This window comes from Rhizobium sp. G187, assembly GCF_051549525.1.
Taxonomy (GTDB): Bacteria; Pseudomonadota; Alphaproteobacteria; order Rhizobiales; family Rhizobiaceae; genus Allorhizobium.
The window spans coordinates 1-112,725 of the sequence record NZ_JBPUGM010000004.1; the positions used below are offsets into that span (position 1 = coordinate 1).

The window sequence follows — 112,725 nt, forward strand, 5'->3', positions numbered from 1 at the left end:
CCGGAGGGAGACCGTTGCAAGCGGGCCGGGGTTTTGTGCCTGCGACAGCACATCGCCCCGGCGCCGATCCCGCCTCGCCTGACATCGCATCGTCAGGTGTATCCGAGGGCGGAACGGGGAGGAGTCTACGAGAGGAAAAATGGGCGGGGATGAAAAACAGGATGCCACTCTGATTTCGTTGGAGATTTCCCGAAACTCATCCCCGTCCTACTGCGGGAATTGAGGGGGCTTTTGGCGGCGCCACAAGTGTGGGACCTATCTCCCCCCTTGCGGGGGAGATAGCGAAATCGAGGAATTGGCCCGATCAGGGCCAAACCTCAGATTTCGCAAGAGGGGGGCGCGGTGAGGATGGTGCCCACGGAACTGTGCCCCTCTCCAGGAAAATCTGAAGTTTAGGCGGCTTGCGCGCGCCTAAGCCTTCGATTTTCCGTCCTCCCCCGCATGGGGGGAGGTGGGATACGCACGGTGCCCGCCCTTCGACAGTCTCAGGAGGCGGATGAGGGGCAAAGGCCGCAAGCGCGACGCCGCGCGAAGGTTGTGAGATGAATCAGTCGTGGCGCAAGCCACGGCGAAACAGCAGAAATCGCCAGAGAGGGGATCGGTTATGTCGAACCCGCAACACCGATCCCCTCACCAGCAAAATCTGAAGTTTAGCCCTGATCGGGCTAAGCCTTCGATTTTGCAACCTCTCCCGCAAGGGGAGAGGGGGCCGCACCGCCCTGCCCTTCGGCGACCGGCGCATTTCCGCTATCGAAAGCGGCAGCGCTGCGCTAGCATTCCCGCCCAGCCGACCCCCGCACCGCCAGTTGAACGAGACGCGATGTTCATTCCCCTGCATGATCGAAACGCGCTGAAACACATCAAGCGGCAATATGTCACGCTCGGGTTGATCGCCGCCAATGTGCTGACCTTTGTGCTGACGACCCTGTTGCCGGATGCCGCCTATGAAATCGGGGTCTACGGGATCGGCTTCATTCCGGCCGTTGCCTTCGACTTTGCCGAGCTCGACCAGTCGCTTGTGCTGGTCCCGGACGGCGCGACCTACATCACGTATGCCTTCCTGCATGGCAGCTGGCTGCATCTCGGCTCGAACATGCTCTTCCTCTGGGTCTTCGGTGACAATGTCGAGGATGCCATGGGGCATTTCAAATTCCTGTTCTTTTATCTCGCCTGCGCGGCCGCCGGAGCGCTGATGCACGGGCTGGTCATGCCGGCAAGCCAGGCCCCCCTGATCGGCGCCTCGGGCGCGGTTGCCGGCGTGGTTTCGGCCTATCTGATGCTGCATCCCAAGGTGCGCGTCTGGGTGCTGGTGCTGATGCGCTTTCCGCTGCCGTTGCCGGCTTTTGTGCCGCTCATCCTCTGGGTCGGGCAGCAATTCGTCATGCTGCTGATCGATGGCGACAGCAATGTCTCTTGGGGTGCCCATGTCGGCGGCATTCTGGCCGGCATCCTTCTGGTGCTCGTTTTGCGACGTCCGGGCGTGCCGCTCTTCGACCGCGCGATCGTGACGCCGAAGGCCGTGGAGACGATCCACGCACCGACCGAGACGTTGGCGACCGGTCCCTGGGCGCCACGCGGTGGCAGCACGATGACCGCCGGCCGCGAGACCTCAGTGACGCCACCGGCTGGCAAGTCGCCCCATTGGGGGCGTTGATCGCAGACCACAACGCGATATGTTGACGTGAACGTCAACGTCAATTATCACCGAAACCCTGCGCCGGCATTCGCTGCCGGACGTTGTGTTTGTGCAAAAAATGCGTATCGATGTCGCCAATCGACAAACGGCGGACCGCATCTGAGCGCATTTTCCGGCGGAAGCTTTGAAGGAAGGAACCCATGAAGATACTCGTCCCAGTCAAGCGGGTTGTGGATTACAACGTCAAGATCCGCGTCAAGCCGGATGGCTCCGGTGTCGAGCTTGCCAACGTGAAGATGTCGATGAATCCCTTCGACGAAATCTCCGTCGAAGAGGCGCTGCGGCTGAAGGAAGCCGGCAAGGCCGAGGAGATCGTCGTGGTCTCGATTGGCCCAGCCAAGGCGGAAGAAACCATTCGCACCGCGCTCGCCATGGGTGCCGATCGCGGCATCCTGATCGAGACTGATGAGACGGTCGAGCCGCTGGCTGTTGCCAAGCTCTTGAAGGGTGTTGTCGAAGCCGAAGCGCCCGGCCTTGTCATCGTCGGCAAGCAGGCGATCGACGACGATTCGAACCAGACCGGCCAGATGCTGGCAGCGCTCCTCGGCTGGGGCCAGGCAACCTTCGCCTCCAAGCTCGAACTCGGCGCCGACAAGGCAACCGTGACCCGCGAAGTCGACGGCGGCCTGCAGACCATCGACGTCAAGCTGCCCGCGATCGTGACCACGGACCTGCGCCTCAACGAGCCGCGCTACGCCTCGCTGCCAAACATCATGAAGGCGAAGAAGAAGCCGCTCGACAAGAAGTCGCCTGCCGACTTCGGCGTCGACGTTTCCCCGCGCCTCAAGGTGCTGAAGACCGAGGAGCCGGGTGGCCGCAAGGCGGGCATCAAGGTGAAGAGCGTCGCCGAACTGGTCGACAAGCTCAAGAACGAAGCCGGCGTATTGTAAGCGGAACGGACAGGAGAACATAAAAATGGCTATTCTTCTTCTCGCAGAACACGACAACGCGACCGTCTCCGAACAGACCGCCAAGGCCCTGACCGCCGCCACCAAGATCGGTGGCGATGTGACAGTGCTGGTCGCCGGCTCCGGCGCCAAGGCTGCAGCCGATGCCGCTGCCAAGCTTGCAGGCGTCTCCAAGGTCCTGCTGGCTGACGACGCATCGCTCGGCAACAATCTGGCAGAACCGCTGGCTGCCCTGATTGTCTCCCTGGCCGGCAGCTATGACACGATCATTGCGGCCGCGACCTCCGTCGGCAAGAACGTCGCCCCGCGCGTCGCAGCGCTCCTCGATGTGGCCCAGGTCTCGGAAATCATCGAAGTGGTCTCGGCCGACACCTTCAAGCGTCCGATCTATGCCGGCAACGCCATCCAGACGGTGCAGTCGACCGATGCCAAAAAGGTGATCACGGTCCGGACCGCCTCCTTTGCCGCTGCCGGCGAAGGTGGCTCGGCTGCCGTCGAGACCATCGCGGCTGCTGCCAATCCGGGCGTTTCCAGCCATGTATCCGATGCGCTGTCCTCCTCGGACCGTCCGGAGCTGGCGTCGGCGAAGATCATCATCTCCGGTGGCCGCGCGCTTGGCTCCTCGGAGAAGTTCCAGGAAGTGATCCTGCCGGTTGCCGACAAGCTGGGTGCCGCCGTTGGCGCAAGCCGTGCAGCGGTGGATGCAGGCTACGCCCCGAACGACTGGCAGGTCGGCCAGACCGGCAAGGTCGTCGCCCCGCAGCTCTACATCGCCTGCGGCATCTCCGGCGCCATCCAGCATCTCGCCGGCATGAAGGACTCCAAGGTTATCGTCGCGATCAACAAGGACGAGGAAGCGCCGATCTTCCAGGTTGCCGACTACGGTCTCGTCGCAGATATCTTTGAAGCCCTGCCGGAGCTCGAAAAGGCACTCTGAGCCTTCTTCGCAGCTGCGAAAGGACTGGTCAAAACCCGTCCACGAGTCTATCAAATCAGCCGGGTCCGCGCTTGCGGATCCGGCGTTTTCTTGAGGTGACGCCGAAGCGCGGGTGAGGAGCGAGACGATGACGGACAAGATCAGCAATGTAGGTATCGTGGGCGCCGGCCAGATGGGCTGCGGCATCGCACAGGTCTCCGCCATCGCCGGCTACAAGGTCACGATCTACGACCTCTCCAAGGACAGGATCGAGGCCGGTCTTGCCACGATCAACGGCAATCTGGCCCGCCAGGTGACCAACGGCAAGCTCTCCGACGAGGAGCGCAAGGCCGCCCTCGCCCTGATTTCCGGCTCGTCCGACATCAACGATCTCGCTTCGGCCGACCTCGTGATCGAGGCTGCAACCGAAGACGAGACGGTTAAGCGCAAGATTTTCGCCACGCTCTGCCCGGTGCTGAAGCCCGAGGCGCTGATTGCCACCAACACCTCCTCACTTTCCATCACCCGCCTTGCCTCGGCCACCGACCGGCCGGAACGCTTCATGGGCATCCACTTCATGAACCCGGTGCCGGTGATGAAGTTGGTGGAACTGGTCCGCGGCATCGCGACAGAAGAGACCACATTCGCCACCGCCAAGGAATTCGTCGCTTCGCTCGACAAGACCATCACGGTGGCCGAAGACTTTCCGGCCTTCATCGTCAACCGCATCCTGCTGCCGATGATCAACGAAGCAATCTACACGCTCTATGAAGGCGTAGGCTCCGTGGAGGCGATCGACACGGCGATGAAGCTTGGCGCCAACCATCCGATGGGTCCGCTGCAGCTCGCCGACTTCATTGGCCTCGATACGTGTCTTTCGATCATGCAGGTGCTGCATGATGGCCTGGCGGATTCGAAATACCGCCCCTGCCCGCTTCTGGTCAAATATGTCGAAGCCGGCTGGCTTGGCCGCAAGTCTGGCCGCGGCTTCTACGACTATCGCGGCGACGTGCCCGTTCCGACGCGTTGAGACGCCCTGTTTGCCGATCAAGGCGTTCAGGATTATTTTGGCGGAGTGAGAGGCGAGCTTTCGCCCGATCAGGCGCCGTCGGCAGCAGCGATCAGCGCCTTGGCATCAGCACCGTCCCAGGCGGCCGGACCATTCATATTGCCAAGCAGGCAGCCTTTGCCGTCGACCAGGAGAGTGACCGGCAGGCCGAAGGCGAGGCCCTGCCTCTTCAGCGTGTTGAACACGCCCATCGAGGCATCCCGGTAAAGGCCGAGCGCATCGACGCCAGTCTCGGCAAGGAAGGTCTGCGGCTTCTCGACATCGCCCGTGTCGATGTTGATCGCCAGGACCTGGAAGCGCTCGTTGCCGACAGCCTTCTGCAGATTGTTGAGCGCCGGCATTTCCTCACGGCAGGGCACGCACCAGGTAGCCCAGAGGTTGAGGAGCACCGTCTTGTTGGTGAAGTTCGCCATGGTCATCGGCGCGCCTGACTGGTCCTGGAAGGTCAGGCCTTCGACCAGCCTCGGCTCGGAGACCGGCACCATTGCCGCCACATCACCGCTGAAATAAGGCTTCAGCGCCTCCGCCTTCTCGACCGTTCCCGCGCATTGGGCCGCATCCGCGGTTTCCACGGCATTGCCAGACATGGTCTCTCTCACGTATACCGCAGCCGCGCCGGCGACGATGCCGGCGACCGCAGCGATCGCAACCAGCTTGGTAGAGAAGAGGCCAGTCGGTTTTTTTTCTGTCATGTCATTCTCCAGGACGGGCATTCCATGGCCGAGGACATCAAGGACACCAAAACCTCCAACCAGATGTGGGGCGGTCGCTTTGCTTCCGGGCCATCGGCGATCATGGAGGAGATAAATGCCTCCATCGGTTTCGACAAGAAGCTTTACGCCCAGGATATCCGCGGCTCAAAGGCGCATGCGACCATGCTGGCGCACCAAGGCATTATCTCGGGCGAAGATAAAGACAAGATCCTTCACGGCCTGGACACGATCCTGTCAGAGATCGAGGCCGGCCAGTTCGTCTTCTCGCGCAAGCTCGAAGACATCCATATGAACATCGAGGCGCGCCTGGCAGACCTGATCGGTCCGGCTGCGGGGCGCCTGCACACCGCCCGCTCGCGCAACGACCAGGTGGCGCTCGACTTCCGCCTCTGGGTGAAGGAAGAGCTGCAGAAGACGGAAGCCGCTCTGACCGGCCTGATCGGCGCCTTCCTGAACCGCGCGGAAGAACATGCCGACACCGTAATGCCGGGCTTTACCCATCTCCAGACGGCCCAGCCGGTGACCTTCGGTCACCACTGCATGGCCTATGTCGAGATGTTCGGCCGTGACCGCCAGCGCGTGCGCCATGCGATCGAACACCTCGACGAAAGCCCGATCGGGGCTGCGGCGCTCGCCGGCACCGGCTACCCGATCGACCGTCACATGACGGCAAAGGCGCTCGGCTTCCGTGAGCCGACCCGCAACTCGATCGACACCGTCTCCGACCGCGACTTCGCGCTGGAATTCCTCTCGATTGCCTCGATTGCCGCCGTGCATCTGTCGCGGCTGGCCGAGGAGATCGTCATCTGGTCGACGCCGCAATTCGGCTTTATCCGCCTGTCGGATGCCTTCTCCACCGGCTCCTCGATCATGCCGCAGAAGAAAAACCCGGATGCCGCTGAACTGGTGCGCGCCAAGACCGGCCGCATCAACGGCTCGTTGATTGCACTCCTGACCGTCATGAAGGGCCTGCCGCTCGCCTATTCCAAGGACATGCAGGAAGACAAGGAACAGGTCTTCGACGCCGCCGAAAGCCTGGAACTGGCGATTGCCGCCATGACCGGCATGGTGACCGACATGACGATCCGCACCGACAAGATGAAGGCGGCGGCGGGCTCGGGTTACTCGACCGCAACGGATCTGGCCGACTGGCTGGTCCGCGAAGCGGGCCTTCCTTTCCGTGATGCCCATCACGCAACGGGTCATGCCGTGGCGCTGGCGGAGAAGAAGGGCTGCGATCTCGCAGAACTCTCGCTCGACGAGCTACAGGGCATCAATGCCGCCATAACGTCTGATGTTTTCAACGTTCTGACCGTCGAAGCCTCTGTCGCCAGCCGCAAGAGCTTTGGCGGAACGGCGCCCGACGAAGTGCGCAAGCAGATCGCGTGGTGGCGCGCGCGCAACTGATCACGCCAACGCGCAGATCGATAACGAGATCAGGGGTGCACAAGCGCCCCTTTTTTCGCTAGAGCGGTTAGGAATTAACAAATCGATGGACAGGTCATGGTGAATTCGCTCAATCGCTCGACGCTGACGCTCTCCCTTCTGCTGGCGGCTTCGCTTGCGCTCTCCGCCTGCGGCCGCAAGGGCGACCTCGACCGGCCGAGCACGCCCGTCGAAAAACAGAACCTGCGCGGCACTGAAACGCAGAAGGCGCCCGAATCGCCCTTCCTCCTCGATCCGCTTCTCTGACAGGGCTTTACCCGTGAACCACTTCGAATATCGCGACGGCGTGCTCTACGCCGAAGACGTGGCCATCCCCGAGATCGCGCGTACCGTTGGTACGCCCTTCTACTGCTACTCGACGGCGACGCTGGAGCGGCACTACAAGGTGTTTGCAAAAGCCTTCGACGGCGTCGATGCGCTGGTCTGCTACGCGATGAAAGCCAATTCCAACCAGGCCGTGCTGAAGACACTCGGTCGCCTGGGCGCTGGCGTCGACGTGGTTTCGGAAGGCGAATTGCGCCGTGCGCTGGCCGCTGGCATTCCGGCCAACCGGATCATGTTCTCCGGCGTCGGCAAGACACCGAGCGAGATGGATTTAGGCCTCGAAGCTGGCATCTACTGCTTCAACGTCGAGAGCGAGCCGGAATTGGAAGTGCTCAACCAGCGGGCCGTCAAGGCCGGCAAAAAGGCGCATGTCTCCTTCCGCATCAATCCTGACGTCGACGCCAAGACGCATGCCAAGATTTCGACCGGCAAGAAGGAAAACAAGTTCGGCATTTCCTATGAGCGGGCCCGCGCCGTCTATCAGCGCGCTGCTGAACTGCCGGGCATTCAGGTTTCCGGTATCGACATGCATATCGGCAGCCAGATCACCGAGCTGCAACCCTTCGAGGACGCTTTCCGCCTGCTGCGCGAACTCGTCGAGACGCTGCGAAGCGATGGCCATCAGATCGACCACGTCGATGTCGGTGGCGGCCTTGGCATTCCCTACAAGGACGACAACAACCCGCCGCCGGAACCGGATGCCTATGCAAGGATCGTCAAGGACCAGCTGTCGAGCCTCAACTGCCGCATCGTGACAGAGCCTGGCCGCCTGATTGTCGGCAATGCCGGCATCCTGGTGACCGAGGTGATCTATGTGAAGGACGGCGGCGACAAGACTTTCGTCATCGTTGACGGCGCGATGAACGATCTGATCCGCCCGACGCTCTACGAGGCCTATCACGAGATCCGGCCCGTGGTGATTTCGGCGGCCAGCGCGCCGCGCATCAAGGCCGATGTTGTCGGCCCCGTCTGCGAGACCGGCGACTATCTGGCGCTTGACCGCGAAATGGCCATGCCAAAGCCGGGCGATCTCTTTGCCGTGGGTTCGGCTGGAGCTTATGGCGCCGTGCAGGCCGGCACCTACAACACCCGCCGGCTGGTGCCGGAGGTTCTGGTCAAGGGCGGCGAGTTCCATGTGATTCGGCAGCGTCCGAGCTACGAGGACATGATCGCGCTCGATTCCGTGCCTGACTGGCTGGACTGACACGTTCACAATTCGGCGATGGGCCGGGAAAAAGGGCTCAACCCTTGCAACCGCCCTCGTCTTCGCCACAAAGGCTGCTATCTTCGAAAGCAACACGCCGCCGATGACGGCACGCGCTTTCGGAGACCTGACGGATGACAGACAGCCGCCCGCCCGGCCACAAGAGAGGCGCTTTCGAGCATGCCCCCGCGCTGAAGCGCAAGGTTGGCCTGAAGCGTGTTCTGGCGCGCGCCGTGCTGTTTGCCGAACGCGTTCTGCCGCTTTTCCTGCCCGTGGCCGGCATTGCCGCCATCTTCGTTTCGCTCGCCTGGTTCGGCGTCTACCGCGAATTGCCGGGCGTTGCGCGGCTGGCCCTCGTCTTCGGGCTGATCTTCGCCTTCGTCGCCTCCTTCCTGCCGTTCCTGAAGCTCCGCCTGCCGACGATCCGCGAGGCTGACCGGCTGCTTGAGGAGCGCAATGGCCTCGCCCACCAGCCTGTCGCGGTTCAGGACGACAGCCTGTCCGCGGAGACACCCTTTGCCAAGGCCCTTTGGCAGGAGCATCAGCGCCGCATGGCCGAGCGCATCGCAGCTCTTGATGCCGGCCTGCCGCAGCCCGACATCGCCCGCTTCGACCGCTATGCCATCCGGGCCATACCGGCCCTGCTTTTTGCAACGGCGCTCGCCTATTCCGGCTCAAACGGCGCTGGATCGATTGCCGATGCCTTCCGCAGCCCGGTGACGGAAGCAGAATTGCCTGCACTGCGGATCGACGCCTGGATCACGCCGCCGGGCTATACCGGCCAGCCGCCGGTCTTCCTCTCCGGCCTCGGCACCCAGGACGCGGGTGTGACCGTGCCGCAGAATTCGAAGATGACGGTCAGGATCAGCGGCGGCGCCACGGATGAGCCTGTCCTGTTCAAGCCGGAAGGCAATAAACCCGCAACGGAAGTGGCGCTGCGTGAAGAACCGGCGCGCCCGGCAAGCATGGTTGACGGTGTGCCGACGCCGCCCGCAACGCCTGCAGCAGCCCCGGCAGCCGCCGCGACACTCAGCCGTACGCATGAACTGCAACTGGCCGAGAGTGGCGAACTCAGCGTTGCCGGTCGACGCTGGACGATCGGCGTTCTTGCCGACAAGACGCCCGAGATCAGCTTCGACGGCGAGCCACGCCGCGCCACCAATGGCGCGCTCGAAATCGCCTTTCTCGCCAAGGACGACTACGGCCTGCGCGAGGCCCGGGCCGAAATCGAGCCGATAGAAGCGAAGCCGGGGGCGACACCGCTCTATGCACCGCCAGACTACAAACTTGACCTCCCCCGCCACAATGCCCGCGAGACCAAGGGCGTCGCAAGCCGGAACATCACCGAACACCCGATGTCCGGCAAGCGGGTGCGCATCACGCTCGTCGCCACCGACGGCGCCGGCCAGAGCGGCCGCAGCGAACCCGTGGAGATGGTCTTGCCGGCGCGCAACTTCTCCGAACCGCTGGCGGGCTCCGTCGCCGAACAGCGGCAGGTCTTTTCCCTCGACACCCGCGACATGGCCTATGCCATCGCGCTCAACGAGGCGCTGGTTCTTCGCGCCGATGAAACCATCCCGGATCTCGGCAACTTCATCGCGATTGAAAGCGCCCGCGCCCGCATGGGCATGGCACGCGGTGAGGAGCAGCTGAAGGACACAGCAGATTATCTCTGGGAGATCGCGCTCGGCATCGAGGACGGCGACCTCTCGCTGGCCGAACGCCGCCTGCGCGATGCACAGCAGGCGCTGGACGAGGCGCTGGAAAACGGTGCGAGCGACGAGGAAATCCAGAAGCTGATGGCGGAACTGCGTGAGGCCATGCAGGAGTTTCTCTCCGCCATGGCAGAGCGGATGCAGAACCAGAGCGGCGAACAGCAGCAGAATGCCCAGAACACCCTGCGCCAGCAGGACCTGAACAACATGCTCGACCAGCTGGAAAACCTCGCCCGCTCCGGCAATCGCGACCAGGCGCGCCAGCTGCTTTCCGAATTGCAGCGGATGATGAACAATCTCCAGGCCGGCAGGCCTCAACAGGGCCAGCAGCAAGAGAACAGCGAGGCCCGCCAGCAAATCGACAAGCTCGGCGAGATCATGCAGCAGCAGCAGAAGCTGATGGACGAGACCTTCCGGCTCGATCAGGCGCTGCAGGACCGCATGCAGCGCGGCGCCCCGATGGAAGGGGAAGAAGGCGCAGAAGGCCAGCAGCAGGAGGGCCAGGAGGGGCAGCAGGGCGAGCAGAACCAACAGGGCCAGCAAGGTCAGCAAGGTCAGCAAGGCCAGCAGAACCTCGACGGCATGACGGAAGAACAGTTGCGCGAAGCCTTGCGCCAGCTCCGCGAGCAGCAGGAGGGCTTGGGCAAGAAGCTTGGCGAATTGCAGGAGGGGCTGAAGGGTCTCGGCATGCAGCCGGGCGAAGGCTTTGGCCAGGCGCAGAAGGAAATGCAAGGCGCCGGCGAAGCGCTGGGCGACGGCCAGGGCGACCGCGCAGTCGAGGGCCAGGGCCGAGCCCTGGAAGCCCTGCGCCAGGGCGCACGCGACATGATGAACCAGATGATGCAGGCCATGCAGGGCCAACAAGGGCAGCAGGGCGAAGGCCAGGCCGGCCTTGGCAACCAGAACGGCCGCGACCCGCTCGGACGCCCACGCGCCACCAATGGTCCAGATTTCGGCGAGCAGGTGAAAGTGCCCGACGAGATCGACGTGCAGCGGGCCCGCGAAATCCTCGAAGCAATCCGCGAGAAGCTGGGACAGAATTCCAGTCCCGAGATCGAACGCCGCTATCTGGAGCGTCTGCTCGATATTCAGTGACAGCCGATCACGCTGCCAACGATCTGAACCGCAGCGCCCCAGCGCAGGGCCAGCATCGCTTGCTGTGCCAACCTTGGTTCAATCAAGCACACAAGGCAAAACCACCTGCCGCGATGCGGCAGGCGGGATCAGGTGTCTCAGAGCGGGGGAATCGGAAGGAGAACGCGCGCAGCCTTCAGCTTGCCAGCGCCATGGCGACGGCCTTGCGGATATCCGGCAGGGCAAAGGGCTTCGAAACGACATCGACAATCTTCGAGGCGAGGTCATCAGCGCGTTCGCGCTGTTCGGCATAGCCGGTCATCAGCAGAATTTTCATGCCGGGAAACTCGGAATGAGCGCGGTGGGCGAGTTCGATACCGTCCATGACCGGCATGCGGATATCGGAGAGAAGCAGGTCATACTCGCCCTCTGCAAGCATCTCGAGCCCCTCGGCTCCATCGCAGGCCTCGCGGGTCACATGCCCATCCAGTCGCAGCGCACGCGCCACGAAGGAGCGTAGGGAATCTTCGTCTTCGGTGATCAGGATCCGCGCCATGGTCTAAAACTTTGCTCCCGCATTCCGGTGACGTTTACGGGGTCAAATCACCAGAGTTTCCTTTGCGAGTGGTAAACGCGCGAGCCTCAGTTCTGGTCCATGGTTAACGAATGCTCAGCGCCGACTGTGCCATCGAGGCACGGAACGAGCGCTTACGCGTCACCCGTGACCACGCCGACAAAGGGCAGTTCGCGGAAGGCATAAGCAACGTCCATGCCGTAGCCGACGACAAAATAATCGGGGCAGTCGAAGCCGACATAGTCAGCCTCAAAATCTTCTTTTCGCTTGTTTTTCTTGTCGAGCAGCACGGCGATGGTGACATTCGACGCACCGCGTTCCAGCATCAGCTCACGGGCAAACAGAAGCGTGCGGCCGGACTCCAGAATGTCGTCGATCAGGAGCACGTTGCGACCCTTTACATCGCTGTCGATGTCCTTGATCACACGGACGCCCTGCGACACCGTGCCTGTGCCATAGCTGGACAGGGTGATGAACTCGACTTCCGGGGCAAGACCGACATCATGCAGCGCCCGGATCAGGTCGGCGGCGAAGATGAAGGACCCCTTGAGGATGGAGATGACGAGAAGATCATCGCAGGGGCCAGCCAGGATATCCTGGGCCAGCTCGAGATTGCGTGCCCTGATCTGTTCGGCGGTAAAGAGGGGTTCGATATTCTTTCCGCGGACGACGGGCATGGGACACTCCTTGATGATCGGCCGGCGGACCCTGGATCTTTTGCCCGGTGCCGGAAAGGCTGGCCATTAGCACAGTCAGGAGCGGGAGGCACCCGACTCTTCGAAGGAAAGGCGCAGTTCCGGCGTTTTTCCACCGGGATGCTGGACGCGGGCCGAAAGACCACGGCTTCGGCCGGCCTCCAACACCTCACTGGCAGGCTCGATATAGGTGCTGGCCACAATCTGCCCGTCGACAAGAAGATCGGCGCGCACCAGCGGCACGGTCAGACTGCGGCTCGACCGGTTCTGGACGATTGCATTGACCAGAAGGACCCGCATCCCGTTCCGGTCCTGCGGTGTCAGGTTGACATGGGTGAAATCCAACGGGCGTGCGGCAATTTCCGGATGCTCGGCAAACCGCAGGGCCTGAACGGCCACGAAGAGAAAGACCAGCACGAAACAGCTCGCTACCAGCGTTGCAAAACCGCGCTCGGACAGTGTCTGCAATCGCTGTTCGAACCGTTCTACGACGACTGACATCAAACGGCGGATGGCATGATCTTTGGCTTGCGCAACAGGATTGGCGTCTGGACCGCCAGCGCCCCTTGCGCGCGGAGGATCGCGGATCACGACGAAATCGGCATCCACCACATCGCGGTTCGAAGGTTGATGCAGCGTGCGCTCGATTCGCCTGCGGGCACGATCCGGCGGCAGGAGATCAAGCTCCGGGACCCCTTTCTGCGGGCGGGTCTGCTGGTATTGGCGGAAGACGCTCATCTGGTCCCGATCTTTCGCACGGCCGAATTCCGGTGATCCCGAAACTGGGCGGTTGAAACGAATCCTCACCAGACGTAAATTCAAATGGTTAATGCTTCGGAAAAGCCGGCCATGGGGCCACTGCTCCGCCGACCGTTGACCGGGCGCAAAGAAACGCCCATGACGCGCTCGAGACCTCGAACCCTCAAGACTGGGCCCAGCCGTTGATCCACTTCGAAAATGTCGGCCTGCGATATGGGATGGGACCGGAGATCCTCCGCGACCTGACATTCGACATTCCGAGGCGGTCGTTCCAGTTCCTGACCGGTCCGTCCGGTGCCGGCAAGACGACCCTTCTGAAACTGCTCTTCATGTCGCTGCAGCCGACACGCGGGCTGATCAAAAGCTTCGAGCGCGACATCACCCGCATTCCCCGCAGCGAGCTACCCATGCTGCGCCGGCGCGTCGGCATTGTTTTCCAGGACTTCCGCCTGCTCGACCACCTGACGACCTACGAGAATGTGGCCTTGCCGCTGCGGGTCCGGGGCAAGGAAGAAGGCACCTACAAGCAGGATGTCATTGAGCTCTTGAAGTGGGTGGGGCTCGGCGAGCGCATCAATGTGCTGCCGCCCGTTCTGTCCGGTGGCGAGAAGCAGCGCGTGGCGATTGCTCGCGCCCTGATCGACCGGCCGGAAATTCTGCTCGCCGACGAACCGACGGGCAATGTCGATCCGCCGATGGCGCGCCGGCTCCTGAGCCTGTTTCTCGAACTTAACCGGCTTGGCACCGCCGTTGTCATCGCGACCCATGACCTCGCCCTGATGGATCAGGTCGATGCCCGCCGTATGATTTTGACCGATGGGCGGCTCGACATTTATGAGTGACCGCAAGCGCCCCGAACAACAGCCGGCCCGCCGGGTCGAGATGACGGTCCGCCCGACGGGACCAATCCTGCCGCCCTCCAACATTCAGGGCAATGCGCTGATGGTGGTCATTGCCATCATGGCCTTCCTCGCCTGCCTGACGCTGGGCGCCGTCTCCATGGTGCGCGCCACCGCTGCCGGCTGGCAGAGCCAGATCGCCCGCGAGATTACCATCCAGATCAAGCCCGAAGACGGGCTCGACATGGACAAGGCCCTCACCCGCGCACGGGATCTGGCGCTGACCTTTGTCGGCACCCGCGACGGCCAGATCATGGATGATGCCGCCACCGCGCGCCTGCTCGAACCCTGGCTCGGCACCGGCCTCGACCTCTCCGAACTCCCCGTGCCACGACTGGTGGTGATCACCATAGACGAGAGCAATCCGCCAGATTTCCAGGCGATGCGCGCGCTCCTGGCCGAAGAAGTGCCGCAAGCCTTTCTCGACGATCACCGCACCTGGGTCGACCGTCTTGTGCAGATGGCACGAACCACCGTGCTCATCGGCTCCGGTGTACTGGTTCTCGTTTTCGTCGCCATGGTGCTGACCGTGGTCTTTGCGACGCGAGGCGCGCTCTCCGGCAATCGCCACATCATCGAAGTGCTGCACTTCGTTGGCGCCGAAGCCAGTTTCGTCGCCCAGGAATTCCAACGACATTTCTTCAAGATCAGCCTCAAGGGCGCCTTTGCCGGCGGCATGCTGGCCGCCGTCCTCTTTGCCCTGGCAAGCTTCTGGCAGAGCCGCTCGCTGGCAACGCCCCAGAGCGACCAGGCGACCGCCCTGTTTGGGACGTTTACCATCGGCTGGGGCGGCTATCTCGGCATTTTCGCGACGATGTTCTTTATAGCTCTTTTGACAACGGCGACGGCGCGGCTGACGGTCATGCGCACCATTGACGAGATCGACCTGATCCGTTCCGATCCGAGCCGGACGGACGGCCTGCTCGACGACTGATCGGCTGCAAGTGTTGACCTGCCATAAAGCCGCCTGTTCCGCGTGGGAAATCCACGCTATTCACGGACGATGAGAATGGACCGGCTGACCTCTGACACCCCGTCAAGCACCGACCCGCCAAAGCCGGCGGGCTGGAGCCCGTTCGCGCGCAAAGGCGTGATTCGCCGTGTCTTGCGCTATGGCGGCATGGTGCTTCTGCTGACTTTGGCAGCGTTGGTCGCCGGCTTTCTCGTCTTTGCTGATTCGGTCACCAACATGCGGCCGCCCGAAACCGTGAAGGCGGATGCCATCGTCGTCCTGACCGGCGGCTACCAGCGGATCGAACAGGCGATCGAGCTCTTGCGCAAAGGCTCCGGTGAACGGCTGCTGATATCAGGCGTGAACCCGCAGACGACGCCCGGCCAGATTCGCCGCTCGACCCGAACCTCGCCTGACCTCTTCGAATGCTGCGTCGATATCGGCTATGCCGCGATCGACACGATCGGCAACGCCAACGAGACCGCCTTATGGATCCGCGACAAGGGCTATCGCTCGGTTCTCGTCGTGACCAGCAACTACCATCTGGCGCGCAGCCTGATGGAGTTGAAACGCAGCGATCCGGTGACGGATTTCATCGGCTATCCCGTCGTCAATTCCGACCTGAAGACACGCGCCTGGTACAGTGAACCGGATGCCATGCGGACGATGCTCATCGAATACGGCAAGACGGTCGTCGCCTACCTACGGCAAAGCATCGGATGGAACCGCGGACCCGGTCTGCGCTCGGACAGAGAAATGCCCGAAACTGGTCAGCAACCGTGAGGCCAGGCCGCGCAAGGCGGCTTTTGCTGCGGGTGCTTTTGCTCTAAGGACGGAAGCGCCGTTCACGAGAGCCCATTGATGATCACCCTGCGTTCCATCCTCTTCAACACCGCCTTCTATGCCAACATGATCCTCAGGATGATCTTCCTGTCGCCGATCTATTTCCTCTTGCCGCGCAAGAAGGCCTTCTTCATCCCGAAGGACTGGGCGACGTCCTCCTGCTGGCTGATGGAAAAAATCGTTGGCACGACATTCACGGTCGAGGGGCTGGAGAATATTCCGGAGGGCGGTTACATCCTCGCGCCCAAACATCAGTCCTTCTGGGACACGTTTGCGCTGCTCCCCTATCTCGACGATCCCGTCTACATTCTGAAGCGCGAGCTGATGTGGATCCCGATCTTCGGCTGGTATGTGGCCAAGCAGCGAATGATCCCGGTCAATCGCGGCGCCAAGGGCCGGGTGATGGCCCAGGTGATCGAGCGCACCAAGCAGGAAATGGCGAGTGGCCGCCAGCTGATCATCTATCCGGAAGGCACGCGCCGCCCGCCGGGTGCCGCTCCCGAATACAAATACGGGATTGCCCGCCTCTACCGCGATCTCGGCGTGCCAGTCGTGCCGGTTGCCATGCACCCCGGCCTGTTCTGGCCACGTCGCAAGTCACAGCGCTATCCGGGCCACTTCAAGGTGCAGATCCTGCCGGCGATCCAGCCGGGTCTCGACCCGGACGTCTTTTTCGACAAGCTGACGACGGACCTCGAAGCCGCAAGCGATGCATTGCTCATCGAAACGGTGCGCGACAACCCACATCTGCCCTTGCCGCCGACGGCCGAGATCCGGCTGAAGGAGCTCGGTGCGCGCTAAAGCCCGGCACCGTTTTCCGCGCATCCGATCACTTGTTATCTGACGCAGGCTCGGAGGACATCGCGGCCGCCACGCTTTCGAGCCAATGGTCGCGAATGCCAAGTTCACGCAGATGGGAAAGCGTATTGGCGACATAGACCGGATTGGGCCCTGATCGGCCGACCGCATCCCTGACCACGGAGGCAGCCTCCTCTATTGAGACCGAGCCCGCATATTGGCGATGAGCGCGGTCGATGACGTAAGTCAGGGCAGAGACGTGCCGGCCATCAGCCAGTCGGGCGGGCACAGTGCGCTCGAGATAGACGCTGGTCACGAGTTCCCGCTCGCGCAGATAGTCGATCGTATGAGCGCGATCAGACAGCGCAACGCGGAAGGCGACCCCCTTGCAGGAACCACCGCGATCCAGCCCGAGCACAAGACCGGGCCGCTCTTCTGTGCCACGATGCACATAGGAGCGCACACACAGTGAACGACGGTAGCCAACAACACGGGCCGTCGCGCGTTCCTCATACGGAAAGCCCGGATTCCACATCAGCGAACCGTAGCCAAAGACCCAAAATTCGTCCATATCGCAATCCATTGCAGGAAACCGATCCGATTGCAGCAAGGAAACTTCATGCCAATGCCATCAACAGCGCCACAAAGCCGAACCAGCCGCAAGGTGTTCTGGCTCGGCGTTTTGATTGTCGTCTTCATCGCTGTCTATAGTGTCGGCTGGTATTTTGCCGCAGAATTTCTGCGCACACGCATCGTCACCTTCTTTGCCGGCGGCAATCCTTCCGGCATCGAGGCCAATTGCGAAGATGCCAAGATCGGCGGCTACCCCTTTCGGTTCAGGCTGAACTGCGACCGCCTGTCGATCGATGACCGTGACCAGGGCATTGCCGCCTCCTTCGGCGCCGTACGCGCCGCAGCCCAGATCTACAATCCGGGCCAGGTGGTCTGGGAGATGGACGGGCCGGCCGAAGTCCGCTCGGCCTATGGATTCAACACGACGACGAACTGGTCCAACATGCAATCGAGCTTCCGCGCCGGCTTTTCCGGCCTGGCGCGCAGTTCGTTGGTCATCGAAGGGCTAGACACGACGGTCACCTCGACCGCCACGGCACAGACCGTGGGGGTCAAGGCCGTCAGCGCCGAGCAACATGTCCGCCAGGCGGAGGGCAATCTCGACTATGCGACGCTGGTGCGTGACGTCACGATTGCGATCAATGGCAAGCCGGTAGACCTGCCGCCGCTGTCGGCGAGCCTCGACACCACCTTTGCCGAGAAGGGTGGCCTTCTCGATCCGCGCGTCGCGCGCGATCTGAAACTGCGCGGCACGCGGGGTGAAGTCCGTCGCATGGTCGTGGACATTGGTCAGGCGCGCGTCGTCACGCTCAGCGGCCCCTTCGAGGTCGGCGAGGACGGATTGCTCTCGGCCACTCTGCGGATCGAGATTGAGGAAATCGACGGCTGGCGCGGAGCGCTTGGCAAGGCCTATCCCGAAATGCGGGAGACCGTTGACAGCGCTGCCCAAGTGGTCAAGGCCCTGTCCCTCGGCCGCGATGACGGCTCGGCGGACATCAACATTCGCAACGGCAATGTCACGCTCGGCTTCATTCCGCTTGGCAAGATCCCGCCGCTCTGAGCGGGATCAAAGGCGTTTTTCCCGCCGCGTCTTTCACTTGTCGAGGGCGTGGCGACCGAAATCGGGCGAATCGACGTCCTGACCGGCCTGAACGATGGAGCGTCGGATGGTGCGGGTGCGTGAAAAGAGTTCGAACAGCTTATCGCCCTCGCCCCAGCGGATCGCACGCTGCAGATAGGCGAGATCTTCCGAAAACCGCGCCAGCATTTCGAGGATGGCATCCTTGTTGTGCAGGCAGACGTCCCGCCACATGGTTGGGTCGGAGGCCGCAAGGCGCGTGAAGTCGCGGAAACCGGAGGCCGAATACTTGATCACTTCCGATTCAGTGACTGTCTCCAGGTCGTCGGCCGTACCGACAATGTTATAGGCGATGATATGCGGCAGGTGCGAGACGATCGCGAGCACCTTGTCATGGTGCTGCGGATCCATCTCGTCGATCATCGAGCCCAGCGCCTTCCAGAAGTTGCTCAGACGCTCAAGGGCTGCCCGGTCCGTGCCCGGCAGCGGCGTGAAGATGCACCAGCGCCCCTTGAAGAGGCCGGTGAAGCCAGCATCCGGGCCGGACTTTTCCGTGCCTGCCAGCGGGTGGCCGGGAATGAAATGCACGCCGTCCGGCATATGCGGCGCCATCTGCGCAATCACCGAGGCCTTGGTCGAGCCGACATCGGTGACGATTGCCCCTGGCTTCAGATGGGGCGCAATATCGCGCGCCACAGCCTCGGATGCGCCGACCGGCACCGAGACGATGACGAGATCGGCATCCTTCACCGCTTCGGCTGCCGAGAGCGTGTAGGCCGTGCCAAGCCCGAGTTCCTCGGCCCGCTTCAATGTCTCTGCGCTGCGGGTGGAGATGACCACATCCTTCGCCAGAGACAGCTTCTGGATGTCGCGGGCAATCGAGGAGCCGATCAGGCCGATACCGATCAGGGCGATGCGGTCGAACAGGATTTCAGACATTAGCGGGGACCCATAAATTCGGTAAGAGCGGCGATGACGCCGAGATTGGCCTCTTCGCTGCCAATCGTCATGCGCAGCGCATTGGGAAAGCCGTAGGACTTGACGGCGCGGAGAATGAAGCCGCGAGCGGTCAGGAAGTCATCGGCATCGGTGGCCCTGTATCCGTCGACATCGGGGAAATGGATGAGCACGAAGTTAGCCACCGACGGCGTTACCGCAAGGCCGATGCCGGCAAGCGCCTCGCTCACCTTGGCAAGCCAGACCTGATTGTGCTCGACGGCCCGTGCCGTATGCGCCTGGTCGCGGATGGCAGCGGCACCGGCGGCAATGGCCGGTGTATTGAGGTTGAACGGCCCGCGCACCCGATCAAGCGCATCAATGATTTCGGCCGGCCCATAGACCCAGCCGATGCGCAAGGCAGCAAGCCCATAGACCTTGGAGAAGGTGCGGGTCATGACGACATTGCGATTGGCGGAGACAAGTTCGATGCCCGCCTCATAATCATTTCGGCGAACATAATCGGCATAGGCCGCGTCGAGCACCAGAATGACATGCGCCGGAAGCGCCGCCTGCAACCGCTTGACTTCGGCATAGGGCACATAGGTACCGGTCGGATTGCCGGGATTGGCGAGGAAGACGATCTTCGTCTTTTCGGTGACAGCCGCCAGGATCGCGTCGACATCGACGCGCTGATCGCGCTCTTCGACGGTCACGGGCGTGGCGCCGGCCGCCAGGATCTGGATGCGATAGACGAGGAAACCATGCGCGGTGATGATGCCTTCATCGCCGGGGCCGAGATACACATGCGCCAACAGACCGAGCAGTTCATCCGAGCCATTGCCGCACAGGATGTTATCGGCGTTGAGACCATGCACCTCGGCAATCGCTGTGCGAAGCGCGCGAGCCTGGCCGTCTGGATAGACCTCAAGCCGCTCGGCAGCGGTGCGGAAGGCCTCAATTGCGTTGGGGCTTGGGCCAAGCGGCGTTTCGTTCGACGACAGCTTGAAGACACGCGCCACCCCGGCTGCATGCTCCTTGCCCGGAACATAGGCTGCAATATCCAGGACCCCGGGACGGGGCGTCGGCTTCGTTAAGGCGTTCATGAGACTGCTTTCCGGCTCACCGGGCGGGAGGATGCCTGCCCTTCACACGCCTGTCGCAATAAAGCCGAACATCGGATTTGTCGAGGCGGACGAGTGCCGCAGCCTGTCCTGATGACGGCTGACATCACCCGTTTCAGGCCTTGGGCGGCAGGGTCCGTGTTGTCGGCACGCCCTGCGGCGCCAGCACCGGCGCAAAGACGCGCCGCGAGGCGCGGACAGCCACCGGCAGACCCTGGTAGAGCCGCTTCTGCGCCTCGACGACGATGACGCCGGAGAAAGCCGGCCAGAGCAAGCGCCCCATGCGCTCGAAACCGCGCCGCAGGCGAAGGATCGCCCGGATCTTTGATGGGGGAAAGAACAGCGCCTCGGCGGAGGCCCCGGGAGTAAAATTCGTCTCGCGCAAAAGCGCCGTCAGTTGGCTGCGCGAATAGGGTCGGCCCGACCCGAAGGGCGTGTGCTCCATGCGGGCCCAGACACCCCGACGATTGGGCACCACGATCACCAGCCGTCCGCCAGGCGCCAGCACCCGCCAGATCTCCTTCAGTGATTCCCGCGGGTTTTCGGCAAATTCCAGGGAATGGACCATCAGGACACGATCGACAGAGCTGTCCGGCAGCGGCAACTCCTCTTCGAAAACCAGCGCTGTGGCCGAAGGCTCTCCAACCGGCCAGTTCACCGCCCCTTGGCCCGCCGGCATGAAGGCCATGGTGCGCTCGGTATCGGCACGAAAGCGATCGAGGAACGGCGTGCAGTAACCGAGCCCGACAAGACGCTCCTGCGGCAGGCGCGCCCAGACAGACGAAAGCGCCATGGCAATCGACTGCTCCGCCACGCGCCCGAGCATCGTGTAATAGAATTGCCTCAGATCGACGATATCGACATGCATGAACTTATTGTTAGCAGCACCTCATTGGAGTTCAAGGCGCGAACAGCTACATTAGCGCAACGAGGTGGGACAGAAAAAACGGATCGACAATGAAATCTTTGCAGATCGAAACCTTCATCTGCCGAAGTGACAACTTCGGCGCGCTCGTACATTGCCGCGAAACCGGCGAGACAGCTTCTATCGACGCGCCGGATTTCGATGCGATCGTCAGTGCTGCAGAGCGGCGGGGATGGACAATCACCCATGTGCTCACGACCCATCACCATGGCGATCATGTCGAGGCCAACCTTGCCCTCAAGGAGGCCTTCGGCTGCGAGATCATCGGCCCTCGCAACGAGGCGGCCGCGATCCCCGGCATTGACCGCACTGTCGGTGACGGCGACGAATTCGTGTTCTGCAATCGGCCCGTACGCGTGATCGAGACGCCAGGCCATACCGCCGGTCACATCTGCTATTATTTCCCGGAGGACGGCGTGCTGTTTTCCGCCGATACGCTGTTTGCGCTCGGCTGCGGCCGGCTGTTCGAGCGGTCCGCCATGGACATGTGGCATTCGCTGCAGAAACTCGCGGAACTGCCCGACGAGACCGTGGTCTATTTCGGCCACGAATACACACTCTCCAATGCCCGCTTTGCACTTACCATCGATCCAACCAATGAACGGTTGAAGGCACGCGCCGAACTCATCGAGATGCAACGCGCCCGCGGCACCTATACCATTCCGACGACGATTGGCCTTGAAAAGGAAACCAATCCCTTCCTGCGCGCCGCCGATCCGGAGATCCGCAAGGGGCTTGGCATGGAAGGTGCGACCAATGACGAGGTCTTTGCCGAAATCCGCCGGCGCAAGGATAATTTCTGATGCAGGCTGAAGCGATCATCGCGGCACTTGGCATGCAAAGGCATCCCGAGGGTGGCTGGTATGTCGAGACATGGCGCGACGCCCATGGCGGGCCGCGTGGTCATGCCACCGCAATCTACTACCTGCTTGAGGCAGGCGAGCGCTCGCATTGGCACAGGGTGAAGGATGCGGGCGAGGTCTGGCATTATTACGCAGGCGCGCCGCTCGCGCTGCACCTGTCCGACGATGGCCGGACACAAAGGACCGTGACACTGGGTCCGGACGTCCTGGCCGGGGAACGCCCGCAAGCCATCGTCGAGGCGGATGTCTGGCAAGCGGCCGAAAGCCTTGGGGCCTTTACCCTTGTCGGCTGCACGGTGGCACCGGGCTTTGATTTCTCCGTCTTCGAAATGGCCCCGCCCGGCTGGGCCCCCGGTCAATAGACGGCAAGCGAAAGCGCAAGGATCAGCTGGGCGAGATAATAGGTCGCCCAGACCAGATGGGCGGCATAGCCGTCCAGCACATGGCCAGGCCCCGTCCAGTATTTCCGGATCGTCAAGACAACGTCCGAGAGGATGAACAGGCTCGCCCCGACGAAGACCAACTGATCTGGAAGTCGTAGCGTCAATGCCAGAAGGACCATGAAGACCACGACATAGAGACTGATCGGCCAGGCCATGCGTCCGGCAGGCCGGCGGATCCGCAGGAGGACGGCGATCGTTCCCGCCGCAACGACAAGCGCCGCCGCAATGGACCACGGCGCCACTCTGCCAGGCTCGCCCAGGATTACGAGAAGCGCGATATAGGCCGCATGGCTGAGAAGAAAGGCGACCACCCCTCGGATAAAGGCGCGATCCCCATCAAAGGCGAGGAAGGCATCGCCGAGCGCGCTCAAGAGCAAGGCCCCGACCAGTAGCGGATGTCCATCGACGAGAGCTGTGTAGAGCGCCAGAAGCAGGATAGGCGTGACCTTCCACACCGCACGGACGAACGTCTTCCGCCGGGGAAGGATCAGGTGATAGCTCAGTCCCAGCGCGACCGAGAGAATGAGTATCCCGGTTGCGAGCTCGGCCATGGCATCCTGGTCAGTTCGGGGCTTTTTTCCTCGAAAACAGCATATCCCGCGCTGCCAGCACCGCACCACCGGTGATCAGCACGCATGCCAGACCAATAGTGGCCCTAAACTCACCAAACCCAAAAATGATCAGATTGAGCGTCGACAGAAGCGGCGCTGCATAGCTCGAGGCCCCGAGAATCTGGATATCGCCATTCTTGACGCCATAATCCCAGGTATAGAAGGCGAGACCGACCGGCAAAAGACCAAGACCGATCACGGCAACCCATTGCGAGACATCCTGCGGCCAGACTGTGGTCTCCAGCCCCAGATGGCAGAGAAGCGACAGGATCGACGTGGCGAGGCAGAAACCGGTGACGACATCGGTAGACACAGCCTCGAAACGCCGGCTGATCAGCGAATATCCAGCCCAGGTAAAAGCGCAGAGGAAGGCAGCGAGATAACCGAGCGTGAAGGTCGGATCGAAGGCGACCCCCTTGTCGGCGATGATCAGCGCGGTTCCCGCAAGGCCGGTCAGCGCGCCGGCAACATGATACCAGCGCAACTTCTCACCCGGCAAAAGAGCCGAACCGACGACAATGAACAGCGGCCACAGATAGGCGATCAACCCGGCCTCCACTGCCGGCGCATTGCGCAACGCCGTGAAGTAGAGGAAATGATAGCCGAACAATCCCGCAACGCCGGTGATCCAGACCTTGGCCGGCTGGCGCAACGCCTGCAACCGCTCCGGGCGGGCGATAAACAGCGCGATCCCCGGCAGGCTACCGATGGCAAAGGCAATCGCCGAGAGCTGGAAGGGCGGCATGGTGCCGGAGGCGGCCGTCATCAAGGCGAGAATGGACCACATGAGGATGGCCGTGAAGCCGATAAAGGTTGCTCTGGTCTTCATTCAAACCCCTATAGCGGGGTCTGGCGCCCGCGAAAAATCAGCCGTCGAACGTGTCTGCCGAAACATGCACCGTGCCGTAGCGTGTCGGGATTTTCGCATAGACTGGAGCATATAGCTTCAGCGTCGCCGTCTTGGCAAACCAGATCTCCATCCCCTCGACCGACTTCAGGTATTCGATATCCTTGCGTCCCTTGCGATAGCCGGATCGCGGCTCATAGCGTACGGAGCAGACGATCGCCTCCCCCTTCACCTTGCCGGCCGAGAACGTTTCGGTTCGCTTCGGCCCCAGCACCAGGTCCATCCGGCTTTCCCCATCGAAAACAGGCAGCCGTTGACTGCAAACATCGACATTGCCGGGAATGAGGAGCGCGCCGATGGGGTCCATCACCGACTTCAGATCGGCTGCAGTCACTGGCACCCATCTGGCCGATCGCGGCCGGGGCTTGGGTTCGACCTTCACATCGACGACATTGCCATTGGCAAAGCTGACATCGTAGAGGCTCTTCTTGCGCCCGCTGCGATAATCCAGCGTATAGCGTTCGGGCGACAGACCTGCCCCGACCAGCCGTCCGGTGATCCGGCTTTCGGCCGAAACCTCGCGCACCACTTCGGCAAGCCCGGTCGCACGGAAGCGGCCGTCGATGCGATAGCGGTCGCCGTCGACTGTCGTGCGAAAGGTCAGCTGGGCAATCGGCAGGATCCCGAGTGTAACGCTGTAGGCACTCTCGTAGCGGGCGTCGGCCGCAAGGCCCATGGGTGGTGAAACGCCGAAAAGCGCAAGACCGAGAGCGAGACGTATGACGGCTGTAGAAATCTTCATGGCGTTTCTCCCGGCACGGTTGGCAAGGACACGCGTGTCGGTGTCATCGGCTTGCATCCTCTGCATGGACTGTGGCAAGAAAATAACCGAACGCGGCCGCGACGGCCGGAAAATCCAAGCTTTGGCTTGACGCGCCGGTTCCCACTGACTATAGAACCGCAACTTTCCAATCAGCCGCTGTTGGATTGCCTCACCGGCATTTGCCCGGTGGCGATGCGATAGCCTAGAAAAACAATAGGTGTACCATGTCCCGCAGTTGCGAATTGACCGGCAAGGGCGTCCAGTCGGGCAACAATGTGAGCCACGCGAACAACAAGACCAAGCGTCGGTTCCTCCCGAACCTTTGCGACGTCACGCTGATCTCGGATGCTCTGAACCAGCGTTTCCGTCTGCGCGTTTCGGCTGCAGCCCTGCGCTCGGTCGAGCATCGCGGTGGCCTCGATGCATTCCTGCTCAAGGCATCTGAAACCGAACTCAGCATGCGCGCTCGCCTGCTGCGTCGCCAGATTGCCAAGAAGACCGCAGAAGCCGCTTAATAAGCCGGCATCAGCGCTGAACGTTTGCGGCTTGACCGGTCACCCGGTCAAGCCCTTTCGTTTGTCAGGACCAGGCGAAAATGCCTGACAGTCCCGTCCGCTTCACAGTATCGTCCCTCCAACTGGTGGCATCACCCAGGATAAAAAAATGCCTATCATGCGCTCTCTTCTGATCTACAGCCTGCTGATGACGACCGTCGTGGTCGCCTCCAACTTTCTTGTGCAGTATCCGCTCCACATCACGCTCGCAGGCATCAATCTCGCCGACCTCCTGACCTTCGGCGCTTTCACCTATCCGATCGCCTTCCTGATCACCGACCTGACCAACCGCCAGTTTGGCCCCAAACTCGCACGTCGCGTGGTGTTTGTCGGCTTTATCGCCGGCGTTCTCCTGTCGATCCTGCTCGCCTCCCCGCGCATTGCGGCGGCCTCCGGCTCGGCCTTCCTCGTTGGCCAACTGCTGGACATTTCGGTGTTCAACAAGCTGCGCCGCGAAAGCTGGTGGAAGGCGCCACTGATGGGTTCGCTCATTGGCTCGGCGCTCGACACGGTGATCTTCTTCTCGATGTCCTTTGCGCCGCTCTTCGGTTTTCTCGGCGCCAATGACGACTTCGCCATCGGCACGGCACCGCTCTTCGGTGTGCTGGCCATGGAAGCGCCGCGCTGGATCTCCTGGGCGGTGGCCGACTTTAGCGTGAAGATGCTGATCGGCATTGTCATGCTCGTGCCCTATGGCGCGCTGATGACCGTGGTGCGCCCTATGCCCGCGGCAGAACGCGCCGTCTGAAGCACTTGCCTTCACCCAAAAAGGGCAGCACGGGAAACCGCGCTGCCTTTTTTGCATTGGCGGTTTATCCGCACGACATCAGCGATCGAGCTTGAACTCGAGCATCAGCGTCCGCTGGAGGATGGAGTGGTTGTCGTCGGACACGACGATCAGGCGCATAGAGCCATCGGCCGCGCGGAGCACGTCCATGCCTTCCATATTGTCGATCTGCGACCGGTTGTCGGCCTCGAAGAGGATGTCGCCATCGACGACGGCCTGAGGGCGAAGCGTATCGCCCTCGATGCGTCTGAGCCGCATGGCAACACCCGATGCGATCGAGAACCGGCGCTCCAGCAGCAGCAGGTCGCCATCGGCCAAGAAGGCGCCATCGGTCACCTCGAAGCCGTCACGCGGCCGGACACGAAACTCACCGGCCAGAGGGCCACCGAGAATGCCCGCGATGAGGTTGCCCTCCTCATCCACAGTCTTCTCCGAGATCGCCACCAGCGCGCCTGCCAGAGGCCCAGCTGGAGGTGCCACGATCAGAGCCTCGATGCCGCCATTGCCACGCAGACGGCGGGCGTCGAAAGGAAGCGGCAGGGGCGCGGATGGCAGGGCCTGGCCGAGATCGGAAATTGGCTGATAGGTGATAACGCGGTGGCGCTGTTCAAAGCCGACATGGGCGCGGCTACCGCCTTCGATGGCGAGGCTCTCCGCATCCACTTGGAACTTACTGCCACTCTCCGCACCATCGGGGTCAAGAAGCGGCGCCAGCGAGACCTCAGTCACGCCTGACAGGTGCTGATCGCCATTGCGGACGATCCGGCCCGTGATCCAGTAACCCGTGTCGAAGACGCCGAGAAAGCGATCCTCATCGAGAAAGCGGATCGAGGAGAAGGCACCGAAAAGCGGCTCCGGCGAAGACAATTCGAGGCCGCCGATGAAACTCAGGCCATCTGCGAAGACTGGCGCGCCACCCAAAGCGTCAATGACCTGGGTTTCGACCGCAATGGGAAGCACTTCTCCAGCCGGGATCTTGGCCGGATTGCAGCCTGCAAGGAAGACGGATGCAGACAGCGACAGACAAAGCGCGATCGACGCCCGGCGTCCGGACGCTGCCCGCTCAGGCACGCCGGCGTGCCCGACCACTCGATGCCTGATCCTCGAACAGCGATGCGAGCTGTTCGGTCATTGCGCCCGCCAGTTCGTCGGCGTCAACAATGGTCACGGCGCGGCGATAATAGCGGGTGACATCATGGCCGATACCGATGGCGAGAAGTTCGACCGGCGACTTCGTCTCGATCTGCTCGATGACAGCGCGCAGGTGCCGCTCCAGATAGTTGCCCGGATTGACCGACAACGTCGAATCGTCGACCGGCGCACCGTCCGAGATCATCATCAGGATCTTGCGCTGCTCACGCCGACCAATCAGGCGGTTATGCGCCCACATCAGCGCTTCGCCGTCGATGTTTTCCTTGAGCAGGCCTTCGCGCATCATCAGGCCGAGATTGCGGCGCGACCGGCGCCAGGGTGCATCCGCCGACTTGTAGACGATATGGCGCAGATCGTTCAGGCGGCCCGGCAGGGGGGCCTTGCCGCCAGCCAACCACATTTCGCGGCTCTGGCCACCCTTCCACGCCTTAGTGGTGAAGCCGAGGATCTCGACCTTGACGCCGCAGCGTTCGAGCGTGCGGGCAAGGATGTCGGCGCAGGAGGCGGCAACCGTAATCGGGCGACCGCGCATCGAGCCGGAATTGTCGATGACCAGCGTGACGACCGTGTCGCGGAACTTGGTGTCCTTCTCCTTCTTGAAGGAGAGCGGCTGCATCGGATCGATCACCAGACGCGTCAGCCGCGCCGGATCGAGATAGCCCTCTTCAAGGTCGAAGTCCCAGGACCGGTTCTGCTGCGCCATCAGGCGGCGCTGCAACCGGTTGGCAAGGCGGCCAACGGCGCCCTGAAGATGGGCGAGCTGCTTGTCGAGGAAGGCACGCAGCCGGTCGAGCTCGGCTTCGTCGCAGAGTTCTTCGGCGGTAATTTCCTCGTCGAAATCCTGGGTGAAGATCTTGTAGTCGACCTTCTCGTTGAAATCGTCGAAGGGCGTGGCCGGACGGCGCATCTCGCCGGGCGTCTCGCTTTCGTCGTCGCCCTCGTCCGACATCTCTTCTTCGGAGATCTCGGCACCATCCATCTCGCCGTCGTCGAGCTGTTCCTGCGATGCTTCGCTCTCCTCCGCGGGGGCCGAATCCTGGCCTGCCTCGTCCTCGGAGTTTTCCTGATCCTGCTCGCCGCTGCGCGGCTGTTCTTCGTCGGTGGACTGGTCGTCCTCCTCGCCCTCCTGCTCGTCGTCGCCCATGTCTTCGGCCATATCCATGGCAGAGAGCATGTGGCGGATGACACGCGAGAAGGCCTGCTGGTCTTCGATTACGGTCGACAGGTTCTCAAGATCGGCACCGGCCTTGCCCTCGATGAAGGGCCGCCAGAGGTCGAGCACCTTGCCGGCGGTTTCCGGCGCTTTCTGGCCAGTCAGCTTCTCACGCACCAGCATGGCAACCGCTTCACCCAGCGGCGCATCTTCCTGGCGGCTGATCGTCGAGAAATTCGCTTTCGCGTATTTCTCGGTGTTCATCGACTGGATGTTGGAGGCAACCCCCGGCATGCGCAGCGAGCCGAGCGATTCCACACGCGCCTGCTCGACCGCATCGAAGATCGCGCGGGCGTCTGCCCCTTGCGGCGCAAGCGCTGCATGGACCTTCTGGTCATGGCAGGCGATCCGAAGCGCCATGGAATCGCCGAGACCGCGGGTCACGGCGAGTTCATGCGCGGTCGGGCGCTTCGAGATTTCAGGCAGGCGGACACGTTCGCCGGCAAGCCCCGGACGCTCGTTAGCGAAGGCGACCTCCACCTGCGGATCGCCCGCAATCGAGCGCACGCAGCCGGTGATCGCACGGCGCAAGGGCTCCGTATCGATCACGCCGTTGGCCTTGGCCTTCGAATTGTCGCCCCGCCCTGCCATGCCATCAGTCCTTATGCGCCGAGTACGATATTGGCGGCACTTTCCTTGAGCTCGATACCGAACGCACGCTGATACTGTTCGGCCACCAGCGTCCGCTCCAGCTCGTCACACTTGTTGAGGAAGGTAACGCGGAAGGCAAAGGCGACATCGCCGAAGATTTCGGCATTTTCGGCCCAGGTGATGACGGTACGCGGGCTCATCACGGTCGACAGGTCGCCGTTGACGAAGGCTGCACGCGTCAGGTCAGCCAGGCGAACCATGCGGGACACCGTGTCACGACCTTCGGCCGTTGCACCAAAGCTCTTGACCTTGGCGCAGACGATGTCGACTTCCTTGTCATGCGGCAGGTAGTTGAGCGTCGTCACGATCGACCAGCGGTCCATCTGCGCCTGGTTGATCTGCTGCGTGCCGTGATAGAGGCCCGTCGTATCGCCGAGACCAACCGTGTTGGCAGTCGCGAAAATGCGGAAGGCGGGGTGCGGACGAATGACGCGGCTCTGATCGAGCAGGGTCAGGCGGCCGGCGCTTTCCAGAACGCGCTGGATGACGAACATGACGTCCGGACGGCCCGCATCGTATTCGTCGAAGACGAGCGCGACATTGTGCTGGTAGGCCCAGGGCAGAATGCCGTCCTTGAATTCGGTGATCTGCTTGCCGTCCTTGAGGACGATGGCGTCCTTGCCGACGAGATCGATACGGCTGACATGGCTGTCGAGGTTAACGCGCACGCAGGGCCAGTTCAGCCGGGCCGCAACCTGTTCGATATGCGTCGACTTACCCGTGCCGTGGAAGCCGGACACCATGACGCGGCGGTTATGGGCGAAACCGGCGAGGATGGCGAGGGTCGTCTCGCGGTCAAAAAGATAGTCGGGATCGAGGTCGGGCACATAGGCATCGCCCTTGGAATAGGCCGGCACCCGGATATCCGAGTCGATGCCGAAGACCTCACGAACCGAAACGGTGGTATCGGGCAGGTTGGTAATATCTAGATCAATTTTGCTCATCGTGTCTCCCCGCCAGGCGATACCGTCCGGCCGCATGCGTCGCTGCAGTGTGTTCGGATTAACAGAAACCGGCCTGCTTTAACAATTTGTAGGCTTCGATAACAGCGCGAAAACGCTCTTCGGAGGCCCTGTCTCCGCCATTTGCATCCGGATGGTGTTTTTTTACAAGCTCCTTGTAGCGCGTCTTAATGTCCGTGGCATTGGAACTCACGGTCAACCCCAGCGTATCGAGCGCTTTTGCTTCCAGCGTCTTCAGTTTCCGGTCGGCCGCCTTGTAGCGCGAGGCGCCGGCACGGCCCTGCTCGACGAAGCCGAAGGGATCCTTCATCCGCGCCTGGGACGCGGCCGAGCCGGATCGCGCTGTCGAGTGCAGCGGGCTGGACTTCGCCGCCTTGTTGACGCCCACCGTCCAGGTCGGACGATGACCGGTGATCGCTTCCTTCTGGTAGCGGGCGATCTCGGTGTCCGACAGGCCGGAAAAGTAGTTATAGCCCTTGTTGTAATCCTTCACATGCTCGAAGCAGAACAGGAAGAACTGGCCTTCGGCATGCCTGCCCACGGGGGCGCGATGCGCGCCTGGTCGCTCACAGCCGTCCCATTGACATGTCGGATTGGATGGCTCCGGTTCCGCCGTGCGCTTTCGCTTGGTGCGGATGCCATCAAAATATTTCGAGTCGAGTTTCATGCGCTAATTATGGGGCGACGAGACAGCCCCGACAAGAATTGACAAACCGGAATGTTGCGCGCTTTGTGGGGCTTTTTGCGAAGCACCGCCCAGGAGGCCACATGTCGGTCAGAAACCGCATCGAAGCGACGCTGAAGGACGCCTTCCAGCCGGAACGACTGATCGTGATCGACGAGAGCCATCAGCATGCGGGCCATCAGCCTGACATCACCGGCACCGGCGAGACCCATATGCGCGTCCGGATCGTTGCAGACACGTTTGCCGGCATGAGTCGCCTTGCGCGCCACCGCGCCGTGACCGACCTGCTGAAGCCGGAGCTCGATGCCGGCCTGCACGCGCTGGCCATTGAACCTGCGGCCCCTGGCGAACCTACCCGCTGGTAAGCTAACAACGAATGACGGCAGCCAAGCCGCCGTCAGCTCTGCTGTTCGATCGGGCGGATGCGCAGCCTGGTGATCCGGTTCTTTTCCCGCCTCAGCACGATGAAACGCTTGCCGTAGAAGGTGAAGGCCTGACGCTCTTCGGGAATGGTCTTCGATTCGTGAATGACGAGACCGGCAATGGTCGTCGCTTCCTCATCGGGCAACTGCCAGTCCAGGGCGCGGTTGAGATCGCGGATCGGCACGCCGCCATCGACCACGATCGAGCCGTCGCTGTCCTGACGCACACCCTGGATTTCGAGATCGTGCTCGTCGGAAATATCACCGACGATTTCCTCAAGAATATCCTCCAGCGTCACCACACCCTGCACTTCGCCATATTCGTCGACGACAACGGCAAAATGCGACCGCCGACGCAGAAAGGCGTTGAGCTGGTCCTTCAGGTTGGTGGTGTCGGGCACGAACCAGGGCTTGTGGGCAATCTTGACGATATCGATGTGGACGGGCTCGACTTCGGGTTCAGCCAGCGCCCGGATCAGATCCCTTGCGTGAACCACACCGATGATATTGTCGGTGGCCCCACGCCAGACCGGCATACGGGTATAGGGGCTCTCGAGGATCGTGCGGACCACGACTTCGGGCGGATCATCGGCATTCACGGCGCGCATTGCCGTGCGGTGAATCAGCACGTCGGAGACTTCAAGCTCTTCCAGATCGAAAAGGTTCGAAAGTCGGTCCTTGTAAACCCTATCCGACGGATGACTGTCTCGCGCAGAGGCCCCGAGCGCTGCCGACAGCTGCTCCTGGCTGCTGAACGCCAGCGTCTCGGCCGTAAGCCGCGTGCCGGTCAGCCTGAGGAGCGAACGCACCAGGGCATTGGCAAACCGGGTCATCACGCCGACACCTGGATTCATGCGGACCTCTGCTCATCAAGGAAGCGCAGGACTTCGGATGCCGGCACGTCATCGGCCACGAAGGATTGGCCGAGGCCATGGGTGAGAATGAAGGTGAGCTGACCACCCTTGACCTTCTTGTCCTGAGCGATCGCATCCATCAGAACCTCAGTGGGAGGCAGTTCACCCGGGATCTGCTCCATGCGTGTCGGCAGGCCGACCTCGGACAAATGGGCCTCGACACGATCGGCCAAATCCGGGCTCGCCAGGTTCATCCGGGCCGAGAAACGATGCGCCAGCACCATGCCGATCGAAACGCCCTCGCCATGCACAAGGCGGCTGCTGTCGTATTGCGTGGCGGCTTCCAGCGCATGGCCAAAGGTGTGACCGAGGTTGAGAAGCGCACGACGGCCATTCTCACGTTCATCGGCAACGACGACATCGGCCTTGGCCTGGCAGGAGACCGCGATCGCCTCGATGCGGGCCGCACCGCCGGCAAAGACGTCACGCCAGTTTTTCTCCAGCCATTCGAAGAAGTCGGGTTTGTCGATCAGGCCGTATTTCGCCACTTCCGCATAGCCGGCACGGAACTCGCGCTCCGAAAGTGTGTCGAGCACGTCAGTATCGGCCAGCACAAGATCGGGCTGATTGAAGATGCCGACGAGGTTCTTGCCCTGACGGGCATTGATGCCGGTTTTGCCACCGACGGAACTGTCGACCTGAGACAGGAGCGAGGTCGGGATCTGGACGAAGCGTACGCCACGCCGCACGATGCCGGCGGCAAAACCGGTGAGATCACCGATGACACCGCCACCGAGCGCGATGACCGTATCATTGCGCTCGATGCGCGCCTCGAGCAGTACGTCGCAGACCTTGGTCAGGTAGTCGAAGCTCTTGGTCTTTTCACCCGCAGGCAGCGCCACTGAGACGGCCTCGATACCATCGGTCTGGAGGCTGTCCATCAGCGCATCGAGATAGAGCGGCGCGACATTCTCGTCGGTGACGATCGCTGCCCGGCGTCCCTTGATCCGGGTGGAGATCTCGCCACCGGCGCGACGCATCAGGCCGGGCCCGATCAGGATGTCATAAGCGCGCTCGCCCAGCGCCACATGCACCAGGCGTTCCGTCGTCTCTTCCTTGCTCATTGGTTCTTGTCCTTGCCGCTTCGGTTGAGGATTGCCGAAAGCACTTCCTCGGCAATCACGTCCTTGCGCACGTCGCGCGATTGCACGGTAATATCCGCCAGTTCATAGATCGGATAGCGCCGATCCATCAGATCCTTCAGGGTCTGCTTGGGGTTCTCAGTCTTCAAAAGCGGTCTATGATCGCGCTTGTTGACCCGCTCCCACAACACGTCGAGATCGGCCTTCAGCCACACCGACACACCACCGCGCTCGACCTGCGCCCGCGTGCGCTCGTTGATGAAGGCCCCGCCGCCAGTGGACACGACACGCGGCCCCGTGCGCAGGAGACGCTTGATGACCCGCGTCTCAAGCGCGCGGAATTCCTCTTCGCCATAGGCTGCGAAGAGTTCGCTGATCGACATGCGTGACACGCGCTCGATCTCTGCGTCCGTGTCGATGAAGGGCAACGCCATTTGCTGGGCCACGAGGCGCCCAATCGCAGACTTGCCCGCCCCCATCAATCCGACGAGGACGAGATTGCGACGTCCGAGCGCCGCTCGGGCGCGCTCACCCAGACTGGGAGCAAGGTTGAGGATCGTATCGGTCATCGGCCTGTTCGAAACTGTTTCTTCACGGTATTGACAAATAGGGAGCGAGCGTCAAGCCATAGCCACAAATCAAGCAGAGAACTGCACCCCTTGCATCTTGACCCAGCGCCTCCCCATGTAGGAAGACCCAAGGCCTAAGGATCGCCGATGCCAACCCTGATACGCTTCCTGTTCATATGCGCCACGCTGGTCGGGCTCGTCTATGCGGCGATGTGGTCTATCGCGACCTTTGTCGAGCCGAGGGAACGCGACGTCACGGTCCGCATACCGTCCGAACGTGTGAACCCGGTGGAATGAGGCTCGAAGAGACCCGTGTCCGACCTGAGCCATGCCCGCGTCGAAGCCTTTCTCGAAATGCTCAGCGCCGAGCGCGGAGCAGCCGCAAACACGCTTGTCTCGTACGAACGCGATCTTGACGATCTCGCCTCCTTCCTCTCCGGCCGGGGCCAGACAGTGGGACAGGCGAGCCGCGAGGATTTGACGGCCTACCTCAAGGATCTCTCGCATCGTGGTTTCATGCCGACCTCACAGGCGAGACGCCTTTCCGCCATGCGGCAATTCTACAAGTTTCTCTACGCCGAAGGCCTGAGAACCGACGATCCCACGTCGATCCTTGACGCACCGAAGAAGGCGCGATCGCTGCCCAAGGTTCTCTCCGTCGAAGATGTCGACGCAATGCTCTCGCTTTGCGAGGCCGAGACCCAGCAGGAAGGCGATGACCAGCCTGTGCGCATCCGGCGACTGGCGATGGTCGAACTCCTCTACGCAACCGGGATGCGGGTAAGCGAATTGGTCGCCCTGCCGGTGAAGGTTCTGAGCCAGGAAGGGCGCTTCCTCGTCGTTCGCGGCAAGGGCAACAAAGAGCGCCTGGTCCCCCTGTCACGCACGGCAATCGAGGCGCTGGCCCGGTGGGGCGCCGCACGCGCCGCTGACCCCGCCCAGGCGGACAGCCCGTTTCTGTTTCCAGCCAAGAGCAAGGAGGGCCATGTCGCCCGCCAGGTGTTTGCGCGCGAACTGAAGGATCTCGCCATCCGTGCCGGCCTTCCGGCCTCGGCGGTTTCGCCGCATGTGCTGCGCCATGCCTTTGCCAGCCATCTACTGGGCAATGGCGCAGACCTGCGCGCCGTACAGGAACTGCTCGGGCACAGCGACATTTCCACCACGCAAATCTACACGCATGTTCTGGACGAGCGCCTCCAGCAACTGGTCCAAACGCATCACCCTCTTGCAAAACAGGCCAAAAACCTTGATTAGGACCGGCAAAGCCGGTTCCCGACAGCCGGGAAGACCAAGGATCAACCGATCGGAACTGAGTTCATGCACAACTATCTCGACTTCGAAAAGCCAATCTCCGACCTGGAAGCCAAGATCCGGGAACTGAAGAAGCTGGCCGAAGAGGATCAGAGCATCGACACCTCGGAAGAGATCACGCGGCTGGAAAGCCGGGTCGATGAGGCGACGGTGGAGATCTATTCCAGGCTGAACGCCTGGCAGAAGACCCAGGTCGCGCGCCATCCGCAGCGTCCGCACTTCGTCGACTATGCCGCACGGCTGTTCACCGATTTCACCCCGCTGGCTGGTGACCGCAAGTTTGCCGAGGACGCCGCCATCCAGGCCGGTCTCGCCCGCTTCAACGGCATGCCGGTCGCCGTCATTGGCCAGGAAAAGGGCAACGACACCAAGTCGCGCATCAAGCACAATTTCGGCAGCCCGCGTCCCGAAGGCTATCGCAAGGCGATCCGCGTCATGGAAATGGCGGATCGTTTTGGCCTGCCGGTGATTACGCTGATCGACACGGCTGGCGCCTATCCGGGCGTCGGCGCGGAAGAACGTGGCCAGGCGGAAGCCATCGCCCGCTCGACCGAAATGTGCCTCGGGCTCAAAGTGCCGATGGTCTCGGTCGTCATCGGCGAAGGCGGCTCTGGCGGTGCGATCGCAATTGCCACAGGCAACCGCGTCTACATGCTGGAGCATGCGATCTATTCGGTCATCTCCCCGGAAGGTGCAGCCTCCATCCTCTGGCGTGACTCGACGCGCGCCAAGGAAGCGGCGACCAACATGAAGATCACGGCGGAAGATCTGAAGGGTCTTGGCATTATTGATGCCATCATTCCCGAGCCGGTTGGCGGCGCCCATCGTGCGCCCGAACAGGTGATCGACGCGACCGGCAAGGTGATCGCCTCCGCACTCGCCGAGCTGACACCCCTGCCGGGCGACAAGCTGCGCACGGCACGACGCGAGAAATTCCTCGCCATCGGCCGGGACTTGTGATCCGCCGACTTGTGCCGTCACTTTATCTTTCGGTGAAATGACGGCATAAGACGTTTGGCCCGCGCGACAGCCGTTGGTTTATAATTTGTGAAGAAAGCGGTCTTAGACTGACGGGGATCGGCTCTCTTCGAGCCACCTGTTCACGTTACCGGAAAGAGCGTTCGCGAATGCGCTTGAAATCGACGGCCCTGGTTCTGATTTTTGCTGCCGCCCTTGCAGGCTGCAATGACACGCTGGAAAGCGCTGTCTACGAGTCCCCGAAGGTTGCCAACAAGGTGGAGCAGCCGCTGCCGGCCCGCCTTGTGGCTGAAATCCAGAAGAAGGGCATGGATCGCAATGCCCCGATCATGCTGCGCATCTTCAAGGAAGAAGGCATTCTGGAAGTCTGGAAGGCCAAGACCAACAACCGCTTCGACAAGGTCGTGGAATACGATATCTGCGCCTGGTCCGGTCGGCTTGGCCCCAAGATCAAGGAAGGCGACCGACAGGCGCCCGAGGGCTTCTATCCCCTGACGCCCTACCATCTGAACCCGAATTCGAAGTATTTCCTCGCCATCAATACGGGCTTCCCGAACCAGTTCGACCGCGCCAATGGCCGCAATGGCACCAATCTGATGATCCATGGCGCCTGCTCGTCCTCGGGTTGCTACTCGATGACCGACGCGCAGATCCTCGAAATCTATGCCTTTGCCCGCGACGCCTTCAAGGGAGGCCAGCAGGCAATCCAGCTGCAGGCGTTTCCATTCCGCATGACGGCCGAGAACATGGCACGTCATCGCCACAGCCAGCACTATGATTTCTGGAAGACGCTGAAGGTGGGTTATGATCACTTCGAAGTGACCAAGCGCCCGCCCGAGGTCAATGTCTGCAACAAGAACTACGTGTTCAACCAGCTGACAGCCGATGGGGCGAGTTTCAATCCGCAGGGCGCCTGCCCGGCTACGACCACGCCTCCCGCCCTGACGGCGGCCCTTAGCGGCTACAATGCCGCTTATGACGCAGCCTATGCCAAGGCGTTGAAGAAGTACGACGGCAAGATCTGGTACGATCCGACGGAAGCCGAACGCAAAGCCCTTGTGGCCGATCTCCGGAAGTCGCGCGCCCATGACCTTGCATTTGCCCCGACAGGCTCTGCGCTGAAGGCCGGCCGTTTCATGCGGGCGGAAGAAGCTGAGGTCGCGAACCAGACGCCGATCACCGGCACGGCCGCCGTCAACCAGATGGCGGCAGCGCAAAGCAACCAGCCCGCGGCGACGACCGCGACCGCGACGACGGCCGCAGCATCAACCGCCCAGGCAACGACGACGGCTGCGCCGCAGACAGCTGCTGAAGGTCAGCCGGCGGCCGGAATTCCGATCCCGCAGCCCAACCCGCTCGTTCCACCCGTTACGGCGGCAGCTGCAGAACCGGCCAAGAAGAAGCCCTTGTGGAAGCTCTGGTCATCGGAATGACCGACGGAACGGTCTATGACCTGAAGGGGCTGAAATGCCCCCTCCCCGTCCTGAAAACCCGAAGACGGCTCGCCGACATGCCGGTGGGTGCCGAACTGGCCATCGAGACCAGCGATCCACTGGCCGGCATCGACATCCCGCATTTCTGCCAGGAAGACGGGCACGCGCTCCTCTCGCAGGAGAAGCACGAGGGTGGCCACCGTTTCCTCATTCGCAAGGGCGGATGAGCCAGGGCTGCACTCTCTTCAGAACTTGAAGCCCGGCACGGCCAGCGGATTGTCGGTCATTGCCTGACGATCCGGCCGGTCGATGGAAATCTTGCCCGTAAAGGCGTCGAACAACTCCCGGACATAGGTTTCCGACAGATCCTTGGTGATGAGGACCAGTCGCGTCTTGCGGTCCGAACCCTCCGGCCAGGCCGGCAGGCGGGCGGGTGGATGGAAGATCGACTGCACGCCATGCAGCACGAGCGGCTTTTCCGGCCGGTCGGTCAGCGCCACGATCGCCTTCATCCTGAGCAGCTTCTCCCCATGCGTCGAGCGCAGCAGGTCGACGAACATGTTGATCGCCATAGGGTCGATCGGCGTGTCATGCACGATCGAATAGGAGCGGATCGATGCGCCATGCCGGTTCACGTCGTGGTGGTGATGATGGCCGTGGTGCGCATGCCCGTGCCCGTGCCCATGTTCATGATCATGGTCATGGTCGTCATGGTGATGGTGATGGTGATCGTGAGCGACCTCGTCGCGCAGCCAGCGATCAACATCAGCGATCTTGGTTGCGGGGTCGTAGAGCCCGTTGACCAGGATTTCCGCACGGCCAGCCGCGTCGAGGTCAGCATCGGTGATCGGCGCACGCGGATTGATCTCGCGCAGCCGACGCTCGACCCGGGCAATCTCCTCGGCAGATGCGAGCGTCTTCTTGGTCAGGATCAGGCGATCGGCGACGGCCACCTGCCGATAGGCCTCGGCATGGGCGTCCAGCGTCGCGAGCACGTTGACGGCATCGACCACCGTCACGACGCCATCGAGATCGAAGGACTGGGCGATTGCCGGGTGCCCCATGACCGACTGCATGACGGGTGCTGGATCGGCAAGTCCGGTGGTTTCGATCACGACACGGGACAATGGCTTGATACGGCCGGTCTGCATGCCGTCCACAAGTTCAGCCAGCGTGTCGACCAGTTCGCCGCGCACCGTGCAGCACAGGCAGCCATCGGAGAGTTCGACGACGGCATCGTTCGAGGTTTCGACCAGCAAGTGATCGATCCCGACCTCGCCAAATTCGTTGATGATGACCGCTGCATCCCGCATTGCCGGATCCTTGAGCAGGCGGTTCAGCAGCGTCGACTTGCCGGCTCCGAGGAAGCCGGTGAGGATCGAAACAGGAATGCGGGGTAAGGTCATGACGGATCTCAGAAGGTGGGACGGGGTCTGGGGATCGGCACATTGGCGATTTCACCGATGGCCCCCTTGACGGCATCCACAGGGTCTCCACCGGGAATGAGGCCGGCAAAGCTCATCACGGGAGCACGACCCATTTCATGGATATAGGGCGACAGCAGCTTCATGCGGCCGGCTTCGTCACGACCTTCGCTCCGCACCTGCCGGGCCTGCGGATTGCAGATCTGGGCACTGATGTCGGTGACCTGATCGATCCCTTCGCCATACGGCTTCAGGCTTGCCAAGGTGGCGCCCGCTTTGGTTGCAGTCAGACCCTGCTGCAGCAGATCGGCGGAAAGATCGGCGCGACCTCCAAGGCTGTCGGCGCCGAGCACGACCGAAATCACGGTGCGGCCGTTGCGGCTGGCCGAGGACACCTGATTGAAGCCGGAGGCGCAGATATAGCCGGTCTTCATGCCATCGGCGCCATCGAACCGCCCAACGAGAAGATTGAAGTTCGGATAATCCTTCTTGCCGGTCGTCACCCCCTCAAGGGCGAAGTAGCCTGCATATTCTGGAAACTCGCGGCGGATTGAGGTGGCCAGGATCGCAAGGTCACGAGCGGTTGTATACTGCCCCTTGCCCGGCAGGCCGTTCGGATTGACGAACCGGCTGGAGGTCATGCCGAGCCGTGCCGCTTCCGCATTCATGCGCTGAACGAAAGCCGCCTCGCTGCCGCTGACGGTTTCACCGATCGCGACGGCCACGTCATTGGCCGACTTGACGATGAGGAGCTTCAAGGCGCTGTCGAGCGTGAGCTTCGATCCCGGCTTGAAATACATCTTGCTGGCCGGCTGGTCGGCGGCGTGCTTGCTCATGACAACGACGCTGTCGGGGGAGAGCTGGCCGGCGCGCATCGCCCGGAAAGTCGTATAGGCCGTCATCAGCTTGGTCAGCGATGCAGGATACCATTTCCGGAAGGCTTCCTGATGCGCGATGACGCGACCGGACTGGACATCGACGACCATCATCGGATTGGCAGCCGCCAGGCTTGGCATGGCGACGGCAGCCATCGATGCGACGACCATGATGCGGCCGAAGGCTCGGGTTGCAGAAAACATGCGGGAAGGCTTCGTGAACACGACCTCTGTCCTTTGTCTGGCTGGTGTCTCGCAATCGGCGCGGCAATGCCCTAATAACGAAGCAATGGCAAAGCCGTTCGATTACGTCAATTGAAAGGCATCGAATTGCCGCCGACAATTCTGTGATCCGCAATGACCGACCGGGACCCGATACAATGCCAGTTCTGAACCGCGCCTGCGAACTCCAGGCCGAGGCGACCGAGTGGCGCCGCCACCTGCACGCCCACCCCGAACTCCTATACGATGTCGAAAACACCGCAGCCTTCGTCGAGGAAAAGCTGAAGGAATTCGGCGTGGACGAAATCATCACCGGGCTGGGACGCACCGGCGTCGTCGGCATCATCAACGGCAAGGCTCCAGGCCGCACGATTGGCCTCAGGGCCGACATGGACGCCTTGCCGCTCGAAGAGATCACCGGCAAGCCCTGGGCCTCGAAGACATCAGGCCGGATGCATGCCTGCGGCCATGATGGCCATACCGCCATGTTGCTCGGTGCGGCGAAGCACTTGAGCGAAACCCGCAATTTTACTGGACGCGTCGCCGTGATTTTCCAGCCGGCAGAGGAAGGCGGCGCCGGCGCGCTCGCCATGGTCCGCGACGGCCTGATGGAACGCTGCGCGATTGAGGAAGTCTATGGCATGCACAACATGCCGGGCATGAAGGCCGGACATTTTGCCATTCGCAAGGGCGGCATCATGGCCGCTCCCGACAAGTTCCAGATCACGTTGCATGGCCGCGGCGGCCATGCGGCAGAACCGCACAACACCTTCGATCCGATCGTCATCGGCGCGCAGATCGTCAGCAATCTGCAGACAATTGCCTCGCGCAACGCCAATCCGGTTCGCTCGGTGGTGGTCTCGGTGACGCAGTTCCATGCCGGAACAACGCATAACATCATCCCGGAGGAAGCCACCCTGTCTGGCACCGTGCGCTCCCTCGACGAGGAAGTGCGCAGTCTTGCCGAACGCCGCATCGGCGAAATTGCAACGGGCATTGCGACAGCTAACGGTGCAGAAGCAACGTTCGTCTATGACCGAGCCTGCCCCGTAACGGTCAACCATCCCCGCGAGACGGAACATGCAGCGCGTGCGGCAATGGATGTCGTGGGCCCTGACAATGTCGATACGGAGGTCGATCCCAGCATGGCGGGCGAGGATTTCTCCTTCATGCTGCAGTCACGCCCTGGCGCTTATATCCTGGTTGGCAATGGTGACAGCGCTGGCCTGCACAATCCGGCCTATGACTTCAACGACGAGATCATCGCGACCGGCATCTCCTACTGGGTGAGGCTCGCCGAACAGCGCCTCGCGCCTTGAAACCATTCGCATGGGCACGCCAAGGAAAGTGCTTGGCTTGCCCGCTCCGCTTTTGTATGGAGAAAGCAGTGGTTCCGTAGCTCAGCAGGATAGAGCATCAGATTCCTAATCTGAGGGTCACGCGTTCGAATCGCGTCGGAATCACCATCGAAACAATTCAAACATTCCGCACCCCTCTTCAGCGCTCGATGGATGCCGGCTCCCTACACGTTCTCGTCATAACACGAGCATAGAAAGCACCCTCGCGAATCTGGGGTTGCATCAGGGAACAAAAGCCTATCAACTCCATCATAGTCCACACGGCCTCCTTGCTCCGGCAACGATGTCGTCCTGTAACGGGAGGAAATGCCATGGCATTCAAGAATCCCGGCGCGACGAATAGTCATCTCGTAGAGCGTGCCGTCTCCAGATTGAGCGAAGACGCACCCTTGTCCATGGCTCAGGGCCAGAAGGCCAATGCTGCGGCACTGGTAAACTATCTGGTGACAAGTGGTGTGACCAATGAGGATGACCTTGTTGAGCTTGCCCTCTTGGCAAATGGAAAGCGCTACGATCCCGCTGACGGAAGCTTCACCTGACGCATTCGCGGTCGCTTGGCCTTTTGCGCGATCAAGCCCATGGAAACCGAAGGCTCCCACGCACACCCCATGTGCTAACGGAGGGCAGGATCCTTGCGTTTTGCATCAAGCGCGGTTTGCAGGGCTTGCGCCTGTTCCATGAGCCGCGCGGGGTACGGCTCTCTTTCAACCGCCTCCCTCAATTCATCAAGCTTGTCCCGAACAATCCCGCCGCTCCGGTCGCGGCGGCCGGGCCGTCCGTATTTGGGTTCGTCAGTCATTCGATTCTCCGATCAGCGAAGGGCCGCTCAAGGCCTCCTGAACATAACGCTATTTCCCCTTGGCTATACGTCAGTTGAGCTGCTGCGGATCGACAACCCGATTGATTGTCACGTGATCGTGTGTGTCTTCATCAGAAGTGCCTTCGATCTGTTGGATATCCACCTCGGGAAAATGCGCAGCGAGCGCACGCTGATCGCCGAAACCCAGCGGGTCCCCCTCCAGGACAAGGGTCAGGCTCTGGCCGACATCAACCGGTCCGTCATGCGATAGCTGCACCCTGCCGCCACCTGACAGCACCAGCGTCGCCGTCCCTTGAAAACCCTGCTTGATCAACCAGTCGCGCGGTGCCTCGGTCGTAACCCGAACGGAGTAGCCTTCATCCGACCGCGTGACTGACACGTGATAGCTGACCGGCGACAGGTGTTCCCCTACCAGGAGGTGGCCTTGGCCATCCGTGTTTTGGAGATGCGGCATAAGAAGGGTCCTTTTCATCTGGTGGAAGCGAAACGCTAACACGCGCCACGGCCCGGATGTTCCCACGCGAAAAGAGCAATTGCGGCGGAACCACACGCGGAGCGAGACGTTGCGGCAGAGGGAGAAGGAGTAACCGAAGACATGCGTGACAAGAGCCAGACAAAGGACAGGAGCAGAAGGCGAGAGCCTGTCTCGATGCGACCTGACGGCCAATCGAGCCTTGCTGGCCAAGACTGCCTACGCTGCAGTTCCTGTGGAATGCATGAATGACCCCGCTCCGATATTTTAACCTTTGTCATTTTGCGGAACCATGGAGATCGCTCGGCGTTTGCGGCTCATGGGCGTTCCAGGCGGCTTCCATGTTCAAGGCCGCTGATTGAGAGGATGGCGCACTTGTCTACTCATAAAGCCGAGCTTGCCACGCAGTCCGAAGTCGTCGAACTCATTCCGGCCCTGCGCGCTTTTGCCCGAACCTTCTGTCACAGCCCGGAGGAAGCCGACGATCTTGTCCAGGAGACCTTGACCAAAGCCCTTGCAAATCTGGACAAGTTCGAGCCGGGCACGCGTTTGAAATCCTGGTTGTTCACCATCATGCGCAATACGTTCTGCACGCGCTTCAAGAAGAGGAGCCGTGAGACAATCGGCATTCCGGATGCCATATCCGAAAGCCTGACAACTGAACCAGTGCAGGAATGGACCGTGCAGACGGATGACGTGCGGCGGGCGCTCGACAGGCTGCCAGCCCATCACCGCGAGATGCTGGTGCTGATCGTCATGCTCGGTGAACGCTACGAGGACGCCGCTGCGATCTGCGGCTGTGCGGTGGGGACGGTGAAAAGCCGCCTGAGCCGCGCACGCCAGCAGCTGCGCCGCGAATTGGGTGAGTTCGGCAATGAGAACCCCATTGGCTGAGAGGGACTCACGAGCGTCGAATCCGCTGGAGTGCTCCGACGCCAGCGAACTGGTCGAGATCGGCCTCGTCTATGGCACTGATGCAGCTGCCGGTATCGCCCGCATTCGACGCGGCAAGGGATTTTCTCATCATCTCCCCGATGGTACGCGCATTGTCGATGAGGCCGTGCTCGCACGCATTCGCAAGCTTGCGCTGCCTCCCGCTTATGAGCGCGTCTGGATAAGCCTCGATCCCCAGAGCCATCTGCAGGCGACCGGGTTCGACGCACGGGGTCGCAAGCAATATCGCTATCATGCCGATTGGGCCGCCTGGCGCAACCAGCGGAAGTTCGACGACCTCATCAGCTTTGGCCTGGCCTTGCCGGCAATTCGGAGACGGGTCGCCCGCGACCTGGAGAATCGAACGGAAGAAGCGCACTTTCTCCTTTCAGCCCTGATCAGCCTGCTCGACGTGACGCATATGCGAGTCGGCAACAGAACCTATGCGCAGGAAAACAACACCTATGGCGCAACGACGCTGCAGAAGCGCCATGTGACCTTCGAGCCGGACGGGGTGAGGCTCAGTTTCGTGGCAAAGGGCGGCAAGCGGGTTAGACGCAAACTGCGCCATCCACGGCTGCAGAAAATTCTCGAAGAGATCGCCGACTTGCCTGGCCGCGATCTCTTTTCTTGGCGCGACCACGAAGGAGAACTGCACCGGATCGATTCCGGCCGGCTCAACGCCTATCTGTGCGAGGTCTCCGGCGGCCAACTGTCGGCCAAGACCTTCCGCACCTGGGGTGGCAGTGTCGCGGCTTTCGGTGAGGCCTGGCGGCAATTACAAACTGGCGATCGCCCAAGCATCAAGGCCATGTGCCAGATCGCGTCGGACAGGCTTCACAACACACCAGCCATTTGCCGATCCAGCTATGTGCATCCGCGCATCCTGCAACTGGCAGACAGGCAAACAGATCTGGACAAGGTCTTCCAAACGATACGGGATAACAATGGTGGCCCCGGCCTGTTACGCGCCGATGAGAAACGCCTCATGACGCTTCTCGAAATGCCCCCGAATGTGTTCGCCCCATAAGAACTTGGCTCCACGTAAAAGAAGGGGCCGGCAAAGCCGACCCCTCTCTCCCGATAGGCGGGCTTGGTGTGTCAGGCCGCCTTCTTCTGCGCAGCCACGTTCACGGCCTTGAGCGCCAGCTTGGTCAGCGCCTCATCCGTCTTCGATTCTTCTGCCAGCGTCGCATCGAGCAGCTTCACGGCATCCTTGTAGCCGAGCTGTTCAGCCCAGGTTCGCAGCGTGCCATAACGGCTGATCTCGTAGTGTTCGACAGCCTGGGCTGCTGCCAGCAGACCAGCGTCGAGCGCAGGCGATCCCTTGAATTCTTCAAGGATCTCTTCGCCTTCCTCAAGAATGCCTTCAATAGCGGCGCAAGTCTTGGCGCGTGGTCGTTTGCCGATGAGTTCAAACACCTGTTGCAGGCGTTCGATCTGACCTTCCGTCTCCTCCTGATGCTGCAGGAAAGCCGCCTTCAGCTTTTCGTCCTGTGCGCCACGCGCCATCTTCGGCAGAGCTTTCAGGATCTTGCGTTCAGCGTAGTAGATATCCTTGAGCGTCTCGTGAAAGAGCTCCTCCAGTGTCTTCGTTGCCATTTGGGTTTTCTCCTCGGTTGTCGGAATGACAAAGGGACAACCGACCGCCGGGGTATTTGTTCCGGCACCTAAAGGCAGTGCATTGAGACTCTTTGGCGGCCTTGCCACCCGGCGGCGAGAGCGCAGAGAAAACCTCTCATCAAGCCAAGGGGTTGAAGATGATCGGGCCAGAATTCACGCCGCGTCCTTCAGCGCCCGTAGCGCATTGACGACCACAGCAACATCGATCACTTCCTGCAGCAATGCGCCCTGAACGGGTGAAAGATAGCCAACGGCGGCCGCCACCATGGCGACAGCAGAAAGGGCAAGCCCCGCGGTAGCGCTCTGCCGGGCGATGCGGCGTGCGCGCGAAGCAACCCCTATGGCGACAGAGAGTTTGGTAAGGTTGTCGGCCAGCAGCACCACATCGGCGGCTTCCGACGACGCTGCCGAGCCGCGCACCGCTACCGCAATCCCGACATCAGCGGTGGCGAGGGCAGGAGCGTCATTGACGCCGTCGCCCACCATCATGACCTTGGCGGAATGCTGCTCGCGCGCGATCAGGGCCACCTTGCCCTGCGGCGACAGATCGCCTTCCACCCCATCCAGATTGAGCTGTGCCGCCGCCCGCTGTGCCACGCTCGCCTTGTCGCCGGATGCCATGAGAATCCGCTTTATACCAGCCTTGCGGAAGGCATCGATCATCGCCGGCGCGTCTTCGCGAAGCGGATCGGACAGAAGCACGAGCCCGGCCGCCCGGCCGTCAATGCCAACCGCAACCATGGCCGTATCGGGCGCGATGCCTTCGACTGAGAAGTCCTCGCCCGGCAAAAGTTTGGATTTGACGAACCCTCTCCCACCGATGGTGACGACCTGCTCCCCGACCGTGCCCGAAAGTCCCTCGCCGGCAAACTCGACCACGTCGCGCGGCAAGAGGAGCTCTAGCTTTCGGCCCAGTGCCGCCCGGACCAACGCTTCCGCCGCAACGTGGCTGGAGGCCTGATCAAGGGATGCTGCAAGCCTCAAAACGGCATCCGGCTCAAACCCCGGACAGGCCGCGACGGATTGGACCTCTGGCCGGGCCGCCGTGACCGTGCCGGTCTTGTCGAGAACGACTGTCGTGACGGAGGCAAGCATCTCAAGAGCGGCACCGGTCTTGATCAGCACGCCATGGGCAGCGGCCCGCGACATGCCGGCGATTACAGCGACTGGAACCGCCAGGATCAGTGGGCAAGGTGTTGCAACAACCAGCACGGCGAGTGCCCGGGTTGCGTCGCCGCTCCACCAAAACGCACCGCCGGCAAGAACGAGCGTGACGATCAGGAACAGGACGGCGTAACGATCCGCCAGCCGCGCCATCGGCGCACGGCTCGTCTGCGCCTGCTCGACCAGGCGGACGATGCCCGCATAGGTGCTGGCAGCCGATTCGCGCAAGACCAGGAGGTCGAAGGCATCGCCGACAACCGTGGCACCGGAGGGAACGTCCTGTCCTTTCGCGAAGCGTTGCGGCATCGCCTCGCCGGTAAGCGCCGCCAGGTCGAGGACCGCAGCATCACTCAGCAAGCGACCGTCGACGGGAACCACTTCGCCCCGGCGCATCAGGATTCGGTCGCGTGGACACAGCGCCTCGATGGCAACGGTTTCGAGATGGTCATTGCTGTAGCGCATCGCCGTCCGCGAGATCCGTCCGAGCAAGGCCGCCATACTGCGCCGCGCCCGCCCCTCGGCATGACTTTCGAGCAACTGGCCACCGGCATACATGACGGCGACAATCGCCGCAGCGAGGATTTCATCGAGCGTGATTGCCACACCGATCGACAAGGCCGCAAGGATGTCGACCCCAAAACGGCCGCCAAGCAGCGCTCGACCGATATCAACGATCAGAACGACAAACACGGCCCCGGCCCCCAGAGACCAGATCAAGCCGCCCGAAGCGGTTTCGCCCGAAAGATGAAAGATGCCACCGGTTACCAGGCAGAGAATGGCAAAACCTGCCAGGAGCGAGGGACCCGCCTCACGAATGCGTTGCTTCGCTTCCAGCATCGTCATGGCCGCTCGCCCTCGGTTTGTACGCAGGAGCAATGCGATCTCTTGCTGCTCTCTTCTTTCCCTTGTAGAGCCTTCAGAGCCTCAAGCAACCGGACATTAGCAGCATGATCGACCAAGACCGGCCCCGTCGCCTTTCCGTTTTCGGCTCGACCGGATCGATCGGCGTCAGCACGCTGGATGTCATCGAGCAACTCGATGGCCGCGAACGCTTCGAGGTCATGGCTCTGACTGGCAATGGCAATCTCGAGCTCCTGGCCGAACAGGCAAGGCGTTTTGGTGCGAAGCTCGCCGTCACTGCCGACGAAAGCCAGTATATGGCGCTAAAGGATCTGCTGGCGGGCACGGGAACAGATGCTGCAGCGGGCGTCTCCGGGTTGATGGAAGCGGCCGACCTGGAGGCCGATTGGGTCATGGCGGCGATCGTCGGCACGGCAGGCCTTAGCCCCACGCTGCGCGCCGCCGCCCGGGGGGCCGACATCGCACTCGCCAACAAGGAATGCCTGGTCACCGGCGGCGCGCTCTTCGTCGACGCTGTGCGCCGGGGGGGCGGCCGGCTGATCCCGGTCGACAGCGAACATTCGGCGATCTTCCAGTGTCTCGACAATGATCAACGCCACGCCCTGGAGCGCGTTGTCCTGACGGCCTCGGGTGGCCCCTTCCGCACCTATACGAGGGCGCAGATGGAAAACGTGACGCTGCAGACGGCCCGAACGCACCCGAACTGGTCGATGGGCCTGAAGATATCCGTCGGCAGCGCCTCGATGTTCAACAAGGCGCTGGAGATGATCGAGGCCAAGTATCTCTTCGACCTTGAGGCAGACCAGATCGAGGTCATCGTACACCCGCAATCCATCGTGCATTCGATGGTCGGTTATGCGGACGGCTCTGTCATCGCCCAGCTCGGCGTACCCGACATGCGCACGGCGATCGGCTACGCCCTGACCTATCCGAAGCGCTGCGCACTGAACGTCGAACGGCTTGATTTCGCCAAGCTCGCGCGGCTCGATTTCGAAACGCCGGACGAAAGCCGCTTCCCCGCCATCCGGCTTGCGCGCACAGCGCTTCAACGCGGTGGCGCACAGGGCGCAATCCTTAATGCTGCCGAAGAAACTGCTTTCGGGGCGTTCGTCGAGGAGCGCATCCGCTTCCTCGACATGGCAGAGGTGGTGGAGGCCGTGATGGACGCGATGACCGAGATTGCGGCTCCCACGACGATCGATGATGTATTTGCGATCGACCGCGAGGCGCGGCTGAAGGCGGCGGACGTGATTGCGCAGCGCAAGCCGTAAATCGGGTTGATACCTGAAGTCGTCAAACGCAAAACGGGCCGTGTTTCCACGGCCCGCTGCAAGTCATATTCTCTCTGAGCCCCGTCAGGCCACCGCGCGAGCCAGCGCGCAACGCGACCACAGCTGGTGCAGCGAGCCGACCAGATGCTCAAGGTCGGCATCGGAATGCAGCGGCGTCGGGGTGATGCGCAGCCGTTCGGTCTTTTTCGGGACCGTTGGGTAGTTGATCGGCTGCACATAGATGGAACAGTTGTCGAGCAGCAGGTCGGAGATCCACTTGCACTTGGCAGCGTCACCGACAATGACCGGCACGATATGGCTGGGATTCGGCAGATGCGGAATGCCGGCGGCATCCAGCATGTGACGCAGTCGACGAACGCGCTCCTGATGGGCGAAGCGCTCGATCTGGCTGGTCTTGAGATGGCGGATCGATGCAACGGCACCGGCAGCCAGCGCCGGCGGTAGCGCCGTCGTGAAGATGAAGCCCGAGGCAAAAGAGCGAACGAAGTCGCAAAGCGCAGTCGAGGCAGCGATGTAACCGCCCATCACGCCGAAGGCCTTGCCGAGCGTGCCTTCGATGATCGTCAGGCGATCCATCAGGCCCTCGCGTTCTGCAATGCCGCCACCATGGGCGCCATACATGCCCACGGCATGCACTTCGTCGAGATAGGTCATCGCACCATATTTGTCGGCGAGATCACAGATTTCCTTGATCGGCGCGATGTCGCCATCCATCGAATAGACGCTCTCGAAGGCGATCATCTTCGGCGCACGCGGATCGGCGGCGGCCAGCTTGGCTTCGAGATCCTTCACATCGTTGTGCTTCCAGATCACCCGCTCGCATTTCGCGTGACGAATGCCTTCAATCATCGATGCGTGGTTCAGCGCATCCGAGAAGATGATGAGCCCCGGGATCTTGGCGCCGAGTGTGCCAAGCGCCGCCCAGTTCGAGACATAACCCGAGGTGAAGATCAGCGCCGATTCCTTGCCATGCAGGTCAGCAAGCTCGCGCTCAAGAAGAACGTGGTAGTGGTTGGTGCCAGAAATATTCCGGGTGCCTCCCGCACCCGCGCCACAGTCATCAATCGCCTGCTTCATCGCATCGATGACAATCTGGTTCTGGCCCATGCCGAGATAATCGTTCGAACACCAGACGGTGACGTCCTGGGTGCCGTTCTCGGTGTAGCGGGTAGCGCGCGGGAAGTTGCCACGCTGGCGTTCAAGGTCGGCAAAGACGCGGTAACGGCCTTCCTCGTGAAGCCCCGCCAGCTGATCCTTGAAAAAGGCCTCGAAATCCATGCCTGCAACTCCAGTCTTTTTCCACCCTTTTGGGTGTCTGCGGCTTCGGGGTCAACCCCGCTTTTGTACATTCATTCTAAACTGCGACAATTGGCGCGAATTTTAGAATTCTCACATATAGATACTAACGGATTGCACGATATCAAACTTGATCTGCGTCAATCTCAGGAAAAAAGGACGGCCGGGGCCGTCCTTTGCCGAAGACAGGCGAGGTACGGGCGATACTCAGGCAGCCTGCACGGCCCTTTTTGCCATGACGCGAATGAGATTGGCCCGATATTCAGCGGTGCAATGCATGTCCGACATCAGGTTCGACGAATCGATCTCGACACCGGAGACTGCATCGGCAGACCAGTTACCGCCAAGTGCAGCCTCAAGCCCCGCATGCCGAAAAACGCCTGATGACCCGGCACCAGTGACAGCGACGCGTACGCCCGAAGACCCTTTCGACACAAACACACCTGTCATGGCATAACGCGAGGCGGGATTGGCAAATTTGGCATAACCAGCCCTCTCCGGCGCATCGAAGCGAACTGCGGTGATGATTTCGTCTTCCCCGAGAGCGGTTTCGAACAAGCCCACGAAAAAATCATCCGCCGCGATTTCTCGCCTGTTGGTTATCACCGTGGCCCCAAGTCCGAGCACGGCCGACGGATAGTCCGCAGCCGGATCGTCATTGGCAATGGATCCGCCGATCGTCCCCATATGGCGCACATGCGGGTCGCCGATCATCGCGGCAAGGTTCGCAATCGCTGGACAAACCGCGCGGATGGCCGACGAAGACGCCACCTCCGCATGGGTCACCCCTGCCCCGATCGTCACCTGAGGGCCATTCACCGTGATGCCTTTCAGCGCTTCGATATGGCGCAGGTCAACGAGATCGGACGGCTGGGCGAGACGCTGCTTCAATGCCGCAATGAGCGTCTGGCCGCCGGCGATGAACTTGCCGTCCGCCGCACCGGAAAGAAGTTTCCCCGCATCCTCGATGGAAGAGGCGCGATGGTAGCTGGTGGAATAGAGCTGCATGGTTCTCTCCTTCCTTATTCGGCGGCCTGGCGGGTCGCATTGGCCTGGAGCGCGCTCCAGACAGCAAGCGGCGTCGCCGGCATGTTGAGGTTGTTGTTGCCGATCGCATCGGTGATCGCATTGATCAGCGCTGGCGGAGAGCCGATGGCGCCGGCCTCGCCGCAGCCCTTGATGCCGAGCGGATTACCCGGGCACGGCGTGTTCTGGTGCGAGACATTGAAGGACGGCAGGTCATCGGCGCGCGGCATGGCGTAGTCCATGTAGCTTGCCGTCAGAAGCTGGCCGGTGGCCGGGTCGTAATGCACGCCCTCAAGCAGTGCCTGGCCGATCCCTTGTGCAATCCCGCCATGCACCTGGCCCTCAACGATCATCGGATTGATGATGTTGCCGAAGTCGTCGGCAGCAACGAACTGCACAATCTCGGTCTTGCCGGTATCCGGATCGACTTCGACTTCCGCGATGTAGCAGCCAGCCGGGAAAGTGAAGTTTGAGGGATCGTAGAAGGCACCCTCTTTCAGCCCCGGCTCCATGCCGGACGGGAGGTTGTGAGCCGTGTAAGCCGCGAGCGCCACCTGGAACCACGGCAAGGCCTTGTCAGTCCCGGCGACCTTGAGTTCGCCATTCTCGATGACGATGTCGCTCTCGTCGGCTTCCATCAGATGGGCCGCAATCCTCTTCGCCTTCAACTCGACCTTGTCCAGCGCCTTGACGATGGCGGACATGCCGACAGCACCGGATCGCGAGCCGTAGGTGCCCATGCCCATCTGCACCTTATCGGTATCGCCATGCACGATGGAGACATTGTCGATCGGGAGGCCAAAGCGTTCGGAGACAAGTTGGGCGAAGGTGGTTTCGTGACCCTGGCCATGGCTATGCGAGCCAGTGAGCACTTCGACCGTGCCGACCGCATTGACGCGGACTTCAGCCGATTCCCACAAGCCAACACCTGCCCCGAGCGAACCGACCGCCGCCGACGGCGCGATGCCGCAGGCCTCGATGTAGCAGCTCATGCCGATACCGCGCAGCTTGCCGCGTCGTGCCGCTTCCGCCTTGCGAGCAGGGAAACCATTCCAGTCGGCAGCGCCCATCGCGGCATTCAGCGAGGCGTCGTAGTCGCCCGCGTCGTAGCACATGATGACAGGCGTCTGGTACGGGAAGGTGCGCACGAAGTTTTGCCGGCGCAGATCTGCCGGCGATACGCCGAGTTCACGGGCCGCCGTCTCGACGGTGCGCTCCAGCAGATAGGTCGCCTCGGGACGCCCGGCGCCGCGATAGGCATCGACCGGCACGGTGTTGGTATAGACGGTCCGCACATTGGCGTGGATCGCCGGGATCGCATACTGGCCCGACAGCAGCGTGGCGTAGAGATAGGTCGGGACCGAGGAGGAGAAGAGCGACATATAGGCGCCGAGATTGGCGATGGTGTCGACCTTCAGGCCGATGATATTGTTGTTCTCGTCAAAGGCCATCTTCACCTTCGACACATGGTCACGGCCATGGGCATCGGTGAGGAACGCCTCAGTGCGGTCCGAGGTCCATTTGACCGGCACGCCTGTTTTCTTCGACGCCCAGAGACAGACGATTTCTTCCGGATAGATGTAGATCTTCGAGCCGAAGCCACCGCCAACATCTGGCGCAATCACCCGCAACTTATTTTCCGGCGCGACATTATAGAAGGCGCTCATTACGAGCCGCGCCACATGCGGGTTCTGCGATGTGGTGTAGCAGGTGTAGTGATCCTCCGCCGTGTCGTAGATGCCAAGCGTTGCGCGCGGCTCCATCGGGTTTGGCGAAAGACGGTTGTTGAGGATCTCGATCTCGGTGACATGGGCAGCACGCGCGATCGCCGCATCAGCCAGCGCGCTGTCGCCGATTTCCCAGTCGAAGATCAGATTGCCGGGGGCTTCCGGATGAAGCTGGGGCGCGCCTGGTTTGAGAGCGTCCACGGCACCGGTGACAACAGGCAGTTCTTCATAGTCGACGACGACCGCTTCGGACGCATCGCGCGCCTCGCCGATGCTGTCGGCAATGACGATGGCAACCGCATCGCCAACATAACGGACGGTCTCATGGGCGAGTGGGCGCCAGGCACCCATCTTCATCGGCGTCCCATCCTTGGAATGGACCATCCAGCCGCAGATCAGATTGCCGATGCCATCGGCCAGGAGCTGCTTGCCGTCGAGCACGTCTATGACGCCGGGCATGGCTTTGGCCGAGGACATATCGATGGATTTGATCTTGGCATGCGCATAGGGCGAACGGACGAAATAGGCATATTTCATGCCGGGGACGACCATATCGTCGGTATACCGGCCCTTGCCGGTCAGAAAACGCTTGTCTTCCTTGCGCGCCACACGCGCGCCAATTCCTTCAACACCCATTGTCTTCTCCTCCAGAGAAACAGGAATTCAGGCAGTTGGACAGAGGCAGTTCAGTCAGCAGCGGAGAGGCCATCGCAGGCTCTCGGGCGCAGCGACCGGAACTGCCGAGATCCTCACTCGGCGGCCTGGCGGCCGGCGGTCATCGCTTCATTGGCCGAAAGCACGGCCTTGACGATGTTGTGGTAGCCCGTGCAGCGACAGATATTGCCTTCGAGCTCGTGGCGGACGGTGGCTTCATCCAGCGCACCGTTGTGCCGACAGATCATGTCGAGCGCCGTCATCACCATGCCGGGCGTGCAGAAGCCACATTGGAGGCCGTGATGTTCCTTGAAGGCCGCCTGCACCGGATGCAGCTCACCGCCGGAAGAGAGGCCCTCGATTGTCGTGATGGACGATCCCGAGGCCTGGACGGCCAGGATCGAACAGCTCTTGATCGATTTCCCGTCCATATGAACGACACAGGTTCCGCACTGGGTGGTATCGCAGCCCACATGCGTTCCTGTCAGACCAAGTTTTTCGCGAATGAAATGCACGAGCAGGGTGCGATCCTCGCACTCTCCGCTCACTGTCCGGCCATTCACCGTCAGTGTCACTTTAGCCATGTTGTTCCTCCTCGTGTCTCTCCCGGACACTGCGGCAGAGTGGGAGTTTTCCGTGACATGTGCAACCGTCCAAAAGGCGCGAAACGAAAATTTTATGTGCCGCGCCGCAGCATGAGAGCGCCTGTAAATCCTGGGTTCATCTTCGATCGCTCATGAAAAAGCGCCACTCTTCTAAGGTGTGAGCCGCGACCATGGACATTCGGGCGGGTAAGGCTATGCTTGGCCCCAGCCGACCGCCGCGCGGCATGCCCTTGGGCGGGGTGGCAAACGTTAAGAAAGCCGGCACAGCCGGGCGCATGGATCTAGGAGAGAAATCGGATGAAAAAAGCTCTTGTGCTTATGCTTGTCGGCCTGTCGGTCGCAGGATGCACGCAGACCGAAAAGGGTGCCGGCATCGGCGCGGCTTCCGGCGCCATCATCGGCGGCCTTGCCACGGGCAACGTCCGCGGTGCAGCCGTCGGCGCGGCCATCGGTGGCGTTGCAGGCGCGGTGATCGGCAATGTGTCGGAACAGCCCGGACAGTGCTACTACCGCGACCGCTATGGCCGCCGCTACATCGACGCCTGCCCGCGCGGCTACTGATGATCAAAGGGCGGGGAAACAACACTCCCCGCCCTTTTTAAGCCCTCGGTTAAAAAAGGGGTATCCCTTCCGGCGCATTTGCGCCTAAGTTGTCCTCGGCCTGAGGAGTGCCGAAGCGTCGCGATGAAGCGATATGCGAAGACCGAGTGGATTGACCTTGCGGAAAGACAGTAAAGCGTTGCGATACGCCCTTGCCGCGGCGATGGTCTTCCCAATGGCTCTGGGCCCGCTCTTTGTCGGCCAGGCCGAAGCCTTCGAGATTTTCGGCATCAAGTTGTTCGGCGGTGACGAACCGGATCGCGACATCATCGACCCGCTCGACTACACCATCACGCTTGAAACGGGTGCGAGCGACAGGAAGCTCGAAAAGTCGCTCGAGAATACCTCTTTGCTCCTGGCTGGCGAAGATAAGCCGGTATCCGGCGACCTCGGCCTGGTGATCAAGGCCCGCGACGATCGGGATCGTCTCATCGCCACGCTTTACGAAAATTCACTTTATGGCGGTGTCGTGCGCGTAACCATTGATGGACGCGATATCGACGCCCTGCCGCCCAACCCGACCTTTGACCGTTCGCGCCCCGTCCCGGTTACAATCAGCGTCACGCCCGGGGAGCCGTTCACATTGGGCCGCGTGACGCTTGATGGAGACGCAGCAAAGCTCAACCCCGCAGACTATGATCTGACAGCAGGAGACAGCGCAGGCTCGCTGAAGATCCTGCGCGCAACCGAGCAGATGGCCGAGGCCCTGAAGGCTGAAGGCCGACCGCTGACCGAAGTCAGCCGACGCGAAGTTGTGGCCGATCACAAGACACGCACCGTGGACGTGACGATTTCCGTCGAGGCCGGCCCCGTTGCACCGCTTGGAACCGTGACGGTGAAAGGCTCTAAAACTGTCAGGGCGGACTTTATCGAGCGCTATTCGCGCCTGAATCCTGGCGAGACCTATTCCCCACAGCAGCTGCGCAAGGCGGCAGAGCGCCTGCGCGCCCTCGGCGTCTTTTCGTCGGTCACGATTGAAGAGGCCGACGATCTCGCGAATGACGGAAGCCTGCCGATCGGCATCATGGTCTCGGAAGGCAAGCACCGCTATTTCGGCGTGGGTGCCAGCTACTCCTCGCTGGATGGCGCAGGCTTTGAAGGCTATTGGGGCCACCGCAACCTGTTTGGCGGGGCAGAGTCCCTGCGCATAGAAGGCTCGGTGCGCGGTCTCGGTGAAAATCGCGACGTGACGGATCTCTCCGCACTCGACTACAATGCGGGCATAACGTTCATCAAGCCCGGCGCCTTCTTCCCCTCGGCAACTCTGGAAGCAAGCGTGAAAGGGAGCAGCGTCACCACCGATTTTTACGATGCCGCGACGATCACCGGCAAGGTCGGGCTTGCGTATGAAATCAACGACAAAGACACAGTCAACGCCGGCGTCTCGCTCGCCTATGACAGCATTGACGACGCTTTCGGTGACGGCAACACCTATCTGACGCTTGGCATTCCCGTTGGCTATGTCAGCGACACCCGCGACAACAAACTCAACCCCACCGAGGGCTATTACGGCACAGCGACCGTAACGCCGAGCTACGACTTCTTCGGCCAGACGGCCTTCACCTCGCTCGAGGGTTCGATGTCGGCCTATCTCGGACTTGGCGAGGAAGATCGCGTCGTGCTTGCCGCGCGGCTTTCCGCTGGCAGCCTGATTGGCGGCGACGACCTCTCGGCGATCCCCGCAACCCGGCGCTTCTTCGTCGGCGGTGGCGGCTCGGTCAGAGGTTATTCGTTCCAGGAGATCACGCCCTATACAGATGCAGGCGACGGCACGGGCGGCCGCTCCTTCGTGACCGCCAATCTTGAGGCCCGGGTCTCGGTCACCGAGACGATCGGCCTTGTGCCCTTCGTCGATATCGGCACCACCTCAGACTCCGAAGTGCCGGACTTTTCGGATCTGCGCATGGGGGCGGGCATCGGCCTGCGCTATATGACGCCTTTCGGGCCGCTGCGGCTCGATGTGGCCATGCCGCTGCAACCTTACGAGGGCGGTAGCCGTTATGGCATCTATGCCGGCATTGGTCAGAGTTTCTGACCACGACAGACGGGAATAAGCAGACGATGATCTGGCTGAAGCGCATTTTGAAATGGACGGCCCGTCTCCTCGGAGGCCTCGTTGCGGCGGGTCTTGCGCTGATCATTCTGATCGTGCTTGTCGGTGGCTTCTCAAGGTCGGGCAGCCAGTTTGTTGCCGATCGGATCGCGGCACTCGTCTCCGCCGACAATCGCCGGATCGCCATTATCGACCCAGCCCCACTCTTGAGCAGCCCATTCTCTGTCGGACAAATCACCGTCTCCGACGCAGGCGGCATCTATGCGACCATTGACGGACTGACCCTCGACTGGTCGCCGCAGGACCTGTTGCTCCGGCGCTTCAGCGCGGAAACGATCCGGGCAGACAAGATAACCGTGACGCGACCGCCAACAGTCTCGGCCGAACCGAAACCGGCATCGGACGAGCCCTTTTCCCTGCCCGTCGAGATCGCTGTCCGCAATCTCGACCTACCCTCGATCCATCTCGGCCAAGCTCTGGTGCAACGCGAGCTGCAGCTCTCGGCCCAAGGTTCGCTGGACATCGCCGGCGACACGATTGCCAGCCGGTTGACGGCAACGCGACTGGACGATGTCGGCAACAACGCCATCGCCGATGTTCTCTATGCCCCGAACGAAAACCGTCTGCGCATACGGCTCGACTATCAAGAACCCGGCGACGGCATTGTCGGCACCCTGCTGCAGGTGCCAGGCCGCCCACCACTGTCGCTGCGTGTCGACGGCGAAGGGCCGCTCGACAATTGGGCCGGGAGTATCACGGCAGCACTTGCCGGCCGGGAAACCATCGCAGTTGAAACAACGCACCAGCTTGATGCAGCGGGGACACGACAAATCACCGCAAAGGGCGGCGGACAGTTCGCCGACCTCATGCCGCCGGAACTGCGGGACGTCTTTGCCGGTGAAACGGCGATCGATCTCAAGGCTGCATTGTCACCCGATGGGGCGCTCACAATCGATGAAGGACGCCTCGCCAGTGCAGCCATCACATTAGCGGCGAAGGGCCGCTATGATCCTCAGGGCGACAATGACCTGACCGTTGCTGCGAGCGCCAATGGCGACCCGGTCTCTCTGGCGACAAACGCCGGCGACCTGACGGCCAAACTTCAGCTGCGCAAGCTCGATCTGACGCTGAAAGGAAATGCCGCCGCCGCAGACATCAAGGCGGGACTTGATCTGGCAGAACTGACCCTGCCGCAAGGCCGGTTCTCCGACATCATCGTCAACGCAGAAAGCAACCGTTTTGACCTGCTGAACCGCCAGGGCCCGGTGAGCGCCAAGCTCTCCGTCGCAGGGGCACAGATTTCCGACCCTGAAATCGCAGCTTCGGTGGAAGCGCCGCTCACGGCGTCCCTCGAGGCCGAGATCGCTGAAACGATCGAAATCGCCAACCTCACCATCACTTCCGATGGCATCGATGCCGCACTGTCCGGCACCTTCGACCCCACGGCCCAAACCTTCGCCGGACGCGTCGGTGTCACGGCGGACAGCGATGTGCTGCCGGCCGATCTGCGCCAGAGGATTCCCGCCCCGATTTCCGGCCCAATCTCGGCCACGGCCCGCGTCGATTTTGCCGCCCCTGCCGCCATCAGCCTGCGCGAACTGAACCTTGAGACGAGCCTCGGCACGGCGCAGGGCTCGCTTGCGCTGGATCAGGAAGGCGGGATTTCAACCAATCTGACCGGACGGCTGAGTGATGTCGGGCTGTTCATCGACCAGACACAAGGCGCCGCCGAATTCGACATATCCGCCGGCGGTCCGCTCGATGCGATCGACGCCGACATCAAGGTTGTGATCCCGGAGGGAATTGCCGCGGGCTACCGTATCGACGACCTCGCGCTCAGCATCAACGGCATGCTCAATCCTCAGTCCCCGAGCGGGCGCCTGAGCCTTACCGGCCAGCTGGACGGCAAGCCGGTCAATGCCAGCGGCCAGCTCCTCAGCACGGGTGGCGTGACCAAGGTCGAGGATCTGTCGCTCGATATTGGCCCGAACCGTCTGACCGGCGCGCTTTCGCTTGACCGGACATTTAAGCCCGAAGGGAAGCTGGATTTCGATTTTTCGGATCTCAGCCTGCTTGCAGCCCTGGCTGGGCAGGATCTCGGTGGTGACCTCCGCGGGACCGTGACCCTGTCAAACAGTGGCGGCATCATCAGCGGCAAGGTCAACGCCACCGGTGAGACACTGACCCGCGAGGACGTCCGCATTGAAAAACCTGAGGTCGATTTGACTATCGACAATCTGGAGACCTTCAGCATCGACGGTTCGGTTACCGCCAAGAGCGCTTCGCAAGGGGCAAATCGCGTCGAGAATGCAAAGCTTCAGCTGGAGCAGGCCGGCACACGGACCGCCTTCAACCTTGAAGGGCTGTATGACGGAGCTCCTGCAGAGCTGCGCGGTAGCCTGCAACAGGGCGCTGCAGGTCTGGGCATCTCCATCGACCGCTTGGCTGCAACGCCACGCGGTTTGCCGCTGACGCTCTCCGCTCCGGCAGCTATCAATCTCGCCGATGGTGGCGTTGCGATTGAGCAGACGGTGATCGCGATTGGGTCCGGGCGCGTCACCCTGAATGGTCGCGTCGGCACCACCCTCGACCTCAAGGTCGACATCGCCAATGTCCCGGCCTCTGTTGCTGCGCCATTTGCACCGTCGGTCGCGCCAGAAGGCACGATCAATGGCCGTATTGACGTACGCGGCCAGGCATCTGCCCCCGTTGCCGACTATCGGCTGGATATGCAGGGCGCCTCTATCGCCCAGACCCGCTCGGCTGGGCTGGCCGCCTTCGGCATTACCGCCAATGGTCGCTTCGAGAACAACCGGCTGACACTCGAAAGCCGGATCAGTGGTGGCGGCATCGGCCTCGGCGTGACGGGCGCTGTCAACCTTGCAAACAATACCGCTCTCGACCTCAAGGTTCAGGGTGCGGTGCCGCTTTCTGCCCTCAACACGCAGCTGGCAGCCCAGGGGCTCGTCGCCGACGGCAATGCCAATGTGAACCTGACCATTGGCGGCAATGCCTCCCAGCCAAGCGTCACCGGAACCATCACCACCAGTGGCACCCGGATCGTTGACGTCCGGCGCAACCTTGCGATCGAAGACATCTCAACCACGATCAACCTCACCGGCAGCCGTGCCGAAATCGGAAACCTGACGGGCAACTTTGCGACCGGCGGTCGCGTGTCCGCATCCGGCTATGTCGACATTCGTGGCGCAGGCCTCCCGGCCGAACTCTCGATCAATCTCGATCAGGCCGTCTATGTCGACGGTGACACGGTGACGAGCACGGCGGATGCGCGCCTGACCTTATCCGGCCCCCTGCTCGCAGGCCCGACGCTCGGCGGAACGGTCAATCTGGCGCGCACGTCCGTCACCCTTTCGGAAAGCCGCCCGGCCAGCCTGCGCGAGTTGGACATCGTCCACCGCCACGCACCGCCGCAGATCCTGCGCCAGCAGCGCGATGACCGCCCGGCCGAAGGACGCACCGCAAGCGCTCCGATCCGGCTCGACCTGACAATATCCTCTCCGTCGCAGACCTTCGTGCGGGGACGCGGCATCGACGCTGAACTGGGCGGGACCATTGCTCTCACAGGCACGGCCTCGGCACCGAATGTTTCCGGTGCCTTCGAGCTTCGCCGGGGACGGATGCAGATCCTGACGCGCAGGCTCGAAATCACACGGGCCACGATAACCTTCGGCGGCGATCTCGTGCCCATCCTCGATCTCGAGGCGCAAACGCTCTCGGGCAGCACCACGCTGACGATTAAACTGACGGGACTGGCAAGCAATCCGCAGGTCAGCTTCTCCTCCTCCCCTGCCCTACCGCAGGACGAAGTGCTGGCACAGCTTCTGTTCGGACAATCCATGTCACGCCTTTCAGCACTGCAGATCGCGCAGCTGGCAGACGCCGCAGCTCAGCTTGCGGGCGGCCGCGGAACATCACTGTTCCAGGCCCTGCGCTCGACGCTCGGTATCGACGATCTCGACATTTCCACCGACGAGACCGGCCAGACCACGATCAGCGCCGGCAAATACCTCAATGACCGGACCTATCTCGAACTTGAACAGACCGGCAGCGGCGACGCAAAGGCCGTCATCAACCTCGATATTGGACGGGGCGTGAAGCTGAAGGGCGAAGCCGGAGGCACCGGCGCCGGGGGCGGCATCTTCTACGAGAAGGAATACTGACGATCAGCCGATTTTGCTGGTCTTCAGGAGAATGCTGGATTCGGTGAGATTGATGCCCTCAATCAGACGAATGCGCCGGAGGGTTTCGTCGAAGCCCGCAAGATCCTTGTCTTCGAGTTCTGCGATGAAATCCCAGCGCCCATTGGTGCTGTGCAGCGCTCGCACCTGAGGCAAACCGCGCAGCTGTTGCGCCACCCTGTCTGCAAACTTGCCAACCACTTCAATCATCACGATCGCGCGCACGCCGCTCGACTGGATCTCCCGGCCGGTCAGGATGGTAAAGGCCGCGATAGTGCCATTGGCGACCAGCCGGTCTATGCGCGCAGAGACTGTCGCCCGAGACGCGCCGGTCATGGCTGCGAGTGAAGCGACAGGCAGTCTTGCGTTCTGGCGCAAGGCACCAAGAATATCGCGATCGAGATCATCCATTGCGCAAATCGTCATACTCTAGTTGCGATTTGCGCAGACTATCGTGCTTTATGGCGATCTTCCATCTTTTTGACAGCGCGCCCTTTGACGAGAATGACCGCCAATGGCGAACCTGGAGAAAACGATGAGCGATGCGGCGGATATCACCCTGATTGGCGTGCCCCTGGAAGAAGGGTCCGGCCGTGGCGGTTGCGGCATGGGGCCGGCAGCACTCAGGATCGCCGGCATCGCCCAAGCGCTTTCAGATCTGGGCTACCACGTCGATGACCGCGGGGACCTGCGTCCCTCGCCAGCTGCAGATCTGCCGGAGATGGACGACGCCAAGCATTTGCCGGTCGTCGGTGCCTTTACCCGTGCAATCGAGGCGGAGACCTATGCGGCCGCACACCGGGGCACTGTACCGGTTCTGCTCGGAGGCGATCACAGCTTGTCCATGGGCAGCGTGTCCGGCATGGCACGTCACGCGCATGAAAAGGGGCGGCCGCTCTTCGTCCTGTGGCTCGATGCTCATGCTGATTTCAACGCACCGGAAACGTCCCCCTCGGGTAATATCCATGGGATGCCGGTTGCCTATTTCTGCGGCCAAGCCGAATTTGCCCCGATCCTTGATGCAACGCGACCGCTGGTGGACCCGCGTCATGTCTATCAGGTCGGCATACGCTCCGTTGATGAGGACGAGCGCCGCGCGATCCGCGATAACGCCGTCAATGTTTTCGACATGCGGGCGATCGACGAAGAAGGCATGGGCGCCATTCTCAAGCGCATCCTCGCGGATGTTCGCCAAGCCAATGCGCTTCTCCATGTCAGCCTGGATGTCGACTTCCTTGATCCGGACGTAGCACCAGGCGTGGGCACCACGGTTCCAGGTGGCGCGACGTTTCGCGAGGCCCATCTGATCATGGAACTGCTGCACGACTCGGACCTGGTCTCCTCCCTGGACCTGGTCGAACTCAACCCGTTCCTCGACGATCGTGGCCGCAGCGCCCGTGTCATGGTCGACCTTGCCGCCAGCCTTTTTGGCAAGCGGATCCTCGACCGGCCAACGCGCGCAGCCTGACGCGCGCGGCGGCACGGCCTATCAGAACAACCTGATATTGGCCAATTCGACCAAGGCGCAAATGCCCATAGGTCGAAGATATGCCAAGATTGAACAGATTACGCCCAAGCTATGTGAGGCTTCCATTCAGAGGATGGAAGCCTCCGTTAATACCGTTTGTTTACGATCATCCCATTAGTACGCAGCATGAACCGACGCCCTCCATGTCGGCAAATTCTAGGACATTACAGTGGGAATGACGATTCTTCCGGGACTCGATTCGAAAGCTATTCTCGATGCTCTTAGCCGCTCTCAGGCGATCATCGAATTTTCACCAGATGGCACGATCCTCAACGCGAACGAGAATTTCTGCAAGGCCCTGGGCTATTCGCTCGCTGATATCCGTGGCAAGCATCATCGGATCTTTTGCGATCCGGCCCATGCCAGTACACAAGCCTACCGCGACTTCTGGGTCAGGCTGAACCGCGGAGAATTCGATAGCGGCGAATATCGCCGCCTGCGCAAGGACGGGACTGAGATCTGGATCCAGGCCTCGTACAATCCTGTCTTCCGGGGTGGCAAGCTGCAGAAGATCGTCAAGTTCGCTTCCGACATCACGGCCGCCAAGCAGAAGTCTGCCGAGGATGCGGGTAAGCTTGAAGCGATCAGTCGCGTCCAGGCAGTCATCGAGTTCACGCCCGCCGGTCAGATCATTACGGCGAACGAGAACTTCCTGGCAACATTGGGCTACAAGCTCGTCGAAATCGTGGGCAAGCATCATTCGATGTTCTGCGAACCGGCCTATGCCCAAAGGGCGGAATATGCTGCATTCTGGAAGACGCTGGCTGCCGGGCAGTTTGTCTCCGAGGAATTCAAGCGCATCGGCAAGGGCGGCCGGGAAGTCTGGATCCAGGCGTCCTACAACCCGATCTTCGACGCCTGCGGCAAGGTCGCCAAAGTCGTCAAGTACGCCACCGATATCACCGGCCGCGTGAAGGCCGTGGATGCGATTGCCGAAGGTCTCGGAGCCCTCTCCAACGGTGACCTGACATCTGCCATTGAGCAGCCCTTCATTCCCGCCTTTGATCGCTTGCGTCAGGACTTCAACAACGCGCTCGACCGGCTTCGCGCGGCGATGCAGGACGTCAACGGCAACACCGAAGGCATCGCATCCGGTTCGGAAGAGATCCGCAAATCCTGCGCCGATCTTGCCAAACGGACAGAAACCCAGGCGACATCCGTGGAAGAGACGGCATCCGCCCTGCAACAGATCACGCGCACGGTCAGCGACAGCTCAAGGCGCGCGATGGAAGCTGGTCAGCTTGTCGCACGCACCAAGGAAGGAGCCGAGAAGTCGGGCGACGTGGTCCGCAGAGCCATTGGCGCCATGGACCAGATTGAAAACTCCTCCCGCGAGATCTCGAACATCATCGGCGTGATCGATGACATCGCCTTCCAGACCAACCTTCTGGCCCTCAATGCAGGCGTTGAGGCAGCCCGCGCGGGCGAAGCCGGCAAGGGCTTTGCCGTGGTGGCCCAGGAGGTTCGCGAACTGGCGCAACGGTCCGCCAAGGCTGCAAAGGAGATCAAGTCCCTGATCAACGCCTCGTCGGATCACGTCAGAAACGGTGTCGAACTGGTCGGCGAGACAGGACGTGCGCTCGAACAGATCGTCACCGAGGTGCAGGAGATCAACGGCAATGTCGCCGCCATCGCCGACTCGTCCCGCGAACAGGCGACAGCCCTCGCAGCCGTGGGCAAAGCGGTGAACGACATGGACCAGAACACGCAACAGAATGCGACCATGGTCGAACAGAGCACCGCTGCGAGCGATATCCTCGCACAACAGGCGTCTGCCCTGAGGAAACTCGTCGGACAGTTTAGAATTGAGCAACTAACTTCCCGTAAGCTTGGGTCCACACGTCAAGATGCAGCCCTCGCTGCAGTGCCGGGGCGGAAACTTGCGGCGAACGGTGCTCGCGCCTGAAAAGGTGCAATCCTCGCTCAGATATAAAGAAGGTTGGGAAGACTACTATGGCCACCATCAACTCCACCAGCTTCGGCGGCGATACCCTCGAGATCATTGCATTCCGTCTTCATGATCAGGAATTCTGCGTGAAGACCACGACGATCCGCGAAATCCGCGGCTGGGCGCCGTCCACCCCGATCCCGCATGCACCGGCCGACGTCATCGGCGTGATGAACCTGCGCGGCTCGGTGATTCCGATCATCGACCTCGCTTACAAGCTCGGCATGAAGAGCACCGTTGCCAACGAGCGTTCTGCGATCGTCGTGGCCGAAGTCCACAATATGGTTATCGGCATGCTGGTTGACCGCGTATCTGACATCCTGACCATCCCGTCGAGCCAGGTCCAGCCGGTTCCGGAAGTCTCCGCCTCCTTCGACAAGACCTTCTCTGAAGGCATCATCGCCAATGAGAACGGCATGATCTGCTTCCTGAACCTCGCCAAGATGTTCAAGGGCAGCGACCTGGAAGACCTGGCGGCCTGATAGCCGGCCATCTCTGGCAGAATTAGAAGGCAGTGGGTGACCCCCGCTGCCTTTTTGACGTGATGATGCTGAGATCAGACCGTTGATCGAAGGGCGGCTCTGGCCTACCAGAACATGGCAGCTCTGGAGGTCCGACATGCAACTTCTCCTCATTCACACCGGTGGCACGATCGGCATGGGCCCAACCGCCGATGGACTGGCGCCGGTCTCCGGTCTTCTGGAAGGCGCAGTCGCTGCACGTCTGACGGCAAGCGTCGACCTTCGTCGCCATGTGTTCAAACCCTTGCTGGACAGTGCCGATGTCGGGCCTGACCACTGGAATGAGATGCTGGATACGATCCGCGCCCATCCGGGCCTGCCGGTCATTGTCACCCACGGCACCGACACCATGGCCTTTACCGGGGCTGCCCTTTCGCAGGCGCTGGCTGGCGAAGGCCGGCGCGTGATCCTCTGTGGCTCGATGCTGCCGCTTGGCCAAGGAGGGGATGCCGAGGGCAATCTCGACCTCGCTATCGCAGCTGCCCGAGACAACACACCCGGTGTCTTGCTCGCCTTTGCCGGCAAGCTGATGCCGGCGGAAGGGCTGGTGAAGCATGACAGCCATCAGGCCGATGCATTCCGGGCACAGCCGCAAGACACGCCATCGCCTCCGGCACGACGGCGCTTCGAAAGCCGCAGGCTTGCCATCCTCACCCTGTCGCCCGGCATTCCGGCCAGCATGGTGGACGCAGCCCTGTCAGCACTCGACGGCGCCGTGCTGCGGCTCTTCGGTTCGGGCACTGCTATGGCAGATCCTGAACTCTTGCGGGTCCTCACGAAGGCGGTTTCGGCCGGCAAGCGGTTGCGCGGGGTGAGCCAATGCGAGGCCGGCGGCGTGAGCCCCGGCAGCTATGCCGCAGGTGCCGGTCTCTGGGCGACCGGTATTGAAAGTGGCGGCAAGGAAACGCCGGAAGCCGCTTTGATCCAGCTCTGGCTCAATTGAGGGCCTGACACGGGCTCGAGCGGGCGCGGGTGCGAGCAGTGCTCACCGTTCAGGAATGCTGGGCTCCGACAGCGATTCTCCCGCGTTCGCCCCATGACCGCCGGGAGCCCCCACGGCCGCATCGCGACCCACACCGACTGCGCCGTCATCAGGCTCGCCGGGGCGCTTTATCTCGGGGGCTGAAGCCAGCACGAGAGGCAGGAAACCAACGGCGTCCTGATCAACCAGTTCAAAGAAGCGACGCCGCATGCGCGGCTCCCAGAATTTGTTGATATGCGTCGCCACACCCGGCACGCGCACCTCCTCCGGTTGGGACAGAAAGAAGGTCGCGATCTGGTTGGCCATCCGCACCAGTTTTTCATCGGTATGGCTAAGCGACATGAGCATTTCCTTCGGCGATGATACGGCCTGGCCGTGTAAAAATCTCGAAATCTTGACCGCGGGCAATGCCGACAAGCGTCACACCCGTTTCTTCGGCCGTGCGGATGGCCAGTGCCGTTGGCGCGGAGATGGCGATCAGGACGGCACTGCCGGCAATCGCCGCCTTCTGGACCATCTCCACCGACAGGCGGCTTGTGACGACGACGGCACCTTTCGACGGCTGCCAGCCACCGAGAAGAACAGCCCCTATCAGCTTGTCGAGCGCATTGTGCCGACCGACGTCCTCGCGCACCGCGACGATCCCCTGACCTGGAATGTAAAAACCAGCACCATGCACGGCGCGAGTTTCACGGTTGAGGTGCTGCGCATCCGACAGCAGTGACACGGCTTCGGCAATCTGCGATGGACGTAGCTGGAACCCATCATCGTTAATCTTCGCCACCGGACGGACAGCCTGCTCTATCGATTCGATCCCGCAGAGACCGCAGCCAACAGGCCCCGCCATACGCCGCCGGCGTGCGATGAGCGCATCAGCACTCTGGTCGTGGAGGGTGACCTGCACATCAATACCGTCGCCGGCCGGCACGGCATCGACTGCGATCACCTCTATCGCCGAGGTAATAATCCCCTCCGAAAGTGAGAAGCCAACGGCGAAATCCTCAAGATCAGCCGGTGTCCCCATCATCACCGCATGTGTCGAGCCAGAATAGGAGAAGGCAATCGGAACCTCCTCGGCAACAATCCGCTCACCCGACGACAGCATGGCGTGCCGGAACGCCATCTCCGGCACTCTGATCGCCGTAGGTCGGACACTGCCGGACACCTCGCGGTTACTCCGCCGCTTCGAGCTTGCCGGCAATGCGGCGGGAGCGACGGCTGAGATCGTCATACTCCTCTTGCCACTCGGTCGGCCCGTTCGACGGCGAAATCTGCACGGCCGTCACCTTGTATTCCGGGCAATTGGTCGCCCAGTCAGAGAAGTCCGTGGTGATGACATTCGCCTGCGTGCCGGGATGATGGAAGGTCGTATAGACCACGCCCGGGGCCACGCGATCGGTGATCAGCGCACGCAGCGTCGTATCGCCTGAGCGGCTGGCAAGCTTGACCCAATCGCCTTCCTTGACACCACGCTGTTCGGCGTCGTGCGGATGGATCTCCAGCCGGTCTTCTTCGTGCCAGAGAACATTCTCCGTGCGGCGCGTCTGCGCACCGACATTATATTGCGAAAGGATGCGGCCGGTTGTCAGAAGCAGCGGGAAGCGGGGACCGGTTCGTTCATCGGTTGGCACATATTCGGTGCGGATGAACTTGCCCCGACCACGCACGAAACCATCGACATGCATGATTGGCGAGCCGACCGGGAACTCTTCGTTGCAAGGCCACTGAACCGAGCCCATTTTTTCGAGATAGTCGTAGGAAACGCCGGCAAAGCTTGGCGTTGTCGCAGCGATCTCCGCCATGATCTGCGAGGGATGGGTATAGGCCCAGCCGAGGCCCATGGCCTGGGCAAGCTTTTGCGTTACTTCCCAGTCGGCATAGCCATTCTTCGGCGTCATGACTTTGCGGACACGGTTGATGCGGCGCTCGGCATTGGTGAAGGTGCCGTCCTTCTCAAGGAAAGTCGAGCCCGGCAGGAAAACATGGGCGTAGTTCGCCGTCTCATTGAGGAAGAGGTCGTGCACCACGACGCATTCCATCGCAGCGAGACCGGCCGAGACATGCTTGGTATCCGGATCGGACTGCAGAATGTCTTCACCCTGAATGTAGATGCCCTTGAACGAGCCCTCGACGGCAGCGTCAAGCATGTTGGGAATGCGCAGGCCTGGCTCATTGTTCAGCGTGACGCCCCAGAGCTTTTCGAAGGTCTCGCGGGTCGCATCGTCGGAGACATGGCGATAACCCGGCAACTCATGCGGGAAGGAACCCATGTCGCAGGAACCCTGGACATTGTTCTGGCCACGCAGCGGGTTCACGCCGACGCCCGGACGACCGATATTGCCGGTCACCATGGCAAGGTTTGCGATCGCCATGACAGTGGTCGAGCCCTGGCTGTGCTCGGTGACGCCCAGTCCGTAATAGATCGCGCCATTGCCGCCGGTGGCGAAGAGACGGGCCGCACCGCGCAATTCATCAGCCGGAACGCCTGTATAGGCCTCGATCGCTTCCGGCGCGTGCTGCGGTTCGGCAACGAAGGCCGCCCAATCCTCGAATTCGGACCAGTCGCAGCGCTCGCGAATGAAGCGCTCGTCAAACAGGCCTTCCGTTACGATGACATGGGCAAGCGCCGTCATCACGGCGACATTGGTGCCGGGCTTCAGCGGCAGATGGAAGGCAGCTTCGATGTGCGGGCTGCGCACGATATCGGTGCGGCGCGGATCGATGACGATCAGCTTTGCACCCTTGCGCAGCCGCTTCTTCAGACGCGATCCAAAGACCGGATGGCCATCCGTCGGATTGGCACCGATCACCATCACCACGTCCGAATGTTCGACACTGTCGAAATCCTGCGTGCCAGCGGAGGTGCCGAAGGCCTGGCCGAGACCATAACCTGTCGGCGAGTGGCAGACACGGGCACAAGTGTCGACATTGTTGTTGCCGAAGCCGGCGCGGATCAGCTTCTGGACGAGATAGGTCTCTTCATTGGTGCAACGTGACGAGGTGATGCCGCCAATCGATTCCCGGCCATACTGATATTGAAGCCGCTTGAACTCGGAAGCCACATGGGCAAAGGCCTCCTCCCAGGTCACTTCGCGCCAGGGATCGGTGATCTTTTCGCGCACCATCGGGTTGAGAATACGGTCCTTATGGCTGGCATAGCCATAGGCGAAGCGGCCCTTGACGCAAGAGTGACCACGATTGGCCTTGCCGTCCTTCCACGGCACCATACGCACGAGCTCCTCGCCCCGCATTTCCGCCTTGAACGAGCATCCGACGCCGCAATAGGCGCAGGTGGTGACAGCCGAATGCTCCGGCTGGCCAATGGCGATGACAGACTTTTCCGTCAGCGTCGCTGTCGGGCAGGCCTGCACGCAGGCACCACAGGACACGCATTCCGACGACATGAAGGCCTCATGTGCGCCGGGTGATACGCGGCTGTCAAAGCCGCGGCCTTCGATGGTGAGCGCAAATGTGCCCTGCACCTCTTCGCAGGCGCGCACGCAGCGCGAACAGACGATGCATTTCGACGGATCATAGGTGAAATAGGGGTTGCTCTCGTCCTTCGGCATCCACTGGGCATTGATGCCGCCTTCCGTAGAGCGCGCCTTGACGTGGTTTTCCCCCTCATAGCCATAGCGCACGTCACGCAGACCAACAGCACCTGCCATGTCCTGCAATTCGCAGTCGCCATTGGCCGCGCACGTCAGACAGTCGAGCGGGTGGTCGGAGATATAGAGCTCCATCACACCCTTTCGGATCGCCTTCAGGCGCTCCGTTTGGGTATGCACGACGATGCCGGGAGCGACCGGCGTGGTGCAGGAGGCGGGCGTGCCGTTGCGGCCCTCGACCTCGATCAGACAGAGACGGCACGAACCGAAGGCATCGACCATGTCGGTCGCGCAGAGCTTCGGCACCTGAATGCCGGCCTCCATCGAGGCGCGCATGATTGACGTGCCCTCGGGCACGGTGATCTCGCGACCATCGATGGTCAGTGTCACCATTTTGTCGGAGCGCGAGGCGGGCGTGCCGTAGTCGATTTCAGGAACGAGAGGCATGGCGCTTACCTTTCCGCCGTCATCCTCGGGCCTGTCCCGAGGATCTGGTGCGTCTGAATTTTGGAAATCGGTTCAACCGGAAACCTTGCCCAACTTGGAAGCTCGGTAGATCCTCGGGACAAGCCCGAGGATGACGAGAGACAACCGTCAATCATTCGGCTGCCTCCCTGACCGGAACCGGCGTGAAATCTTCCGGAAAATGCGTCATCGCGCTCATGACCGGATACGGCGTAAAACCACCGAGCGCACAGAGCGAACCGAACTTCATCGTGTTGCAGAGATCTTCCAGCAGCACCTTGTTCTTCTCCGGCTCGATGCCTTGGGCGATCTTGTCGACCGTCTCGACGCCACGGGTCGAGCCGATGCGACAGGGCGTGCACTTGCCACAGCTTTCGACCGCGCAGAACTCCATGGCGAAACGCGCCTGTTTCAGCATGTCGACGCTGTCGTCAAAGACCACCACACCGGCATGACCGATGAGACCACCGGCAGCGGTGAAGGCCTCGTAGTCGAAGATCGTGTCGAACAACGACGGCGGAAAATAGGCGCCGAGCGGCCCGCCGACCTGCACGGCCTTGACCGGGCGGCCGGAGATCGTTCCCCCGCCGATCTCATTGATCAGTTGGCCGAGCGGCAGACCAAAGGCCGTTTCGTACAATCCGCCGTGCCTGAGGTTACCGGCAAGCTGGATCGGGATCGTGCCATGCGAACGCCCAACGCCGAAATCGCGGTAGAATTGCGCGCCGCGATCCATGATCACGGGGATCGAGGCAAGCGACATGACGTTGTTGACCACCGTCGGCTTGCCGAACAGACCTTGCAAGGCCGGAAGCGGCGGCTTGGCGCGCACCACACCGCGTTTGCCTTCCAGGCTGTTCAGAAGCGAGGTTTCCTCGCCGCAGACATAGGCACCGGCGCCCATGCGCACTTCCATGTCAAAGGCATAAGCAGACCCCATCACCGACGAACCGAGGATGCCCTCACGGCGGGCGATCTGGATCGCCTCTTCCATCATAGCAATCGCGTGCGGATACTCAGAGCGCGTGTAGACATAGCCCTTGGTGGCACCGGTCGCGATGCCGGCAATCGCCATGCCTTCGATCAGGACGAAGGGATCGCCTTCCATGATCATCCGGTCGGCAAAGGTGCCGCTGTCGCCCTCGTCGGCATTGCAGACGATGTATTTCTGGTCGGCTGACGCATCCGCAACCGTCTTCCACTTGATGCCAGTCGGGAAGCCCGCACCGCCACGACCGCGCAAGCCGCTGTCGGTGACCTGTTTGACGATCTCGACCGGTGCCATGGCGATGGCATTCGCGAGACCCTTCAGGCCCTGATAGTGGCGGTAGTCATCGAGCGAGAGCGGATCGGTGACGCCACAACGGGCGAAGGTTAGCCGCGTCTGTCCCTTGAGGAAGGGGATTTCCGCGGTAAGCCCATGACCGAGCGGATGCTCGCCGCCGGACAGGAAACCGGCATCGAAGAGCGAGGCGACATCTGACGGCCGGACCGGGCCATAAGCGATACGGCCATGCTCGGTGCGCACTTCGACCAGCACTTCCAGCCACAACATGCCGCGCGACCCGTTGCGCACGATACGAACATCGAGATTGCGCGCGCTTGCCTCACGCGTGATGGCGGCGGCAACCTTATCGGCACCGACAGCCAGCGCTGCAGCGTCTCGGGGAACGAAGATGGTGACGGTCATCGGCGCACCTCTGCAAGAATGTCAGCGAGTGCGTCTTCATCGAGCCGGGCGTGCACCTCGCCGTCGAGCATGGCGGCGGGTGCCTGCGCACAAAGGCCGAGGCAATAGACCGGCTCCAACGTCAAGGCCCCGTCTGGCGTTGTACAGTGCCAGTCAACCCCGAGCAGGGCTTGGATCTTTGCTGCAAGAGGCTCGCCACCCATCGACTGGCAAGCCTCGGCCCGACAGAGTTTGAGGACATGGCGGCCCGCAGGCTTGTCACGGAAGTCGTGGTAGAAGGTAATGACCCCATGCACTTCCGCCCGTGACAGATTGAGCGCATCAGCGATCAGCTGTTTCGCCGGTTCTGGAATGAAGCCAAACTCCTGCTGAATCTGGTGAAGAATAGGCAACATGGGGCCTTCGAGCCCAAGACAGGCATCGATGATTGCAGAGAGACGCGTCGTTTCATCAGAAACGACCGCACGGATATTCATGAGCCAGTCCTCCCAAGCCGACACAGGGCAAGCCATCGCATCATCCGCATGACTTGCCGTGGCGGGCCAGTATTGATCGTCCGCGGAAAGATCGCGCGGAATTGCCGTCAACGCAGGATGGCCACTCCAAGGTCGTCAGGTCAATAGCGCGGTCTCGTGGGTCGATAGAAGATTTCTATCAAACGCATCGGCAGAGACCAGCATACGCGCTTCATGCAGCAAAGCAGAAACAAGCGGCGTATGCGGCTCACGATGGGTGGCAACAAGGCCGACGAGATGCGAGGCCTCCGGCTCGGCAATCGGGATCATGCGGATTTGCTCTGGAAAGCCAAAGGAATCCGCGACGTTACGAGGCATGATCGATGCCCATTTGCCCGTGCGGATATGCGAGAACAAGACGATCATCGAATTGGATTCGAGCGTCGGCGCCACTTCGACACCCGCTTCGGCCATGTGTTTGTTGATGATACGGCGATTTTGCATGTCGGCGGTCAATAGACAAAGCCGAAGGCTCGCAACCTCTAGCCATGTCACAGAGGCCCTGTCGGCCAGCGGCGTGCCCGCCGCCGTGATCAGGTGGTAACGCTCGGAATAGAGCGGCACCGTCGTCACGCGCCCGAGGGGTTCGTTGTCGAGGTAGGTGATGCCCGCGTCGATTTCGAGATTTTCAAGCTGGCTCAGGACCTGCAGCGATGTGCGCGAAACGACCGAGAATGTCACATTCGGGTGGCGCGTCTGAAAAGGTTCCGTAAGCTTGGGAACCATGGCAAGGGCGGTCGGGATCGCCGCAAGCCGGATATGGCCCGCAAGGCCCCGCCGTGCTGCCCGCATTTCCTCGCGCATTGTGCGCGTATCGCCGACGATGCGACGCGCCCATTCGAGAACCCGCTGGCCTTCCGGTGTCAGCCCGACAAAACGCGACCCACGCACCACAAGGATCACACCGAGCTGCTCCTCGAGCTGGCGGAGCGCTGCCGACAAGGTCGGCTGTGTGATGCCGCACTCCTCGGCCGCCCGGCCAAAATGCTGCTGGCGCGCAAGCGCGATGAAGAACTCGAGTTTGTCGATCATGGCAGCATCTTCCGACCCCTCATGCGGCCCTTCACGCGGCCGACGGGGCCTGGCTCACGCCTTGGTCCCGCGACCGGTCGTATCCCGCTTTGCGGTCGGCTCGCAATACATCTTGTAGAGCACCGACAGCAGCTCGGCGAGTTGCGGGTCGACAATGCTGTAATAGATCTGCCGCCCGTCACGCCGGGCCTGAACGATCCGGTCCATCCTGAGCCGCGCGAGTTGCTGTGAAACCACGGCCTGTTGCATGCCGAGAAATTGCTCGATTTCTCCAACGGTCCGTTCGCCCTGGCAAAGCATGCAGAGCATGAGGAGGCGTGATTCATGCGACAACGCCTTCAGGAGCGCTGCCGCCTCCCGCGCCTTGACCAGCATGCCGTCCAACTGCTCGTCCGTGAGTTCTTCCGCGATCATGATCAAATGTCCGCTCTTCGGTTCGAACCGGCCGCTCGAGCGCGACGCTTAAAGGACAACGGCATCGGCCCGCTCCTTCAGGATGGAGGCGCTGCGGTTCAGTGCTGTGTGTTCACTTTCATCGAGATCAGGAAACAGGTCGGCAGTCACACCCTCAGCACCGATCACCCGCGGGATGGATAAGGCAACCTCCTTAACCCCGGCCACTTCAGGCGTGACGATCGAGACCGAAAGTACATCACGCTCATCCCGCGCAATGGCCTTGATGATGCGGGCAAGGCCGGCGCCGATGCCATAATAGGTCGAACCCTTGCCGCGGATAATCTTGTAGGCCGCATTGCGCACGCCATCATCAATGTTGGCGCGAACATCATCTGTAAGAGGCGAACCAACCTGCGCGGCAAAGGAAGAAAGTGGAACGGAACCTGCGCGCGCGCTCGACCAGGCCAGGACCTCGCTGTCACCATGTTCGCCCAGCACATAGGCATGAACAGACTGCGGCGAGATACCGAGATGGCGACCGACAAGACTGCGGAACCGGGCCGTATCGAGAATGGTGCCGGACCCGATCACGCGATTCGGCGGCAGATTGGAGATGCGCACCGTGATCTGTGTCATCACGTCGACCGGGTTGGATGCAATCAAGAGAATGGCATCGGGGGCAACCGGCAGGACCTGGCCAAGCACGGCGCGGAAGACGGCGGCATTGCGTTCAAGCAGGGCAAGCCGTGTCTCGCCGGGTTTCTGGCTGACACCCGCAGCAATGATGACAACCGAGCATCCGTCGAGATCCCGGTAGCTCCCCGCATTGACAACGGTCGAGGACATGAAGGGCACCGCATGGGCGATATCTTCGGCCTGCGCGACGGCCAGTGCTTCGTTCTGATCAACGAACACGATCTCGCTCGCCAGTCCCATGAGGGCCAAAGCATAGCCGGCAGAGCTTCCGACCATGCCGGCACCGACGATCCCGACCTTCATTCCTTCCCTCCTGCGTTGCAGCATCCAGCCCGCTTATGTAACCTCTGATGCATAAGGTTCAAAGCTTTTCCACCCTCGGTTCGGGAGCATTATTGGTGGAATTCCCGTGCGCCAGAGCCTGCTTTCTGCTTTGATGCGCCACCTTGATACCAGTCTTGCGAGGCTCAATGAGACGGCTACCGGCCCTATCCGCCATGAAAGTGTTCGAGGTCGTCGGCCAGACACGCAGTTTCACCAGAGCAGGAGAACTGCTGAACCTGACCCAGAGTGCCGTCAGCCGTCAGGTCCGCAATCTCGAGGACCAATTGGGCGAACAGCTGGTCATTCGACGGCACCATCACCTGGAACTCACGCCGTCGGGCGCCGAATTGCTGGCCGCCCTGCAGCAGGCTTTCCATCAGGTCGAGCTTACGGTGCGCAATATCCGCGAAAAAAGCAACCTCCGGCGACTGCGGATCAATGTTCCACCAACCTTTGCCAAACGGTGGCTTCTGCCAAGATTGGCGAGACTGCGCGCCTTTCTGCCCGATATTGACCTCAGCATCACCACGGAGCCAGAGGACAAGCTAGCCGAACGCGGCATGCTCGATTGCGCCATTCGCTTTGGTGACGGCGAATGGTCCGGTTTGCGCTCTGAGCGACTATTCACCGAACATCACATCGCGGTTTGCGCCCCCGCCTTGCTAGAGGCCGTGCCGTCGGACACGCCCATCGACCTGTCCCGCTTCACCTTCCTGCATGTGCTGGCATCCGTCGACCAGCGCTACCTGACCTGGCATCGCTGGCTGGATGCCGCAGGCCTGGGCGAAACCGACACGGCCGGCGGGTTGGAGTTCGATCTCCTGGATCTCGTGATCGAGGCCGCCTGCAACGGACTGGGGCTAGCGGTGGCCGATCGCTTCATGGTGGCATCCCTGATGCACGAGGGAAAACTCGTTCAGGTGCTGGACGTCGAAGTCGAGGGCCACGAGTCCTACTGGCTGGTGACCCGCCCGGATGGTCCCGTCTCTGCCCATGTAAGCGCCTTGCGAACCTGGCTGCACTCAGAGCTACACCCACAGGACCGTCTTCAGTCGCACGCCACGGCCTGAACCATTCCGATTTGGAATGCTGAACCCGACAATTACTCGCTTGCCACTTCTCTAGAGCGGCGTCCTAGTTGCAGGACTGTGTCCGAGACTGGAGCTGTTCATGACCGAATGCCGCAATTTTATCGATGGTGACTTTCAGGAGCCCGCCGACAGATCCCGGATCGACGTCAGGAACCCCGCCACTGGCGTGATCTTCACCAGCGTACCCGCCGCAACAGAAGCCGATGTTGTCCGGGCCGCGCAGGCCGCCGCTCGCGCTCAAAAGCCCTGGGGTCGTCTGCCGGCGATCGAGCGCGGCAATGCCTTGCGCCGGCTGGCTGATATTCTCGAGAACAATGCTGGCAGGATCGGCGCGGCGCTGGCCAAGGAATCCGGGAAGAGCCTTGCGGACGCCACCGGCGAGGCCATCTACGGTGTTGAGCTCATGCGATACCACGCCGAGTGGGCGCGGCGCATTGAAGGCGAAGTGATCGAGAGCGACACGCCCGACGAGACACTTATGCTCAAGCGAACGGCAATCGGTGTTGTTGCCTGCCTGATCCCTTTCAACTTCCCGATCTACACGCTGGTCCGCAAGATTGCCCCGGCATTGATTGCCGGCAATGCCGTCGTTGTCCGCCCCAGCAACACCACACCAACCTCGGCTTTCATCTTCGCCGAATGCGTTGCCGAAGCCGGTTTGCCCGCAGGCCTCGTCAACATCATGACGATGAACCATGATGTGGCAGAAGTGATGTGCACGCGCAGCGAAGTCGGCATGATCACGCTGACCGGCAGCGTCGCCGCAGGCCAGACTGTGCTTGGCTTTTGCCGCACCAATATTGCCAAACCTTCGCTGGAACTAGGCGGCAAGACGCCGGTCATCGTTGAACCGGATGCCGATCTTGATCTCGTGACGCGCAGTGTCCTTGCGGCAAAGACCGCCCATTGCGGCCAGGTCTGCACCTCCGTTGAGCGGCTTTATGTCCATGCCTCTATCCACGGCACGTTGCTGGAAAAGCTCAAAGCCGCCTTTGAGACCCGGCATTTCGGCGACCGCTCCGAGCATCCCGATCACATGGGGCCGCTGGCGACGGCACAGGCACGGCTTAAGGCCCACCACATGGTGGAGCGCGCCGTGGCCGATGGTGCGACATTGGAGACAGGCGGCTATCTGCCGGATGGTGACGGCTTCTTCTATCCACCGACACTTCTGTCCGGCTGCCGGCAGGACATGGAAATCGTCCAGGAAGAAGTCTTCGGGCCGGTGCTCCCCGTCATTCCGTATACCGATTTCGACCATGCTCTTGCCATGGCCAGCGACCACCAATTCGGGCTCGCCTCCGTCGTCTTCTCGGAAAACTACCGCAAGGTAATGAAGGCAGCGAACGAGATCGAAGCGGGCGAGCTCTACATCAACCGTTTCCCGGCCGATCCCTACCAGGGCTACCACGCCGGCTGGAAGCGCTCCGGCCTCGGAGGCGACGACGGCAAACACGGCATGCTGGAATTCACCCAGACCCGCCTCGTCATCCTCAAGCATTGAACATACCGCGGCACCAAGGGGGCATCCATGAAAGTCGCTTCGCTCAAGACACACGTCGTCGCAACGCCCGCACCGCATATCGGCGGCATGTACTGGATCTTTGTCGAGCTGGAGACGGCCTGCGGCATCAAGGGCGTCGGCGAGATCTATTCGACCGCCTTTCATCCGTCCGGCATCGCCGTCCTCGTCGAAGATGTTTTCACCCGTTATCTCGAGGGTCATGATCCGCACCAGATCGAACGCTTCTGGCGCGCGGCCTATTCGAGTGGTTTTACCCAACGCCCCGATCCGACCATGGTCGGCATTATCTCAGGCCTTGAGATCGCCTGCTGGGACATCATCGGCAAGGCGGCGGGTCGACCCGTCGCGGATCTCCTCGGCGGTACGGTGCATGAGAAGCTGCGCGCCTACACCTATCTCTATCCGAAGAATTCAGCCGGGGAATACGACTACAATGATCCGGATCTTGCCGCCGAAGAGGCGATCCGCATGGTCGAGGCGGGCTTTACCGCGCTGAAGTTCGACCCGGCTGGCCCGTACACAAACTATTCCGGCCACCAGCTGTCGCTCGCCGTCATGGACCGCTGCGAAGAGTTTTGCCAGAAGATCCGTGACGCGATCGGCAACCGCGCCGACATCCTCTTCGGCACTCACGGCCAGATGGTCCCCTCCTCCGCAATCCGGCTCGCCAAGCGGCTGGAGAAATACGATCCGCTATGGTTCGAGGAGCCGGTGCCGCCTGGCCAGGAGGCGGCGATGGCGGAAGTGGCGCGCGCGACCTCAATCCCTGTGTCGACCGGCGAACGGCTGACCACGAAATATGAATTCCAGAGAGTGCTTCAACTGGGGGCAGCCTCCATTCTCCAGATGAACGTCGCCCGTGTTGGCGGACTGCTGGAGGCGAAGAAGATCGCTGGCATGGCAGAAGCCTTCTATGCGCAGATCGCGCCCCATCTCTACAACGGACCCGTTGGAGCGGCTGCTAGTATCCAGCTTTCCGCGGCAAGCCCCAACTTCCTCATTCACGAAGCCATCATGGATTTCGGCGGCTTCCATGCGGAGGTGCTGAACACCAAACTCGGTTTCGAGGACGGCTACCTCATTCCCTCCCGCGAGCCCGGCCTCGGCATAGAGCTCAATCACGAGGTCATTGCGCGCCATACGCCCTATACGGGTGAACGGCTGCACCTCCAGATGGCCCCGGAACCGATGGACGTTAAAGCCTTCGCGCCGGCCAAGGGCTGAGGGATAACGCCCATGATCTTCGATTTCATTGTGGTCGGTGCAGGCTCGGCAGGCTGCATCGTGGCAAGCCGCTTGAGCGAAAGCGGGCGCCATACCGTCCTGCTCATCGAGGCGGGCGGCGAGGACAAATCCTTCTGGTTCAAGATCCCCGTCGGCTACGCCAAGAGCTACTATAATCCCAAGGTCAACTGGATGTACCGCACGGAGCCCGAGCCCAATCTCGGGGGACGGCGGATCTACGCCCCGCGCGGCAAGGTGCAGGGCGGCTCCGGCTCGATCAATGCCATGGTCTTCGTGCGCGGCGCGCGCCAGGACTTCGATGACTGGCGCGACGCCGGAAACCCGAGCTGGGGTTTCGACGACGTGCTGCCCTACTTCCGCAAGCTGGAGACCCATGCCCGTGGCGAGAGCCACTGGCATGGCGCAGAGGGCCCGATCCATGTGACGCCAATGCGTGGGTCTACACATCCGGTCAGTGACGCCTTCCTTGCTGCCTGTGACGAGCTCCAGGTGCCGCTGAACGAAGACTTCAACGGCGCGACGCTCGAGGGGGCTGGTGTCTACGACGTCAACACCCGGCGCGGCCAGCGCTCGCACTCGAGCGCCGAATATCTGCGACCCGCGCTGAAGCGGCCGAACCTTTCCATTGAGCGGGAAGCCCATGCACGCCGTCTGCTGGTCGAAGCCAATGGCCGCGTGTCAGGTGTTGAAGTGATGCAGCATGGTCGCTTGATGACCTTCTCAGCGCGCCGAGAGGTCATTCTGACCGCTGGTGCCGTGGACACGCCAAAGCTGATGCAGCTTTCCGGTTTCGGTGACGGATCGGTGCTTCTGAAACATGGGATCTCGCCGCAAAAACACCTGCCCGCCATCGGACAGAACCTGCAGGATCACCTCTGCGCAAGTTTCTACTACCGCTCAAAACAGCCGACGTTGAACGGCGATTTTGCAAGCCTCATCGGCCAGGCCCGCTTTGGCCTGATGTGGCTGCTGAAGCGCAGCGGCCCCTTCGCGATGAGCGTCAATCAGGCCGGCGGCTTCTTCCGGGGATCGCCAGATGAGGCGCGCGCGAATATCCAGGTCTACTTCAACCCTCTGTCCTATCGCATCCCGGACAATCCACGCGCAGGCCTGACGCCAGAGCCCTATCCGGGTTTTCTCATCGCGTTCAATGCCTGCCGCCCAACCAGCAAAGGCACGATCTCGATAGCCTCCCCCGAGGCCTCTGACGCTCCATTGATCCGTCCAAACTATCTCTCGACAGAGCGTGATATAGAGGAAGTGCTGCAGGGGAGCCGGCTCATGCGCCGGATTGCGGCCACCCATGCACTAGCCGGGTGGGTAGAGGACGAGGTGTCCCCCTCCAAGGCTGCAGATACGGATGAGAAGCTGCTCGACTATTTCCGCCAGAACAGCGGTTCGATCTATCACCTGTGCGGGACCTGCGCGATGGGCACTGATCCGGATTCGAGCGTTGTCGATGCGCGGTTGAGGGTGCATAGCGTACCGGGGCTTCGCATCGTTGATGCCTCTGTCTTCCCCAACATCACCGCCGGCAACATCAATGCCCCGACGATGATGGTCGCGGAAAAGGGTGCAGCGATGATCCTCGAAGACGCCGTCTCCGCCTGACATCAGGGCATGAAAAAAGCCGGACCCAAGGGCCCGGCTTCAAATCGTGTTATCGTGTCCTACCAATCAGGCGGCGACGAGAACGCCGTTCAGGTTGGTCAGCTCGGCGAGATACTGCTCGAGCTTGGTACGGTGTTCGTGATGCTCGACACCTTCGAGCTCCTTGCGGGCTTCGTCGATGCGCTTGGTCAGCGTATCCGGGGCGATTTCCGAAAGCGGAACAGCCGATTCGGCAAGCAGCGTGCAGCCGGTCGGGAGAACGTCGGCAAAGCCGCCGAAGACCACATATTTCGTAACCTGACCGGAAGCGAGCTTCACAGTCACGACGCCCGGCTTGATGGTCGTCATGGTCGGCGCATGATTGGCCATGACGGTCATTTCGCCTTCCGTTGCCGGAATGACGACTTCGCTGACCAGTTCGGAGAGCAGAAGACGCTCGGGCGAAACGAGCTCAAAGTTGAAATTGTCGGCCATGGTCGTTCACTTCTCTTATGAAGGATGGAGCGGCACGCGAGATAACCCGCGTGCCGGCGTTCCCTTGAGCCTTAAGCAGCTTCCGCTGCCAGGCGCTTGGCCTTCTCGATCGCTTCGTCGATCGAGCCGACCATGTAGAAGGCGGCTTCCGGCAGGTGGTCGTAGTCGCCGTTGACCAGGCCCTTGAAGCCCTTGATCGTGTCTTCGAGAGCAACCAGCTTGCCCGGCGAACCGGTGAAGACTTCAGCAACGAAGAACGGCTGGCTCAGGAAGCGCTCGATCTTACGGGCGCGGGCAACGGTCATCTTGTCCTCTTCGGACAGTTCATCCATGCCGAGGATGGCGATGATGTCCTGAAGCGACTTGTAGCGCTGCAGCGTCGTCTGAACCTTACGGGCCACTTCGTAGTGCTCTTCGCCGACAACCATCGGATCGAGCATGCGCGAGGTGGAGTCGAGCGGGTCAACAGCCGGGTAGATACCCTTTTCTGCGATCGAACGCGACAGAACCGTCGTTGCATCCAGGTGGGCGAACGAGGTGGCCGGAGCCGGGTCGGTCAAGTCGTCGGCGGGAACGTAGATGGCCTGAACCGAGGTGATCGAGCCCTTGGTCGTGGTGGTGATGCGTTCCTGCATCTGACCCATGTCGGTAGCGAGCGTCGGCTGATAACCAACGGCCGAAGGGATACGGCCGAGCAGAGCCGACACTTCCGAGCCTGCCTGGGTGAAGCGGAAGATGTTATCGACGAAGAACAGAACGTCCTGGCCCTTGTCGCGGAAGTCTTCAGCAATCGTCAGACCGGTCAGAGCAACGCGAGCGCGGGCGCCCGGCGGTTCATTCATCTGGCCGTAAACGAGGGCTGCCTTGGAGCCTTCGCCACCGCCATGCTTGTTAACGCCGGACTCGATCATTTCGTGGTACAGGTCGTTGCCTTCGCGGGTACGTTCACCCACGCCAGCGAAGACCGAGTAACCACCGTGCGCCTTGGCGACGTTGTTGATCAGTTCCATGATGAGAACGGTCTTGCCGACGCCGGCGCCGCCGAACAGGCCGATCTTACCGCCCTTGGCGTAAGGAGCCAGGAGGTCGACGACCTTGATGCCGGTGACCAGGATCTGGGCTTCGGTCGACTGGTCGACATAGGCCGGAGCTTCCTGGTGGATGGCGCGGCGACCTTCGGTGACCAGCGGACCAGCTTCGTCAACCGGCTCACCGATGACGTTCATGATACGACCGAGCGTTTCCGGACCGACCGGAACCGAGATCGGAGCGCCCGTGTCGGAAACCGGCTGACCGCGGACGAGACCTTCGGTCGAGTCCATGGCGATCGTGCGAACCTGGTTTTCGCCGAGGTGCTGCGCAACTTCGAGAACGAGGCGGTTGCCGCCGTTATCGGTTTCCAGCGCGTTCAGGATCGGGGGCAGTTCGCCTTCGAATGCGACGTCGACGACGGCGCCGATGACCTGCGTGACCTTGCCGAGAGCACCAGCTGCGGACTTCACCGCCTTAGACTTGGGGGTAGCTGCCTTAGCCATGTATCTTACCCTCTTTCCTTAACCTCAGAGCGCTTCCGCGCCCGAAATGATTTCAATGAGTTCCTTGGTGATCTGTGCCTGACGCTGGCGGTTGTACGAAAGCGTCAGCTTGTTGATCATCTCACCGGCATTGCGCGTCGCATTGTCCATGGCGCTCATCTTGGCGCCCATTTCACCAGCAACGTTTTCGAGCAGGGCCCGGAAAATCTGAACCGAGATGTTGCGCGGGATGAGATCCTCGAGGATCCCCGACGCATCCGGCTCGTATTCGTAGAGCGCAGCAGCACCAGCCTGCGGAGCAGCATCAGCCGGAGCGGCCGGGATGATCTGCAGGGCGGTCGGAATCTGGCTGATCACCGACTTGAACTCGGAATAGAACAGCGTGCAAACGTCGAATTCGCCACGCTCGAACATGCCGATGACCTTGCGGCCGATGGCATCAGCATTGGTGAAACCGATACGCTTGACGTCGCGCAGGTCCGTACGCTCGACAATCATGCCGGCAAATTCGCGGCGGAGGCTGTCGTAACCCTTCTTGCCAACGCAGAAGATATTGACCGTCTTGCCTTCGGCCAGGAGCTTGCGCGCATGGTCACGGGCGAAGCGGGCGATCGACGAATTGAAACCGCCGCACAAACCGCGTTCTGCCGTGCAGACGACGAGCAGATGCACGTCGTCCTTGCCAGTACCGGTCATCAAGCGCGGTGCGCTGTCGTCCGACCCCACGGCTTGCGCAATGTTGGCCAGGACGGCGCCCATGCGCTGGGAGTACGGGCGAGCAGCCTCGGCCGCCTCCTGCGCACGACGCAGTTTCGCCGCGGCGACCATTTTCATCGCCTTGGTGATCTTCTGCGTCGCCTTGACGGAGGCGATCCGGTTTTTCAGATCCTTAAGTGAAGGCATCCGTTATCCGTCCTTGGCTTGAGCCTGAATTAGGCGAAGTTCTTCGCGAAGCTATCGAGAGCAGCCTTGAGCTTGCCCTTGGTGTCGTCGCTGATCGCCTTGTCGGTGCGGATCGCGTCAAGGATCGCCTTACCTTCCGAACGGAGGTAGGAGAGCAGCCCCTGCTCGAACTTGCCGACCTGATTGACGGCGACCTTATCAAGGTAGCCATTGACGCCAGCGAAGATCACAGCAACCTGTTCTTCCGTCTTGAGCGGAGAGAACTGTGCCTGCTTCAGGAGTTCCGTCAGACGGGCACCACGGTTCAGCAGGCGCTGAGTGGCGGCGTCGAGGTCGGAACCGAACTGGGCGAAGGCAGCCATTTCACGATACTGGGCGAGTTCACCCTTGATCGAGCCGGCAACCTGCTTCATCGCCTTGATCTGAGCGGCAGAACCAACGCGCGAAACCGACAGACCGACGTTAACGGCCGGACGAATGCCCTGGTAGAACAGGTCGGTTTCAAGGAAGATCTGACCGTCGGTGATCGAGATGACGTTGGTCGGGATGAAGGCCGAAACGTCGTTGCCCTGGGTTTCGATGACCGGCAGAGCGGTCAGCGAGCCGGCACCTGCAGCGTCGCCCATCTTGGCAGCGCGCTCGAGCAGACGCGAATGCAGGTAGAAAACGTCGCCCGGATAAGCTTCGCGGCCCGGAGGACGGCGCAGCAGGAGCGACATCTGACGGTAAGCAACAGCCTGCTTCGACAGATCGTCATAAGCGATGAGGGCGTGCTGGCCGTTGTCACGGAAGTATTCGCCCATGGCGCAACCAGCGAACGGTGCGAGATACTGCATCGGAGCCGGATCGGACGCGGTAGCCGCGATAACGATCGAGTACTGCAGTGCGCCGCGCTCTTCGAGGATCTTCACGAACTGAGCAACAGTCGAACGCTTCTGACCAACAGCGACGTAGACGCAGAACAGCTTGTCGTTGTCAGGGCCGTTGTCGTGGATCGGCTTCTGGTTCAGGAAGGTATCCAGAATGATCGCGGTCTTGCCGGTCTGACGGTCACCGATGACCAGCTCGCGCTGGCCACGACCAACCGGGATGAGGGCGTCGATAGCCTTAAGGCCGGTCGACATCGGCTCATGAACCGACTTACGCGGAATGATGCCAGGAGCCTTTACGTCGACGCGCGAACGGCGGGTGGCATTGATCGGGCCCTTGCCGTCGATCGGGTTGCCGAGCGCGTCAACGACGCGGCCGAGCAGTTCCGGACCAACCGGAACGTCAACGATGGCGCCGGTCCGCTTGACGATGTCGCCTTCCTTAATGCCGCGGTCGGCACCGAAGATAACCACACCGACATTGTCGGCTTCGAGGTTGAGCGCCATGCCGCGAACGCCGCCCGGGAACTCGACCATTTCGCCGGCCTGGACGTTGTCGAGGCCGTAAACGCGGGCAATACCGTCACCGACGGAGAGCACCTGGCCGACTTCGGAGACTTCCGCCTCTTTGCCGAAGTTCTTGATTTGATCTTTCAGAATTGCGGAAATTTCCGCGGCGCGGATATCCATCAGCCAACCTCTTTCAGTGCAAGCTTAAGGGTGGAAAGTTTGGTGCGAAGGGACGTGTCGATCTGGCGGGAGCCGATCTTCACGATCAGACCGCCAAGCAGAGACGCATCGACCGTGACCACGATCGAGACTTCCTTGCCAGTAACGCCCTTCAGCGCCGCTTTCAGTTCGGATTCCTGCTCAGCCGAAAGGGCGTGAGCAGAGGTGACGTCCGCCGTGATCTCACCCTTATGACGGGCGGCGATCTGGCGATAGGCGGCCACCATGCCAGATACGGCAAACAGGCGGCGATTGCTGGCGACGACCTTCAGGAAGTTCAACACCAGCGCGCTCAGACCGGCCTTTTCGCCGATCGCACTGATGGCGTTGACCTGATCTTCGGCCGTAAAGACCGGCGACTGGACCAGACGCTTCAGATCGTCGCTCTCGTCGATCATCGCCTGGAACCGGTTGAGATCGGCGGCGACCGCGTCAATGGCACCGGCCTCGAGCGCAAGCTCGAAAAGCGACGATGCGTAACGCTCTGCCACGCCTGAAATCACTTGGGATGCGTCTGCCACGGGCAAAAAATTCCCTGATTTTGACCCAGGATCGAAGCGCCCGAAGATAGGGCCTGACAACGTCCTGATATCGTTTTGTTTTTCCCCAAAAACACCAGCCCGTAAGACTTGCGTTTTCCGAATTTCGCGGTCCGTCTAGCATACGAGGTCTAGACTCGCAACACGCGTATTAACGGTTTGCACCCCGAGAGCAAGGCCTTGTTGGGTTTTTTGTCTGAATCTGCGTCAAATTGGCGGCGCAGTGACTGGGACTGCGCCGTTCCTCAAATTCAAGTCAGACCAAAGACATAGGCGAGAGGCATGGCAGCAAGTGCGATCTCTGCAACCAGGAGGAGAAGGTTGCGCCAAGTGCTCCCACCATCCGACATGATGGATAGGATGCGAGCAAAAGCCGCAAGTGCCACGGCAGCCCCGAAAGCGAGATAGACCGTGGGCTGCGCCAGGAGAAGTGCTGTTCCTGAAAAGCCGGTGACGAGCCCGCCGGTGGAGCGGACGGCACCAAAGCCCTCGGGCCGCCCCTCCCGTGGCGCAAGGCCGAGCAGACGCAGCGTCAGACCCGGTGCAAACATGATAAAGCAGCCGATTACGGCAGCAGCGGCAGCTGCGACGAAGGCCAGCTGCTCGCCCAGCTCGGTGGGGAAGTAGAATTCCATGGTGGATCCTGAGAAGACGAAAACGCCGGGCTTATGCCACATATAAGGCTGAGGCGGTATGGGATGACCGTGAAATTCTTGCGCGTCGGTCCACGGCACTCAGAGGAAGCTCTGAGGATCCACATCGACTTGAACTTGGATTGATCGCCGCTCCTTCGGCCCACGGTCCAACATACTGCGGACAAAGCCCTGCATGTCGCTGCTGCGTCTTCCATGCACCAGCAGCCGGAAGCGGTGGCGACCGCGGATCAGTGCAAGCGGCGCCTCTGCCGGGCCAAGCACCATGATCCCGCTCTCATGGGGTGCAGCCTGACGAAGGGCTCGGGCATGCCCCTCGGCTTCTGCCCGAGTATCCGCAGAGACAATGATCGACACGAGACGGCCATAGGGCGGCAGCTGCGCACGCTCTCTCTCCGAAATCTCTCGCTCGTAGAATGCCGAGGCATCACCGGATACCAGCGCCTGCATCACCGGATGTTGCGGCTGGAAGGTCTGGATGAGGCCGAGGCTCTTGCGGCCCGTACGCCCGGCACGGCCAGTCACCTGCGATAGAAGCTGGAAGGTTCGTTCGGCGGCGCGCGGATCGCCATTCGACAAGCCGATATCGGCATCGATGATCCCAACCAGCGTCATCAATGGGAAATTATGGCCCTTCGCCACCAGTTGCGTGCCGATGACGATATCCGCCTCGCCATTGGCAATCGCTTCCAGTTCCAACCGCAGCCGCTTCACGCCACCAAGGTCGGATGACAAGACCAGCGTCCGGGCGTCGGGAAAATGCTTCTCCACCTCTTCCGCGATCCGCTCGACACCGGGCCCGCAGGCCACCAGATGGTCGAGCGTCCCGCATTCGGGGCAGGCATTCGGCGTCGGTTCGTGATAACCGCATTGATGGCACTGGATCTGTCCGCGGAAGCGATGCTCCACCAGCCAGCTCGAACATTGCGGGCATTGGAAACGGTGACCGCAGACCCGGCAGAGCGTGAGCGGTGCATAGCCGCGCCGATTGAGGAAGAGCAGCGCCTGCTCTCCCCGCTCAACCGCCTTTCCAACCGACCGCAGCAAGATCGGGGACAGAAAGCCGCCACGCTCGGGCGGATGCCGGCGCATATCGATCCGATGCAGATCCGGCATGGCTGCATCGGCAAAGCGGGTGGGCAGATGGATGCGCTGATAACGTCCGGCAATGCAGTTCACCTGGCTTTCGACCGACGGCGTGGCCGAGACCAGGACCACGGGAAAGCCAGCAATCCGCGCCCGGACAACAGCCATGTCGCGCGCATTATAGAAGACGCGATCTTCCTGCTTGAAGGCGGGGTCATGCTCTTCATCGACGATGATGAGGCCAAGATTTTCGAAGGGCAGGAAGAGCGCCGAACGCGCGCCGGCAACCACACGGACCTCTCCGGTGGCCACCTGCCGCCAGACCTTCTCGCGTGTCCGCGTGGCAAGATCAGAGTGCCATTCGCCGGGCTTGGATCCGAAGCGATCCTGGAACCGATCGAGGAAATTGGCCGTCAGCGCAATTTCCGGCAGCAGGATCAGCACCTGCTTGCCCTGCTTCAACGTCTCGGCAATCGCTTCGAAATAGACCTCGGTCTTTCCTGAGCCTGTAACCCCGTCGATCAAGGCGACGGAGAAACCGCCCTTGCCGATCATGGCGAGGATTTCGTCTGCTGCCTCCTTCTGCGGACCGGCAAGACGATGCACCGCATAGTCAGGATCGGGAGGCGCAACGATCGGCGGCGGCGGCAGGAAGACCTGCTCGAACACACCCTGTTTGGCGAGCCCGTCGATCACGCTCGCGGACACGCCGCAGGCATGGGCAAGTCCGCTCTTCGTCCAGGACAATCCGTCACCGGCAAGTTCGAGCACTTTCTGGCGCGCCGGCGTCAAACGCTCAGGCTGATAGCCACTGAAGCGCAAGCCCTCGATCATCGGCTCGGGATCAAAAGCAGCGGGTGCCCGAAGCGCCATGCGCGCGACATAACCGGGCGGAGACAGGGTATAGGCTGCAATCCAGTCGAGAAAGGCACGCATATCCTTGTCGAGCGGCGGGCAGTCAAAGACCTTGGAAATTTCGCGCAGCTTCTTCGGATCGACCGCCTTATCCTCGCCGCCATCCCAGACCACGCCAACAACCTGCCTTGGACCCAGCGGGATCTGCACGATTGCGCCCGGTTCGACCACCAGCGCTTCCGGCACGGCATAGCTATAGGCAGTCGGCGCTGGCATGGGGACCAGCACCGGCACGACCTTTCGGCGCGGTGTCTCGAAGAGTTCTCCGAACAGGCTTTTCGAATCGTCCGTCATCGGGCGCAACTTGCCCCCGCCGGACCGGAATTGGAATATCCGATTGCGATATGAAGGAGAGCTTCAGCCGAAAGCGCGGTCAGGCTCCTGCGGCAGCTGATGCACGGTATAGGCCTCCAGTGCCCTGGTCACCTCCGTCACATCACCCTCCAATGCGCTGACCGGGATCAGCGGACCGACCGTGAAGTCGAATTGCTGACCCTTCTTGTTCAGCAACTCGTAGAAAACGGTCATGTCCCTGAGTTCGGTCGACCAATTCGCAAACCAGTAGAACAGACCCGAATTGCGAGCTTTCATGTTCACCGGCAGGATCGGCAGATCGTATTTGCGGGCAAGCGACACCGCCGAGGTCTTCCAGGGTCGTTCGTTAAGCCGGCCGTTTTCCCAATAGGCGATGCGGCCGGATGGAAACAGGATGGCGGCCTTGCGCTCCTCGATCGCGCGGTTGGTCAATTGAAGCGTCTCGCGTGCCTTGAGCTTGGATTTGTGTTCCTCGCGCCACTCCACAGGGATGACGATTTCGGCCAGTCGCGGATTGACGCGGATCGCATCGCGATTGGCGAAGAAGGTCATGTCGGGGCGACGCGTCTTCAACAGGTCATACATCGCAACACCGTCGGCAATACCCGTCGGATGGTTACTGACGAGAATGAAACCGCCCTCGGCCGGAATACGGTCGGCATTGCGAACCCCGATCTTGAGGTCCAGAGCCGCACTCAGATAATCGAACACCTGCGCCCCGTTGAGGCGCGCCACATCATCGGCGAATTCCACCGCCTTGCCATAGCGCAGCAGCGTGTAGACAAAAGGGCGCATCACCGGCCAGAGCGGATGCTTGACGATCTTCTGGCCGCGCTCGGCGATCAGCGTATCGACGATGTGGCCAGGTCGACCTTGAGAAACGAGCGTGACGGCTTCGGAGAAACTGCCCAGGGTGGAAACGGTGGGACGGCGCATCAGCGGGATCCTCGCCAGTAAGTTCGAGCCTCTTTGACACCCCGGTGTGATCCGATCATGACAGCCCCTGTCGTTAGTGCTTCGGTAACCCTCCCACGGCATCGTGGGTCGGATTTCCAACCACTGACAACGCAGACGGCGCAAATTTGATCCCCGCAGACGAAAAACTTCTCGGTGAACGGAAATCCTGGCTCGAAAGCCTCGGAGACGAACGCCGCTTGGCCGGCAATACGCTGGAAGCCTACGAGCGGGATACGCGCCAATTTCTGCAGTTTCTGTCCGGACATGTCGGCGGAAGCGTGGCGCTATCGGACATTCAGGCGCTTCGGCCAGCAGATCTGCGCGGTTTTCTGGCCCATCGCCGCAAGGACGGCGCCGGTGCCCGCACACTCGGCCGCCATCTTGCCGGCCTGCGCTCCTTCCTCCGCTATCTGGAGCGCAAGGGATTGGTGAATGCTGCCGGCGCCAGCGCGATTCGCTCACCGAAACAGCCGAAATCCCTGCCAAAACCGCTGAGCGGCAGCCAGGCGGTCACCGTCGTCGACCGCGCGACGCAGATGAACGAGGAGCCGTGGATCGCGGCGCGCGATGCCGCCGTGCTCACTCTTCTCTATGGCTGCGGCCTGCGCATTTCAGAAGCACTTGGGTTGCCGCCTGAGGCCTTTCAGGAAAAGACGACAAGCCTCAGGGTTACCGGCAAGGGCGGAAAGATGCGCATCGTGCCGCTTCTCCCAGTTGTTGGCGAAGCGGTCGCGGTCTATCGCAAGCTTTGCCCATATCATCTGGAAGCCGGCAAGCCGCTGTTTCGCGGAGCGCGCGGCGGGCCATTGCAGCCGGCGATCATCCAGCGCGAAATGCAGCGCCTTCGCTCGGCCCTCGGCCTGCCGGATTCGGCAACGCCGCATGCATTGCGCCATTCCTTCGCCACCCATTTGCTCGGCAGCGGCGGCGATCTGAGGACGATCCAGGAACTGCTCGGCCATGCCAGCCTTTCGACCACACAGATCTATACCGGCGTTGATAGCGCCCGCCTTCTCGATATCTATGACCGAGCCCATCCTCGCGCCCGATAAGCGCGCATGCTCGACGTCGAGATTAACCACACGCCTTAATCAATCATGAGGTTAGTGCGGACTATCGTCCTGGCACTTACACAGGAGATGTCATGACTGCCCAACGCATCCTCTCGCTGCGCACCCGATGGCCGCGCCTTTCGCTGGAACAGGTTCTGCAGTTTATTGTCGGCGCCCTGCCCCTCCTGATGCTGACAGTCCTCCTCGCCACGCTGGTATCCATCTCCACCGCAAAAGCCGCCGATGAAGCAGCCTGCAAGGGCAGCAACCTGCTGGAGAGCATGGCGAAAGAGAATCCCGCGCTGCTCGCAGAGATCCAGGCGGAGGCGGATGCGATCCCGAACGGCAGGGGCATTTTCTGGAAGATCGAAAAGGACGGCGTCAAGCCCTCCTGGCTGCTCGGCACCATGCATGTAACGGACCCCCGTGTCCTCAAGATGCCGGAGGGTGCCCGTCTTGCTGCGGCCGACGCCGATGTCGTGGTCATCGAATCGGATGAAATCCTGGATGAGAACAAGGCTGGCTCTGCCCTCCTCATGCATCCGGAACTGACAATGTTCACAGATGGCACCAGTATCAAGGACCATCTTGACTCTGCATCACTCACCAAGCTCGACGAGGGCCTAAAACAGCGCGGTCTTTCACTCGCCGTGGTGGCCAAGATGAAGCCCTGGATCCTTGCGAGCTTCGTCGCCCTGCCCGCGTGCGAATTGTCCCGCAAGGCAGGCGGTGCATCTTTCCTCGACATGCAGATTGCCAAGGACGCGGTGGCAGCCGGAAAACCCGTCGCCGGTCTTGAAACACTGGTCGAGCAGCTGGAAGCCATGGCAGACCTGCCCATCGACTTCCACTTCAAAGCTCTGGTCGAGACGATCACGCTCGGCGACAAGATGGAAGACGTCATGGAAACCATGACGGAACTCTACCTCTCCGGCGATATCGGCATGACCATGCCCTTGCTGAAAACCGTCGCTCCGTCCACGACAGAGGGTGATGAAAGTGCTTATGCCGCCTTCGAAAGCCGCATCATCAGCGATCGCAACCTCGTCATGGCCAAGGGCAGCACCCAGCACCTTGAGAAAGGCAATGCCTTTATCGCTGTCGGAGCGCTCCATCTGCCCGGCGAACAGGGCCTGGTCGAACTCCTGCGACGACAAGGATACCGACTGTCTCGCGTAGAGTGACACCGGTCCATCGCAGCCGCGCCGAATTTTCGTTACAGCACCGCTCAGTTGCCTGATCTGTTCGATCCCGGTGTCTGCCAACGGAGGCTAGCGTGCGAATTCCTATCTTGTCCCTGGCCTTGGTCAGCCTCCTTGCTGCATTTCCTGCCGCCGCAGAGGTCTCCTGTCCCTCCCAGAGCATGATCGGAAAGCTCAAGGCTGCAGATCCGCAGGCCTTTCGCCAGCTGGAACAGCGCTCCGCAGAGATCAAGAACAACCACGGCCTTTTGTGGAAGATCGAAAAGGAGGGGCTGGCCCCTTCCTGGCTCCTCGGCACAGCGCATCTGCGTGATCCGCGCATCAGCAAGATAACCCCCGCCGTCGACGAGGCACTGACACAGGTCGAGACCCTGCTCGTGGAACTGGAGGAAATTGGCACGCCTCAGCTGATCCAACAGCAACTACTCATGCGGCCGGATCTGACCATGCTCGCGACCGGCACGCTTGATCAGGTGCTTCCAGAGGCGCGCCGGCCCGCACTTCAGGATGCACTCGCCACACGCGGACTGAGCGTCAAAATGCTGGCCCGCATGCGGCCATGGGTCATCTATTTCAACCTGATGAGCGACCGCTGCGAAACGCGCCTGCTGAACGAAGGCGAGATCGTGCTCGACCATTTGCTGGTGAATACGGCAATGCAAGAGGGTATCTTTGTCGCTGGCCTCGAAACGCCTGCGGAACAGTTCGCTTCTATCGCCTCATTGCCGGACGGCCCGATGCTGGAAAGTCTGATTCAGCAGTTCAGCTCGCCCCATTCCGGTGAAGAACAGACCGGCGCCCTGATCGAACTCTATGAGGCGCAGGATACCGGCATGATGATCATTCTCAACGAGATCATGGGCTGGGACCCGGTGACGGCACGCGCCTTTGCTGACAAAATGATCACGGCACGAAATCACCGCATGGCGGAAAGAGCCGCCGGCTATCTCCAGGAGGGTGGCGTTTTGATCGCCATCGGCGCGCTTCACCTGCCTGGGGACGAAGGCCTGATCGAACTCATCCGCAAGCAGGGCTTTGTCGTCACGCGTTTCGGAAGCTGACTAAAACCAGCTTAAAAGCAGGACAGCCTCAACGCATCCGCGCCAGCATGGTGCGGACAATCAGCTTGTGGAACGGCGTGATCACAAAAATATAAAGTCTGCCGAACAGATTGTGCCGCTCAACCAGCGTTGTGATGGCGAGTTTCCGCGCCTGGGGACCGGCAGCCGCGACATCCAGCACGATCCGAAAATTGAGATGGGCGTCGTCGAAGCCGAGCACAACCTGATCGTCGCGGGCGCTGACGACGGGAAAAGCTCCAATCGTCTGGCTGTCCGCGATCCCGAGTTCCGCGGACTTCAAGCCGAACAGCCCGACAATCCGGTTGCGCAGCGCCAGCAGCAAGCCCACCCAACGGGGAGAACGCCCGAATATCTTTCTCGCAAGATCGAGCGCAGTGGCGTCAGGAGCAAGTGCGATGACAGCATAGCGATCCGCCCAATTAGCCGAGGGAAGGGCAGGATGCGGCATTGCCACGGGTTCCAACGATACTTTTGACATGCAACGCCCCCGGAAACTGGCGACCACAGGGGCGCCTTGTGTCAGCCTTTGGTCATACGCTGAGCGACCGGGGTCTTCCAGTAGAACTGATGCACCAGCACTGCGGCAATGTGAACCACGATCAGCACCCACATCAGAAGCTTAAGAGGCCCGCCGTGAAGCTCGCCGGCAATCTCGTTGCCAAAGTAGTATTTGCCGATGCCACTCAGCGGCAGCAGAACGAACAGCGCATAGAACGTGCCATGCGCAATCTTCGACGCAAGCCGCAGGACCGGCGGCTCCTCGGCCGGCGCGGCAGGCGCTCCCCGGGTCAGGCGCACGGCGAGCCGGATCAGCCCAAGACAGAGCACCGCGATACCGACATAGGCATGGATGTTGGCAGAGGAGAGATCGGCTGGCGAGGGCACTTCGCCGCGCTCATAGGCTTCGACCGCTTCCTCCATGGCGTCGGAGAAGATCAGGTTGAAGAGAATGAGAAGAGCCATCGTCCAGTGCAGGGCCTTCTGGAGAAGGGAGTAGGAGGTAGGGGCGATCACGGACATTGGTTTGCCTTTTGTCATTTCGGGAAAGAGGCAGTGCCCACACATGATAAAGGCCGCCGCTTGGGGTACAAGCGACAGCCTTCAATCTTACTGAAATATAATAATTGGCTTATATCAGTTCTGCAGACCTTACATGTGCAGCGGCTTGAAGAAGGTAGCGAGGGCTGCTTCCTTCACGGCCTCCGACATGGTCGGGTGCGCGTGGCAAGTGCGGCCCAAATCTTCCGACGAACCGCCGAACTCCATCAGCACAGCGGCCTCGTGGATCATCTCGCCGGCGCCGAGGCCGATGATGTGCACGCCGAGAACGCGGTCTGTGTCCTTGTCGGCGAGAACCTTGACGAAGCCGTCCGAGGCAAGCATAGCGCGGGCGCGGCCGTTTGCCGTGAACGGGAATTTGCCGACCTTGTAGGCAACGCCTGCGGCCTTAAGCTCTTCCTCGGTCTTGCCGACGGAGGCGACCTCCGGCTGGGTGTAGACGACGCCCGGGATGACGTCATAGTTCACGTGGCCGTGCTGGCCGGCGAGGATTTCGGCAAGTGCTACGCCTTCGTCTTCCGCCTTGTGGGCGAGCATCGGGCCCTTGACCACGTCGCCAATGGCATAGATGCCGGCGACATTAGTGCGGTAGTGGCCGTCGATCTCGACGCGGCCGCGGTTATCAAGCGCAACGCCGGCTTCTTCAAGGCCGAGACCAACCGTGTAAGGCTTGCGACCGGTGGCGACGAGCACGACATCGGCTTCAAGCGTCTGGGCTTCACCGCCCTTGACCGGTTCGAAGGTGACCTTGGCGCCTTCGCCCGACTTCTCGACGCCGGTGACCTTGGCACCGAGGTTGAACTCCATGCCCTGCTTGGCAAGGATGCGCTGGAACTGCTTGGAGACTTCGCCGTCCATGCCGCCGAGGATCGTGTCGAGATATTCGACGACAGTCACCTTGGCGCCAAGGCGCGACCAGACCGAGCCGAGTTCCAGACCGATCACGCCCCCGCCGACGACAACCATCTTCCCCGGCACCTTGTCGAGCGCGATACCACCCGTCGAGGACACGATGATCTTCTCATCGATATCGACCTGAACGCCCGGAATGCCGGCAACGTCGGAGCCGGTGGCGATGACGATGTTTTTGGTTTCGAGGACCTGGACTTCACCGGCATCGTTGGTCACCTGGACCTTGCCACCGCCGAGGATCTTGCCCGTGCCCTGGATGCCGTCGATCTTGTTCTTCTTGAACAGGAAGGAAACGCCCTCGACATTCGACTTCACGGTCGCATCCTTGTGCGCCATCATCTTTTCGAGGTTGAGGGTCGGAGTGCCGACGTCCACGCCGAGATCGGACATGCCATGCGAGGCATGGTGGAAGACTTCCGACGCATGCAGCAGAGCCTTGGACGGGATGCAGCCGATATTGAGGCAGGTGCCGCCATAGGTCTGGCGCTTCTCGACGACGGCAACCTTCAGGCCGAGCTGGGCCGCCTTGATGGCGCAGACATAGCCGCCGGGGCCGGAGCCGATAACGATGACATCATAAGACATGAGGAGCTTCCTTCGTTTTCGACGGTTACCGACCGCCGCTGACATTCAAGAGGGCACCCGTCACATAGGATGCCTGAGGCGAGAGGAGATAAAGAACGCTGTCGGCCACTTCGTCGGCCGTTCCGGGCCTTTGCATCGGAATGATTGGGGCCAGATCGCGCGCCCTGCCCGGCAATCCGCCGGATGCATGGATTTCGGTGTCGATGATGCCGGGCCTGACAGCATTGACCCGGATGCCCTCGGTGGCGACTTCACGCGAAAGCCCGACAGTAAACGTATCGACCGCAGCCTTGGCGGCGGCATAGTCAACATATTGACCCGGACTGCCGATCACGGCAGCCATGGAGGAAATGTTGACGATCACGCCACCCTGCCCGCCATGCTTCGTTGACATGCGCGTCACGGCTTCTGAGGCACAGCGGATCTTGCCGATGACATTGACGGCAAACATGCGGTCGAGCCGCACCCGGTCGAATTCATCGACCCGCGCGGTGACATCAACGACGCCGGCATTATTCACGAGACCATAAAGGGGGCCGAGACGGTCGACAGCTGCGAAAATCGTGGCAATACCGTCTTCATCTGCAGTATCGCCCTGCACAATCTCTGCATTAACACCAATCGCACGGCAATCGGCAGAAACGCCTTCGGCGGCCAGCCTGTCCGAGCGATAGTTGATAAGCAGATCGTAACCCTGTGCGGCAGCCTTTCGGCATATTGCAGCGCCGATCCCGCGGCTACCGCCTGTGACGAGCAGAAGGGGGCGGCTGGTCATGACGCGCATCCCTTGAACTCGAAGACATCCCACGGGCCGGTCTCGAGAGCCTTGCCGGCAGACGAGGCCAAGACGGCGGGGCCGAAGCCCGGCAAGAGAAGCGCATCGGGAGCTGCAGCGCCTTCCGACGGGAGAAGATCGACATGACCCGTCGCCTCGTCGATGCCGTAGACAATGCCTTTCCAGACGGTGCAGGCAGCGAGATCCGCGCCTGTCACGTCGCCTTCGGGGCAGTTATTCATCAGCATGCCGATGGGTCGCTCAACCTCGGGATCGTACATGACATGACCGTCGAGCTCGAACTTGCCGACTGTCGTGGAGAAGCCATGCGTCACTGGCGTGTTTTCACCGCTCGCCGCGGCAAAAACGAGTTCGACCCCAGTTTCGGCTTCGCGATAAGTGGCTTTTTCAATCAGGCAATCAGCGGCCGAAGCCGCGTGAGAAAGCGCAAGCGCGGCAAGAAGAACGCATGCTCCCAGTGGCGCGCCCATGCCTCACCTCAAAATGTCAGCGCGAGAAACATAAGGCCGAGGCCGACCATAGAACCCGTCCACACCAGCGACCGGATATAGGGAATACCCGCCAGATAAAGCGGGTAGTAAGCAATGCGTCCAACGAACCAGACAACGGCCCCGATCAAGCCGAGACCGGAGGTCTCACCGGTGAAGAGCAGTCCTGCGACGAGTGCGACGAAGGCCGGATAGGTCTCGCGAAAGTTCGAAGACGCGCGCGCAGCGCGACCGGCGAGCTTACCCGCCGGCTGCTTGTTGTCGTCTCGTGGGCCGGCATTCCACTTGGTACCCAACTCCTTGGTGGCGAGCATGCCCTGCAGGAGGACATGCGCAACCAAAAGGACCACGCTCCAGGCAAGGAGCAGGACGAGCGGAGAGGCGGAAGCAGATACCGGTTCCATCGCGGATACTCCTTAGAGATCGAGAACCAGGCGTTCTGGATCTTCCAGGCTTTCCTTGACGCGAACGAGGAAGGTGACCGCTTCCTTGCCGTCAACGATACGGTGATCGTAGGAGAGAGCGAGATACATCATCGGGCGAATGACGATCTGGCCACCGACAACAACCGGACGCTCCTGGATCTTGTGCATGCCGAGGATACCCGACTGCGGTGCGTTTAGGATCGGCGAGGACATCAGCGAACCATAGACGCCGCCGTTGGAGATGGTGAAAGTGCCGCCCTGCATGTCTGCCATCGACAGCTGGCCATCACGGGCAGCCTTGCCAAGGAGACCGATTTCCTTTTCGATTTCAGCGATCGACATCTGGTCGGCATCGCGCACGACCGGAACCACGAGGCCCTTGTCCGTGCCGACAGCAACGCCGACATGGCAGTAGTTCTTGTAGATGATGTCGGTGCCGTCGATTTCGGCGTTAACGGCCGGCAATTCCTTCAGCGCATGCGTGACGGCCTTGGTGAAGAAGCCCATGAAGCCAAGCTTCACGCCGTGCTTCTTCTCGAAGATGTCCTTGTAGCGATTGCGCAGGTCCATGACCGCCTTCATGTCCACCTCGTTATAGGTGGTCAGCATGGCAGCCGTGTTCTGGGCGTCCTTGAGGCGCTTGGCGATCGTCTGGCGCAAGCGGGTCATCTTCACGCGCTCTTCACGCGGCGCGTCGCTTGCGGACGAGGCAGCACGCGGTGCTGCAGGAACGGCGGCAGGAGCCGGCGATGCTGTGCCCTTGGCGATGGCCGCGAGCACGTCACCCTTCAGAACCTGGCCACGCTTGCCAGAACCATCGACATCGGCAGTTGCGATGTTGTTGTCAGCTGCAAGCTTTGCAGCGGCCGGAGCCGCCGGCATGGCCGCAGCCGGGGCCGAGGCGACAGCGGCGGGAGCAGCAGCAACCGGAGCCGGAGCAGCAGGTGCTGCAGCAGGAGCCGGCGCGGATGCAGCGACCGAGCCAGCGGCGCCTTCGGCGATCTGGCCAAGCAGTGCGCCGAGGCCGACAGTCTCGCCGTTCTGCGCAACAATCTCGGTCAGCACGCCGGAGACGGGCGACGGAACTTCGACCGTGACCTTGTCGGTTTCCAATTCGACGAGCGGTTCGTCAGCCTTGACGGTGTCGCCAACCTTCTTGAACCAGGTGCCGATGGTGGCTTCGCTGACGGATTCGCCAAGCGTGGGTACGCGGATTTCAGTGGCCATGATCTCAATTCCGTTGGTCAGAGAACGTTTCGGTCTGCGGGGGTGGCACGTGGGCGGATCAACCGCCCAATGCATCCTCGAGGAAAGCTTCGAGCTGTGCGAGGTGCTTCGACATCAGGCCCGTCGCCGGCGAGGCGGCAGCCGGACGGCCGGTGTAGCGAACCCGCTGGTACTTGGCATCGATATGAGCGAGCACCCACTCCAGATACGGGTCGATGAACGACCAGGCACCCATGTTCTTCGGCTCTTCCTGGCACCAGACCATCTCCGCATTGCGGAAACGGCTGAGCTCGTTGATCAGCGCCTTGGCCGGGAACGGGTAGAGTTGTTCGATGCGCAGCAGGTAGATGTCATCAATCCCGCGCTTTTCGCGCTCTTCCAGCAGGTCGTAGTAAACCTTGCCGGTGCAGATCACGACACGACGGATCTTGGCATCCTTCTGCAGCTTGATCGGGCCGTCCTTGATGACTTCGGCGTCATCCCACAACAGACGGTGGAACGAAGATTCACCGGCCATCTCGGCAAGGCTGGACGTGGCCCGCTTGTGACGCAGCAGGGACTTCGGCGTCATCATGATCAGCGGCTTGCGGAAGTCGCGCTTCATCTGTCGACGCAGAATGTGGAAGTAGTTTGCCGGCGTCGTAACGTTGGCGACCTGCATGTTGTCTTCGGCGCACATCTGCAGCCAGCGCTCGAGGCGGGCGGAAGAGTGTTCCGGGCCCTGCCCTTCGTAACCATGCGGCAGAAGGCAGACGAGACCGGACATGCGCAGCCACTTGCGTTCACCCGACGAGATGAACTGGTCGAACACGACCTGTGCACCGTTGGCGAAGTCACCGAACTGGGCTTCCCACAGGGTCAGTGCGTTCGGACGGGCAAGCGAGTAACCGTACTCGAAACCCAGAACCGCTTCTTCGGAGAGCATCGAGTTGATGACTTCGTAGCGGGCCTGGTTCGGTGCGAGATTGGCGAGCGGGATGTAGCGCTCTTCGGTTTCCTGATCGTAGAGAACCGAGTGACGCTGGCTGAAGGTACCGCGTTCGCAATCCTGGCCGGACAGACGGATCTTGTGGCCATCGACAACCAGAGACCCAAAGGCAAGCGCCTCGGCCATCGCCCAGTCGATGCCTTCACCGGTTTCGACCATCTGGGCACGGTTTTCCATGAAACGCTGAATCGTGCGGTGGGCCCTGAATGTTTCAGGAATGGTCGACAGCTTGCGACCGATATCCTTGAGCGACTTCATCGGAACAGCTGTCTTGCCGCGACGCTGTTCATCGGCATTGTCGGCCGAGCGCAGACCCGACCACTGGCCATCCAGCCAGTCAGCCTTGTTCGGCTTGTAGCTCTGGCCAGCTTCGAATTCCGACTCGAGGTTGGCGCGCCAGTCGGCCTTCATCTGCTCGAATTCGCCCTCATTCATAAGGCCTTCGGAGATCAGACGCTCGGCGTAGAGCTGCGCCACTGTCTTGTGAGCCCGGATGACCTTGTACATCTTCGGCTGCGTGAACGCAGGCTCGTCGCCTTCGTTGTGGCCAAAGCGGCGGTAGCAGAACATGTCGATGACGACAGGCTTATGGAACTTCATCCGGTATTCGGTCGCGATCTTGGCGGCATAGGTAACCGCCTCCGGATCGTCACCGTTCACGTGGAAGATTGGCGCTTCGATCATCTTTGCGACGTCAGACGGATAAGGCGACGAACGCGAGAAAGCCGGATTGGTGGTGAAGCCGATCTGGTTGTTGATGATGACATGCATCGTGCCGGCAACGCGGTGACCGCGCAGACCCGACAGACCGAGGATTTCTGCAACGACACCCTGGCCGGCAAAGGCCGCATCACCGTGAATGAGAAGCGGCAGAACCTTGGAGCGTTCCTGCAACGGAATGACATCGCCATCCCAGACCTTGGCGAGCTGGTCCTGCTTTGCGCGGGCCTTGCCCATCACGACGGGGTTGACGATTTCCAGGTGCGACGGGTTTGCCGTCAGCGACAGGTGAACCTTGTTGCCGTCAAACTCGCGGTCTGACGAGGCACCGAGGTGATACTTGACGTCGCCCGAACCTTCGACTTCATCCGGCTTGAACGACCCACCCTTGAACTCATGGAAGACCGCGCGGTGCGGTTTGGCCATGACATTGGTCAGCACGTTCAGACGGCCACGATGGGCCATGCCGAGAACGATCTCTTCCATACCTTCCTGGCCGCCCCGCTTGATGATCTGCTCAAGTGCCGGGATCAACGATTCACCACCGTCGAGACCAAAACGCTTGGTGCCCTTGTACTTGACGTCGATGAACTGCTCGAAGCCTTCCGCCTCGACCAGCTTCTGCAGGATCGCCTTTTTGCCGTTCGGCGTAAATTCAACGCCCTTGCCGGGGCCTTCGATGCGCTCCTGAATCCAGGATTTCTCTTCCGGATTGGAGATATGCATGAATTCGACACCGAGCGTCGAACAGTAGGTCCGCTTCAGGATGTCGAGCATCTGCGGGATCGTGGCATACTCCAGACCCAGCACGTTATCGATGAAGATCTTGCGGTCGTAGTCGGCCTCCGTGAAGCCATAGGCCGTCGGCGACAACTCGTTGTAGTCCTCGACGGGCGCTGCAAGGCCGAGCGGGTCGAGATTGGCATGCAGGTGGCCGCGCATACGATAGGCGCGGATCATCATGATGGCACGCACGCTGTCGCGCGTTGCCTGCAGGACTTCCGTCTCCGAAACCGGCTTGCCAGTGGTGGCAGCAGCAGCTTCGGCCTTGGCCTGAACCTTCTTTTCGATGACTTTTTCGACCTTGCCCCAATTGCCGTCGAGGGCAGACACCAGGTCGCCGCTTTCGGCAAGCGGCCAGTTGCTGCGCTGCCAGGACGCACCGCTGGCGGCCTTTTTGACATCCGTCGGATTGTCCGCGAGCGCCTTAAAGAAGGCCTTCCACTCGTCAGAAACCGAGGAGGGATCTTCCTGATAGCGTGCGTAGAGTTGCTCGATATAGGCTGCGTTCTGTCCGTCGAGGAATGACGTGATCAGGAACTGCTCGTTGGCCTCTTGCCTACTCATTGTGTTACGCGAGCGCGTCCGCCCGCCTCCCGACTAGAATTGATGGCCGGATGCCCGGCCTGCCGCTCAACGTTCGCTCGACGAGCGAATCGTTCTTGATATGCGAAGTCCAGGCGAAGGTTTGGCGGACCAATCCTTCGCCTGGCTTGATTTTCGTCAGGTCTCAGCCCTTGAGGACTTCGACCAGGGTCTTGCCCAGACGGGCCGGTGAAGGCGAAACCTTGATGCCAGCCGCTTCCATGGCTTCGATCTTAGATTCCGCATCGCCCTTGCCGCCGGAAACGACAGCGCCGGCGTGACCCATGGTGCGACCCTTTGGAGCCGTACGGCCTGCGATGAAGCCGGCCATCGGCTTCTTGCGGCCCTTCTTGGCTTCGTCGATGAGGAACTGCGCTGCATCTTCCTCAGCCGAACCGCCGATTTCGCCGATCATGATGATCGAGGTCGTGGCCGGATCGGCCAGGAACATTTCGAGGACGTCGATAAACTCGGTGCCCTTGACCGGGTCGCCACCGATACCAACGGCAGTCGTCTGGCCAAGGCCTTCGTTCGAGGTCTGGAACACAGCTTCGTATGTAAGTGTTCCCGAGCGCGAGACAATGCCGACCGAACCCTTGCGGAAGATCGAGCCCGGCATGATGCCGATCTTGCATTCTTCCGGCGTCAGGATACCCGGGCAGTTCGGGCCGAGAAGGCGCGACTTGGACTTGTCGAGCTTGGCCTTGACCCGCACCATGTCCATGACCGGGATACCCTCGGTGATGCAGGTGATGAACGGGATTTCGGCGTCGATGGCCTCGATGATGGCGTCGGCAGCGCCTGCCGGCGGGACGTAGATCACGGATGCGTCTGCACCGGTCTTTTCCTTGGCTTCGGCAACGGTCGCGAAGATCGGCAGGGTTTCACCCTTGGAGCCGGTCCAGTTTTCGCCACCCTTCTTCGGATGGATACCGCCGACCATCTGCGTGCCGTAGTAAGCCAGCGCCTGTTCGGTGTGGAAGGTGCCGGTCTTGCCGGTCAGGCCCTGAACGAGGACCTTGGTGTTCTTGTTTACAAGAATGGACATCGAATAGGTTCCTCAGATTAGCCGTTGATCGCCGCGACGATCTTCTTGGCAGCGTCGTCCAGATCGTCGGCAGCGGTGATCGCCAGGCCGGATTCGTTCAGGAGCTTCTTGCCAAGTTCGACATTGGTGCCTTCGAGGCGCACGACGAGCGGAACCTTCAGGCCGACTTCCTTCACGGCGGCGATCACGCCTTCCGCGATGACGTCGCACTTCATGATGCCGCCGAAGATGTTGACGAGGATGCCCTCGACCTTCGGATCAGCCGTGATGATCTTGAAGGCAGCCGCGACCTTCTCCTTGCCAGCGCCACCGCCGACGTCGCAGAAGTTTGCCGGCTCTTTGCCGTAAAGCTTGATGATGTCCATCGTCGCCATGGCGAGACCGGCACCATTGACCATGCAGCCAATATTGCCGTCGAGGGCCACGTAAGCGAGATCCCACTTGGAGGCTTCGATTTCCTTGGCGTCTTCTTCGGTCTCGTCGCGCAGCGCCTTGACGTCGTCATGGCGGAACAGCGCGTTGCCGTCGAAGGACATCTTGGCATCGAGCACGCGCAGATGGTCATTCTTCATGACGATCAGCGGGTTGACCTCGAGCAGCGCCATGTCCTTTTCGACGAAGGCCTTGTAGAGGATCGGGAAAAGCGACTTTGCGTCTTCGGCAGCAGCACCGGTCAGTTCCAGAGCAGCCGAGATCTTGGCCACATCGGCGTCGGTGACGCCCGTCAGCGGGTCGATCGCGATCGTGTGGATCTTTTCCGGCGTGTCATGCGCAACGGCTTCGATGTCCATGCCACCTTCCGTCGAGACGACGAAGGCTACCTGGCCAACCGAGCGATCAACGAGCAGCGAGCAGTAGAGTTCGCGGGCAATGTCGGCACCGTCTTCGATATAGAGACGGTTGACCTGCTTGCCGGCTTCGCCGGTCTGGGCGGTCACCAGCGTGTTGCCGAACATTTCCTTGGCATGAGCCTTGGCTTCGTCGATCGAGAAAGCGAGGCGGACGCCGCCCTTGGCTTCCGGCGACAGTTCCTTGAACTTGCCCTTGCCGCGGCCGCCAGCATGGATCTGGCTCTTGACGACATAGAGCGGGCCCGGCAGCTGCTTGGCGGCAGCTTCGGCTTCTTCCGCAGAGAAGATCGCCACACCTTCAGCGACCGGTGCACCAAAGCTCTTCAGAAGAGCCTTGGCCTGATATTCATGAATGTTCATTGTCGTGTCCCTGTTTTGGGCGAAATGGCAATTACTTGAGAGCCGGCGCGATGTTGATGCAGGCTTCGCAGAGGCCGGCAACGGCGCCGACAGACTTCTGGAAGGCTTCTTCTTCGGCCTTGTTGAGGTCGATTTCGATGACGCGCTCGACGCCGCCTTCGCCAATCACGACTGGCACGCCGACATACATATCCTTCACGCCGTACTGACCGGTCAGGTAAGCAGCAGCCGGCAGAACGCGCTTCTTGTCCTTGAGGTAGGATTCCGCCATCTCGATGGCAGAGGCGGCCGGGGCGTAGTAGGCCGAGCCGGTCTTCAGGAGACCTACGATCTCAGCGCCACCATCACGGGTGCGCTGGATGATTTCTTCGAGGCGCTCCTTGGTGACCCAACCCATCTTGACGAGGTCGGTCAGCGGAATGCCGCCGATGGTGGAGTAGCGCGCGAGCGGCACCATGGTGTCGCCATGGCCGCCGAGAACGAATGCGGTGACGTCCTGGACGGAAACCTTGAACTCTTCCGAGAGGAAGTGGCGGAAGCGAGCCGAGTCGAGAACGCCGGCCATGCCGACGACCTTGTTGGTTGGCAGGCCGGAGAACTTCTGCAGCGCCCAGACCATCGCGTCGAGCGGATTGGTGATGCAGATGACGAAGGCGTTCGGGGCATATTTCTTGATGCCGGCGCCAACCTGCTCCATGACCTTGAGGTTGATACCGAGCAGATCGTCGCGGCTCATGCCAGGCTTGCGGGCAACACCGGCGGTGACGATGCAGACATCGGCGCCTTCGATCGCGGCGTAGTCGCTGGCGCCAGACAACTTGGCATTGAAGCCTTCGACCGGACCAGACTGGGCGATGTCGAGTCCCTTGCCCTGCGGGATGCCGTCAGCAATGTCGAACAGGACGATGTCGCCCAGTTCCTTCAGACTGGCGAGATGCGCCAGCGTACCACCAATCATTCCGGAACCGATAAGAGCGATCTTTTTGCGTGCCATCGAAGAACTTCCTTTTGGATCAACGACAAGGTTGAAACGAGCGTTAGCTGGCCCTTGTGGACAGATCGCATAGCGCTTGCGGGGCAAAATCGCAAACGATTATTTTGGAGCGAGGAATTTCAATCGGTTAGAAGTCAAAATTCTTACGTAAACGTAAGAATTTTATGACCGAATGTTTACGGTTTCGTGACGCTTGCCCTGATGCTGGTCTCGATACTCGACGCTGCGCATTTCAAAAAGTCTCGAAACTGTACGGTCAAATTCGAAACCTTCCGTGCCTTTCTTCTCGACCATGAGTTGATCGGGTGGGCGGACAGCGGAGGCGAATAGAAGAACGCCCGCATCATAAAGCGCATCGATGAGAATGATGAACCGCTTCGTCTCATTGCGATTGTCCGGGCCGAGGAAGGGGATGTCTTCGACGAACACCACGTCGAAACGCTGAGCAATCGCCAGATAATCGGACGCTCCGAGCGGTCGCTCACAAAGCTCACGGAACGAAAAGCGTGCGCATCGCCCCGCAGCAATCGGGACATCAATGTGACGCCCTTTCATGGCGATCTGCATGGATGCCTCAACGGCTCCGTCGATAATCTGGCGCCAAGCTATATCCATCTGCTTGCGCGTTTCCGCACCAAGCGGAGACACGAAAACTGGGAGGCTATCGATCTTTTCCATGCGGTAATCGGTCGGCGAATCCAGCGAAGCCACTTCCACGTGGCGCTTGAGGATATCGACAAACGGCAGAAACAGGCCGCGATTGAGGCCATCCCGATAGAGATTGTCAGGCTCGACATTGGACGTTGCGACGAGAATGCAGCCCCGGGCAAAAAGCTCGGTGAACAATCGTGCGAGGATCATCGCATCGGTGATATCCGTGACGGTGAATTCGTCGAAACACAGGAGCTGCGCCTCTTCGCGCAGGGCGGCGGCCACAGGCGGCACCGGATCGGCCTGCTTCGTCTCGCCGGCCTTCAACTTCTGACGGTGTGCATGAATGCGCGTATGCACGTCGGCCATGAATTCGTGGAAATGCGCCCTTCGCTTGTTTTCGATCGGCGCCATCTCGAAGAACATGTCCATCAACATGGTTTTGCCGCGCCCGACGCTACCATGAACGTAGAGCCCCCGGATTGCCGTATCGGGCTTTCGCTTCTGCGCGAATATCCAGCCAAGTGCGCTTTTCTTGGCCGCGGGTTTGCGGGCCTTGAGATCAAGCAGGATGCGATCGAGTTTCTGCGCGACACCAATCTGGGCAGGATCAGCTTGTAAAGCGCCACCCTTCGTCAAGGCGCGCAGCTGCTCTGCGACGCTCAGCGCATAGTCGGGAATAGGGTCCATGGATAGGCTCCGCCGGGGCAGCGGCGCCTGGCGCCGCTGCAGATCTGCAGAAGGATCAGCGGCTCAGGCTGAGAGACTGGCCGGAACCGGTGCTGCCGTCGAAGCGAGCATCCGCGGTCTTGTAGACGCTACCAATCGCATTGCCATTGGGATCCTTGAACACGACCTGGCGGCCGGAAACCTCCCAGGAACGCATGGTGCTGAGTTCGCCGGTGCAGCCACGGGTACCACCACGGGCACCGCTTCCGAGATCGGTGAGCGTAAGGAACATGTCGCAGCTGGAGCCGGCGGCCTGGACACGCCAGTTACCAACCATGGAAGCCTTCGTGACATCCATTGCTGTGGCTGGCGCGACGGAAGGATTGACGGCAGCCGTATTCGTCGGCGCCGTCGGGAATTGTGAGGCAGTGCCACCCGGAGGAGGTAGCTGGCCGGACTGAACCTGCGGCACCGGCTGCGCCTGCAGCGGCGGCAATGAACTGTTGGCAGAATTGATATTGCTATAGCTGGTGCGCTGGCAACCGGCGAGAGCCAGCAGGATCGCGACCCCCGTCACAGCGTGATTGAATTTCATCTTAATACTCCCGCTCTCGCGACACTTGCCGCAACATGCCGTATAACTCGGTTAGAAATATGTTACCGCGATGTGGTTAATCAAGTTCCCCATGGCGAGGGAAGGACATTCCTGCCCTTCAGATACGAAGAAAGGCCGCCCGGAGAGGTTCCGCGCGGCCTTCGATAGAGTGAAAACACGGCTCAAGCGCGGCGCTCGACCATCATCTTCTTGATTTCGGCGATTGCCTTAGCCGGATTGAGACCCTTCGGGCAGGCCTGCGCACAGTTCATGATCGTGTGGCAACGATAAAGCCGGAAAGGATCCTCGAGATTGTCGAGACGTTCACCGGTCGCTTCATCTCTGGAATCGATCAGCCAGCGATAGGCCTGCAGCAGAACAGCCGGACCGAGATAACGGTCGCCGTTCCACCAGTAGCTCGGACAGGAGGTCGAGCAGCAGGCGCACAGGATGCACTCGTAAAGACCATCAAGCTTCTGACGGTCCTCATGGCTCTGCTTCCATTCCTTGGCAGGCGGAGGAGAGACCGTTTTGAGCCAGGGCTCGATCGAACGATGCTGCGCATAGAAGTTATTGAGGTCCGGCACGAGGTCCTTGACCACCGGCAGATGCGGCAGAGGATAGACCTTCACCGTGCCGTTCACCTCATCCATGCCCTTGGTGCAGGCCAGCGTATTGGTGCCGTCAATGTTCATCGCGCAGGAACCGCAAATGCCTTCGCGGCAGGAACGGCGCAGCGTCAGCGTCGGGTCGATATTGTTCTTGATATACAGGAGACCATCAAGAACCATCGGACCGCAGTCATCAACATCGATGTAGAAGGTATCGATGCGCGGATTTTCCCCGTCATCGGGGCTCCAGCGATAAACTCGGTATTCCCGAACATTCTTGGCACCGGCCGGCTTCGGCCAGACCTTGCCCTCGGTCATCTGAGAGTTTTTGGGAAGAGCAAGTTCAACCATGTCCAATACCTCTCAAATCAATAAACACGTGCCTTTGGCGCGATCTTGTAGGGATCGATGCCTTCGGCAATGAGTTCCGTGTGGACCGGACGGTAGTCGAGCTTCACATCGCCAGCTTCGTTCACCCAGGCAAGCGTATGCTTGCGCCAGTTCACGTCGTCGCGTCCGGCGAATGGACCATCGACATAATCCTCGCGGGCATGCGAACCGCGGCTTTCCTTGCGTGCTTCGGCGCCATACACCGTGGTAATGGCGTTAGCCATGAGGTTGTGCAGTTCCAGCGTTTCGACGAGGTCTGAATTCCAGATCATCGAGCGGTCGGTGACCTTGATGTCCGGCAGTTCCTTCCAGATTGCCGACAGACGGCGGCAACCGCTCTCAAGCGATTCCTGGGTGCGGAACACGGCTGCATCATCCTGCATGGCGCGTTGCATCTTGTCGCGCAGAACGGCCGTCGGCGTCTGGCCCGATGCGTGGCGCGTATTATCGAAGCGATCCATGATCTTGTCGCAGGCGGCGATGTTCAGCGCCGGAATCGGCGATGTACGGTCAATGACTTCGGCAGCGCGAATAGCGGCTGCACGGCCGAAGACCACGAGGTCGATCAGCGAATTCGAGCCGAGACGGTTTGCACCATGAACCGAGGCACAGCCAGCTTCGCCGACGGCCATCAGGCCCGGGATCACCCGTTCCGGATTGTTCGAATCGGCGTTCAGCACTTCACCCCAATAGTTCGTGGGAATGCCGCCCATATTGTAATGAACGGTTGGCAGAACCGGGATCGGCTCGCGGGTTACGTCGACACCGGCGAAGATCTTCGCCGATTCAGAGATGCCGGGCAGGCGCTCGTGCAGAACGGCCGGGTCAAGATGGTCGAGATGCAGGAAGATGTGGTCCTTGTTCTTGCCGACGCCGCGGCCTTCACGGATTTCCATCGTCATGCAGCGCGAGACCACGTCACGCGAGGCAAGATCCTTGGCGGACGGCGCATAGCGCTCCATGAAGCGCTCGCCTTCGGAGTTGACGAGGTAGCCGCCTTCCCCGCGTGCACCTTCCGTGATCAGGCAGCCAGCGCCATAGATACCGGTCGGGTGGAACTGAACGAATTCCATGTCCTGAAGCGGCAGGCCGGCACGCGCAACCATGCCGCCACCGTCACCGGTGCAGGTGTGTGCGGACGTGGCCGAGAAGTAAGCGCGACCATAACCGCCGGTCGCCAGAACCACCATCTTCGCCGAGAAGCGATGGATGGTGCCGTCGTCGAGGTTCCAGGCGACGACCCCGGTGCAGCGGCTGCCATCCTCCGACATGATGAGGTCGAGCGCGAAATACTCGATGAAGAATTCCGCATTGTTGCGCAACGACTGGCCATAGAGCGTATGCAGGATGGCGTGACCAGTACGGTCCGCGGCAGCACAGGTGCGCTGCACCGGCGGGCCTTCGCCGTAGTTCTGCATGTGACCGCCGAACGGCCGCTGGTAGATCTTGCCTTCCTCGTTTCGCGAGAAAGGAACGCCGTAATGCTCGAGCTCATAAACCGCCTTCGGCGCTTCCATGGCGAGATACTGCATGGCGTCGACGTCGCCGAGCCAGTCGGAACCCTTGACGGTGTCATAGAGGTGCCACTGCCAGCAATCGGGCGTCATGTTGTTCAGCGAAGCCGCAATACCGCCCTGAGCCGCGACTGTGTGCGAACGAGTCGGGAATACCTTGGTGATGCAGGCCGTCTTGAAGCCCTGTTCGGCCATACCGAGCGTCGCGCGAAGCCCGGCGCCACCGGCGCCAACGACGACGACGTCGTAGGAATGGTCAACATAGGTGTAGGCCTTGCCGGTCTGGGCGAAGTTATGAATGGTTGCCATGTTGAATTACCCTACGAATGCAATCTTCAAGATGGCGAAAAGACAGAGGCCACCCATCAGGATTGCGAAGAAAGTGTTGAGCATCAGGAGCAGCAGCTTCGGGATCTCGGCGTGGATGTAGTCCTCGATCACGACCTGCATACCGAGCTTCATGTGGATCAGGCCGGAGACCACGACCAGCCCCATGACAACGGCGACGAAGGGGTGCGACAATGCGCCCACTACTTCGGCATAGGGCGCGCCGTTGTGCATGACGAGGAAGCCGACAAAAAAGATCATCAGCGGAATGTTCGATACGGCGGTCAGACGCTGACGCCAGAAATGCTCGGTGCCTTCCTTGGCCGAGCCGAGACCGCGGACCTTGCCGAGCGGAGTGCGCATATCCATGGAATGATGCCTCAGGTGCGAATGATGTAGGCGATGATCCAGACGACGATCGTCAGGACAACGGACGCGATGATGTTGGCCTTGGCAAGCTTCGTCGAGAAGTGCTTGTCGAAGCCATAGCCGACATCCCACATCAAGTGGCGCAGGCCGCCGAGCATGTGGTGGATGAGCGCCCAGGTGTAACCCAACAGGATCAGGCGGCCGATGATCGTGCCCATGAACCAGTTGACCCACTCAAAATATTCGGCCCCCGTCGAGGCGGCGATGAGCCACCAGGCAACAAGGATTGTGCCGAAGTAGAGAGCCCCACCGGTAATGCGGTGCAGGATCGACATGACCATGGTCGGAATAGGCTTGTAGATTTGCAGGTGCGGCGACAGGGGCCGGCTTTTCGTCACATTCGCCATCTAAACCTCGCGGCGTCTCGATGCGGTCCGGATTTCGGACATTGGGGTCACAATGCGCCCAGTGATTTTAGGTGCATTGCATCAGGGCGACGTTTAATCCTCTGCCCCCCGGACGACAAGCACATTCGCTAGACGATTTCAATTTAATCGATTTGCGTGAATAGAACTTTAGCCTCACCTCAAACCAATGCCGCTGATACGAAAAAACGAAGCCAGCGGATGACTTTAGCGATCATCTTCGGCATTATGCGTTAACGATTTGTTAACCATGCCGGAGAAGGACCGATGATCCTGTCACGCGTTGAAGTCGCTGCCCTCGTCTCGCTCACCATACTTGCCATGGCATCCCCTGCCATTTCCAAGGACGGGAACCGACATTCCGGTCGCGGTCACCAGCCACGCCAAGAGCAATCAATTGTCGGCACCGGAGGTCTCCCATCGGTCGTTCCCGGCATCGGCACCTTTGTCGGCAGCATCTCCGCCGTTCGCATCAAGGGGAACGGCGTTTTCATCGCCGTCGATCGCGGCTCACGCCCAACCGTTGCCGCCTATCGCGCTCCAAAAGCACGGATCATTGAAGTCGCGGCCGAGAATACGGATGACGCCTGCAGTCTGGAAGCGGGTGTCTGCGTCATCCGGCTGAAGAACTGACGAAACGCCAGACGGTCGTCTTCTTCACTTCACTGTCCTCAAGCACTCGGGTCACCGGCACCTCGTAACTGGCGAGTGCCTCCAGGCGCTCCGTCGGGCGATAGCTGCGACCGGGATCGCCGACCAGGACCGTGCAGCCCTTATTGGCAACGGTTTCGAACCACGCAACCAATGCCCGCGCGAAATCGCTGTCGTAGAAGACATCGCCAGCCAGGATCACGTCTACATCGACAGATTGGCCGATCAGGTCATCATCGGTGAAATCGACCGAGACGTCGTTCAAAATGCAATTCAAACGGACGGCCGTGCGCGCCCAGGGATCGATGTCGGCTGCCAGTACCTCACCCGCCCCCGCCATCGCCGCAGCAATGGCCACAAGGCCGGAACCGCTGGCGAAATCCAGCACCTTTTTTCCGCGAACGATTTCCGGATGATCAATCACGTAACGGGCAAGCCCCTGACCGCCCGCCCAGGCGAAGGCCCAGAAAGGCGGCGGCAGGCCAATGGCTTCCAGATCCTCTTCCGTCTTCTGCCATAGGTCATGCACCTCGCTGGCAAGATGCAAACGGATCTCCGGCACATGCGGCGGCGGCAGCACGCTGGTATTGTCCAGGATGAAGCGTTCCGGATCCGTTTTCACGCGATCAAACGGGAGGGTTGTCGAGTCCGCCCATGCGGCAGACTTCGAAATATTCCTCGTCCGTCACTGGCTGCACCGAAAGGCGCATGGACGTGACGAGCGCCATCTCGGCAAGCTTGGGATTGGCCTTCACCGCCTTCAGGCTGACGGGCTTCGGCATGTCGCAGACGGCGCGAATGTCGACGCAGTCCCAACGGGCATCACCCTCGGCAGTCGAATCGGGATGCGACAAGGCGCAAACCTCGACGATACCGACGACCTCGAGACCCTCGTTGGAGTGATAGAAGAACCCCTTGTCGCCGATTTTCATCGCCCGCATGTTGTTGCGCGCGAGATAATTGCGAACGCCAGTCCATTCCTCGCCAACGTCCCCCTTGGCCTTCTGCATCTCCCACGACCATTTGAAGGGCTCGGATTTGTAGAGCCAGAATGCCATTGCGCTTAAGCCTCCGGATTGTTGAAGACCCAGTTATAGGGCTTGATCTCGACAGTCTCGAAAAGGCCGACCTGGGCATAGGGATCCTGGGCCGCAAGCGCCTTTGCGCCGTCCAGATCGTCGGCAGCAATGAGCAGCATCGAGCCACAAGGCTTTCCGTCCGCATCGAGAAACGGCCCTGCGATCTTCAGCTTGCCCTCGGCATTGAGCCCGTTCAGCCACTCGACATGCGGCGGTCGCGTTTCCATGCGCAGGTTGAGGTGTCCGGGCTTGTCGGCGCAGATGACGGCAAACAGCATGATCGTCTCCTTGAAGAATTCTATTCGGTGGTGATCGGGCGTGACATGAGTTGGGCAATCGCGGTCGGAATGTCCAGTCGCCCCTCGATAATCGCGGCAACCGCCTGCGTGATCGGCATTTCGATCTGGAGCCCTTCGGCCAGGCGGGCGGCAACAGCCGCCGCGAAGGCACCTTCGACGAGGGCCCCACCTTGTGCCGACACGGCATCCCCTCGTCCCAGAGCAACCCCGAAACGGAGATTGCGCGACTGGTGGCTTGTCGCCGTCAGCACGAGATCGCCGAGACCGGAAAGACCTCGGACGGTATCCCCTCGCCCGCCCATAGCGTCGACCAGACGGGACATTTCTGCAAGGCCGCGGGCAATCAGAGCAGCCCGCGCCGAATCCCCGAGACCCATGCCTTCCACAATACCGCAAGCAATGGCGAGCACATTCTTGAGCGCTCCGCCGAGCTGCACTCCGATCCGGTCATCTGAAGCATAGAGACGAAAAGTCTGACCTGAGATTGCCTTTGCCAGATGCTCGGCCATGGCGAGATCTTGTGCCGCAATCGCCATGGCTGTGGGCAGACCTTTGGCGATGTCGGCAGCGAAGCCCGGACCCGAGAGCATCGCCACCGGGTGATCCGGCAACGAGGCTTCGAGCACATCGGTTAAAAGCCGGGAACTCTGCTTTTCAATACCCTTGGCGCAGATGACGACAGGAACACCCGACTGGAGATGGGGACCATAAGTCTCGGCAGCAGAAACCTGAGCCTGAGACGGCATCGCGAAGAGAACGATATCGGCACTGGCGACATCCTGCGCCCTCGCCGAAAACGAAAGTCCTTCTGGCAGACGGATTCCCGGCAGCGCCGCTTCATGGGCCTGGCTCGCGGCGATGTCGGCCATCACGGAAGGGTCCCTGCCGATCAGAAGCGCCTTTGCCTTGCCCGTCTGGGCGATGACGGCGGCGAGCGCCGTGCCGAAGGCGCCAGCGCCGATGACCGCAATTCTCTGGACTTTACTCATGCCTTGGCGCCCCGTTTGCCATAAGCAAGCAAGGCCTTGGCCTCCGAATCGAGCGGCCAGCGCGAACGCGGCGCAACCGTCAGTTCGTCCGCAGGCAGTCCCAGCGCCATGCGCTCAAGCCCCGC

The 112,725-nt window shown here is 61.2% G+C and carries 109 protein-coding genes, 1 tRNA gene and 1 pseudogene (1 of these 111 only partly in view); 44 read left to right on the top strand and 67 right to left on the bottom strand.

Annotated elements, in window-relative coordinates; translation table 11 throughout:
- Positions 1-820: 820 nt before the first annotated feature.
- The 4 genes from ACSV9I_RS12575 to ACSV9I_RS12590 all read left to right on the top strand — a co-directional run bounded on the left by ACSV9I_RS12575 (position 821) and on the right by ACSV9I_RS12590 (position 4,550).
- Positions 821-1,654: a rhomboid family intramembrane serine protease gene (locus ACSV9I_RS12575; protein WP_438329148.1), complete on the top strand. Its 834-nt coding sequence runs from the start codon at positions 821-823 to the stop codon at positions 1,652-1,654.
- Positions 1,655-1,836: 182 nt separating this feature from the next.
- On the top strand, positions 1,837-2,586 hold the full coding sequence (locus tag ACSV9I_RS12580) for an electron transfer flavoprotein subunit beta/FixA family protein (protein ID WP_438329149.1): 750 nt from the start codon (positions 1,837-1,839) through the stop codon (positions 2,584-2,586).
- A 25-nt stretch (positions 2,587-2,611) separates the two neighbouring features.
- Positions 2,612-3,541: an electron transfer flavoprotein subunit alpha/FixB family protein gene (locus ACSV9I_RS12585; RefSeq protein ID WP_438329150.1), complete on the top strand. Its 930-nt coding sequence runs from the start codon at positions 2,612-2,614 to the stop codon at positions 3,539-3,541.
- 127 nt (positions 3,542-3,668) lie between these two features.
- Positions 3,669-4,550 carry a 3-hydroxybutyryl-CoA dehydrogenase gene (locus ACSV9I_RS12590; protein WP_054157815.1) on the top strand — a complete coding sequence of 294 codons (882 nt, stop codon included), beginning with the start codon at positions 3,669-3,671 and terminating at the stop codon, positions 4,548-4,550.
- Between the two features lie 68 nt (positions 4,551-4,618).
- Here the strand turns inward: ACSV9I_RS12590 and tlpA are convergent, their stop codons facing one another.
- Complete coding sequence (gene tlpA, locus ACSV9I_RS12595; RefSeq protein WP_438329151.1) at positions 4,619-5,281, bottom strand: thiol:disulfide interchange protein TlpA; 663 nt, start codon at positions 5,279-5,281, stop codon at positions 4,619-4,621.
- A gap of 24 nt (positions 5,282-5,305) precedes the next feature.
- Here tlpA and argH point away from each other — a divergent pair, with 24 nt between their 5' ends.
- The 4 genes from argH to ACSV9I_RS12615 all read left to right on the top strand — a co-directional run bounded on the left by argH (position 5,306) and on the right by ACSV9I_RS12615 (position 11,086).
- On the top strand, positions 5,306-6,709 hold the full coding sequence (argH, locus tag ACSV9I_RS12600) for an argininosuccinate lyase (protein WP_438329152.1): 1,404 nt from the start codon (positions 5,306-5,308) through the stop codon (positions 6,707-6,709).
- 96 nt (positions 6,710-6,805) lie between these two features.
- Positions 6,806-6,994, top strand: a complete 189-nt coding sequence (gene lptM, locus ACSV9I_RS12605) for an LPS translocon maturation chaperone LptM (RefSeq protein ID WP_054157817.1) — start codon at positions 6,806-6,808, stop codon at positions 6,992-6,994.
- A 13-nt stretch (positions 6,995-7,007) separates the two neighbouring features.
- On the top strand, positions 7,008-8,276 hold the full coding sequence (gene lysA / locus ACSV9I_RS12610; protein ID WP_438329153.1) for a diaminopimelate decarboxylase: 1,269 nt from the start codon (positions 7,008-7,010) through the stop codon (positions 8,274-8,276).
- A gap of 134 nt (positions 8,277-8,410) precedes the next feature.
- Positions 8,411-11,086 carry a TIGR02302 family protein gene (locus tag ACSV9I_RS12615; protein WP_438329154.1) on the top strand — a complete coding sequence of 892 codons (2,676 nt, stop codon included), beginning with the start codon at positions 8,411-8,413 and terminating at the stop codon, positions 11,084-11,086.
- Positions 11,087-11,261: 175 nt separating this feature from the next.
- Here the strand turns inward: ACSV9I_RS12615 and ACSV9I_RS12620 are convergent, their stop codons facing one another.
- The 3 genes from ACSV9I_RS12620 to ACSV9I_RS12630 form a co-directional block, all read right to left on the bottom strand.
- The gene (locus tag ACSV9I_RS12620; protein ID WP_054157820.1) at positions 11,262-11,621 is read right to left on the bottom strand and encodes a response regulator; all 360 of its coding nucleotides are present in this window, start codon (positions 11,619-11,621) and stop codon (positions 11,262-11,264) included.
- 152 nt (positions 11,622-11,773) lie between these two features.
- Positions 11,774-12,316, bottom strand: a complete 543-nt coding sequence (gene hpt, locus ACSV9I_RS12625) for a hypoxanthine phosphoribosyltransferase (RefSeq protein ID WP_438329155.1) — start codon at positions 12,314-12,316, stop codon at positions 11,774-11,776.
- A 75-nt stretch (positions 12,317-12,391) separates the two neighbouring features.
- On the bottom strand, positions 12,392-13,072 hold the full coding sequence (locus ACSV9I_RS12630; protein WP_438329156.1) for a hypothetical protein: 681 nt from the start codon (positions 13,070-13,072) through the stop codon (positions 12,392-12,394).
- Between the two features lie 203 nt (positions 13,073-13,275).
- On the opposite strand from ACSV9I_RS12630, the gene ftsE reads away from it, so the two are divergent.
- The 4 genes from ftsE to ACSV9I_RS12650 all read left to right on the top strand — a co-directional run bounded on the left by ftsE (position 13,276) and on the right by ACSV9I_RS12650 (position 16,588).
- The gene (gene ftsE, locus ACSV9I_RS12635; RefSeq protein ID WP_054157823.1) at positions 13,276-13,935 is read left to right on the top strand and encodes a cell division ATP-binding protein FtsE; all 660 of its coding nucleotides are present in this window, start codon (positions 13,276-13,278) and stop codon (positions 13,933-13,935) included.
- Positions 13,928-14,926, top strand: a complete 999-nt coding sequence (locus ACSV9I_RS12640; protein ID WP_054157824.1) for a cell division protein FtsX — start codon at positions 13,928-13,930, stop codon at positions 14,924-14,926. The genes ftsE and ACSV9I_RS12640 overlap by 8 nt, the downstream gene beginning before the upstream one ends.
- A 75-nt stretch (positions 14,927-15,001) precedes the next feature.
- A complete protein-coding gene (locus ACSV9I_RS12645; RefSeq protein ID WP_438329157.1) occupies positions 15,002-15,727 on the top strand; it encodes a YdcF family protein in 726 nt (241 codons plus the stop codon).
- 78 nt (positions 15,728-15,805) lie between these two features.
- Complete coding sequence (locus ACSV9I_RS12650; protein WP_438329158.1) at positions 15,806-16,588, top strand: lysophospholipid acyltransferase family protein; 783 nt, start codon at positions 15,806-15,808, stop codon at positions 16,586-16,588.
- 28 nt (positions 16,589-16,616) lie between these two features.
- Here the strand turns inward: ACSV9I_RS12650 and ACSV9I_RS12655 are convergent, their stop codons facing one another.
- Positions 16,617-17,168, bottom strand: a complete 552-nt coding sequence (locus ACSV9I_RS12655; protein WP_054157827.1) for a gamma-glutamylcyclotransferase — start codon at positions 17,166-17,168, stop codon at positions 16,617-16,619.
- A gap of 36 nt (positions 17,169-17,204) precedes the next feature.
- Between ACSV9I_RS12655 and ACSV9I_RS12660 the strand changes: the two genes are divergently transcribed.
- On the top strand, positions 17,205-18,218 hold the full coding sequence (locus tag ACSV9I_RS12660) for a DUF2125 domain-containing protein (protein WP_438329159.1): 1,014 nt from the start codon (positions 17,205-17,207) through the stop codon (positions 18,216-18,218).
- Positions 18,219-18,251: 33 nt separating this feature from the next.
- On the opposite strand, the gene ACSV9I_RS12665 is transcribed toward ACSV9I_RS12660, so the two are convergent.
- The 3 genes from ACSV9I_RS12665 to ACSV9I_RS12675 form a co-directional block, all read right to left on the bottom strand.
- Positions 18,252-19,175: a prephenate/arogenate dehydrogenase family protein gene (locus tag ACSV9I_RS12665; RefSeq protein WP_438329160.1), complete on the bottom strand. Its 924-nt coding sequence runs from the start codon at positions 19,173-19,175 to the stop codon at positions 18,252-18,254.
- Positions 19,175-20,278 carry a histidinol-phosphate transaminase gene (gene hisC / locus ACSV9I_RS12670; RefSeq protein WP_438329161.1) on the bottom strand — a complete coding sequence of 368 codons (1,104 nt, stop codon included), beginning with the start codon at positions 20,276-20,278 and terminating at the stop codon, positions 19,175-19,177. The genes ACSV9I_RS12665 and hisC overlap by 1 nt, the downstream gene beginning before the upstream one ends.
- A 133-nt stretch (positions 20,279-20,411) precedes the next feature.
- Positions 20,412-21,164, bottom strand: coding sequence for a class I SAM-dependent methyltransferase (locus ACSV9I_RS12675; RefSeq protein WP_438329162.1), 753 nt, complete (start codon positions 21,162-21,164; stop codon positions 20,412-20,414).
- A gap of 89 nt (positions 21,165-21,253) precedes the next feature.
- Between ACSV9I_RS12675 and gloB the strand changes: the two genes are divergently transcribed.
- A complete protein-coding gene (gene gloB / locus ACSV9I_RS12680) occupies positions 21,254-22,024 on the top strand; it encodes a hydroxyacylglutathione hydrolase (protein WP_054157832.1) in 771 nt (256 codons plus the stop codon).
- The gene (locus ACSV9I_RS12685) at positions 22,024-22,446 is read left to right on the top strand and encodes a cupin domain-containing protein (RefSeq protein ID WP_438329163.1); all 423 of its coding nucleotides are present in this window, start codon (positions 22,024-22,026) and stop codon (positions 22,444-22,446) included. The genes gloB and ACSV9I_RS12685 overlap by 1 nt, the downstream gene beginning before the upstream one ends.
- Here the strand turns inward: ACSV9I_RS12685 and ACSV9I_RS12690 are convergent.
- From ACSV9I_RS12690 to ACSV9I_RS12700, 3 genes are read right to left on the bottom strand one after another with little or no spacing between them, the layout of a single operon-like run.
- Positions 22,440-23,078, bottom strand: a complete 639-nt coding sequence (locus ACSV9I_RS12690) for a lysoplasmalogenase (RefSeq protein ID WP_438329164.1) — start codon at positions 23,076-23,078, stop codon at positions 22,440-22,442. The two genes, ACSV9I_RS12685 and ACSV9I_RS12690, sit on opposite strands and share 7 nt — an antisense overlap.
- Before the next feature lie 10 nt (positions 23,079-23,088).
- Positions 23,089-23,967: an aromatic amino acid exporter YddG gene (yddG, locus tag ACSV9I_RS12695; protein WP_438329165.1), complete on the bottom strand. Its 879-nt coding sequence runs from the start codon at positions 23,965-23,967 to the stop codon at positions 23,089-23,091.
- Between the two features lie 37 nt (positions 23,968-24,004).
- Positions 24,005-24,787: a DUF3108 domain-containing protein gene (locus tag ACSV9I_RS12700; protein WP_438329166.1), complete on the bottom strand. Its 783-nt coding sequence runs from the start codon at positions 24,785-24,787 to the stop codon at positions 24,005-24,007.
- Positions 24,788-25,032: 245 nt separating this feature from the next.
- On the opposite strand from ACSV9I_RS12700, the gene rpmB reads away from it, so the two are divergent.
- Both rpmB and ACSV9I_RS12710 read left to right on the top strand, forming a co-directional pair.
- The gene (rpmB, locus tag ACSV9I_RS12705) at positions 25,033-25,323 is read left to right on the top strand and encodes a 50S ribosomal protein L28 (RefSeq protein ID WP_054157836.1); all 291 of its coding nucleotides are present in this window, start codon (positions 25,033-25,035) and stop codon (positions 25,321-25,323) included.
- 148 nt (positions 25,324-25,471) lie between these two features.
- The gene (locus ACSV9I_RS12710; RefSeq protein WP_438329167.1) at positions 25,472-26,110 is read left to right on the top strand and encodes a VUT family protein; all 639 of its coding nucleotides are present in this window, start codon (positions 25,472-25,474) and stop codon (positions 26,108-26,110) included.
- Positions 26,111-26,188: 78 nt separating this feature from the next.
- Here the strand turns inward: ACSV9I_RS12710 and ACSV9I_RS12715 are convergent, their stop codons facing one another.
- Genes ACSV9I_RS12715 through ACSV9I_RS12730 form a run of 4 tightly spaced genes read right to left on the bottom strand, consistent with a single transcriptional unit; the run spans position 26,189 to position 30,794 of the window.
- Complete coding sequence (locus ACSV9I_RS12715) at positions 26,189-27,238, bottom strand: esterase-like activity of phytase family protein (RefSeq protein ID WP_438329168.1); 1,050 nt, start codon at positions 27,236-27,238, stop codon at positions 26,189-26,191.
- Positions 27,213-29,105, bottom strand: coding sequence for a cobaltochelatase subunit CobT (gene cobT, locus ACSV9I_RS12720; RefSeq protein WP_438329169.1), 1,893 nt, complete (start codon positions 29,103-29,105; stop codon positions 27,213-27,215). The genes ACSV9I_RS12715 and cobT overlap by 26 nt, the downstream gene beginning before the upstream one ends.
- Positions 29,106-29,116: 11 nt before the next feature.
- Positions 29,117-30,109 (bottom strand): cobaltochelatase subunit CobS, encoded by a 993-nt coding sequence (cobS, locus tag ACSV9I_RS12725; protein ID WP_054157839.1) that lies wholly within the window; start codon positions 30,107-30,109, stop codon positions 29,117-29,119.
- Positions 30,110-30,167: 58 nt separating this feature from the next.
- Positions 30,168-30,794: a J domain-containing protein gene (locus tag ACSV9I_RS12730; protein WP_054157840.1), complete on the bottom strand. Its 627-nt coding sequence runs from the start codon at positions 30,792-30,794 to the stop codon at positions 30,168-30,170.
- Positions 30,795-30,895: 101 nt separating this feature from the next.
- On the opposite strand from ACSV9I_RS12730, the gene ACSV9I_RS12735 reads away from it, so the two are divergent.
- Positions 30,896-31,177: a BolA family protein gene (locus tag ACSV9I_RS12735; RefSeq protein ID WP_438329170.1), complete on the top strand. Its 282-nt coding sequence runs from the start codon at positions 30,896-30,898 to the stop codon at positions 31,175-31,177.
- 32 nt (positions 31,178-31,209) lie between these two features.
- Here ACSV9I_RS12735 and ACSV9I_RS12740 read toward each other — a convergent pair.
- The 3 genes and pseudogenes from ACSV9I_RS12740 to ACSV9I_RS12750 all read right to left on the bottom strand — a co-directional run.
- Positions 31,210-31,914, bottom strand: a pseudogene (locus ACSV9I_RS12740) (transporter associated domain-containing protein); the annotation flags it as partial.
- A gap of 170 nt (positions 31,915-32,084) precedes the next feature.
- Positions 32,085-33,212: a 3-dehydroquinate synthase gene (gene aroB / locus ACSV9I_RS12745; protein ID WP_438329171.1), complete on the bottom strand. Its 1,128-nt coding sequence runs from the start codon at positions 33,210-33,212 to the stop codon at positions 32,085-32,087.
- A complete protein-coding gene (locus tag ACSV9I_RS12750; protein WP_054157844.1) occupies positions 33,209-33,799 on the bottom strand; it encodes a shikimate kinase in 591 nt (196 codons plus the stop codon). Before ACSV9I_RS12750 ends, aroB begins: the two co-directional genes overlap by 4 nt.
- A gap of 147 nt (positions 33,800-33,946) precedes the next feature.
- Here ACSV9I_RS12750 and ACSV9I_RS12755 point away from each other — a divergent pair, with 147 nt between their 5' ends.
- From ACSV9I_RS12755 to ACSV9I_RS12775, 5 genes are all read left to right on the top strand, one after another.
- On the top strand, positions 33,947-34,096 hold the full coding sequence (locus ACSV9I_RS12755; protein WP_438329172.1) for a hypothetical protein: 150 nt from the start codon (positions 33,947-33,949) through the stop codon (positions 34,094-34,096).
- Between the two features lie 15 nt (positions 34,097-34,111).
- Complete coding sequence (gene xerD / locus ACSV9I_RS12760; protein WP_438329173.1) at positions 34,112-35,053, top strand: site-specific tyrosine recombinase XerD; 942 nt, start codon at positions 34,112-34,114, stop codon at positions 35,051-35,053.
- Between the two features lie 63 nt (positions 35,054-35,116).
- On the top strand, positions 35,117-36,070 hold the full coding sequence (locus ACSV9I_RS12765; protein ID WP_054157845.1) for an acetyl-CoA carboxylase carboxyltransferase subunit alpha: 954 nt from the start codon (positions 35,117-35,119) through the stop codon (positions 36,068-36,070).
- 167 nt (positions 36,071-36,237) lie between these two features.
- Positions 36,238-37,521 (top strand): L,D-transpeptidase family protein, encoded by a 1,284-nt coding sequence (locus tag ACSV9I_RS12770; protein WP_438329174.1) that lies wholly within the window; start codon positions 36,238-36,240, stop codon positions 37,519-37,521.
- Positions 37,518-37,748, top strand: a complete 231-nt coding sequence (locus tag ACSV9I_RS12775; RefSeq protein WP_438329175.1) for a sulfurtransferase TusA family protein — start codon at positions 37,518-37,520, stop codon at positions 37,746-37,748. Before ACSV9I_RS12770 ends, ACSV9I_RS12775 begins: the two co-directional genes overlap by 4 nt.
- An 18-nt stretch (positions 37,749-37,766) precedes the next feature.
- On the opposite strand, the gene ACSV9I_RS12780 is transcribed toward ACSV9I_RS12775, so the two are convergent.
- Both ACSV9I_RS12780 and ACSV9I_RS12785 read right to left on the bottom strand, forming a co-directional pair.
- Positions 37,767-38,927 carry a CobW family GTP-binding protein gene (locus tag ACSV9I_RS12780; RefSeq protein WP_438329176.1) on the bottom strand — a complete coding sequence of 387 codons (1,161 nt, stop codon included), beginning with the start codon at positions 38,925-38,927 and terminating at the stop codon, positions 37,767-37,769.
- Between the two features lie 8 nt (positions 38,928-38,935).
- Entirely contained in the window at positions 38,936-40,045 is a 1,110-nt protein-coding gene (locus ACSV9I_RS12785) for a D-alanyl-D-alanine carboxypeptidase family protein (protein WP_438329177.1), read from the bottom strand.
- A 155-nt stretch (positions 40,046-40,200) separates the two neighbouring features.
- Between ACSV9I_RS12785 and ACSV9I_RS12790 the strand changes: the two genes are divergently transcribed.
- From ACSV9I_RS12790 to ACSV9I_RS12800, 3 genes are all read left to right on the top strand, one after another.
- Positions 40,201-41,361: a M20 aminoacylase family protein gene (locus tag ACSV9I_RS12790; protein ID WP_438329178.1), complete on the top strand. Its 1,161-nt coding sequence runs from the start codon at positions 40,201-40,203 to the stop codon at positions 41,359-41,361.
- Positions 41,362-41,431: 70 nt separating this feature from the next.
- A tRNA-Arg gene (locus tag ACSV9I_RS12795) sits at positions 41,432-41,508 on the top strand.
- Positions 41,509-41,711: 203 nt separating this feature from the next.
- The gene (locus tag ACSV9I_RS12800) at positions 41,712-41,939 is read left to right on the top strand and encodes a hypothetical protein (protein WP_438329179.1); all 228 of its coding nucleotides are present in this window, start codon (positions 41,712-41,714) and stop codon (positions 41,937-41,939) included.
- 74 nt (positions 41,940-42,013) lie between these two features.
- Here ACSV9I_RS12800 and ACSV9I_RS12805 read toward each other — a convergent pair whose 3' ends face one another.
- Together ACSV9I_RS12805 and ACSV9I_RS12810 are read right to left on the bottom strand one after the other, a co-directional pair.
- Entirely contained in the window at positions 42,014-42,199 is a 186-nt protein-coding gene (locus ACSV9I_RS12805; protein WP_054157851.1) for a hypothetical protein, read from the bottom strand.
- A gap of 70 nt (positions 42,200-42,269) precedes the next feature.
- The gene (locus ACSV9I_RS12810; protein WP_438329180.1) at positions 42,270-42,674 is read right to left on the bottom strand and encodes a hypothetical protein; all 405 of its coding nucleotides are present in this window, start codon (positions 42,672-42,674) and stop codon (positions 42,270-42,272) included.
- Between the two features lie 384 nt (positions 42,675-43,058).
- On the opposite strand from ACSV9I_RS12810, the gene ACSV9I_RS12815 reads away from it, so the two are divergent.
- Together ACSV9I_RS12815 and ACSV9I_RS12820 are read left to right on the top strand one after the other, a co-directional pair.
- On the top strand, positions 43,059-43,586 hold the full coding sequence (locus tag ACSV9I_RS12815; RefSeq protein WP_438329181.1) for a sigma-70 family RNA polymerase sigma factor: 528 nt from the start codon (positions 43,059-43,061) through the stop codon (positions 43,584-43,586).
- The gene (locus ACSV9I_RS12820; RefSeq protein ID WP_438329182.1) at positions 43,579-44,655 is read left to right on the top strand and encodes a DNA topoisomerase IB; all 1,077 of its coding nucleotides are present in this window, start codon (positions 43,579-43,581) and stop codon (positions 44,653-44,655) included. Before ACSV9I_RS12815 ends, ACSV9I_RS12820 begins: the two co-directional genes overlap by 8 nt.
- A 71-nt stretch (positions 44,656-44,726) precedes the next feature.
- Here ACSV9I_RS12820 and ACSV9I_RS12825 read toward each other — a convergent pair whose 3' ends face one another.
- Positions 44,727-45,227, bottom strand: a complete 501-nt coding sequence (locus ACSV9I_RS12825) for a YciE/YciF ferroxidase family protein (protein WP_054157853.1) — start codon at positions 45,225-45,227, stop codon at positions 44,727-44,729.
- 174 nt (positions 45,228-45,401) lie between these two features.
- Positions 45,402-47,255 carry a heavy metal translocating P-type ATPase gene (locus ACSV9I_RS12830; protein ID WP_438329183.1) on the bottom strand — a complete coding sequence of 618 codons (1,854 nt, stop codon included), beginning with the start codon at positions 47,253-47,255 and terminating at the stop codon, positions 45,402-45,404.
- Between the two features lie 104 nt (positions 47,256-47,359).
- Between ACSV9I_RS12830 and dxr the strand changes: the two genes are divergently transcribed.
- Positions 47,360-48,544, top strand: coding sequence for a 1-deoxy-D-xylulose-5-phosphate reductoisomerase (dxr, locus tag ACSV9I_RS12835; RefSeq protein WP_438329184.1), 1,185 nt, complete (start codon positions 47,360-47,362; stop codon positions 48,542-48,544).
- Between the two features lie 84 nt (positions 48,545-48,628).
- On the opposite strand, the gene hemA is transcribed toward dxr, so the two are convergent.
- The 4 genes from hemA to ACSV9I_RS12855 form a co-directional block, all read right to left on the bottom strand.
- Positions 48,629-49,843, bottom strand: a complete 1,215-nt coding sequence (gene hemA, locus ACSV9I_RS12840) for a 5-aminolevulinate synthase (RefSeq protein ID WP_054157856.1) — start codon at positions 49,841-49,843, stop codon at positions 48,629-48,631.
- A 225-nt stretch (positions 49,844-50,068) separates the two neighbouring features.
- Positions 50,069-50,869: an FAD binding domain-containing protein gene (locus ACSV9I_RS12845; protein ID WP_438329185.1), complete on the bottom strand. Its 801-nt coding sequence runs from the start codon at positions 50,867-50,869 to the stop codon at positions 50,069-50,071.
- A gap of 14 nt (positions 50,870-50,883) precedes the next feature.
- A complete protein-coding gene (locus ACSV9I_RS12850) occupies positions 50,884-53,250 on the bottom strand; it encodes a xanthine dehydrogenase family protein molybdopterin-binding subunit (protein WP_438329186.1) in 2,367 nt (788 codons plus the stop codon).
- 113 nt (positions 53,251-53,363) lie between these two features.
- Positions 53,364-53,852: a (2Fe-2S)-binding protein gene (locus tag ACSV9I_RS12855; protein WP_054149870.1), complete on the bottom strand. Its 489-nt coding sequence runs from the start codon at positions 53,850-53,852 to the stop codon at positions 53,364-53,366.
- A gap of 318 nt (positions 53,853-54,170) precedes the next feature.
- Here ACSV9I_RS12855 and ACSV9I_RS12860 point away from each other — a divergent pair, with 318 nt between their 5' ends.
- From ACSV9I_RS12860 to ACSV9I_RS12870, 3 genes are all read left to right on the top strand, one after another.
- Positions 54,171-54,434: a glycine zipper domain-containing protein gene (locus tag ACSV9I_RS12860; protein WP_054157859.1), complete on the top strand. Its 264-nt coding sequence runs from the start codon at positions 54,171-54,173 to the stop codon at positions 54,432-54,434.
- Positions 54,435-54,567: 133 nt separating this feature from the next.
- Positions 54,568-56,508: an autotransporter assembly complex protein TamA gene (locus ACSV9I_RS12865; protein ID WP_438329187.1), complete on the top strand. Its 1,941-nt coding sequence runs from the start codon at positions 54,568-54,570 to the stop codon at positions 56,506-56,508.
- A 26-nt stretch (positions 56,509-56,534) separates the two neighbouring features.
- Positions 56,535-60,707: a translocation/assembly module TamB domain-containing protein gene (locus ACSV9I_RS12870; RefSeq protein ID WP_438329188.1), complete on the top strand. Its 4,173-nt coding sequence runs from the start codon at positions 56,535-56,537 to the stop codon at positions 60,705-60,707.
- Between the two features lie 3 nt (positions 60,708-60,710).
- Here ACSV9I_RS12870 and ACSV9I_RS12875 read toward each other — a convergent pair whose 3' ends face one another.
- Positions 60,711-61,136, bottom strand: coding sequence for an Lrp/AsnC family transcriptional regulator (locus ACSV9I_RS12875; protein WP_054157862.1), 426 nt, complete (start codon positions 61,134-61,136; stop codon positions 60,711-60,713).
- A gap of 124 nt (positions 61,137-61,260) precedes the next feature.
- On the opposite strand from ACSV9I_RS12875, the gene rocF reads away from it, so the two are divergent.
- The 4 genes from rocF to ACSV9I_RS12895 all read left to right on the top strand — a co-directional run bounded on the left by rocF (position 61,261) and on the right by ACSV9I_RS12895 (position 65,665).
- Positions 61,261-62,193 carry an arginase gene (rocF, locus tag ACSV9I_RS12880; RefSeq protein WP_438329189.1) on the top strand — a complete coding sequence of 311 codons (933 nt, stop codon included), beginning with the start codon at positions 61,261-61,263 and terminating at the stop codon, positions 62,191-62,193.
- A 235-nt stretch (positions 62,194-62,428) separates the two neighbouring features.
- Positions 62,429-64,159 carry a methyl-accepting chemotaxis protein gene (locus ACSV9I_RS12885; protein WP_438329190.1) on the top strand — a complete coding sequence of 577 codons (1,731 nt, stop codon included), beginning with the start codon at positions 62,429-62,431 and terminating at the stop codon, positions 64,157-64,159.
- 47 nt (positions 64,160-64,206) lie between these two features.
- Positions 64,207-64,683 carry a chemotaxis protein CheW gene (locus ACSV9I_RS12890; RefSeq protein WP_054157864.1) on the top strand — a complete coding sequence of 159 codons (477 nt, stop codon included), beginning with the start codon at positions 64,207-64,209 and terminating at the stop codon, positions 64,681-64,683.
- A 136-nt stretch (positions 64,684-64,819) separates the two neighbouring features.
- Complete coding sequence (locus ACSV9I_RS12895) at positions 64,820-65,665, top strand: asparaginase (protein ID WP_438329191.1); 846 nt, start codon at positions 64,820-64,822, stop codon at positions 65,663-65,665.
- A 42-nt stretch (positions 65,666-65,707) separates the two neighbouring features.
- Here ACSV9I_RS12895 and ACSV9I_RS12900 read toward each other — a convergent pair whose 3' ends face one another.
- The 8 genes from ACSV9I_RS12900 to ACSV9I_RS12935 all read right to left on the bottom strand — a co-directional run bounded on the left by ACSV9I_RS12900 (position 65,708) and on the right by ACSV9I_RS12935 (position 74,409).
- Positions 65,708-66,046: a formate dehydrogenase subunit delta gene (locus tag ACSV9I_RS12900; RefSeq protein ID WP_438329192.1), complete on the bottom strand. Its 339-nt coding sequence runs from the start codon at positions 66,044-66,046 to the stop codon at positions 65,708-65,710.
- Complete coding sequence (fdhD, locus tag ACSV9I_RS12905) at positions 66,036-66,827, bottom strand: formate dehydrogenase accessory sulfurtransferase FdhD (protein WP_438329193.1); 792 nt, start codon at positions 66,825-66,827, stop codon at positions 66,036-66,038. The genes ACSV9I_RS12900 and fdhD overlap by 11 nt, the downstream gene beginning before the upstream one ends.
- 49 nt (positions 66,828-66,876) lie before the next feature.
- Positions 66,877-69,759, bottom strand: coding sequence for a formate dehydrogenase subunit alpha (fdhF, locus tag ACSV9I_RS12910; protein WP_438329194.1), 2,883 nt, complete (start codon positions 69,757-69,759; stop codon positions 66,877-66,879).
- Between the two features lie 151 nt (positions 69,760-69,910).
- Positions 69,911-71,467: a formate dehydrogenase beta subunit gene (locus ACSV9I_RS12915; protein ID WP_438329195.1), complete on the bottom strand. Its 1,557-nt coding sequence runs from the start codon at positions 71,465-71,467 to the stop codon at positions 69,911-69,913.
- Entirely contained in the window at positions 71,464-71,943 is a 480-nt protein-coding gene (locus ACSV9I_RS12920) for a formate dehydrogenase subunit gamma (RefSeq protein WP_438329196.1), read from the bottom strand. The genes ACSV9I_RS12915 and ACSV9I_RS12920 overlap by 4 nt, the downstream gene beginning before the upstream one ends.
- A 135-nt stretch (positions 71,944-72,078) precedes the next feature.
- Positions 72,079-73,014: a LysR family transcriptional regulator gene (locus tag ACSV9I_RS12925; protein ID WP_054157871.1), complete on the bottom strand. Its 936-nt coding sequence runs from the start codon at positions 73,012-73,014 to the stop codon at positions 72,079-72,081.
- A 54-nt stretch (positions 73,015-73,068) separates the two neighbouring features.
- Complete coding sequence (locus ACSV9I_RS12930; protein WP_054158074.1) at positions 73,069-73,428, bottom strand: ArsR/SmtB family transcription factor; 360 nt, start codon at positions 73,426-73,428, stop codon at positions 73,069-73,071.
- A gap of 48 nt (positions 73,429-73,476) precedes the next feature.
- Positions 73,477-74,409 carry an L-lactate dehydrogenase gene (locus tag ACSV9I_RS12935; protein WP_438329197.1) on the bottom strand — a complete coding sequence of 311 codons (933 nt, stop codon included), beginning with the start codon at positions 74,407-74,409 and terminating at the stop codon, positions 73,477-73,479.
- A gap of 167 nt (positions 74,410-74,576) precedes the next feature.
- Between ACSV9I_RS12935 and ACSV9I_RS12940 the strand changes: the two genes are divergently transcribed.
- The 4 genes from ACSV9I_RS12940 to ACSV9I_RS12955 all read left to right on the top strand — a co-directional run bounded on the left by ACSV9I_RS12940 (position 74,577) and on the right by ACSV9I_RS12955 (position 79,902).
- Entirely contained in the window at positions 74,577-75,500 is a 924-nt protein-coding gene (locus ACSV9I_RS12940) for a LysR substrate-binding domain-containing protein (RefSeq protein WP_438329198.1), read from the top strand.
- Positions 75,501-75,600: 100 nt separating this feature from the next.
- On the top strand, positions 75,601-77,025 hold the full coding sequence (gene aldA, locus ACSV9I_RS12945; RefSeq protein ID WP_438329199.1) for an aldehyde dehydrogenase: 1,425 nt from the start codon (positions 75,601-75,603) through the stop codon (positions 77,023-77,025).
- A gap of 27 nt (positions 77,026-77,052) precedes the next feature.
- Positions 77,053-78,270 (top strand): mandelate racemase/muconate lactonizing enzyme family protein, encoded by a 1,218-nt coding sequence (locus ACSV9I_RS12950; protein ID WP_438329200.1) that lies wholly within the window; start codon positions 77,053-77,055, stop codon positions 78,268-78,270.
- 12 nt (positions 78,271-78,282) lie between these two features.
- Positions 78,283-79,902, top strand: a complete 1,620-nt coding sequence (locus ACSV9I_RS12955) for a GMC family oxidoreductase (protein ID WP_438329201.1) — start codon at positions 78,283-78,285, stop codon at positions 79,900-79,902.
- A 66-nt stretch (positions 79,903-79,968) separates the two neighbouring features.
- Here the strand turns inward: ACSV9I_RS12955 and ACSV9I_RS12960 are convergent, their stop codons facing one another.
- The 8 genes from ACSV9I_RS12960 to ACSV9I_RS12995 form a co-directional block, all read right to left on the bottom strand.
- Positions 79,969-80,376, bottom strand: a complete 408-nt coding sequence (locus ACSV9I_RS12960; protein WP_438329202.1) for a F0F1 ATP synthase subunit epsilon — start codon at positions 80,374-80,376, stop codon at positions 79,969-79,971.
- Between the two features lie 71 nt (positions 80,377-80,447).
- On the bottom strand, positions 80,448-81,911 hold the full coding sequence (gene atpD, locus ACSV9I_RS12965) for a F0F1 ATP synthase subunit beta (protein WP_438329203.1): 1,464 nt from the start codon (positions 81,909-81,911) through the stop codon (positions 80,448-80,450).
- 24 nt (positions 81,912-81,935) lie between these two features.
- A complete protein-coding gene (locus tag ACSV9I_RS12970) occupies positions 81,936-82,814 on the bottom strand; it encodes a F0F1 ATP synthase subunit gamma (RefSeq protein WP_438329204.1) in 879 nt (292 codons plus the stop codon).
- A 29-nt stretch (positions 82,815-82,843) separates the two neighbouring features.
- The gene (gene atpA / locus ACSV9I_RS12975; protein WP_054157880.1) at positions 82,844-84,373 is read right to left on the bottom strand and encodes a F0F1 ATP synthase subunit alpha; all 1,530 of its coding nucleotides are present in this window, start codon (positions 84,371-84,373) and stop codon (positions 82,844-82,846) included.
- Complete coding sequence (locus ACSV9I_RS12980) at positions 84,373-84,939, bottom strand: F0F1 ATP synthase subunit delta (RefSeq protein WP_054157881.1); 567 nt, start codon at positions 84,937-84,939, stop codon at positions 84,373-84,375. The genes atpA and ACSV9I_RS12980 overlap by 1 nt, the downstream gene beginning before the upstream one ends.
- A 263-nt stretch (positions 84,940-85,202) precedes the next feature.
- The gene (locus ACSV9I_RS12985) at positions 85,203-85,586 is read right to left on the bottom strand and encodes an AGROH133_08824 family phage infection protein (RefSeq protein ID WP_438329205.1); all 384 of its coding nucleotides are present in this window, start codon (positions 85,584-85,586) and stop codon (positions 85,203-85,205) included.
- Positions 85,587-85,685: 99 nt separating this feature from the next.
- Positions 85,686-87,899: a primosomal protein N' gene (locus ACSV9I_RS12990; protein WP_438329206.1), complete on the bottom strand. Its 2,214-nt coding sequence runs from the start codon at positions 87,897-87,899 to the stop codon at positions 85,686-85,688.
- 63 nt (positions 87,900-87,962) lie between these two features.
- Positions 87,963-88,859, bottom strand: coding sequence for a GNAT family N-acetyltransferase (locus ACSV9I_RS12995; protein ID WP_438329649.1), 897 nt, complete (start codon positions 88,857-88,859; stop codon positions 87,963-87,965).
- 143 nt (positions 88,860-89,002) lie between these two features.
- Here ACSV9I_RS12995 and ACSV9I_RS13000 point away from each other — a divergent pair, with 143 nt between their 5' ends.
- From ACSV9I_RS13000 to ACSV9I_RS13010, 3 genes are all read left to right on the top strand, one after another.
- A complete protein-coding gene (locus tag ACSV9I_RS13000; RefSeq protein ID WP_054157884.1) occupies positions 89,003-89,929 on the top strand; it encodes a tyrosine recombinase XerC in 927 nt (308 codons plus the stop codon).
- A gap of 92 nt (positions 89,930-90,021) precedes the next feature.
- Positions 90,022-91,113, top strand: coding sequence for a TraB/GumN family protein (locus ACSV9I_RS13005; protein WP_438329207.1), 1,092 nt, complete (start codon positions 90,022-90,024; stop codon positions 91,111-91,113).
- A gap of 92 nt (positions 91,114-91,205) precedes the next feature.
- On the top strand, positions 91,206-92,192 hold the full coding sequence (locus ACSV9I_RS13010; RefSeq protein WP_438329208.1) for a TraB/GumN family protein: 987 nt from the start codon (positions 91,206-91,208) through the stop codon (positions 92,190-92,192).
- 28 nt (positions 92,193-92,220) lie between these two features.
- Here ACSV9I_RS13010 and ACSV9I_RS13015 read toward each other — a convergent pair whose 3' ends face one another.
- The 17 genes from ACSV9I_RS13015 to sdhC form a co-directional block, all read right to left on the bottom strand.
- Entirely contained in the window at positions 92,221-92,691 is a 471-nt protein-coding gene (locus ACSV9I_RS13015) for a DUF2867 domain-containing protein (protein ID WP_438329209.1), read from the bottom strand.
- 41 nt (positions 92,692-92,732) lie between these two features.
- Positions 92,733-93,233, bottom strand: a complete 501-nt coding sequence (locus ACSV9I_RS13020) for a cytochrome b (RefSeq protein WP_438329210.1) — start codon at positions 93,231-93,233, stop codon at positions 92,733-92,735.
- A gap of 129 nt (positions 93,234-93,362) precedes the next feature.
- Positions 93,363-94,769, bottom strand: a complete 1,407-nt coding sequence (gene lpdA / locus ACSV9I_RS13025) for a dihydrolipoyl dehydrogenase (protein ID WP_438329211.1) — start codon at positions 94,767-94,769, stop codon at positions 93,363-93,365.
- Between the two features lie 25 nt (positions 94,770-94,794).
- Positions 94,795-95,544, bottom strand: a complete 750-nt coding sequence (locus tag ACSV9I_RS13030; RefSeq protein ID WP_438329212.1) for an SDR family oxidoreductase — start codon at positions 95,542-95,544, stop codon at positions 94,795-94,797.
- Positions 95,541-96,035 carry a hypothetical protein gene (locus ACSV9I_RS13035; RefSeq protein ID WP_438329213.1) on the bottom strand — a complete coding sequence of 165 codons (495 nt, stop codon included), beginning with the start codon at positions 96,033-96,035 and terminating at the stop codon, positions 95,541-95,543. Before ACSV9I_RS13035 ends, ACSV9I_RS13030 begins: the two co-directional genes overlap by 4 nt.
- 8 nt (positions 96,036-96,043) lie before the next feature.
- Positions 96,044-96,457: an MAPEG family protein gene (locus ACSV9I_RS13040; protein WP_438329214.1), complete on the bottom strand. Its 414-nt coding sequence runs from the start codon at positions 96,455-96,457 to the stop codon at positions 96,044-96,046.
- A gap of 12 nt (positions 96,458-96,469) precedes the next feature.
- On the bottom strand, positions 96,470-97,705 hold the full coding sequence (gene odhB, locus ACSV9I_RS13045) for a 2-oxoglutarate dehydrogenase complex dihydrolipoyllysine-residue succinyltransferase (RefSeq protein WP_438329215.1): 1,236 nt from the start codon (positions 97,703-97,705) through the stop codon (positions 96,470-96,472).
- A gap of 58 nt (positions 97,706-97,763) precedes the next feature.
- On the bottom strand, positions 97,764-100,760 hold the full coding sequence (locus ACSV9I_RS13050) for a 2-oxoglutarate dehydrogenase E1 component (protein WP_438329216.1): 2,997 nt from the start codon (positions 100,758-100,760) through the stop codon (positions 97,764-97,766).
- A gap of 163 nt (positions 100,761-100,923) precedes the next feature.
- Entirely contained in the window at positions 100,924-101,826 is a 903-nt protein-coding gene (gene sucD / locus ACSV9I_RS13055; RefSeq protein WP_006724463.1) for a succinate--CoA ligase subunit alpha, read from the bottom strand.
- A 17-nt stretch (positions 101,827-101,843) separates the two neighbouring features.
- Entirely contained in the window at positions 101,844-103,037 is a 1,194-nt protein-coding gene (gene sucC, locus ACSV9I_RS13060) for an ADP-forming succinate--CoA ligase subunit beta (protein ID WP_054157894.1), read from the bottom strand.
- Between the two features lie 31 nt (positions 103,038-103,068).
- A complete protein-coding gene (mdh, locus tag ACSV9I_RS13065) occupies positions 103,069-104,031 on the bottom strand; it encodes a malate dehydrogenase (protein ID WP_438329217.1) in 963 nt (320 codons plus the stop codon).
- Between the two features lie 162 nt (positions 104,032-104,193).
- Positions 104,194-105,372 (bottom strand): cell division protein ZapE, encoded by a 1,179-nt coding sequence (zapE, locus tag ACSV9I_RS13070; RefSeq protein WP_438329218.1) that lies wholly within the window; start codon positions 105,370-105,372, stop codon positions 104,194-104,196.
- 55 nt (positions 105,373-105,427) lie between these two features.
- On the bottom strand, positions 105,428-105,946 hold the full coding sequence (locus ACSV9I_RS13075) for a protease inhibitor Inh/omp19 family protein (protein WP_054157897.1): 519 nt from the start codon (positions 105,944-105,946) through the stop codon (positions 105,428-105,430).
- 182 nt (positions 105,947-106,128) lie between these two features.
- The gene (locus ACSV9I_RS13080) at positions 106,129-106,908 is read right to left on the bottom strand and encodes a succinate dehydrogenase iron-sulfur subunit (protein WP_054157898.1); all 780 of its coding nucleotides are present in this window, start codon (positions 106,906-106,908) and stop codon (positions 106,129-106,131) included.
- Positions 106,909-106,925: 17 nt separating this feature from the next.
- Positions 106,926-108,770 carry a succinate dehydrogenase flavoprotein subunit gene (gene sdhA / locus ACSV9I_RS13085; RefSeq protein ID WP_054157899.1) on the bottom strand — a complete coding sequence of 615 codons (1,845 nt, stop codon included), beginning with the start codon at positions 108,768-108,770 and terminating at the stop codon, positions 106,926-106,928.
- Positions 108,771-108,776: 6 nt separating this feature from the next.
- The gene (sdhD, locus tag ACSV9I_RS13090) at positions 108,777-109,157 is read right to left on the bottom strand and encodes a succinate dehydrogenase, hydrophobic membrane anchor protein (protein WP_438329219.1); all 381 of its coding nucleotides are present in this window, start codon (positions 109,155-109,157) and stop codon (positions 108,777-108,779) included.
- Positions 109,158-109,168: 11 nt separating this feature from the next.
- Positions 109,169-109,564, bottom strand: a complete 396-nt coding sequence (gene sdhC / locus ACSV9I_RS13095) for a succinate dehydrogenase, cytochrome b556 subunit (RefSeq protein ID WP_054157901.1) — start codon at positions 109,562-109,564, stop codon at positions 109,169-109,171.
- Positions 109,565-109,849: 285 nt separating this feature from the next.
- On the opposite strand from sdhC, the gene ACSV9I_RS13100 reads away from it, so the two are divergent.
- Positions 109,850-110,215, top strand: coding sequence for a hypothetical protein (locus ACSV9I_RS13100; protein ID WP_438329220.1), 366 nt, complete (start codon positions 109,850-109,852; stop codon positions 110,213-110,215).
- On the opposite strand, the gene ACSV9I_RS13105 is transcribed toward ACSV9I_RS13100, so the two are convergent.
- The 5 genes in view from ACSV9I_RS13105 to tsaD are tightly spaced (at most 20 nt apart) and all read right to left on the bottom strand, a layout consistent with a single transcriptional unit that may run on beyond the window.
- Positions 110,196-110,855, bottom strand: a complete 660-nt coding sequence (locus ACSV9I_RS13105; RefSeq protein ID WP_054157903.1) for a class I SAM-dependent methyltransferase — start codon at positions 110,853-110,855, stop codon at positions 110,196-110,198. The two genes, ACSV9I_RS13100 and ACSV9I_RS13105, sit on opposite strands and share 20 nt — an antisense overlap.
- 4 nt (positions 110,856-110,859) lie before the next feature.
- Positions 110,860-111,291, bottom strand: coding sequence for an EVE domain-containing protein (locus ACSV9I_RS13110; RefSeq protein WP_054157904.1), 432 nt, complete (start codon positions 111,289-111,291; stop codon positions 110,860-110,862).
- Between the two features lie 5 nt (positions 111,292-111,296).
- A complete protein-coding gene (locus tag ACSV9I_RS13115; protein WP_054157905.1) occupies positions 111,297-111,590 on the bottom strand; it encodes a YciI-like protein in 294 nt (97 codons plus the stop codon).
- A 20-nt stretch (positions 111,591-111,610) separates the two neighbouring features.
- Entirely contained in the window at positions 111,611-112,600 is a 990-nt protein-coding gene (locus ACSV9I_RS13120) for an NAD(P)H-dependent glycerol-3-phosphate dehydrogenase (RefSeq protein ID WP_438329221.1), read from the bottom strand.
- A protein-coding gene (gene tsaD, locus ACSV9I_RS13125; RefSeq protein ID WP_438329222.1) for a tRNA (adenosine(37)-N6)-threonylcarbamoyltransferase complex transferase subunit TsaD crosses the window boundary here: on the bottom strand, positions 112,597-112,725 show its final stretch. Its footprint extends 966 nt past the window's final position; only the last 129 of its 1,095 coding nucleotides appear in the window; its start codon lies off the right edge, out of view — the gene reads right to left on this strand; its stop codon occupies positions 112,597-112,599. The genes ACSV9I_RS13120 and tsaD overlap by 4 nt, the downstream gene beginning before the upstream one ends.

Excerpts from the sequence above, each read along its gene's own strand:
- ACSV9I_RS12900 (WP_438329192.1), bottom strand. The coding sequence starts at position 66,046 with ATGTCGCTTAGCCATACCGATGAAAAACTGGTGCGGATGGCCAACCAG.
- sdhC (WP_054157901.1), bottom strand. The coding sequence starts at position 109,564 with ATGGCGAATGTGACGAAAAGCCGGCCCCTGTCGCCGCACCTGCAAATC.
- ACSV9I_RS12810 (WP_438329180.1), bottom strand. The coding sequence starts at position 42,674 with ATGCCGCATCTCCAAAACACGGATGGCCAAGGCCACCTCCTGGTAGGG.
- atpD (WP_438329203.1), bottom strand. The coding sequence starts at position 81,911 with ATGGCTAAGGCAGCTACCCCCAAGTCTAAGGCGGTGAAGTCCGCAGCT.
- sucD (WP_006724463.1), bottom strand. The coding sequence starts at position 101,826 with ATGTCCATTCTTGTAAACAAGAACACCAAGGTCCTCGTTCAGGGCCTG.
- hemA (WP_054157856.1), bottom strand. The coding sequence starts at position 49,843 with ATGGATTTCGAGGCCTTTTTCAAGGATCAGCTGGCGGGGCTTCACGAG.
- ACSV9I_RS12865 (WP_438329187.1), top strand. The coding sequence starts at position 54,568 with ATGCGAAGACCGAGTGGATTGACCTTGCGGAAAGACAGTAAAGCGTTG.
- ACSV9I_RS12645 (WP_438329157.1), top strand. The coding sequence starts at position 15,002 with ATGGACCGGCTGACCTCTGACACCCCGTCAAGCACCGACCCGCCAAAG.
- ACSV9I_RS12770 (WP_438329174.1), top strand. The coding sequence starts at position 36,238 with ATGCGCTTGAAATCGACGGCCCTGGTTCTGATTTTTGCTGCCGCCCTT.
- ACSV9I_RS12860 (WP_054157859.1), top strand. The coding sequence starts at position 54,171 with ATGAAAAAAGCTCTTGTGCTTATGCTTGTCGGCCTGTCGGTCGCAGGA.
- ACSV9I_RS12730 (WP_054157840.1), bottom strand. The coding sequence starts at position 30,794 with ATGAAACTCGACTCGAAATATTTTGATGGCATCCGCACCAAGCGAAAG.
- ACSV9I_RS12675 (WP_438329162.1), bottom strand. The coding sequence starts at position 21,164 with ATGCATGTCGATATCGTCGATCTGAGGCAATTCTATTACACGATGCTC.
- hisC (WP_438329161.1), bottom strand. The coding sequence starts at position 20,278 with ATGAACGCCTTAACGAAGCCGACGCCCCGTCCCGGGGTCCTGGATATT.
- ACSV9I_RS13100 (WP_438329220.1), top strand. The coding sequence starts at position 109,850 with ATGATCCTGTCACGCGTTGAAGTCGCTGCCCTCGTCTCGCTCACCATA.
- fdhD (WP_438329193.1), bottom strand. The coding sequence starts at position 66,827 with ATGGCGTTCCGGCACGCCATGCTGTCGTCGGGTGAGCGGATTGTTGCC.
- ACSV9I_RS12735 (WP_438329170.1), top strand. The coding sequence starts at position 30,896 with ATGTCGGTCAGAAACCGCATCGAAGCGACGCTGAAGGACGCCTTCCAG.
- ACSV9I_RS12970 (WP_438329204.1), bottom strand. The coding sequence starts at position 82,814 with ATGCCTTCACTTAAGGATCTGAAAAACCGGATCGCCTCCGTCAAGGCG.
- ACSV9I_RS13115 (WP_054157905.1), bottom strand. The coding sequence starts at position 111,590 with ATGCTGTTTGCCGTCATCTGCGCCGACAAGCCCGGACACCTCAACCTG.
- yddG (WP_438329165.1), bottom strand. The coding sequence starts at position 23,967 with ATGAAGACCAGAGCAACCTTTATCGGCTTCACGGCCATCCTCATGTGG.
- ACSV9I_RS12580 (WP_438329149.1), top strand. The coding sequence starts at position 1,837 with ATGAAGATACTCGTCCCAGTCAAGCGGGTTGTGGATTACAACGTCAAG.
- aroB (WP_438329171.1), bottom strand. The coding sequence starts at position 33,212 with ATGAGCAAGGAAGAGACGACGGAACGCCTGGTGCATGTGGCGCTGGGC.
- ACSV9I_RS12700 (WP_438329166.1), bottom strand. The coding sequence starts at position 24,787 with ATGAAGATTTCTACAGCCGTCATACGTCTCGCTCTCGGTCTTGCGCTT.
- sdhA (WP_054157899.1), bottom strand. The coding sequence starts at position 108,770 with ATGGCAACCATTCATAACTTCGCCCAGACCGGCAAGGCCTACACCTAT.
- ACSV9I_RS13050 (WP_438329216.1), bottom strand. The coding sequence starts at position 100,760 with ATGAGTAGGCAAGAGGCCAACGAGCAGTTCCTGATCACGTCATTCCTC.
- ACSV9I_RS12870 (WP_438329188.1), top strand. The coding sequence starts at position 56,535 with ATGATCTGGCTGAAGCGCATTTTGAAATGGACGGCCCGTCTCCTCGGA.
- odhB (WP_438329215.1), bottom strand. The coding sequence starts at position 97,705 with ATGGCCACTGAAATCCGCGTACCCACGCTTGGCGAATCCGTCAGCGAA.
- ACSV9I_RS13040 (WP_438329214.1), bottom strand. The coding sequence starts at position 96,457 with ATGGAACCGGTATCTGCTTCCGCCTCTCCGCTCGTCCTGCTCCTTGCC.
- ACSV9I_RS12845 (WP_438329185.1), bottom strand. The coding sequence starts at position 50,869 with ATGCAGCTCTATTCCACCAGCTACCATCGCGCCTCTTCCATCGAGGAT.
- ACSV9I_RS12690 (WP_438329164.1), bottom strand. The coding sequence starts at position 23,078 with ATGGCCGAGCTCGCAACCGGGATACTCATTCTCTCGGTCGCGCTGGGA.
- ACSV9I_RS12960 (WP_438329202.1), bottom strand. The coding sequence starts at position 80,376 with ATGGCCGACAATTTCAACTTTGAGCTCGTTTCGCCCGAGCGTCTTCTG.
- lptM (WP_054157817.1), top strand. The coding sequence starts at position 6,806 with ATGGTGAATTCGCTCAATCGCTCGACGCTGACGCTCTCCCTTCTGCTG.
- hpt (WP_438329155.1), bottom strand. The coding sequence starts at position 12,316 with ATGCCCGTCGTCCGCGGAAAGAATATCGAACCCCTCTTTACCGCCGAA.
- ACSV9I_RS12660 (WP_438329159.1), top strand. The coding sequence starts at position 17,205 with ATGCCAATGCCATCAACAGCGCCACAAAGCCGAACCAGCCGCAAGGTG.
- ACSV9I_RS12650 (WP_438329158.1), top strand. The coding sequence starts at position 15,806 with ATGATCACCCTGCGTTCCATCCTCTTCAACACCGCCTTCTATGCCAAC.
- argH (WP_438329152.1), top strand. The coding sequence starts at position 5,306 with ATGGCCGAGGACATCAAGGACACCAAAACCTCCAACCAGATGTGGGGC.
- fdhF (WP_438329194.1), bottom strand. The coding sequence starts at position 69,759 with ATGCCTCTCGTTCCTGAAATCGACTACGGCACGCCCGCCTCGCGCTCC.
- ACSV9I_RS13020 (WP_438329210.1), bottom strand. The coding sequence starts at position 93,233 with ATGTCCGTGATCGCCCCTACCTCCTACTCCCTTCTCCAGAAGGCCCTG.
- ACSV9I_RS12685 (WP_438329163.1), top strand. The coding sequence starts at position 22,024 with ATGCAGGCTGAAGCGATCATCGCGGCACTTGGCATGCAAAGGCATCCC.
- ACSV9I_RS12875 (WP_054157862.1), bottom strand. The coding sequence starts at position 61,136 with ATGGATGATCTCGATCGCGATATTCTTGGTGCCTTGCGCCAGAACGCA.
- dxr (WP_438329184.1), top strand. The coding sequence starts at position 47,360 with ATGATCGACCAAGACCGGCCCCGTCGCCTTTCCGTTTTCGGCTCGACC.
- ACSV9I_RS12855 (WP_054149870.1), bottom strand. The coding sequence starts at position 53,852 with ATGGCTAAAGTGACACTGACGGTGAATGGCCGGACAGTGAGCGGAGAG.
- ACSV9I_RS12590 (WP_054157815.1), top strand. The coding sequence starts at position 3,669 with ATGACGGACAAGATCAGCAATGTAGGTATCGTGGGCGCCGGCCAGATG.
- ACSV9I_RS12895 (WP_438329191.1), top strand. The coding sequence starts at position 64,820 with ATGCAACTTCTCCTCATTCACACCGGTGGCACGATCGGCATGGGCCCA.
- ACSV9I_RS12765 (WP_054157845.1), top strand. The coding sequence starts at position 35,117 with ATGCACAACTATCTCGACTTCGAAAAGCCAATCTCCGACCTGGAAGCC.
- ACSV9I_RS12630 (WP_438329156.1), bottom strand. The coding sequence starts at position 13,072 with ATGAGCGTCTTCCGCCAATACCAGCAGACCCGCCCGCAGAAAGGGGTC.
- ACSV9I_RS12990 (WP_438329206.1), bottom strand. The coding sequence starts at position 87,899 with ATGACGGACGATTCGAAAAGCCTGTTCGGAGAACTCTTCGAGACACCG.
- rpmB (WP_054157836.1), top strand. The coding sequence starts at position 25,033 with ATGTCCCGCAGTTGCGAATTGACCGGCAAGGGCGTCCAGTCGGGCAAC.
- ACSV9I_RS12800 (WP_438329179.1), top strand. The coding sequence starts at position 41,712 with ATGGCATTCAAGAATCCCGGCGCGACGAATAGTCATCTCGTAGAGCGT.
- ACSV9I_RS12575 (WP_438329148.1), top strand. The coding sequence starts at position 821 with ATGTTCATTCCCCTGCATGATCGAAACGCGCTGAAACACATCAAGCGG.
- ACSV9I_RS12955 (WP_438329201.1), top strand. The coding sequence starts at position 78,283 with ATGATCTTCGATTTCATTGTGGTCGGTGCAGGCTCGGCAGGCTGCATC.
- ACSV9I_RS12885 (WP_438329190.1), top strand. The coding sequence starts at position 62,429 with ATGACGATTCTTCCGGGACTCGATTCGAAAGCTATTCTCGATGCTCTT.
- ACSV9I_RS12805 (WP_054157851.1), bottom strand. The coding sequence starts at position 42,199 with ATGACTGACGAACCCAAATACGGACGGCCCGGCCGCCGCGACCGGAGC.
- ACSV9I_RS12830 (WP_438329183.1), bottom strand. The coding sequence starts at position 47,255 with ATGACGATGCTGGAAGCGAAGCAACGCATTCGTGAGGCGGGTCCCTCG.
- ACSV9I_RS12925 (WP_054157871.1), bottom strand. The coding sequence starts at position 73,014 with ATGATCGACAAACTCGAGTTCTTCATCGCGCTTGCGCGCCAGCAGCAT.
- ACSV9I_RS12915 (WP_438329195.1), bottom strand. The coding sequence starts at position 71,467 with ATGACCGTCACCATCTTCGTTCCCCGAGACGCTGCAGCGCTGGCTGTC.
- ACSV9I_RS13075 (WP_054157897.1), bottom strand. The coding sequence starts at position 105,946 with ATGAAATTCAATCACGCTGTGACGGGGGTCGCGATCCTGCTGGCTCTC.
- ACSV9I_RS12940 (WP_438329198.1), top strand. The coding sequence starts at position 74,577 with ATGAGACGGCTACCGGCCCTATCCGCCATGAAAGTGTTCGAGGTCGTC.
- gloB (WP_054157832.1), top strand. The coding sequence starts at position 21,254 with ATGAAATCTTTGCAGATCGAAACCTTCATCTGCCGAAGTGACAACTTC.
- ACSV9I_RS12920 (WP_438329196.1), bottom strand. The coding sequence starts at position 71,943 with ATGAATATCCGTGCGGTCGTTTCTGATGAAACGACGCGTCTCTCTGCA.
- ACSV9I_RS12775 (WP_438329175.1), top strand. The coding sequence starts at position 37,518 with ATGACCGACGGAACGGTCTATGACCTGAAGGGGCTGAAATGCCCCCTC.
- ACSV9I_RS12585 (WP_438329150.1), top strand. The coding sequence starts at position 2,612 with ATGGCTATTCTTCTTCTCGCAGAACACGACAACGCGACCGTCTCCGAA.
- ACSV9I_RS13120 (WP_438329221.1), bottom strand. The coding sequence starts at position 112,600 with ATGAGTAAAGTCCAGAGAATTGCGGTCATCGGCGCTGGCGCCTTCGGC.
- sdhD (WP_438329219.1), bottom strand. The coding sequence starts at position 109,157 with ATGGATATGCGCACTCCGCTCGGCAAGGTCCGCGGTCTCGGCTCGGCC.
- ACSV9I_RS12640 (WP_054157824.1), top strand. The coding sequence starts at position 13,928 with ATGAGTGACCGCAAGCGCCCCGAACAACAGCCGGCCCGCCGGGTCGAG.
- ACSV9I_RS12615 (WP_438329154.1), top strand. The coding sequence starts at position 8,411 with ATGACAGACAGCCGCCCGCCCGGCCACAAGAGAGGCGCTTTCGAGCAT.
- ACSV9I_RS12710 (WP_438329167.1), top strand. The coding sequence starts at position 25,472 with ATGCCTATCATGCGCTCTCTTCTGATCTACAGCCTGCTGATGACGACC.
- ACSV9I_RS13035 (WP_438329213.1), bottom strand. The coding sequence starts at position 96,035 with ATGGGCGCGCCACTGGGAGCATGCGTTCTTCTTGCCGCGCTTGCGCTT.
- ACSV9I_RS12655 (WP_054157827.1), bottom strand. The coding sequence starts at position 17,168 with ATGGATTGCGATATGGACGAATTTTGGGTCTTTGGCTACGGTTCGCTG.
- ACSV9I_RS12780 (WP_438329176.1), bottom strand. The coding sequence starts at position 38,927 with ATGACCTTACCCCGCATTCCTGTTTCGATCCTCACCGGCTTCCTCGGA.
- rocF (WP_438329189.1), top strand. The coding sequence starts at position 61,261 with ATGAGCGATGCGGCGGATATCACCCTGATTGGCGTGCCCCTGGAAGAA.
- cobT (WP_438329169.1), bottom strand. The coding sequence starts at position 29,105 with ATGGCAGGGCGGGGCGACAATTCGAAGGCCAAGGCCAACGGCGTGATC.
- ACSV9I_RS12930 (WP_054158074.1), bottom strand. The coding sequence starts at position 73,428 with ATGATCGCGGAAGAACTCACGGACGAGCAGTTGGACGGCATGCTGGTC.
- ACSV9I_RS12665 (WP_438329160.1), bottom strand. The coding sequence starts at position 19,175 with ATGTCTGAAATCCTGTTCGACCGCATCGCCCTGATCGGTATCGGCCTG.
- ACSV9I_RS12620 (WP_054157820.1), bottom strand. The coding sequence starts at position 11,621 with ATGGCGCGGATCCTGATCACCGAAGACGAAGATTCCCTACGCTCCTTC.
- atpA (WP_054157880.1), bottom strand. The coding sequence starts at position 84,373 with ATGGATATCCGCGCCGCGGAAATTTCCGCAATTCTGAAAGATCAAATC.
- ACSV9I_RS13080 (WP_054157898.1), bottom strand. The coding sequence starts at position 106,908 with ATGGTTGAACTTGCTCTTCCCAAAAACTCTCAGATGACCGAGGGCAAG.
- ACSV9I_RS13110 (WP_054157904.1), bottom strand. The coding sequence starts at position 111,291 with ATGGCATTCTGGCTCTACAAATCCGAGCCCTTCAAATGGTCGTGGGAG.
- ACSV9I_RS12850 (WP_438329186.1), bottom strand. The coding sequence starts at position 53,250 with ATGGGTGTTGAAGGAATTGGCGCGCGTGTGGCGCGCAAGGAAGACAAG.
- ACSV9I_RS12790 (WP_438329178.1), top strand. The coding sequence starts at position 40,201 with ATGCCAGTTCTGAACCGCGCCTGCGAACTCCAGGCCGAGGCGACCGAG.
- cobS (WP_054157839.1), bottom strand. The coding sequence starts at position 30,109 with ATGAGCAAAATTGATCTAGATATTACCAACCTGCCCGATACCACCGTT.
- lpdA (WP_438329211.1), bottom strand. The coding sequence starts at position 94,769 with ATGTCTTATGATGTCATCGTTATCGGCTCCGGCCCCGGCGGCTATGTC.
- ACSV9I_RS12985 (WP_438329205.1), bottom strand. The coding sequence starts at position 85,586 with ATGGAATTCTACTTCCCCACCGAGCTGGGCGAGCAGCTGGCCTTCGTC.
- mdh (WP_438329217.1), bottom strand. The coding sequence starts at position 104,031 with ATGGCACGCAAAAAGATCGCTCTTATCGGTTCCGGAATGATTGGTGGT.
- zapE (WP_438329218.1), bottom strand. The coding sequence starts at position 105,372 with ATGGACCCTATTCCCGACTATGCGCTGAGCGTCGCAGAGCAGCTGCGC.
- ACSV9I_RS12815 (WP_438329181.1), top strand. The coding sequence starts at position 43,059 with ATGGCGCACTTGTCTACTCATAAAGCCGAGCTTGCCACGCAGTCCGAA.
- ACSV9I_RS13030 (WP_438329212.1), bottom strand. The coding sequence starts at position 95,544 with ATGACCAGCCGCCCCCTTCTGCTCGTCACAGGCGGTAGCCGCGGGATC.
- ACSV9I_RS12935 (WP_438329197.1), bottom strand. The coding sequence starts at position 74,409 with ATGAAGGTCGGGATCGTCGGTGCCGGCATGGTCGGAAGCTCTGCCGGC.
- ACSV9I_RS13005 (WP_438329207.1), top strand. The coding sequence starts at position 90,022 with ATGACTGCCCAACGCATCCTCTCGCTGCGCACCCGATGGCCGCGCCTT.
- ACSV9I_RS13015 (WP_438329209.1), bottom strand. The coding sequence starts at position 92,691 with ATGTCAAAAGTATCGTTGGAACCCGTGGCAATGCCGCATCCTGCCCTT.
- ACSV9I_RS12750 (WP_054157844.1), bottom strand. The coding sequence starts at position 33,799 with ATGACCGATACGATCCTCAACCTTGCTCCCAGTCTGGGTGAGCGCGCC.
- ACSV9I_RS12825 (WP_054157853.1), bottom strand. The coding sequence starts at position 45,227 with ATGGCAACGAAGACACTGGAGGAGCTCTTTCACGAGACGCTCAAGGAT.
- aldA (WP_438329199.1), top strand. The coding sequence starts at position 75,601 with ATGACCGAATGCCGCAATTTTATCGATGGTGACTTTCAGGAGCCCGCC.
- ACSV9I_RS12890 (WP_054157864.1), top strand. The coding sequence starts at position 64,207 with ATGGCCACCATCAACTCCACCAGCTTCGGCGGCGATACCCTCGAGATC.
- ACSV9I_RS12950 (WP_438329200.1), top strand. The coding sequence starts at position 77,053 with ATGAAAGTCGCTTCGCTCAAGACACACGTCGTCGCAACGCCCGCACCG.
- tlpA (WP_438329151.1), bottom strand. The coding sequence starts at position 5,281 with ATGACAGAAAAAAAACCGACTGGCCTCTTCTCTACCAAGCTGGTTGCG.
- ACSV9I_RS12755 (WP_438329172.1), top strand. The coding sequence starts at position 33,947 with ATGCCAACCCTGATACGCTTCCTGTTCATATGCGCCACGCTGGTCGGG.
- sucC (WP_054157894.1), bottom strand. The coding sequence starts at position 103,037 with ATGAACATTCATGAATATCAGGCCAAGGCTCTTCTGAAGAGCTTTGGT.